A 115343-nucleotide genomic window follows, 5' to 3' on the forward strand; every position below is an offset into this window, starting at 1 on the left:
GTGGTCCCTTCGTCTATCGGTTAGGACGCCAGATTTTCAATCTGGAGAGAGGGGTTCGACTCCCCTAGGGACTGCCACCCGCGAGGTTATATATCGGCTGCTTTCCGCTTCGGCGGTGACGTGGTCCCTTCGTCTATCGGTTAGGACGCCAGATTTTCAATCTGGAGAGAGGGGTTCGACTCCCCTAGGGACTGCCATCTTCGGCTGTATTTCAGAACTGTTACCGGATTGTAGCTGCGACGAAATGTCGCGGTTCGTACTTGCGCGCGGTTTTGACGTGATTTCGTCATTGACGGCTCTCGTCACGCGAGAACACTGTTCTCGTAGTGCTCGCTCCGATGGGCTGATTGGGCGAGCCAGAGGGGTGGGATGTCTGGTTTCGATTTTGAGGACGCTGCGGCGCACGAAGAGTTCGTGCGCATCAGCGGGAGGGTGAAGTGGTTCGACGCCGGCAAGGGCTACGGGTTCATCGTTCCAGATGATCCCGGTCAAACCGGGCTGAAGGACGTACTTCTGCATGTGACGTCGCTGCGTAACTGCGGCCGCGAAACCGCCATGGAGGGGGCGGTGATCGTGTGTGACGTCGTAAAGAGGCCCAAGGGCTGGCAGGTCAGCGAGGTCGTCAATCTCGACGAAACCTCCGCGCCGGCGCCGCTGGAACGCCAAAGACGGACCTTCGCCGACGGCCCGCCACGCCGTGACGGCCTGCGAGAAGGCCACGGGCGCCACGCCCTGGAGCCGGAAGGGCCGGCCGAGCACGCCAAGGTCAAGTGGTTCAACCGCACCAAGGGCTACGGCTTCGTGATCCGCGACGCCGAACCGGGCGACATCTTCGTGCACATCGAGACGCTCCGCCGGGGCGGCCTGGAGGACCTGCAGCCGGGCGACGACGTCCTGGTGCGGTTCGCGCGAGGGCCCAAGGGCCTGGTGGTCGCGGAAATCACCGCCGGCGACGTCTGACTTTCGCCGCCTCGGCCGCAAAGCTAGTCTCGTCAGGGACTGGCTTTCACCGAGGTGTTGCGTGGCGGAACGAATGATCGACAGGCGAGGGCTGCTCGCCGCGCTGGGTCTTGGCCTGGTCGCGGGCGGAGAAGCCTTGGCCGAGCCCAGGCTGGAGACGGTCGAGATCGTCACCGGTCGTGGGCGGGCGCGCTTCCAGGTCGAGATCGCCGCGACGATCGCCGAGCAGAAGCGCGGCCTGATGTTTCGCAAGTCGCTCGCGCCGGACCGGGGCATGCTCTTCACCTACAAGCGGCCGCAGCCGGCGGCCTACTGGATGAAGAACACGCTGATCCCGCTGGATATCATCTACATCCAGCCGGACGGGCGGATCCTGTCGATCGCGCGCAACGCCCGCCCGCACGATGAAACGCCGCTGGCGGCCGGCGGCCTCGTGCTGGGCGTTCTGGAGATCGCGGGCGGCCGCGCGGCCCAGCTCGGCATCCTGCCGGGGGACCGGGTGTTGCATCGAATCTTCCCGAAGGGATGATTGAGGCCTCGGGTCCGTTGATCCGCGCGTCGAACCCCTGTAGAGCAGCCGCCTGCCGATGTTTCGGAGCGTAGCGCAGCCTGGTAGCGCATCTGTTTTGGGAGCAGAGGGTCGCAGGTTCGAATCCTGCCGCTCCGACCATCGGTAAGTACTTTGGGAGAGGTCCATGCTGGCCCGCATCTATCGCCCCGCCAAGAACGCCATGCAGTCCGGCAAGGCCAAGACCAAGGACTGGGTGCTGGAGTTCGAACCGGCCTCGGCCCGCAAGCCCGACCCGCTGATGGGCTGGACCACGTCCAGCGACATGAACGGCCAGATTCGCCTGACCTTCGAGACGCGCGACGAGGCCGTGGCCTATGCCCAGCGCCACGAGATCGCCTTCCAGATCTTCGAGGCCAAGGCGCCCAAGCGCATCATCAAGGCCTACGCCGACAACTTCGCGGCCAACCGCAAGCAGCCCTGGACCCACTAGGCCTGCGAGCGGGGTCGGCATGCGCGCCCTTAGCTCAGCTGGATAGAGCACTCGCCTTCTAAGCGAGCGGTCGCTGGTTCGAATCCAGCAGGGCGCGCCAGAATTCTACGTCGGCTCAGTAGAAGGGGGCGATCTGCGCCTGGCCGGCGGGACCGAACACGGGCGCTTCCGGTTCATGAACGGCGCCTTCGCCCGTGACCGGGAGGCGGGCAGCAAGACGCTCGTGACGGGGCGTATGTCGAGGCGGCGCTGGAGGAAGGGCCCTGGTCGCCACTTGGGGCGTGGAAGCCGAAGTGTCCGGTCAAGCTGACGCCCAAGTCGAGTGGCGGTTCGCCATGGCCTATTCCGACGCTGAAGTGGAAGGCGGAGCCGCCGCGCCCCAGCTGACGGAGCTGCGGCCGGCGCAAACCCCTAAATGGACGCTCGGGGGTCGAGCAAGCTGGCGCTTGCGCCGCCAGGGCGAGGTCTATCTGGCTGTCGAGAACGCCGCCAATGGCAAGCTTGAGGTTGGCAAGACGGCTGACGGTGTCGCCAGTTACTCGGTTCCGCGGACTGTTCGCGTCGGGCTAGCCATTCGACGATAGCAGGCGGAACGCGAACGCCCTGTCAGGTTAAGGCCCGCAGGCCTGTCTCCAGCAAGGCTGGCAAGTTCAACTTAATCTTAAGTTGCGGTGCTGGTGGCGGGGTGTTAGCGGCGAAGGATGGCGTCGAGTACGGCGTCGACAAGTTGCGTGGAGTAGTCGATGCCGAACTTCAAAGGGACCGCCGACGACGACATCTTCACCGGAGGCGGCGACTCCGACCTGTTGCTGGGCAACGGCGGCAATGACGTCCTGGGCGGTGGGGGCGGCAACGACACCCTGGCCGGTGGAAGCGGCGCCGACAAGCTGGACGGCGGAGACGGCGACGATTGGATCTACAGCGGCGACCAGTCGCCCTCGTTCAATCTGCCGTACTACGGTAACCCGTGGACCCCGCCGGTTCTCGACACCGGCAGCGAGCGCGACACGCTGATTGGCGGCGCCGGGGCCGACCGTCTGTTCGCCGGCTATGGCGACGATGTCGACGGTGGTGAGGGCGGCTACACCGGCGACTACCTCTACATCAGCTTCATGGGCGCCAATACGGGCGTCGTGGCCGACTTCCGGCTGGCTTCCCAGACGATCGGCGGCGGCACGATCAAGGGTGTCGAGAACATCAGCTGGGTCCAGGGCAGCGACTACGATGATGACATCAACGTCGGGTCGACCAGCAACGGCTACAGCGACTTCACCGCCGTCTTCGGCATGGGCGGCAACGACAAGCTGACGGCTGGCTACTACACCGGGACCCTGTTCGGCGGCGACGGCAACGACATCGTCGATGGCCGCGGCAGCCAGTACCTGCAGCAGGTCGACGGCGGGGCCGGCGACGACATCCTCTACACGAACAGCAACACCTTCGCGATCGCCACGGGCGGCGACGGCAACGACACGATCTATGCCCACGGCAAGGTGTCCGGCGGCGCGGGCAACGACCTCATCATCATGCAGACCTCCTATTATGGAGGCGTGGTCGACGGTGACGCGGGCGACGACGAAATTCGGGCCGCCTCTGGCGGAAACTCCCTGGCGGGCGGCGATGGCGCAGATACGCTGACCGGCGGCGACGGCGCCGACAGGCTCTATTCGGGCGGGCGCGACACCACCAACGGCGACAACCCGCTCGACGACATGGGCCGCGAGCGCGACAAGCTGTCGGGCGGCGCGGGCAACGACTTCCTGGTCGCCGGCTATGGCGACGACGTCGATGGCGGGGCGGGGACCGACACCCTGCGGCTGTCGCTGGGCGGCGCGTTGAACGGCGTGACCTTCGACACGGCCGGCATCGTGTCGGGCCAGGCCTTCACCTTCGCCGGCGGCGTGATCAGCAATGTCGAGACGCTGGCCTATCTGCGCGGCAGCGAGTTCGCCGACACGCTGAACCTGGCGACCCAGTCGGAACTGCTGATCGTCGACGCCGGTGCGGGCGACGATGTCATCACCTCGAACGGCAGCTCGGTCTCGGTGAATGGCGGGACGGGCAACGACCGTTTCGTCAGCGGCGTGGCGGGTGACATCTTCGACGGCGGGGCCGGCTTCGACACCGTCGACTATTCCAACTACGCCAAGGCGGTGACCGCCGACCTTGCCGGCGTCGGCGCGGGCGGCGACCAGTTCAGCAATGTCGAGGCCCTGATCGGCTCGGGTTACGGCGATACGCTTCGGGGCGATGGAAACGCCAACCGCCTGGATGGCGGCGCGGGTGACGACACCCTGGTCGGCGGTCGCGGTGACGACACCCTGATCGGCGGCTCGGGCGTCGACACGGTCACCTTCGCGGACTCGCAGGGGCCGGTGAAGGTCGACCTGTCGATCACGAGCGCCCAGAACACCGGGGAGGGCTTCGACACCCTGACCGGCATCGAGAACCTGATCGGCTCGGCCTTCGCCGACACGCTGAAGGGCGACGCCGGCGCCAACCGCCTGGACGGCGGCAATGGCGACGACGTGCTGATCGGCGGTGCGGGCGACGACACCCTGATCGGCGGCGCGGGTTTCGACACGGTCTCGTTCGCGACGATGACCTCGGCCGTGACGGTCGACCTGTCGATCACCAGCGCGCAGAGCACGGGAGAGGGCTCCGACACCATCAGTGGCGTCGAGGGCCTGATCGGCACCCAGTACGCCGACGTGCTGAAGGGCGACGCCGGCGACAACCGCCTGGAAGGCGGGCTGGGCGACGACACGCTGATCGGCGGCGCCGGCTCGGACACGGCGGCTTACGGGAACGCCACCGGCGGCGTGACGGTCGACCTGTCGATCACCACGGCCCAGAGCACCGGTCAGGGGCTGGACACCCTGAGCGGCATCGAGAACCTGGCCGGCTCCGCCTTTGCCGACACGCTGAAGGGGGACGCCAGCGCCAACGTCATCGACGGCGGCGCGGGCGCGGACACCATCAGCGGCGGGCTGGGTGACGACACGTTGAGCGGCGGCGCCGGCGTCGACACCGTGTCCTATGCGGCCTCGGCGACGGGCGTCACGGTCGACCTCTGGGGCGGCGCGGCCAGCGGCGAGGGCGCCGACAGGCTCAGCGGCTTCGAGAACGCGATCGGCTCGCGCTTCGCCGACGCGCTGATCGGCGATCCGGGCGACAACCGCCTGGAAGGCGGCGACGGCGACGACACCCTGCACGGCCTGCTGGGCAACGACACCCTCGTCGGCGGCGCGGGCAGCGACCTGGCCTCGTACTCGCTGTCCTCGACGGCGGTGAAGGTCGACCTGTCGATCGTCGGGGCCCAGGACACCGGCCAGGGTTTCGATGTGCTGGAAAGCATCGAGCAACTGATGGGCTCGTCCTACAACGACGTGCTCAAGGGCGATGGCGCGGCCAACAAGCTGTACGGCGTGGATGGCGACGACACCCTCGTGGGCGGCGGCGGCAACGACTATCTGGACGGTGGCGCTGGCGTCGACACCGTGCACTACGACGGTTTCGCGTCCGAGTATCTGGTCGTCAGCAACGGTTCGACCGTCACGGTCACCGACCTGCGGACCGGGTCGCCGAACGGCGTGGACACCCTGTTCAACATCGAGAACATCAACTTCATCCCGACGCCGTCGGCGGCGACGGTGAACCTCGAGATCGCGTCCATCCTGCGCCAGACCACCCAGAGCGGGCCCATGGCGCAACTGGCCCAGACCTTGTTGGCCAGTTGGTCGAGCGGGCAGATGACCTCGGACCAGGTGATCGACACGCTGATCAAGACGGCGGGCGCGACGACTTCGGTGGCGACGCTGGCCTACGAGTTCTTCACCGGCAAGATTCCCAGCTTGAACGGCATCGACTACCTGGTGTCGCCGACGGGGCCGAACGCCAACAACCTCAACAGCGCCTACTACCAGAAGTTCAATCTCGAAAACCGCTACATCAACTTCGCGGTCAATCTCGGCAAGGTGGGCGAGGGGAACGCCAAGTTCACCGCCGAGTACGGGTCGCTGTCGCTGTTCGACGCGACCAAGAAGGCCTATGCGGCGATTTTCGGTGGGACGCCCGCCGACTCCAAGGTGTCGGCCCTGCTGGCCGGTGGTCGCGACGCCTATTTCGCGGCCTACGGCGGCGATGGCGCGAACGGGATCGGGACCAAGGCGGCGATGGTCGGATGGTTGCTGGCCGAGGCGCAAAAAGCCGATCTGGGCGTCATGGTCCGGTCAAACGACGCCTGGCTAACGGACCTGGCCGATGGCTCGGCTCCGTTCGCCATCGACATCCTCGACCCCACCAAGGGCTACTACAAGACCGACTTCATCTTCGGTGGGCAGTAGCTTGGACTGATCGCAAGGTAGGAGAGCGAGGGAAGCGCGCCCTAGAGGCGGTTCTCGCCAAATAGCGGCCTGTCGCCGCGTGTGAGCAAGCTTCCCGTCAGGTGCTGCTTGTACCATTCGAGTAGCTCCATCCCGCCCTCGGCCGAAGCACGGTCGCCGGTGAACAGCATTTCGATCGCGAGGCCGCGCATGGCGGCGCGGTGCAGCCGGACCATGCGCTCGATGGCCTCCTGGTCGCGGACGCCCAGTTCGCGGGCCAGCTCCCAGACGCCTTCACGTTGGCTGGCCTCGAACTCGGCGGCGATGGCGGGGAAGCGCTCGCCCAGAGCCGGGTCGCTGCGCGAGGCGATGATGATCTCGATCAGGGCGATGGCCGGCGGTTCGCGCATGGCCTCCCAGGTCGCCTCGGTGATGGCCAGGTAGCGGTCCATGCCGGCCGGAATGGCGCCCAGGCGACGACGGACATATCGGTTCTGGTCTGCGGCGGCGGACTCGGCCACGGCGATGATCAGATCCACCTTGGTCGGGAAGTGGTGGAGCATGGCGCCCCGGCTGACGCCGGCTTCCTCCATTACCAACTGGGTGGTCGTGGCCGCGTAGCCGACCCGATGCAGGCAGGCGATCGCCGCATCGACCAGCCGCTGGCGCATGGCCGCGCTGCGTTCGGCGTGGGGGCCACGCACCTTGCCGTTCCCGTCCAGGGGGTGTTCCGAGTTTGCCGTCATCTTGAACGGCAAATGAGGTCAATTTGCATTTCCTGTCTAGCCTGACTGGGTAAATCTCGAAATCAGCAGTCACTGTTGACGGCAAACTGTGTTCGTGTTTGTCTGACTCAAACGGTTGTTCGGCTCTTCCTTCAGGAGGCCGTGACACCGGTGTCGCTCCGATCTGGCGGCAAAAACGCCGGCCCAGCGTCCGTTGGGCCTGGCGAAGACGAAATGGGGAAGGCGGGCATGACGATCACGACCAAGATGACGCAGACGCCAGCGATCCTGCTTCTGGCGTCAGCTTCGACTGTATTTGGTCGTTCCGAACCGCTCGTCGCCTCCGTTTCGAATTTCCTCCTCCGACTGAGGACCGGTCGCCTTCCGGCCGGTCCTCGCTCTTTCGGAGGCTTGGCTTTGGCCCTGTGCCTCGGCGCATCGACGGCCTCGGCCCAGGCGGTGACGCCGCCGGCGACGCCGACCGTCGCCAAGGGCAACACGGACGAATCCAAGGTCGGCGCCTATGTCCTGCCCGATCCGCTGAGACTGGAAAGCGGCGCTCCGGTGGGTGACGCGGCCACCTGGACCAGGCAACGGCGCGGCGAGGTGCTTGAGCTGTTCCGCGCCCATCAGTTCGGCCGGACGCCCACGGTTCACATCCCGATGAAGGCGGACGTCTGGGAGAGCGGCGTCGCCAGCTTCGGTGGGCTGGCCAGGCGAACCCAGGTCCGCCTGACCTTCCCCGGTCACGCCGATGGCCCGATCATCCGGGTGGTGCTCTACACCCCAGCGGCCGCCAAGGGACCGGTTCCGGTGCTGCTGCACGTCGGCTTCTCGCCCAACGTCCTGGTGTTCGACGATCCGGGCATCGAGGAGGGCTTCGGCTGGAACGTGCGCGAGAAGAAGCGCGTGCCCGGCCGGCAGGCGACGCTGCTTGGCGGTTTCGATCCCAAACCTCTCTTGGAGAAGGGACTGGCTGTCGCCCACGTCTACTATGGCGACATCGAACCCGACTTCGACGGCGGCGCGGCGTTCGGTGTGCGCGCGCTGTTTGGGCCGCAAGGCAATCCGCGCCAGCCGGACGAATGGGGCGCGATCGGCGCCTGGAGCTGGGGCCTGTCGCGCGTCGTCGACTTCCTGTCGGCCGACACGGCCATCGACGCTCGCAAGATCGCGCTCTCGGGCGCCTCGCGCCTGGGCAAGACCACGTTGTGGGCGGCGGCGCAGGAGCCGCGCATTGCCCTGGTCATGCCGATCATCTCAGGCGAGGGCGGCGCGGCGCTGAGCCGGCGCGACTATGGCGAGACCATCGCCGCCATCACCGATCCGGCCCGCTACCACTACTGGTTCGCGCCACGCTATCGCACCTATGCCGATCGTGTCGGCGACCTGCCGGTCGACAGCCATATGCTGCTGTCGCTGATCGCACCCCGGCCGATGCTGCTGGTGACCGGCGACAGCGACACCTGGTCGGACCCGCACGGCGAGTTCCTGGCCGCCCAGGCCGCGACGCCGGTCTACGCCCTCTTCGGCAAGACTGGCGTCGGCGCGGCCCAGCCGGCGGCCGAGGCGTCGGTCGACAGCGATCTGGCCTTCTATATGCACAGGGGCGGCCACGCTCTGCTGCCCGGCGACCTGAAGGTGATGGCCGACTTCATGGCCCGCCAGTTCGCCGAGACCGCACTGCCCGTCGGCGACCCGATCGCCGCCGCCAACGCCGCGCGCAAGGCCAATCGCAACATGCCGACCGCCTGGTGGGCGGGCGCCAAGGACAAGCCCGACACCTGGTACGGCGGTCCCGAGGCCCGGCGCATGGCCGACAACCTGCTGTCCTGGCAGGACCCGATCAGCGGCGGCTGGCCGCTGATGAACACGGTCGGCGAGCCTAATATCGGCGATCCGGCCGCCGTCGGACCCTGGGGAACGCGCGCGGCCCTGATCAAGAGCACGGTCAATGAGATGCGGTTTCTGGCCCGGATCCAGAAGGTCCGTCCCGAGCCGCGCAATGTCCAGGCCATCGATCGCGGCCTCGGCTTCATTCTGGCGGCGCAGTATCCGACCGGCGGTTGGCCGCACTCGTGGCCGGTGTTCGCCAACGCCTACGACCACCAGGCGACGTTCAACGACGACGAGATGGTCGACCTGATGACCTTGCTGCGCGAGGTCGCGGCGGCGCCGGACTTCCAGGTCCTGGCCCCTGAACGCCGCGCCGCCGCCAGGGCGGCGTTCGATCGGGGCGTCGGCTTCATCCTGAAGAGTCAGATCCGCGCCGGTGGCGTCCTGACCGCCTGGTGCGCCCAGCACGACGAGGTGACCTACAAGCCGCGCCCGGCCCGCAAGTTCGAGCCGGCCTCGATCAGCGGCGGCGAGAGCGCCGGCGTCCTCATGCTGCTGATGAGCATCGACAGGCCCAGCCCCGCCGTGAAGGCGGCGATCCGGGCCGGCGCGGTCTGGTACCGAAGCGTCCAGATCAATGGCGTGCGGATCGAATACGCCAACGGCGACCGTGTCGTGCGCGAGGACCCGACGGCGCCGCCGCTGTGGGCGCGCTTCTACGAGATCGGGACCAACCGGCCGATCTTCGCCGGGCGCGACGGGGTCATTCGCTACCGCCTGGCCGAGATCGAGAAGGAGCGGCGCGGCGGGTACGGCTGGTACGGCGCCTGGGGCGCCGAAGTTCTCGCCCGCTACGCCGCGTGGTCCCGCGCCCACGGCGACTGACCGACATCACCACCAAGACCGAACGACCGGCCCGCTCAAGGACCGGCGAGGAAACGACACACGAAAATAGAGGGAAGGGGAGTTCTATGCTCGACCAACTTATGAACCGCGTTTCGTGCGCGGCCCTGATCGCAGCCGGCGGCCTGGCGGTCGCCACGCCAACCTTGGCCCAGACCGCGCCTGCCACGCCGACGGACGCCCAGACGGTCACCGAGGTCGTGGTCACCGGCTACCGCGCCTCGGTCGCCAGCGCATTGGAAACCAAGCGCCGCGCCAACGACATGCAGGACACCATCAAGGCCGAGGACATCGGCAAGTTCCCGGACGCCAACCTTGCGGAATCCCTGCAGCGCCTGCCCGGCGTCTCGATCGACCGCGACAATGGCGAAGGTCGCCGCATTTCGATCCGGGGTCTGGGGCCGGACTTCTCGCGTGTCCGTCTCAACGGCCTGGAGGCCCTGTCGATCTCGGGCGCAAACGACAGCGGCAGCACGCCGAACCGCTCGCGCGGCTTCGACTTCAACGCCTTCGCCTCGGAGCTGTTCAGCTCGCTGACCGTACGCAAGACCGCCTCGGCCGAGGTCGACGAGGGCTCGCTGGGCGCGACCGTGGACCTGGCCACCGGCCGGCCGCTGGACTTCAAAGGGCGCAAGCTGAGCCTCTCGGTCCAGGACGGCTATTACGAGAACGGCAAGCACCACAATCCACGCCTTGCGGGCCTGTTCGCCAACCAGTGGGACACGGGCGTGGGCCGGATCGGCCTGAGCTTCTCGGGCGCCTACAACAAGGCCAAGCGGTCCAGCGACAGCTACAGCCGCGGCCCGGCCTCATACGATTATGCCTATTCGCGGCCGTTCGCCGTACCGACCCTGACTGCGGCGTCCCCGGCCAGCGGCATTCCCGAGCGCGAGGGCTTCGCGGCGCCGTCAACGGCCGTTTGCAACGGCGGCACCGCGACGGCTCCGATCCTCAATGGGGTCATTCCGGGCGTGAACATCACGCGCCTGGACGCTTGTAACGCCCAGCGGGGTTCGGACCCGACGGCCTACGCACTGATCTATCCGAACGGCGGTGCGATCCGGCAGTTCGTCAACGGGACGACGGTGCAGACCACGGCCGGCTCGACGGTGATCGTCCCGACCCTGCCGACCCTGAACCACCAGGAGATCCAGACCGAGCGTCTGGGCCTGACCGGCGCCTTCCAGTGGCGGCCGAGTTCCCGGACCTTGCTCAGCGTCGACGCGGTCTATTCGCGACTGAAGCAGAAGTCGGACTTCTATCAGATCTCGACGATCGGCCTGAACCGGTTCGGCAACACGGTGACCAACTACAACACCGCTACGGCTGGCTCGGCGGCGCTGTACTCGTCGTGCGCGACGGCGGGCCTGGTGTTCGCGATCGCCTGCGAGGGGACCAACGGCTCGACCGCCGTGCTGCCCGGCTTCGCCAACAGCACCAACCCCTTCAACCTCAACGCCTACGACTACTACAACAACCCGCAATCCAAGGGGTACATCCCGACCGCCAATGGCCTTGCCTTGTTCGACGCGATCATCGGCAAGCCCACGACGCGGATCATGGACGCCCACGTCGACAACTCGAACCCGAAGACCCCCGTCGCCGACTACATGAAGCTCGGCAACATCGACTACCGCTCGGCCGACGACAGCAACGCCTACACGACCACCTTCCAGCAGCTGTCGGCCAGCTTCGACCAGGAGCTGACCGACGACCTGAAGCTGACCGTGGTTGGCGGCTATTCGAAATCGGTCAACGACAGCCTGGGCCTGTTGTCGGACCTGAACCGCCTGGACAGCGGCCAGGGCGTCGCGGGCAACGACTACTTCGTCTATGACGAGCGCGGCGATGGGCCCATGCCGGTCCTGAACTTCGGCTTCGACGCGGCCGACCCCAGCAAATGGGACACGGTGAAGGGCCTGTCGGTCCTGCGCATCCAGGCGCGCCACACCGAGAACACCTTCAAGAACCTGCGCGCCGACTTCAATTGGCGGGCGTTCGGCGACGACCACATCAAGTGGGGTGGCTCGTTCCGCGAGTTCGGCTTCGATACGACCGAGCTACGTCGCGCGTCCAACGAGGCGGTCTCGCCGACCTTGCTGGAAGCTGGCAGCACGGTGGCGGCGACAGGCCAGGTGATCCGCTGGGGGCAGGGGTTGAAGGCCCCGGCCGGCACGACCACCAGCTTCTGGGCGCCGGACAACAAGAAGATGGCGGCGGTGTTCGGCTTCGACTGCGACTGCGTCAACAAGTACGGCGACTTCCGCCTGTCGTACGGCGGCAGCCCGGGCCTCAACTATACGATCACCGAGAAGGACACCGGCGGCTATGTCCAGTACGACTTCAGCCGCTCGCTTCTGGGCATCGACGTGCGCGGCAACGCCGGGGTTCGCTACGCCCATACCGAGGTCCAGGCCAACGGCCTGACGCCGAACCTCTCCAAGATCACCAACACCAACACCTATAACGACTGGCTGCCGTCGCTGAACGCGGTGTTCGAGCTGCGCTCCAACATGCTGCTGCGCTTCGGCGCGGCCAAGGTGATGGCGCGGCCGTCGCTGGCCCAACTGGCGCCGGGCATCACCTCGTTCTCCGTGCCCTCTACGGCCGGCGCCACGACGGGCGGCAGCGTCACCAGCGGCAACACCAAGCTGGCGCCGTTCCGGGCCACCAATCTCGACCTCGGCTTCGAGTGGTACTTCGCCCCGGGCGCCTTGATCAGCGCCGGGGTGTTCAACAAGGACATCAAGTCGTTCCCGCAGCGCGTGCTGGCCGAGGGCAAGCTGAGCGACTTCCTCGACCCGAACGTCGTCTCGCAGCTGCGCGCCAGCATCACCGCCTCGACCGCGGCCGGCGACGCCCAGCGGGCCTATATCGATGGGGACAACACGTTCAACTTCAGCCTGCCGCTGGACGCGCCGGGCGGCTACATCCGCGGCGTCGAGATCACCTACCAGCAGAACTTCACCTTCCTGCCGGGCTTCTGGAAGAACTTCGGCGCGCAGGTGAACTACACCCACATCGACTCCGAGCTGAAATACATCATCGACACCGGCTCGCTGACGCCGCCGGTGCGGCCACAGCTGATCGGCAAGGCCCCGTTCCTGGGCGCCTCGCCGGACTCGGTGAACGCCACGCTGTACTACGAGACCCCGAAGTGGACCGCGCGCGTCTCGACCGCCTATCGCTCGAAGTACTACTCGACCTATCCGCTGCAGACCGGCAGCTGCCAGCCCGGCATGTGCCTGACGCCGCTGATCAACGATTTCGCCGGCAGCCAGTCGACGACCAACGTCGACGGCTCGTTCAGCTATGAACTCTTCAAGGGCGCGTCGCTGGTGGTCGAGGCCTTGAACCTGACCAACCAGACCTCGAACCGCTTCGCCTATGACGGTAATCCGGTGGTGATCCAGTACGCCTCGACCGGGCGGCAGATCAATGTCGGCTTCCGGATGAGCTTCTGAGGGGACTGATTGTGCGCACCATCTTCATCGCCTCGGCCGCCGCCGTCCTGATCGCTTCGCCCTGCATCGCGGCGCCCAAGCTGTTTCCGGCGGCCGGGGCCAGGAACGTCAACCCGGACACGCGTCTGGTGCTGACCTTCGACAGCCCGCCCAAGCTTGGAACAACTGGCAAGATCCAGATCTTCGACGCGGCCGACAACAGCCTGGTCGACACCCTGGACCTGGCCATTCCCGTATCACCGGTTCCGGACGGTCGCCCCAAGGGCGCGAACGGCGAGACCAAGGGGCCGACCCCGCCCAAGCCTGCCGGGCCGGACAATCCGGGCTTCCAGGCCAATCCCGTGGGCGGCGCCTGGTTCCACTACTTTCCGGTCGTGACCAAGGACCGGACGGCGACGGTCGTTCCGCACAACGGGGCCCTGAAATACGGGCGGACCTATGTCGTGAAGCTAGATCCGCAGGTCCTGACCACAGCCGACGGCAAGCCGCTGGAGACCGCCAAGGCCTGGACCTTCACGACCAAGGCCGCGCCGCCGAAGACGGGTGTCGACCGCGTGGTGGTCTCGGCCGACGGCAAGGGCGACTTCAACACGGTCCAAGGCGCGATCGACTTTGCGCCGGCGGCTTCGACCAAGCCCCTGACCGTCTTCATTCGGAACGGCGACTACCAGGAGATCGTCTATCTGAAGGGCAAGTCGAACCTGACCCTGCGCGGCGAAAGCCGCGCGGGCGTGGTCGTGCACTATCCCAACAACAGCGCCTTCAACCGCATCCGGCCGGCCTTCACGGTGACCGAGGCCAACGACGTGCAGCTGTCGACCTTCACCATCAGGAACGACTTCATCGGCCAGGCCGAGGCGCTGCTGCTGCGGGGCGACCGCAACGTCGTTGACCGCATGACCCTGAATGGTTCGGGCGACGCCTTCACGACCTACGGCTCGATCTACATGGTCGACAGCACCCTGACCGGCGACGGCGACACCATCCTGGCCTATGCCGCGCTCTACTGCCTGCGGTGCACGATCAAGTCGGTGGGGCCGTTCACCTGGACCCGCACGCCAAAGGGCCAGCACGGCAACGTCTTCATCGACTCGACCTTCCTCTATGACGACCGGCCGCTGCCGTGGTCGATCACGACCGCCAATCCTGAAGGCCGCAAGACGCCGGGCGTCCTGGCGCGGTTGCCCCGCAACGGCGCCGCGGCGACCGCCTACGCCAACTTCCCCTACGCCGAGATGGTGCTGATCGACTCCAGGACGGACGGCGTGCCGGAGGAGGGATGGGGACCGATCGAGGACCAGCCCTCCCTGGACTGGTCGACGTTGCGGCTGATGGAGTTCGGCACCAAGGACCTGAAGGGCCGGCCCGTCGATCTTGCAAAGCGCCACGCCGCGGTTCGCCGTCTGGACGCGGTCAAGGACGCCGAGTTAATCGGGCAGTATCGGAATCCAGAGTTCGTACTGGGCTGGAAGCCGGTCGTGCGGCCCGCGCCTTGAGCGTCCGGTTTGGCTGTTCCTTCGTCGCGATCGCGCGCGTTGGCCGTCAAGGTCGATGTCCGCCGTCGTGACGAAGCGATGCCGGTCAAGCTTGGGGCGGAGGATGGTGGGGACCGATCGCCTGGCCTCCGAGGTCGAAGCCGGCTTTGAGGAGCTCCCAGGTGGCTTGAACGAACCCGGTTTGAGGGACCTGCTCCTCGGTGCGGTCGCTGACACGGTCCCACGACGCGACCAGGGCTTCAGGCGTCTTTTCGTCGATGGGCACGTGAATCCCCCGCGTCATGGTGATGAAGGCCTGCTCGAAACCGCCCGCTCCGGCGCAGAGGATGGCGCGGGTCGGAGCACCTTCCGCCACCAGCGCCAGGACGCCGGGACTGACCGCACTGGGTGTGAGGGCCGCTAGCGCCGCCTCGGGCATCAGGCCTTCGAGCATGCGCGTGCCGGCCGAGGGCGCGAGGCTGTTGACCCGGATGTCGTACTTCTCGCCCTCGATGGCCAGGGTCTGCATCAGGCCGACCAGCCCAAGCTTGGCCGCGCCGTAGTTCGCGCCAAGCGGGCGGGTTCAGGCTCGGCGGTGGCGACGGGCGGCGTTCTGCCGTTCGCCTTCGAGGCCTCGATGATCCTGGGTCAGGCCACGGCCGCACGCCTGCCGGCGCTTGTCACGGTATGCCTGCAGGCAGCGATCTTCGCGGGGGCCTGCATCGCCACCTTCGTCGTCAGCCGACAGCGCCCCGGCGAGAACCCCGTGAGCTGGCTGGCCGAACATATCGCCGAGGTCTTCGCCGCGCTCGTCAAGGCGCTTCGCCGTCGGCGCATGGCCTAGTTCAGGGGTGTCAGCGTCGGCGAAGGCGATACGCGGCCGAGAGCGCCAGCAGGAAGGGCGCGCCGATCACCAAGGTCAGTCTGAACGGACCCGTGAAGAGGGTCGTGACGAGGATCGCCGCCATCAGGACAGCGCCCAGGAGGCTGGTCCACGGCGCGCCCCACATGCGGAAGGGGCCGTAGGGCGGGCGTTCCTGCCGGCGGAATGCCAGGTGGGTCAGGAAGATCAACAGCCACGTCACCATCGCGCCGCAGGTCGCGATCGAGATCATCACGGTGAAGGCCGTATCGGGGTTCAGCGTGTAGACCAGCGCGGCGATCGCCACGCCCAGCGCGGCGACGCCCAAGGCCTGCACGGGAACGCCTCGGGTGTCCAATCGGCCGAAGCGCGCCGGAGCGAAACCCGCCCGGGCCAGGCCGAACAGCATGCGGGTGGCCGTATAGAGTTGGCTGTTCATCGCCGACAGCGCCGCGACCAGGATCACGAAATTGACGACATGGGCCGCGCCGCCGATGTGGATCGCCTCGATCACGGTGACGAACGGGCTCTTTCCAGCCCCCGCCGCCGTCCAGGGAACGATCGCCAGCATCAGGGCCAGGGTGGCCATGTAGAAGACGACCAGGCGGATCAAGGTGACCTTGAAGGCGCGCACGACGGCCCGCTGCGGATCTTCGGCCTCGGCGGCGGCGACGGCGATCATCTCGATGCTGAAATAGCTGAAGATCGCCACGATCACCGCCACCCAGGTTCCCCAGAGGCCCTTGGGGAAGAAGCCGCCCTGGTCAGTGTAGAGGTGGAAGCCGACACCGGCCTCGCGGGCGGCTGGCGCGCCGAACACCCAGTAGGCGCCCAGGATGATGAAGCCGACGATGGCGGCGATCTTGATCAGCGAGAAGACGTACTCGACCCAGCCGAACAGGCTGACGCTGAAAGCGTTGACCGCGATCAGAGCCGCCGAGAAGCCGACGATCCACACCAGGCCCGGCACGTTCGGCAACCAGACCTTCATGTAGAGCGCCACCGCCGTCACCTCGGTGCCGACGGCCAGGATGATGCCGAAGAGGTAGGCGTAGCGGATCAGGTAGCCGGCGAACGGGCCGAGATAGCGCTCCGCCATGACGCCGAAGGAGCCCGCGCCGGGATGGGCCGCCGTCATCTCGGCGAGGCCGCCCATCAGCAGCAGGGCGATGACCGCGCCGATGGCGTAGCTGATGAGCACGCTGGGGCCGGCTAGGCCAATGGCAAAGCCGCTGCCCAGGAACAGGCCGGTGCCGATGGCGCCGCCGATGGCGATCATCGACAGCTGTCCCGCCGTCAGGCCGCGCTTCAGGCCGCCCTCGCGCGCGGCGAGCGCGTCGATCGATGGTCCGTTGTCGCTCATGTCCGCCCCAATTCGTACTCATGCGCGGCGATGATCTGAGTCATCGACGGCGTCCCCGCGTCAGTGTTTCAGGCGCGATCCAAAGCAACAACCCCGGCGGCTGCCGCGCCGCGCTTGACGAGGTCGAGCGCCACATCGGTGATCATGTCTTCCTGGCCACCGACCATGCGCCGCTGACCCAGCTCGACCAGGATGTCGCGGGTGTCGACGCCGTAGGTGCGGCTGGCCTGTTCGGCGTGGCGCAGGAACGACGAATAGACGCCGGCATAGCCGAGAGCCAGGGTCTCGCGGTCCACGCGGACCGGGCGATCCTGCAGGGGGCGCACCAGATCCTCGGCCGCGTCCATCAGGGCGTAGAGGTCGCAGCCGTGGTTCCAGCCACGCCGGTCGGCGGCGGCCAGGAAGACTTCCAGCGGCGCGTTACCCGCGCCGGCGCCCATGCCCGTCAGGCTGGCGTCGACACGGATCGCGCCCGACTGCACCGCCACCATCGAATTGGCCACGCCCAGCGAGAGATTGTGGTGCGCGTGGATGCCGCGCTGCGTCGTCGGATCGAGCACGCGGTCGTAGGCCGCGAGGCGATCACGCACGCCATCCATGTCCAGGGCGCCGCCGCTGTCGGTGACATAGACGCAGTGGGCGCCGTAGCTCTCCATCAGCTTGGCCTGCTGGGCCAGGGCTTCCGGATCGATCATGTGGCTCATCATCAGGAAGCCGGCGACGTCCATGCCCAGGTCGCGGGCGGCGGCGATGTGCTGGCGGGAGATGTCGGCCTCGGTGCAGTGGGTGGCCACCCGCACCGAGCGGACCCCCAACTTGTAGGCGTGCTTCAGCTCCTCGATCGTGCCGATGCCTGGCAGGAGCAGGGTGGTCAGGACGCTGTGTTCCAGCACCTCGGCCACCGCCTCGATCCACTCCCAGTCGGTGTGGGCGCCGAAGCCGTAGTTGAACGACGAGCCGTTCAGGCCATCGCCGTGGGCGACCTCGATGGCGTCGACCTTGGCGCGATCCAGCGCCTGGGCGATCCGGCGGACATGGTCGATCCCGTACTGGTGGCGGATGGCGTGCATGCCATCGCGCAGGGTGACGTCCTGGATGTAGAGCTTGGTCGTCTGCGGATCGAAGCTCATGGCGCGACCTCCAAAAAGCGGCGGCGGGCGACGATCTTTTCAGCCGTTGCCAGCGCCGCCGAGGTCATGATGTCCAGGTTGCCGGCATAGGCCGGCAGGTAGTGAGCCGCGCCCTCGACCTCGAGGAAGACGCTGGTCTTGGTTCCCGTGAACTGCCCGACGCCGGGAATGGTCACGGGGTTGTTCTGGCCGAAGTGCTCGAACTGCAGGGCCTGCTTCAGGCGGTAGCCCGGCACATAGGCGCGGACCTTCTCGACCATGGCCTCGATGGCTTGGGTGATCTCGTCCTCGGTCGCGCCGGACGACAGGGTGAACACCGTGTCGCGCATGATCATCGGCGGTTCGGCCGGGTTCAGCACGATGATCGCCTTGCCCTTGGCGGCGCCGCCGACCTGTTCGATGCCGCGCGAGGTGGTCTCGGTGAACTCGTCGATATTGGCGCGCGTGCCGGGGCCAGCCGACTTGCTGGCGATGGAGGCGACGATCTCGGCGTAGTGGACCGTGCCGACCGAGGCCACGGCGGCGACGATCGGGATCGTCGCCTGGCCGCCGCAGGTCACCATGTTGACGTTGGCGCTCGTGAGGTGGTCGTCGCCATTGACGACCGGGATCACGTAGGGACCGATGGCCGCCGGCGTGAGGTCGACGATGGTCTTGCCGGCGTCGGTGACGACCTGGCTGTGGCGGGCGTGCGCGCCGGCGCTGGTGGCGTCGAACACCACCTCGATTTCCGGCCAGACGTCCATCTTCACCAGGCCGTCGACCCCTTCGGCCGTCGTCGCCACGCCCATGCGGGCGGCGCGGGCCAAACCGTCGGACTTCGGGTCGACGCCGACCATGGCCGCGACTTCCAGCGTCTTGGAGGTGCGGCCGATCTTGATCATCAGGTCGGCGCCGATATTGCCGGGGCCGATGATGGCGACCTTGGTCTTGCCGCTCATGCGCGGTCCTCCTCGAAGCGGAAGCCGACGCGGCCCAGGCCGCCGATACGGGCTTCGACCCGGTCGCCGGGGTTGATGGCGACCATCGGGCCTAAGGCGCCGGTCAGCAGGATGTCGCCGGCCTTCAGCGGCTCGCCGACACGGGCGAGGGTGCGGGCGAGCCAGGCGGCGGCGTTCAGCGGATGGCCGAGGCAGGCCGCGCCGGCGCCCAACGAGACAAGCTGGTCATTGACCTCCAAAGCCATGCCGCAGGTGTAGAGGTCCAAGCCGTCGAGCGACTTGCGCTCCTGGCCCAGCACGAAGAAGGCCGAGGAGCCGTTGTCGGCCACGGTGTCGGCGAAGGTGATCTTCCAGTCGGCGATGCGGCTGTCGACGATTTCGATGGCGGCGCAGGCGTAGTCGGTGGCGGCGACAATGTCGGCGACTTCGGCGTCGGGGTTGTCGAGGTCGCGGGCCAGGACCAGGGCGACTTCCGCCTCGGCCTTGGGCTGCAACACGCGCGAGGCCAGCAGCGCGCCGCCATCAGCGATGGCCATATCCTCGAAGAGGACGCCGTAGTCAGGCTGGTCGACGCCCAGCTGAACCTGGACCGCCTTGGAGGTCAGGCCGATCTTGCGGCCGACGATGCGCCGGCCCTGGTCGCGCCAGACGCCAGTGTTGATCGCCTGGACGGCATAGGCCTGCTCGAAGTCGTCCGGCGAAAGGCCGTCGCGCAGAGGGGCGACCGCGCCCTGGCGGTAGGCGTCGCGCAGCCGTTTGGCCAGCGCGTCAACGGAGGCGCTCATGACTCGAACAGGCGGTCGGTGGTGGCGAAACCCTTGATCTCGATCGCGTTGCCCGAGGGGTCGCGGAAGAACATCAGGGCCTGCTCGCCGGCCTCGCCGACGAAGCGGCGTTGGGGCGGCAGCTCGAACGCCAAGCCAGAGGCGGTCAGGCGTTCGGCCAGGCTGCTCCATTGGCCCAGGGGCAGCACCGCGCCGAAGTGCGGCATCGGCACGGCCGTGCCGTCGACCTGGCCCAGGGGCTTGGGCTCGACGACGGGGCCCAGGTGCACCGACAGCTGGTGGCCGAAGAAGTCGAAATCGATCCAGGTCGGGGCCGAACGGCCCTCAGGGCAGCCCAGGACGCCGACATAGAACCGGCGCGCGGCCTCGAGGTCGGAGACGGTGATCGACAGGTGGAACGGGGTCGACATGGTTCTTACTCCAGGCCCAGGAAATGCGCGGCGTTCAGGCCCATCAGCTTGGCGCGCAAGGCGGGGGTGATGTCGGGTTGGTCGCGGATCAGCTGGCCCACGACCTGCTCTCCCAGCGGGAAGGGATAGTCCGAGCCTAGCACCACCCGATCCTCGCCCATGACCTTGATCAGCAGGGCCAGGGCGTCGGCGTTGAACACGGCCGAGTCGACATAGAAGCGATCGACATAGGTGGAGGGGAGGTTGGGACAATCTCCCCGGACGATGTCGCGATTGAGCCAGGCGTTGTCGACCCGGCCCAGCAGGAAGGCGAAGCTGCCGCCGCCGTGGGCGAAGCAGATCCGCAGCGACTTGGGCAGCCGCTCGAAAGCGCCCGACAGGATCAGCGACAGGATCGACAGCTGGGTCTCGGCGGGCATGCCGACCAGCCAGGACATCATGTATTTGGGCATCCGCTCGGGGGACATCATGTCCCAGGGGTGCACCAGCACGGCCGCGTTGAGCGAGGCGCAGTGCTGCAGGAAGGTGATCAGGCCTTCGTCGTCGAGATTGCGGTTGCCGACGTGATTGCCGATCTGCACGCCGACGTGGCCGCTGGCCATGGCGTGCTCCAGCTCCCGGCACGCCGCGTCGGTGTTCTGCAGGGGAACCTGGCAGATCGACTTCAGCCGCTTGGGATCGGTGGCGCAGATGTCGCGCGCCGCGTCGTTGAAGATCCGGGCGACTTGGCTGGCGTGCTCGACCGGTCGGCCGTAGGCGAACAGGACCGGCGTGGCGGACATCACCTGGATGTCGATGCCGTGGGCGTCCATCGCCTCCAGGCGCTTTTCGCCGCTCCAGAGGTCGTCCTCCACGGGGCGGAACTCCTTGTTCCCCACCATGATCATGCCGCGGCCGTCGCCATAGTGCTTCAGCCAGGGCCAGTCGGGCGTGCCGAAGCGAGCTTCGAAATCCGGCCACGTCTCGGGCAGGAAATGGCTGTGAATGTCTACTGCCAGCGTCATGTTTTTCTTGGTTTTTCGATGTGTTGGATTTTGCCGGGATGCAGCGCGCCGCATTGCTTGCAGGTGCGAAGCTCGTCGCTTTCGTAGAAGCGGCGGAACAGCGGCGGCAGGTCGTCGACGATGCTGGCCAATTGCACCTCGAACCGGTGCACGACCTCGAAGCACTCGCCGCAGTACCACTGGAAGGCGTCGATCAGGCCTTCGGGGCGCTGGCGCTCGATGACGAGGCCGATGCTGCCGGGGACCGGGCGCTGCGGGGAGTGCGGGACGTTCGGCGGCAACAGGAAGATGTCGCCGGCCTTGATCTCGACGTCCTCGGGACCGTCCTCGCCCCAGATCCGCAGCGTCATGTCGCCTTCCAGCTGGTAGAAGAACTCTTCCAGCGGATCGACATGATAGTCGCTGCGCGCGTTGGGGCCGCCGACCACGGTGACGATGAAGTCGGCGTTGGACCAGATCTGCGCATTGCCGACCGGCGGCTTCAGCAGATGCCGATGCTCCTCGATCCAGGCGGCGAAGTTGAAAGGGCGACCGTAGGTCAGCATGGCTCGTCTCCGTGGCGGATCGGCGCGTAGGCCGTCGCCTTAATCTCTATCAGGAGATGCGGATGAGGCAGCTGGTGGACGGCGACCGTCGTGCGGGCCGGGCCGGTTTCGTCGAAGAACTCGGCATAGGTTTCGTTGTAACCGCGGAAGTCGTTCATGTTGACGAGGAAGGTCGTCACGTCGACCAGGTCGGCTAGGCTGGAGCCGGCGTCGGCCAGGATCTCGCCGATGTTCTCGATCACGGCGCGGGTCTGGGCGCGGATGTCCAGGGTCGTGGCGCCGAAGGCGTCGACCTCGGCGCCGGCGAAGCTGTTGTCCGGCCGGCGCGAGCTGGCGCCCGACACGAAGATGAAGTCGCCGGCTCGCCGCCAGTGTGGGAAGCGGCCTCGGGGAACGGCCCGGCCTGGGATGACGCGCGCCTCGGTCATGCGACGTGAACTCCAACCTGGCCCAGCGGGCCGGCGTCCAGCGTCACGGAGACGCCGGACTTGAGGGCTTCGGCGGGGGTTGCAGCGCCCGCCAGGACGATCCAGCCCGGCTCAAGGGAAAGCCCGGCTTGGCCCGCCAGCCGCGCGGCGGCGCAAAGGGCGTTGAGAGGATCGTCCAGGATGGCGGCGGTCGAGCCCGACTGAACGGCGACGCCGTCGAAGGCCATGGTCATGGCGATGTCCGACAAGTCGGCCAGAGGCTCGCGCCACGCGCCCAGCACGAAGGCCGAGGATGAGCTGTTGTCGGCCACGACGTCGGCCAGGGCGAACTTGAAGTCGGCGTAGCGGCTGTCGATGATCTCCAGCGCCGGCGCGACCGCTTCAACCGCTGCGGCGGCCTCGGCGCGATCCACCGGACCCGACAGGCGACGGCTCAGGCGGAAGGCGACTTCCGGCTCGATGCGCGGGTGGACGAAGCGCGCCAGGTCCAGCTGACCACCCTCCGCTGTTTCCATCTCGTCGGTCAGGCGGCCCCAGATAACGTCATCGACGCCCATCTGCAGCGCCTTGGCGCGGCTGGTGAAACCCATCTTCACGCCAACCAGGCGTTCGCCCCGCGCAATCCGCAGATCGATCAGGCGGCCTTGCGTCGCGTAGGCGTCGGCCAGCGAAAACGCGGGATCGTCGTGGGTGATCTGATGGGTGGCGCGGGTGGTGCGGGCGGCCGTGTCGAGCCGCTCGGCGATCGCGTCGAGGGTCACAACTTCACACATATGTTCACCGGCTCGGAATAGAAATCGAGGGAGTGGGCGCCGCCTTCGCGACCGACGCCTGACAGCTTCACGCCGCCGAACGGGGTGCGCAGGTCGCGCAGGAACCAGTCGTTGACCCAGACCACCCCGACCTCCATGGCCCGCGCGACGCGGTGAGCGCGTTGCAGGTCGGTGGTCCAGATCGCGGCGGCCAGGCCGTAGCGGGTGTCGTTGGCGCGCTCGACGACCTCGCCCTCGCGATCGAACGGCGCGATGTGGCAGACGGGACCGAAGATCTCCTCCTGCACGCAGCGGGCATTATCGGGGAGACCGGTGAGGATTGTCGGCTCGATGAACGAGCCACCGTCGCGCTCGTCGCCGAAGTGGGGCGCGCCGCCGCCGGTGACGACGGTCGCGCCTTCCTCGACGGCCAGGCGGTAGTAGCTGAGCACCTTGTCGCGATGTTGATGCGAGATCAGCGGCCCCATGTCGGCGCCGTCGTGCGGGCGTCCGACCTTCAGGGCCTTGGCCCGCTTGGCCAGCTCGGCGACGAAGCGGTCGAAGATCGGGCGCTCGACATAGACCCGCTCCGAGCACAGGCAGACCTGGCCGCAGTTGGAGAACACCGAGCGCATCGTACCGGCCATGGCCGCCTCGAAGTCGGCGTCGGCGAAGACGATGGCGGCGTTCTTGCCGCCCAGTTCGAACGACAGCGGCTTCACGCCCTCGGACGCCGCCCGCATGATCGCCGAACCCGTCGCGGACTCGCCGGTGAAGGTGATGGCGTCGATGTCGGGATGGGAGACCAGCCACTCGCCGGTCGATCCGCCGCCGAAGCCATGGACTAGGTTGAAGACGCCGGGCGGGATGCCGGCCTCGTGCATGACCTCGGCCAGCAGCGTCGCGGTCGAGGGGGTCTCTTCCGAGGGCTTGGCGACCACGGTGTTGCCGCAGGCCAGGGCCGGGGCCAGCTTCCAGGTCAGCAACAGCAGCGGCAGGTTCCAGGGCGAGACCACGGCCACCACGCCCAGCGGCTTGGCGATGCTGTAGTTCAGCGCGCCCTTGCCGTCCGGGGTGTCGGTCATGAAGCTCGGCATCGACCGGCCTTGGGCCAGGGCCGCGAAAGCCCGGAAGTTGGCCGCGCCGCGCGGAATGTCGATCGTGGTCGCCTGGTGCAGCGACTTGCCGGTGTCGGCGATCTCGGCGGCGACGAAGTCTTCGTAGCGGGCCTCGATGCCATCGGCGACCTTGTTCAGCAGGGCCAGCCGCTGGGCCTGGGGCATGGTTCCCCAAGGGCCTTTCAAGGCTTGCCGAGCGGCCTGGACGGCGGCGTCGACGGCGTCGCGGTCGGCCAGAGCCACCTGGCTCAGGACCTTGCCGTCGACCGGATTGATCACGGGAAAGGACGTCGCCCCGGTCTCGAACCGGCCGCCGATATAGTTCGGCAAAGTGCGCGTCGCGAAGGGATATTGGGAAGTCATCGAGGGGACGTTAGGTCTTGCGGGTATAGCGCGAAAATAATATTTCAAAGCCAGGTTATAACCGTTCGATGATAGAAGGAGCCGCTGGTGGCGCAGTCCCCTCCAAGCCCGCAGGTGGTGGAAAGCCGTCTGCTGGCCCGGCTCAAGCTGCGGCAGCTGAAGCTGCTGATCACGGTCGGCGAGCAGCAGAACATCCTGCGGGCCTCGGCCATGCTGAACATCGCCCAGCCCGCCGCCACCAAGATGATCCGCGACCTGGAAGAGACGCTGGACATCCAGCTTTTCGAGCGCTCGTCGCGGGGCGTGTCCCTGACGCTGGCCGGCGAGATCGTCATCCGCCACGCCAAGCTGATCCTGGCCCAGGTGCGCCACGCCAGCGAGGAGCTGAGTTCGCTGGGGCAGGGGACCACGGGCAAGATCGTGGTCGGCACCCTGCTGGCGGCTTCGCCAACGCTGCTTCCCCGCAGCATCGTCGCCCTGCGGCGTGAGCGGCCCGGGATCAGCGTTTCGGTCGTCGAAGGCACCGACGAGCGCCTGATGCCGATGCTGCGCGTCGGCGATCTCGACATGGTGCTGGGACGGTTGCCGGAGTATCGCGACCGCGAGGGGCTGGAGCAGGAACTGCTCTACAGCGAGCCGGTTTCGATCGTGGCGCGGGCAGGCCACCCCCTGGCGGCGCGCGCCACGGTCAGCCTCAAGGACCTGCAGACCCAGGACTGGATCATGCCGCCGCCGCAGACTTCGCTGCGCCGGCAATTGGAGGATTGCTTCCGCAAGGCGGGCCTGGAACTGCCGGCGCGGACGGTGGAGTCGGTGTCGCTGCTGACCAACTATTCGGTGCTGCAGGCCTCGGACATGGTCGGCGCCGTGCCCTATCAGATCGTGGAGGCCCAGCCGGGTCTGGTGCGCCTGCCGATCGGGTTCGAGGTGGGGCCGAGCGCGGTCGGGGTGACGGTGCGGGTCAGCCCGCAGGTCTCGCCGGCGACGGCCTATTTCCTGAAGATCCTGCGTCAGGTCGCGGCGGACATCGAGGCGGCGCAAAGGGGCGGCTGACGCCGCCCCTTTAGTCTCAGGTCACGGCGTCGACGGCGGCGTAGGCCGGGTCGCGCCAGATCTCCTGCTCGACGATCTGGACCAGGCGGTCGACCGCGTCCCAAACATCGACGAAGCGCAGGTGCAGCGGCGCGAAGCCGAAGCGCATGGTCGACGGCGCCCGGAAGTCGCCGATCATGCCCCGCGCGATCAGGGCTTTCATGATCGGATAGCCCGAGGCGTGGTCGTAGGCGATGTGACCGCCGCGATCCGCAGCGTCGGCCGGGCTGCCCAGCGTAAAGCCGGCACCTGGCAGTCGCGCCGCCATCAGGTCCTGGAACAACTGCCCCAAGGCCCGCGACTTGGCGCGGATGGCGGCCGTGCCGGCGCGCTCGGCCAGGTCGAGACCGGCCTCGACGGCGACCATGCTGAGGATCGGCTGGGTGCCGGTCAGCATGCGGCCGATGCCCTCGGCGGGACGATAGTCGCGGTCGAAGGCGAACGGCGCGCCATGGCCCCACCAGCCGGTCAGGGGCTGGGCCGCCGCGCCCTGATGGCGACCGGCTACGAACAGGAAGGCCGGGCTGCCCGGACCGCCGTTCAGGTATTTGTAAGTGCAGCCGACCGCGAAGTCGGCCTCGCAGCCGTTCAGGTCGACGGGCATGGCGCCGGCGCTATGGCACAGGTCCCAGATGGCCAGGGCGCCGTGGGCATGGGCCTTGGCGGTGATGCCGGCCATATCCAGCACGTGGGCTGATTTGTAGTGGGCGTGGGTCAGGACGACAGCGGCGACATCGTCGTCGATGGCGGCGTTGATGGCGTCCTTCTCGGCGAAGCGGATCTCGTGACCCTTGCCCAGCGAGGCGACCAGGCCTTGGACCATGTAGTTGTTGGTCGGGAAGTTGCTGCCCTCCATGACGATCACCCTGCGGTCCGGGCGCAGGGCCAGGGCCGCGGAGACGACACGGAAGAGGTTCAGGCTGGTTCCGTCAGTGACAACCACTTCGCCGGGCGCGGCGCCGATCAGGTCGGCCAGGCGATCGCCGAGGCGATACGGCAGGGCGAACCAGCCGGCCTTGTTCCAGCTGGTGATCAATCCTTCGGACCACTCTTCCTGGGCCGACTGCGCGACCCGCGTCAGGGCGGCCTTGGGCGCGGGGCCCAGCGAGTTGCCGTTCAGGTAGACGACGCCCTCGGGCAGGGCGAATTCCTCGACGAAGGCGGCCAGCGGATCGGCGGCGTCCATCGCCTGAGCGGCGGCGCGGGAGAGGGTCTCGGACATGGCGTTCGTCATAGGCGCAAAGGCTTGGTCCGTCATGCCGGCGGCTTGCCCTTGTAGGTGTCGGTGCCGGCCCAGCCGCGTTCCGAGACGTCGATCATCACGTTCTCGGGGCCGGTCATCTTGTACTCGGCATTGTCCTTGTGCGGGTTCATGCCCAGGCCTTGGGCGATGTTGACGTCATGGCGCGGCGCGAAGCCCGAGTTCTCGAAGCGATCGACCACTTCGGCGATGTCGTCGCACTGGAAGCCCAGGTGGTGCAGGCCGGCGTAGCCCTCGGGGAACTCCATGCCGGCGGCGGGCCGGTTCTTGAAGTTCAGCAGGGCGATGTTGATGGCGCCGTCGGTGACGTAGTAGCCGCGCGCGTTGCGGCTATCGATCTTGCCGGCGATGGTCCAGCCCAGCACCTCGACGAAGAACTTCGAGGCGTTGTCCGGATCGTTCGAGGCGATGGCGACGTGCTTGAGGGGGACGGTCATGGGCGGTCCTTCTGGGATTAGCTGCCGACGCGCAGGGGCGCGGTCATGCCGCGCAGGGCGGCGATCAGGCTGAGGGCGGTGATCCGCCCGGTGCCGGGGTTCTCGTCGGTGGGAACGTTCTCGATTTCCAGCGCCAGGCGGGCGCTGTCGGCGTCGACCTCGATGCGGTGGCAGTTGCGGGTCTTGGTCGGGTCGGCCCAGATCTCGAGCTCGGTGCGATCGGGCCCGACGCCCGCCAGGCCCAGCGCCGCGGCGACATTGACGTTGGCGGGAAAGGCGCGCGCGCCCTCGCGGGCAGTGCCGGCGAACAGTCGCAGCGGCGCGTCGAGGTTTTCGAGGTCTATGTTGTTCTCGACCACGTACTTGGCGGTCTTCAGCGAGCGTGGCGGCTTGCGGGTGACCATGCGGACGGAGTGGATCTGGCCCTCGGCGGCGGCGCGCACGGCGTCGAAGCCGAGCAGGGCGCCGGTGGCCAGGATGATCCGCCCACCGCCAGCCTTGGCGCGGTCGACGAGGTCCGGGTGATCCAGCAGGGCCGCGCCGCTGACGGTCAGCAGCACGCGGCCGGCGGCCATGGCCGGATCGGCGATGGAGCGGAAGGCGGGCGTCGGCGCGCACTCCACGATCACGTCGCAGAGCTGGGCCAGTTCCTCCGGTGAGACGACCGGCGCCAAGAGGCCGAGACTGGCGAGCCTCTGCTCGGCGACGTCCTTGCGGCCGGCCGACACGGCGGCGAGCTTCATGCCAGGGATGTCGCCGACCAGACGCTGGGCGACGACGCTTCCGATAGTGCCGAATCCGGCAATGCCAATGTTCAGGGTCATGGTCCTTGGCTACCTCGGCTCTCTATGTCGGAAAAATAAGAATGGAACGCATCGCTATCACCGAAACGGAATACCGCCGGCGGTGATTGGTAGATTTCCCCGCCGTGAATTGGCGCTAGCGCGGAGCCAGTTCATTGGAGGGGAAAGCGATGACGATGGATATCTCGGCGATGGTCGCCATGGCGGCGGCGATGATCGCGGCCGGTCTGTTCGGCGGCGTGATCGCCGGCCTGCTCGGTGTTGGCGGCGGCATCGTGCTGGTGCCCGTGCTCGATACGGCCCTAGGCATGGTGGGTGTGGATCCGGGCGTGCGGATGCACTTGGCGGTGGCGACATCGCTGGCGACGATCATCCCCACCTCGCTGTCCTCCTCGCGCAGTCACCGGGCCAAGGGTGCGGTCGATGACGCTCTGATCAAGCGCTGGGGGCTGGCGATATTGATCGGCTCGATCAGCGGCGCTCTGCTGGCCGCGCATGTGAAGGGCGCTGTGCTGTCGGCGGTGTTCGCCACGGTCGCCTTCGTCGTGGCGCTGAAGATGTTGCTGCCGCTGGACGGCTTCACCTTGGCCAAGCGCGAGCCGCAGGGACCGGTCGGCCAGGTCGTACCTCTGGCCGTCGGGGCGACCTCGAGCATGATGGGCATCGGCGGCGGGACGCTCAGCGTGCCGATCCTGACCCTGTGCTCCTGGCCGATCCATAGAGCGGTGGGGACGGCGTCGTTGTTCGGCCTGCTGATCAGTATCCCCGGCACGATCGGCTATGTGATCGGCGGCTGGGGCGATCCGCGCCTGCCGTTCGGCAGCCTGGGCTATGTCAGCCTGGTCGGCTTCGCGCTGATCGCACCCTCGACCTGGATCGCGGCGCCCTGGGGCGCGGCGCTGGCGCACCGCTTGAGCAAGCGGCAGCTGGGCATGGCGTTTGGCGGCTTCCTGATGGTCGTGGCGATGCGCATGGCCTGGCGGGTCTTCATGGCCTGAGGCGTATAGGAAAATACGGAACCGATATTCCGAAACGGTAGATCAAAACCATCTAGCTATACGATTATCGTTCTCCCCAACGGGCGCACCGCCCGAAGGGGAGAATACCGCATGACGGCGCCTTGGTTCGCGATCGCCACCTACGAATCCGGCGAGGGTCCGCGCCCAGCCATTGTCGTCGACAGCGTGATGTTCGACCTGGCCAAGGTCCAGGCCGCCGTGGGGATCGACGCGGGGATCGACACCGTCGACGCGGCTCTGGCGGATTGGGCTAGGACACAGCCGATCCTGGCCCGCATCGCCGCCGGCGTCGCCGCCTCGGGCGTGGAGCCGCTCAGCGCCACGCCGCTGGCTCCGTTCAAGCCGCGCCGTCTGTTCTGCACGGCTTCGAACTTCGTCGACCACGCCAGCGAGATGAAGACCGCGCTGGCCGCCAAGGTCGACAGCGCGCCGTATGTCTTCCTGAAGTCCACGGAGTCGGTCGTCGGCGCCGAGGACGACGTCGTCATCCCCTGCCACGTCACCCAGGCCGACTGGGAAGTCGAATTGGGCGTGGTGATCGGCCGCGAAGGCCATCGGATCTCAGTCGAGAACGCCCGCGACTACATCGCCGGCTATGTCGTGTTCAACGATGTCTCAGCGCGCGACCAGATCGCCCGCACCGACTTTCCGTTCAAGCACGACTGGTTCCGCAGCAAGAGCTACGACACCTTCAGCCCGCTCGGTCCGTGGCTGGTGCCGGACGCCTGCATTCCTGATCCGATGAACCTGGGCCTGCGGCTCAGCGTCAACGACGTCAGCATGCAGGACGGCTCCAGCGCCGAGATGATCTTCAATATCTACGAGCAAATCGCCTATCTCTCGACCTTCGGAAAGCTGCGGCCGGGCGACCTGATCGCCACGGGCACGCCGGCGGGCGTCGGCAAGGGCCGGGGTATTTTCCTGAAGCCGGGCGACCGGATGACCGCCTCGATCGAGCTGATCGGCGCGATTTCCAACCCGCTCGTCGCGGAAGGCGCCTGAGATGGGGCGCTTGGGACTTCTGGCGGCGGTTTGCTGCGCGGCGCTGGCCCTGGCCGGCTGCCACGACAAACCGGCCAAGACGGACGGGACCGCCGTCACCTTCAACATGTCGTGGCTGCCCCAGGGCAGCATGGGCGGGGTGATCGCAGCCATCGACAAGGGCTTCTACGCCGAGCAGGGCCTGACGGTAAATGTCACCCGGGGCTTTGGCGGCGTGCGCACGGTCAATGAGCTGGACCAGGGCATGTTCCAGTTCGGCTATGGCGACCCGGTCTCGGTCATCCTCAACCGCTCGAAGGGCGGCCACGTGAAGATGGTCGGGGCGATCAACACGCGCTGGCCAGCCGCGCTCTGCTACATCGTCGAGCGCCACAAGATCGACAAGCCGCAGGACCTGGTCGGCCTCACGGTCGGCGGCGGGCAAAGCTCGGCCATGCAGGTGGTCGTGCCGGCCTGGCTGAAGCGCAACGGCGTTAACGCCGCCCGCGTGAAGATGATGCAGCTGGACCCGGCGGTGATCGTCACCTCGCTGGTCGAGGGCAAGATCGACGCCGGCGAGTGCTGGCGCGGCAACAGCCTGCCGTTGTTCCGCAAACGCGCCGCCGAGGCCGGCCTGACCCTGGGCGTGCTGCCCTACGACCGCTTCGGCCTGGATATCTACGGCAGCGGCGTGATGGCCAGCGACGCCACCATTGCCAAGGATCCCGAGCTGGTCCGCAAGTTCCTGGCCGCCACCTACAAGGGCTATGCCTGGGCCGGCGACCATCCCGACGAGGCCGTGGCCTTGCTGGTCAAGCGCTACCCTGTCCTCGATCCCAAGGTCACCCGCGAACAGCTGCTGGAAACCCGCGAGCTGATGGCCGCCGGCCGGCGCTTCGACCCCGCCCGGATGGACGGCGCGGTGACCTTCCTGAGCCAGGCCTATGGCCTGCAGAACCCGCCGGCCGCCGCCGACGTCTTCACCAACGATCTGCTGGAGCCGCGCTGATGTATCGCCCCAAGCCCATGAAGCTGGGCCACCTGGTCCTCAAGGTCCGCGACGTCCAGGCCTCGATGGCCTTCTATCGCGACGTGGTCGGGCTGGAGGTCTCGGACTGGATCGACGATCGCATGGTGTTCATGCGGGCCGGCATCGATCACCACGACCTGGCCCTGCTGCAGATGACGCCCGACGAGATCGCCGCGCACGTTCCGGGCAAGTCTATGGTCGAGCACTTCTCCTACCAGATCGCCGACGTCGGCGAGATGTCCGAGATCGCGGCCATGCTGCAGGAACGCGGCGTCGAGATTGATCGCGGCATCGGCAAGCACGGCCCCGGGGCCAACTGCTTCCTCGTGTTCCGTGACCTCGACGGCAACAATGTCGAGTTCTACTGCGACATGATCCAGGTCGGCGAAGGGCATCCGCCACACGAAGCGCGGACCTGGGACGGCAAGGACCTCTTCACGTTCGATCGCTGGTCGCTGGACCGCTTCGTCGTGCCGCCGCCGGCCCGGATCACCAAGCTGCTGGACGGCCCCAAGTGAAGGCGGGCGCTTCCAATCCGCTGGTCACGGTTCTCTTTTTTGTCGCGCTGGCCGCCCTGTGGGAAGGCGCGGTGCGAGGACTGGGGATCAAGACCTACCTGCTGCCGCCGCTCAGCGATGTGGCCACGGCCTTTTGGACGGCGCGCGGGCCGCTGCTGTCCAACGGTCTCGTCACCCTGGGCGAAGTGGTCAGCGGCTTCGCCCTGGCGGCGATCCTGGGCGCGGCGCTGGCTGTGACCGTCCACGTCGCGCCGCTGGCGCGGGCCACGGCCTATCCGCTGCTGGTCGCCTTGCAGAGCGTGCCGAAAATCGGCCTAGCGCCGCTGATGGTCGTCTGGCTGGGCTACGGCTTCAGCGCCAAGATCGCCATGGCCTTCCTGTTCGCCTTCTTCCCGATCCTGATCGGGGTGCTGGGCGGCCTGGCAGGCGTGCCGGCGCATCTGGATGAGCACTTCCGGGCGCTGGGCGCCTCGCGCTGGACCACCCTGCGGCGGCTGCAACTGCCGGCGGCGGCGCCCAACTTTGTCGACGGCTGCAAGGTGGCCATGCCGCTTGCGGTGATCGGCGCGATCGTCGGCGAGTTCGTCGGCTCCAACAACGGACTGGGCAACCTGATCCTGACCGCCACCGGCTCGGCCCAGACGGCCCTGAGCTTCGCGGCGCTGATCGCGGTGACCCTGCTGTCCCTGGCCCTGTTCTACATGGTCGAATTCATCGGAAGGCTGGTTTGGTGGCGCACGATCTGACGGCGGTCCGCATCGCGGGCGTCGCCAAGTACTGGGGCGGGCAGGGGGGAACCCTGGCCCTGGATGAGCTGGACATCGAGGTCCGCGACCAGGAGTTCGTCTCGGTCCTCGGCCCCTCGGGTTGCGGCAAGAGCACTCTGCTGCGGATCCTGGCCGGCCTGACCGGCTATGACAAAGGAACGGCCTCCCTGTTTGGCGAGCCGGTGGGCAAGCCGCGCGACGATGTCGGGGTCGTGTTCCAGACCTCCAACCTGCTGCCGTGGGAAACCGTCGAGGCCAATCTGCGCCTGGCCGTCGAGGTCCGGCGTGGCGCCAAGGCGGCTTCGGCCATCGACATCGCGCCGATGATCAAGACTCTGGGCCTGGAAGGCTTTGAGACGCGCTATCCGCACGAGCTGTCCGGCGGCATGCGCCACCGGGTGGCCATCGGCCAGGCCCTGATGTTGTCGCCGCGCATGCTGCTGATGGACGAGCCGTTCGGAGCGCTGGACGCCCTGACGCGCGATCGGCTGAACATGGAGCTGCTGCGCATCTGGCAGGAGGACCGCAAGACGGTGGTCCTGATCACCCACTCGATCGCCGAGGCCGTGCTGCTGTCGGACCGGGTGCTGGTCGTCAGTCCGCGCCCCGGACGGATCATCGCCGACATCGCCATCGACCTGCCGCGCCCGCGCGATCCGGCCACCACCCGCGCCCTGCCGGCCTTCGCCAGGCACGTCACCGAGCTCAGCGGCCTGATGGGTGTCATCTGATGGGAGTGATCTGATGCCGATCCTGACGATCGACAACGACGAGTTCTACTACGAGGACCACGGCGAAGGCCCCGCCATCGTGCTGGCTCACGGCGTGGGTGGCAATCACGCCAGTTGGTTCCACCAGGTCGAGACGCTGTCGCGCTCGTACCGGGTGATCACCTTCGATCATCGGGGCTTTGGTCGGTCCAGCGACGTGGCTGGCCTGGGCCGGAGCGGCTTCGTTTCGGATTTGGCGGCTTTGCTCGACCATCTGGCGATCGCGCGTGTGGTCCTGGTCGGCCAGTCGATGGGCGGCGGTACCTGCCTGTCCTTCGCGGCCGCCTATCCCGAGCGTTGCGCGGCGCTGGTCATGGCCTCCAGCCTGCACGCCGTGCTGGAAGACGCCGAGGTCGCGCCGATCATGGCGGCCGCGCGCGAGGCGACACGGGACCTGTCGCAGTTGGAGCGTGTGCTGGACGCGGCGTTCCGAGCCGAGCAGCCCACCCAGGCGCGGCTCTACGCAGCCCTGGCCAGCTTCAACCGCACCGACCGTCACGGCCTGACGGGCGAATGGCCGAGCCTGGTCGTGCCCGAGGCCATTGGCGCGGGCAAACGTGTGCTCTTCATGGCTGGGTTGGCCGATCCGATCTTCCCTATCGAGGCCATCCGCGCTGTGCAGGCTCGGACGCCGGATTCCTTCCTGGTCGAGTTCGACGGCGGCCACTCGATCTTCTTCGAACAGCCGGCCGCCTTCAGCGACAGCCTGCTAAGCTTTCTGACCGCTTGCGGCATCCGTGGGATTCGTCGTTCCGCGCATAGCAACGCCCCGGGATATGTAGCGTCATGACCAAGAAACCCGTCCTGCTCTTCGCCTGCGCCGGCATCGACGAGGCTGCGTGGCTGTCGGCCCTGAACGCCGCCTTGCCGGACGTCGAGCTGCGGATCTGGCCCGAGACGGGCGATCCGGCCGAGATCGACTACGCCTTGCTGTGGAAGCGCCCGGCCTCGATCCTGGCCGGGCTGACCAACCTGCGCGTGCTGTTCTCGATGGGGGCAGGGGTCGAGCTGCTGCTGGCCGATCCCGAACTGCCCGCCAACCTGCCCCTGGTGCGAATGGTCGATCCCAGTCTCGGCGAGGGCATGCGCGAATACGTGCTGCACCGGGTCCTGCACTATCACCGGCGCATGCCCGAGCTGGCCGCCGCCCAGCGCGAGCGCGCGTGGAAGCCACTGGTCTGCAAGGCGGCCCGTGATCAGCGGGTGGGGATCCTGGGCCTGGGCGAGTTGGGGCGTTCCTGCGCGGCGGCCCTGGTCGCCCTGGGCTTCGACGTGGCGGGCTGGAGCCGAACGCCCCGCGACTTGCCGGGCGTGACGACCTATTCCGGCGACGAAGGCCTGAAAGCGATGTTGAGCCGCACCGACATTCTGGTCTGCCTGCTGCCGCTGACCCCGGCGACCGAGGGCGTTTTGCGCAACTCGACCTTCGACGCCATGCCGTCTGGCGGCTTCCTGATCAATGTCGCGCGCGGGCGTCACCTGGTGGAGGGTGACCTCTTGACGGCCCTTGATGGGGGGCGGCTGGCTCACGCGACGTTGGACGTTTTCCGCGAGGAGCCACTGCCGCAAAACCATCCGTTCTGGGACCACCCGCGTATCGATGTCACGCCCCACTGCTCGGCCCTGACGAGCCCGGTGACGGCTGCCCGCACTTTGGCCGCGAACATCGCCCGCGACGTCGCCGGCGAGCCTATCGCGGACCTCGTTGATCGAAGCAGAGGTTACTGAAATTATTGACGTTTCAGGCGATTTCGACGCCCGCGCCGCGAGAGTGGCGCGGGCGCTCGCGTTTCCCGTGATCACGTATCGGCGTTATGTCGTTTCGAATATAGTGGAACATGACAATATTATTATTCAGCTATGAGAGCGGTACGTAGCCTCAACCCATCTCCGGAGCATTTCCGGAGGCCGTTCGAGGAAACCGTATGGGCCCAGAGAGGCGCGACGGGAGGCGAACGGCGGCCCGCTTGGGGGGCATGAGGGGATAGAAAATGAAGCTTTCGAAGACTGACCGTCGCCGGATCTTGCTGGTTGCCAGCGCTGTTGCCTTGGCGCTGCCCACGGGGGTGCTGGCCCAGGAGCAGAACGCGGCGAACGAGAACCTCATTCAGGACATCGTCGTCACCGCCCGCAAGCGCGAGGAGCGCCTGCAGAGCACCCCGGTCTCGGTGGCGGCGTTCAGCGCCGAGACACTGACCAAGCAGGGCGTGGACGAGTTCTCGGAGATCGCCGCGCGCGTCCCGGGTTTCACGCTCAATCCCGACAACATTTCCGAGCCGAACGTCTTCCTGCGCGGCATCGGCACCGACATCGAGAGCGCCGCGTCCAACCCGGCCGTCGGCTTCTTCCTGAACGACGTCTACCTGTCCCGCGCCCAGGGCACGGCCATGGAGCTGTTCGACCTCGAGCGGGTCGAAGTGGTGCGCGGCCCGCAGGGCACGCTGTACGGCAAGAACGTGGTCGGCGGGGCGATCAACTTCGTCACCAAGAAGCCGACCCAGGACACGACGACCAGCGTCGAGGGCACGATCGGCAACTACAAGACCGTCGAGCTGAAAGCGTCGATCTCCGGCGGCCTGACCGAGAACCTGTCCGGCAGCCTGTCGGCCTCGGCCCGCTCGCACGGCGGCTACGCCTACAACACCTATACGAAGTCCGACATGGAGGACCTGTCGGCCTTCGGCGTGCTGGCGCAGCTGCGCTACCAGCCGTCGAGCGATCTCGACATCCTGCTGACGGGCGATCTGACCCGTCACAGGGGCGGCGGCCACTGGATCGACATCCAGATCCCGTCGGCCCACAACGTGCCTTTCGTGAACAAGGACCCGCGCCGCGGGCCCAACAATATCGACGGCAAGCAGGACGCCGATCTCGGCGGCGTGCACCTGAGCGTCGATCGCGACCTCGGCAAGGGCCGTCTGTCGTCGATCACCGCCTATCGCGAAGCCACCTTCAAGGCCCACAACAACGACGGCGGCAGCTTCATCGACTTCACAAAGCTGGCCTACACGGCCGATGGCCGCGTGAACTTCTTCGCGATCAACCGCGCCCTGTTCAACGACGACTACTACATCAACGACAAGGACGAGACGGCCAAGACCTTCTCACAGGAGCTTCGCTACGCCTCGCAGCTGGACGGCCCGTTCAACTTCATGGCCGGCCTCTACTACCTGCATGAGGACATCGATCGCACCGAGAACGCCGAATACATCTTCGTCGACTATTTCGCCCAGGGCTCGGACATCGCCCAGACCCGCATGAAGTCGAACACCTATGCCGCCTTCGTCGAAGGCAGCTACGACTTCACCGACACCGCCGGGATCACCGCCGGCGTGCGCTACACCAAGGACAAGAAGAAGTTCTCGGCCTATCGCGAGACCATCGGCGACTTCCTGGGCGCGGACTTCGAGGACGACGCCGGCAAGCCGACGAAGAAGTTCTCGGCCAGCGACAGCGACACCTGGTCGGCCTGGACGCCGAGCGTCAACCTGCACTGGCAGGCGACCCAGGACATCTACACCTACGCCCTGGTTTCGAAGGGCTACAAGAGCGGCGGCTGGAACGGCGAGAACGCCACCAACCCCGGCGAGGCGCGTAACGCCTACAATCCCGAATACGCCTGGAACTACGAGCTGGGCTTCAAGTCCGATTGGCTCAATCACCGTCTGCGGGCCAACGTCACCGGCTTCTTGACCAAGTACACGGATCTGCAGACCCAGCAGTTCGTGATCTTCGATCCCAAGCTCCCGGCCGACAACGTGATCGCCAACGCCGGTACGGCCCGAGTGAAAGGCATCGAGCTGGAGACGATCCTGGCCCCGGTGCGCGGCCTGACCCTCTATGGCAACTACACCTACATGAAGGGTGAGATCACGGGCGACCTGATCTCGACGCAGCTGGCCTACAATCCGGCCTGCTTCTGTAGCGTGCCGATCCCGACCAACCTGAAGGGCAACCCGCTTCGCCGGACCCCGAAGAACAGCTTCAACGTCGGCGGCAATTTCGAGCAGCCGATCGACGACAAGCTGAACCTCTTCGTGCGAGCCAACTACAGCTACACGGGCAGCTTCGAGTTCGACAACGAGACCAACCCGCGCACTCACCAGCCGTCCGTCGGCCTGTTGAACGCCAGCGTCGGCTTCGGCGATCAGGACGGGAACTGGGAGCTGGCCCTGTGGGGCAAGAACCTGGGCGACAAGCTATACGAAACCGGCAAGTCCGACGTCATCGGATCGGTGCTGGTCTCGTACGGCGCGCCGAAGACCTACGGCCTCACCCTGCGCTGGAAGCACTGAGGCCATGACGAGCCCGGCGACGACGATGCGGAGGGATACGGCGAGCGGCGCTCGCATCGGCATCATCGGCGCCGGGTTCGTCGCCGAGCAACTGTTCCGCCATGTCGAGGGCGGGGCAGGGACGTGGCGGGCGGCCTTCGTGCACGCCCGCCGTCCCGAGGCCCTAGGGTTCGTTCCCGAGGCTCAACGGCTGGATGACCTGGCCGACCTGGCGAGGTTCGCGCCGACCCTGGTCGTCGAGGCCGCCCATCCCGACATCACCCGCCGGCACGGAGAGGGGATCCTGGCGGTCGCCGACTACATGCCGCTCTCCGTTACCGCCCTCGCGGATCCCGATCTGCTGGACCGGCTGAAGGCCGCGGCGGCGCGTCACGGTCATCGCCTGCTGATCCCGCACGGGGCGCTGGTCGGGCTGGACAGCCTCGTCGCCTGGCGCGATCGCTGGGCCGAGGTGACGATCACCTTCCGCAAACCGCCTGGCAGTATCGATCTGTCGAACACAGGCCTGAAGGCCTCCGAGATCGCAGGCGAGACCGTTGTCTATGACGGCCCGGTCGGCCCTATGGCCAAGCTCTTCCCGCGCAACGTCAACGCCATGGTCACCTGCGCCTTGGCCACCGTCGGCGTCGACCGTTGCCGAGGCCGGCTGATCGCCGATCCCGACGCGGCCATGCTGTCGCTGGAGATCGAGGCGATCGACACCGATGGCGCGCGGCTCTTCATCCAGCGTCGCCAGCCGGCGGTCGGCGTCTCGGGCAGCGAGATGTTTGCTTCGCTGCTGCGGTCCGTCGAAGCCGCGACCGGTGAGACGGGATCGGTGGCCTTCCTGTGACCCCCGCCATGTTCGGCCTGCTGGCCAAGTACCTTTTCCCGGCCATCGTCTTCACGATCATGTTCGGCATGGGCCTGTCGCTGCGAGGGCGCGACTTCGCGCGGATCGCCGCGGCGCCGCGCGCGGTGGTCGCGGGGCTGACCATCCAACTCCTGCTCGTGCCGCTGGTGGCCGTCGGCCTCGGCCACGTCCTGCCGTTCGGACCCGAGGTCGCCGTGGGCCTGGTGCTGCTGGCCGCCTGTCCGGGCGGCGCCACCTCGAACGCCATCTCGCTGGCGGCCCGCGCGGATGTGGCCCTGGCCGTCGTGCTGACGGCGGCGTCCAGCCTGTTCGTGGCCGTGACCCTGCCGCTGTGGACGGCGTTCGCGACGCAGCACTTCCTGCACGAGGCCAGAAGCGTCCAGGTCCCCGTCGGCGAGACCATGACCCACCTGCTGCTGCTGACCGCCGCGCCGGCCGGTCTGGGCATGGCCGCGCGCCGCCTGGCCCCGAGAGCGGCCGAGGCCGCCTTGCCGACCTTCCGCTGGCTGGCCCTGGTCCTGATCGGCCTGATGTGCCTGCTGACCACCACCTTCAACGCCCGCTATCTCGCCGACCCGAAGGTGCTGGCCGAGAGCGCGATCGCGTGCCTGGCCCTGATCTCGCTGGCCATCGGCGCCGGCGCCCTGGCGGCGCGGCTGGCCCGCCTGGACGCCGCCCAGACCATGACCATCGTTATCGAGGTGGGTGTCCATAACCTGGCCATCGGCCTGATGATCGCCGTCACCGTGATCGGCGACCCCGCAATCACCCGTCTTCCCCTGGTCTATGGGCTTCTGATGCTGGTCATGCCCTGGTTGGCCATCGCCTGGCTGAAGCGGCGCCCGCCGGCCACCACCGTTTTCGAGAGTTCCGAAGTGGAGAAGCGTTATGTCTCGTAAGTCCGCGCTGCGGCTGACCGCCGCCCTGACCCTGGCGATGCTGATGGGCAGCGTCGCCGGCGCGCAGCAGTCCGACAAGCCGACCGATATCCGCGACCCGAAGGTCAAGGCCTGGCACGACCTGACCTACGACCGGCCGCCGCCCAAGCCCAAGCCTGGCGTCGACTACGGCTACGACGAGAAGGCCGGCGTTTTCACCCATCCGCGCGCCACGCCGCTGCTGGAAGGCGAAGGCGTCCACTTCCCCGGCCAGCTGACCTACTGGGAGCAGAAGGCCTACGCCAAGAACATGGAGGTGATCGCGTTCTATCCGGGCGCGACATCGCCGCACCACACCTGGCAGAACATCGTCGACTTCGGCGGCAAGCGGTACCTCTACATCTACGACCGCCGCAACATCAGCATCTACGACGTCACCGATCCGTCGAAGGGCAGGAAGCTGCTGCATCGGGGCGAGATCTGGACGAGCAAGGGCGTCGAGGGCCAGGAGAACCCGCTGCCCGAGCATGAGATCATCGGGGCGGCTTCGATCCAGTGGAACAAGACGCTGGGCAAATACGTGATGATCCAGTCCAACGAGGTGCAGCGCTTCGGCATCTACGAGGACAAGCTGACCGAGCCCGACGGCGTCGCGAAGATGCGCAGCTGGCCCTACAATAAGGGCTTCAAGGTCTATGCGATGAACGGCCCGCTGCCCGACCAGTGGGAGCTGTTGGCCTCGCGCACCACCGACATCAAGCACCCCGACGCGCCGGTCGGCCAGCAGGAGGGCTCCGGCTCGCTGGACGTACCGGCCTGGTTCGGCGGCAAGTACATGTTCCTGTCGGCGGCCGGCAGCGACGACTTCGCCCTGACGGAATATCCGAACTACCTGCACAGCCCCGGCTACCAGAGCTGGGATGTCTCGGATCCCAAGAACCCCAAGCTGGCCCAGCAGTTCTCGGTGCCCGGCCAGGTCATCGGCGGCAAGGCCGACGAGGACGCCTACCTGATGAACCCGCGCGCCGGGAACCGCACCTCGTGGATGGGTTCGCGCATGCCGCTGTTCATCCCCAAGCCGGTGGAGCAGGGCGGCAAGGTCGGCTTCGGCGCCATGGGCGGCCTCGGCCTCTACACCGTCGACATCAGCGACCCAGCGCACATGAAGGTCATCGGCCACCTGGCCCTGCCGCCGAAGTTCGCCGGCACCGAGGCCGACAACATCGACGTCAGCCAGTACGAGCGCACCGGCTACATCTTCATGAACGGCTATCCCATGAACGATGACTGCTACGAGCCGTACAAGGACATCTTCGTCATCGACGCTCACGACCTGGCCAATCCGAAGATCGTCGCCACCTTCCCCCGTCCGACCCCGCCCAAGGACGCGCCGTACACCGACTTCTGCCAGCGTCGCGGCAGCTTCGGACCCAAGCGTCCGGGCTATTTCACCCAGCCGGGCCGGGCGCGCGACGGGATCGTGCCGTACGCCTTCTACAACGCCGGCGTCCAGCTGTTCGACGTCAAGGATCCGACCAACCCGACGATCGCGGCCTACTACGTGCCGCGCTTCCCGACCGACGCCGAGATGCCGGAGTATGTGAAGGGCAATCTCGGCTACGGCATCTATGTCGAGTATGACCGCAACATCATCTGGCTGTTCACCAACCACGGCTTCTACGCCCTGTCGTCGCCGCTGTTGGGCACGCCGATGCTGAGCGCGCCCGCCAAGCCCTGGCCCCCGCGCGACTGACGCCGATGAGCAGGACCCTTGAGGCGGCGATCGACGACCTTTCATTCGGTCGCTTCCATTGGCGCCTTCTGGGCCTGGTCGCGGTCATCATGCTGCTCGACGGCTTCGACCTGCAGGTCTCGGCCTTCGCGGCGCCGGCGATCCTCAAGGCCTGGAGCCTGTCGCCGGCGGCCTTCGCGCCGGTAGCGGCCGCGGCCCTGGTTGGCGTGGCTATCGGGACGGCGGCCGGCGGCGCCCTGGGCGACCGCTTCGGTCGTCGGCCGCTGCTGCTGGCCGGCGTCGCCTGGTTCGGCCTAGGGGCCCTGGTCACCGGTTTCGCGCACGGGATCGTCGACCTGGCGGCGCTGCGGTTCCTGACGGGCCTTGGCCTGGGCGCGGTGATCCCCAATGCGGCGGCTTTGCTCGCCGAGTGTACGCCACGGCGTTACCGCAGCCATGCGGTGATGCTGGTGATCGTCGGCCCGCCGCTGGGCGGCATGGTCGGCGCGGCCCTGGCCGCGTGGATCATCCCCGCGTTCGGCTGGCGCGCCTGCTTCTGGCTCGGGGCGATTCTGCCGCTGCTGCACCTGTTGTTGATGTGTAAGGGGCTGTGGGAGTCTCCCTATCACCTGCAACGGCGCGCGGGTCTTGCGGGTCGCCTGGCCGACTGGATGAAGGCGGCCGGCGGCGCGGCGACGGAATTCGCGTCCGATGCCGGGGTGAGCGCGGCCTCACAGGGCCTGTTCGCGCCCGGCCTGAGGCGATCGACCATCGGTCTCTTCCTGGCGTTTCTCGGTTCGATGCTGGTCCTTTACGGCTACCTCAGCTGGATCCCCGTCACCCTGACTTCGGCTGGCGTGGCGCCCGCGACCGCGATCCGCGCGTCCCTGATCTTCAATCTGTGTGGAGTGGTCGCTTCTGTCCTGGCGGCGCAGGCGATCCGGATGCTCGGGTCATTGCCGGCCCTGTTAGGTCTGGCCGTTGGCGGTCTGGCGGCGACGGGCCTTTGCGCTTGGCTGATCACGGCGCCGAGCCTGGACATCGCCGCGGTCTGGGGCGGTCTGGGCCTGGCGGGTGGAGCCGTGTTCGCCCTGCAGGTCGGTCTCTATGGCCTGGCCACGGAGGTCTATCCCGCCGGTATCCGGGCGACGGGCGTGGGGATGGCCGCGACGATCGGCCGGGTCGGCGCGATCGCCGGTGCGTTCGGCGGCGGTATGCTGATTGCAACGGACCAGCGCCTCTATTTCGCCGCCCTGGCCTGTGGTCTGGGCGCCGCCTTGGCCGGGGTCGGCATCGTGGACAGACACGCGCCGGCCGGCCGTGTCGCCGCCAAGGCCTTCAACGCCTGACGCGAAGACTCATCCCATCCAGCGACTGACGGGGACGGCGGACTCCTCCAGCGGCTGCGAGATCACGTCGATCAGGGTCGGACCGTCATGGGCCACGGCGGCGCGGACGGCGGCTTCCAGGTCGTTGGGGTCAGCCACCGTCCAGGCCTTGAGGCCGAACGCCTCGGCGATGCGGGCGTGGTCGGAGCGGTTGAAGTCGACCGAGAAGTAGCGCTCGCCATAGCCGCTCTTCTGACTGGCCTTGATCCAGCCGTAGGACGAGTTCGAGAAGACGATCAGCGTGACCGGCAACTGCTTGCGGACGATGGTCTCCAACTCTCCGACCGCGAAGCCGAAACTGCCGTCACCCATCACCGCCACCACCTTGGCGTCCGGCGCGCCATAGCTGGCGCCGATCGAGGCGGGCAGCGAGAAGCCCAGGGCGCCGTGCGCGCGGTTGGTGATGAACCGACGGCCGGCGGTGTTGAAGTCGTAATAGCCAGAGAAGTAGGGGCACGGCGTGCCGGGGTCGGCGACGATCACGGCGTCGCGGGGCAGGGCGGCTTGCAGGGCCGCCAGAACGCGTTCGGGCCGGATTGGGCGATCGGTCGAGCCGGCCAGCCGTTCGAAATTGGCGCGCTTGGCCTGGCGCACAGCGACCAGGCGTTCGGCCGCGCCGGTCGAGCGAGGCATGTTCTCCAAGCGGCGAGCGATCTCGGCCAGCAGGGCCGACAGGCAGAGCCTGGCGTCGCCGACCAGGCCGGCCTCGACCTTGTAGTTGGCGCCGATGACCATCGGATCGACGTCGATATGGACGATCGGCACGTCGCGGCCGGGGACCTCGCCATGCTCGGTGGTGGTCGAGCCCGCGCGGCAGCCGACGAAGATCACCGTGTCAGCCGAGGCGACGACCTCGCGTGTCTGGTCGACGCCGCCATTGGCGCCGACGACGCCGACGGCCAGCGGATGGTCGTCCGGGATCACGCCGTGACCGCTGACGGTCGAGGCGACCGGGGTGTCCAGCAACTGGGCCAGGGCGGCGAGTTCGGCGGTGGCCCCCGAGATGATGGCGCCGCCGCCGCAGACGAAGACCGGACGCTTGGCCGCCAGGATCACCTCGGCGGTGGCCGCCACCAGGTCCGGCGACGGGCCGGCGCGATAGGCCGGGAACTGGCCGTGCTCGGCCTGGGCCCAGATGTCGGCGTCGAAGCTCTGCTTCTGCAGGTCATATGGCAGGCCGATGTGGGTCGCGCCCGGACGGCCGGTGGTCGCCGCGCGGAAGGCGGTGCGAAAGACGTGCGGGATCTGGCCGACATGGTCGACGACCGTGTTCCACTTGCTCAGCGGCCGGAACAGCGCCTTCTGATCCAGCTCGGTCAGCGGATAGCGGCCGCGCGCTGTCACCGGCACGTCGGACGTGATCGAGACCATGGCGATCGAGGACTCGTTGGCCTCGATGACGCCGGGCAGGATGTAGGTCGCGCCGCCGCCGCTGGGACCCTCGCAAACGCCGACCCGGCCCGAGAGGCGGGCATAGGCGTCGGCCATGTAGGCGGCGCTGCGCTCGTCGCGGGTCAGGATGTGATCGATGCCGTGATCGAGTCTGGCCAGGGCGTCGTAGAAGGGCAGGCTGGTGTCGCCGCACAGGCCAAAGACGTGCCTGACCCCGTGTTGCTGCAGCATCCGCACAGCGGCTTCGGCGCCGGTCATCATGATCCGAGATCCTCCCGCGGACCTTGGTATCGGCGGGGCCTTGGGCCAGGTCATTCAAGACGTTGGCGGGGCTATTGGAACTGCGATCGATGTTTCCGACCCGATATCTTTCTGGGTCCCGGCGGCGTTAGAAGCGGCTCGGCTTCGCTGGCGATCAGGTCGGCGAGCAGGGAAAAGACATGGCCGACCAGAGGCATCCGTTCGCGTTCCGGGATTTCCGCTTCTTCTGGACCGCGCGGCTGTGTTCGACCCTGGCCCAGAACACGCTGGTGATCGTGGTCGGGTGGCAGGTCTATGACTTGGCCCGCGCCACGATGAACACGCGGGACGCCGCCTTGCAGTTGGGCTTTGTCGGCTTGGCCCAGTTCGCGCCGCTGTTCGTGCTGACCCTGGTCACGGGCTGGGCGGCCGATCGCTTCGACCGGCGGGCGATCGTCTGCCTGACCACGAGCCTGCAGCTGCTCTGCGCCGCTGCCTTGGGGCTGCTGACCTGGACGGGGTCCATGTCATTGCCGGCGCTGATGGGCGTGGCGGTGTTCCTGGGCGTCGCGCGCGCCTTCTCCATGCCGGCCTTGAACGCCCTGGGGCCGAATATCGTGCCGCCCGAGGCGTTGCCGCACGCCATCGCCACCAACGCCATCGCCGGCCGGGTTGGCTCGATCCTGGGGCCGGCGATGGGCGGTTATCTCTACGCCTGGCGCGCGCCGCTGCCGTATGCGGCGAGCGTGGGGCTGTTCGTCCTGTCGTTGACCTGCATGCTGCTGCTCAAGCCCATCTCCCGGGCTCTAGGCGAGCCGCGCAAGCCCTGGCTGCTGATGGTCGAGGGGCTGGTCTATGTGCGTAGCAACACGCTGGTCATGGGCGCGATATCGCTGGACCTGTTCGCCGTGCTGCTGGGCGGCGCGACGGCCATGCTGCCGATCTTCGCGCGAGACATCCTGCACGTCGGTCCGGAGGGGCTGGGCCACTTGCGCGCCGCGCCCGCCGTGGGCGCGATGGCCACGGCGCTGCTGTTCGCCTGGCGGCCGCTGAAGCACAATGTCGGGGTGAAGATGCTGGCCTCGGTCGCCGTATTCGGCCTGACCACGGTGATCTTCGGCCTCTCTCGCTGGATGCCTCTGTCCTTGATCTGCCTGGTGATCCTGGGCGGCGCTGACATGCTCTCGGTCTATGTCCGCCAGTCGCTGATCCAGCTGTCGACGCCAGACGCTATGCGAGGACGGGTAGGGGCGGTCTCGACCCTGTTCATCTCGGCCTCGAACGAATTGGGCGAGGCGGAGTCTGGCTTCCTGGCCGCCGCGATCGGCCCCGTGGCGGCCGTGGTCGCCGGCGGTGTCGGGGCGATCCTGGTCACCGGCCTCTGGGCCTGGTGGTTCCCGGCCCTGCGCCGCGCGCGGACCTTCGCGAGCACGGCGAATGGATCGGACGGCACGTAAATCTGATCGACATGGCCAGACCGCTCTCGGCTTAGCCTAGGACCCATAAAGCCGCGCGGCAGATGCGGCGATGTGAACATCAAGTCCGCCTTGGAGAGGCGGCGCGTATTGGAGGACACCATGGATCGCCGACACTTCCTCGCCGCCCTGCCGGCCGCGTTCCTGGCGGGCGAAGCGATGGCCGCGGCGCCCAAGAAGCCGGCCGCGACGCCCAAGGGCGTGATGCTGATGAACCGTATCGGGCCGTCCTCGTCGGAGCTCTACATCGCCAACGCCGATGGCTCGAACGAACGCAAGCTGCTGTCGAGCTCGGTGTTCGACTACCACGCCAGCTTCAGCGCCGACGGCAAGTCCGTGGTCTTCACCTCCGAGCGCAACGGCGACGGCCAGTCGGATCTCTTCCGCTGCAATGTCGACGGGACGGGCATCCAGCCCCTGATCGTCGGCCCGGCCGTCGAGGACGCTGGTGAGCTGTCGCCGGACGGGACCCGCCTGGCGTTCGTCTCGACCCGCGACGGCTATCGCACCAACATCTGGGTCAAGGACCTGAAGACCGGCCGTCTGACCAACCTGACCGGCGCGCCGGACGTCCAGGGCGACCAGAGCCTGCCCGACGGCTTCTTCCGCCCCGCTTGGTCGCCGGACGGCAAATGGCTGGCCTTCTCATCGGACCGCAACACCGACTGGCGCGGCCACCACGACGGCAAGGGCTGGGAGCATACCCAGGAGCTGTCGATCTATGTGATCGGCGTCGACGGCAAGGGCTTCCGCCGCGTGGCCTCTAAGCCCGGCTATTGCCTGGGCTCGCCCAAGTGGTCGCCGAACGGCAAGCGCGTGGCCTTCTACGAACTGGCCACCGAGGACACCTGGGGCGCGCGCCGTCCCGAGCTGCTGGCCAAGATCGCCTCGCAGATCGTCTCGGTCGACGTGAAGACCGGTGAGCGGATCGAGCACACCTCGGGCCCCGGCCTGAAGATCTTCCCGCAGTTCCTGACCAACGACGTCTTGTCCTATCACCGCAAGGGCGGCGCGGACGAGGGCCTCTACTACACCTCGGGCCAGGCGCCGGTGCAGCGCGTCCTGCGCTCGCCGGTCTGGTCGCCGGACGGCAAGAGCGTGATCTACGAGAAGGTCGGGTTCAAGGCGCGCGGCCAGCTGAAGCCGCTTTACAGCTGGGACCCGAAGTTCGACTACCTGCACACTGACGTCTTCCCGGTGCTGGCCCACGACGGCACGGTGGCGATCACCGAGAAGCAGCAGGGCAATTCCTCGCTGGTGACGATGAACGGCGACGGCACGAACCGTCGAACCATCTTCGACGTCAACGGCAAGGGCCTGGACGCCGACATGGCCAAGAAGGGCTTGGCCGGCGCCTTCCAGCCGACCTGGTCGCCCGACAGCCAGTGGTTGGCCTTCGGCATGGGCGTCTGGTTCCAGGAACGCGCCCACGGCAAGGCCGTGATCATGCGCGTGCGCCGCGACGGCACGGACTTCGAGCCCCTGACCGACGGCTCGGTCCATTCGGGCTTCCCCAGCTATTCCGGCGACGGCAAGGAGATCGTGTTCCGCGTCTTCAGCGAGACCGAGAAGGGCCTGCGGATCATCAACGTCGAGACCCGCCAGACGCGGGTGCTGACCACTGGCTACGACAACCTGCCATTCTACTCGCCGGACGGAAAACTGATCGTCTTCACCCGCAAGGTCGACGCGGTGAACTTCGACGTCTTCACGATCCGGCCGGATGGTTCGGACCTGCAGCGCCTCACCACCAATCGCGGCAACGACGGCCACGCCGTGTGGAGCGCCGATGGGCGGATCCTCTACAGCACCGGCATGTACGGCTTCCGCGAAGAGGCGGCGCTCTACGACAACACCTTCCAGCCCTATGGCCAGATCATGGTCATGAACGCCGACGGCTCCGGCAAGCGCCTGCTGACCGACAGCCTGTGGGAGGACTCCATGCCCTTGTATCTGCCCGCGAAATCGCACGGGGCCGTTCGATAAAGCTATCGGCCGATACGGGTTTTTGATCCCTCCGCCGAGGCCGTCGCCTGTTCTACTTCAGCTTAGGACGAGCACGGCCGGAGAGGTCGCCAACGGAAGTTTCAAGTCGCGGCCGGGTCTGAATCCGATCGCGCCTCGCATCGGCGAGCGATGTCGCGCGCCGGTTCATCAACGAACCCTGCCCAAAGAGGCGGGGGCGAACGACAAGGGAGGAATTCATGAGGGGTCAATCGATGTCGCTCCGCGCCGCGCTGCTGACGGGCGCCTGCGTTCTGGGATGGACGGCCAGCGCCCAGGCTCAGACCGCACCCGCCCAGAGCAACGAGCCGGCCGCGCTGGAAGAGGTGGTCGTTACCGCCCAGAAGCGCAGCGAAAACGTCCAGAACATTCCGGTCGCCGTGACCGCCGTCACCGGCGAGAGCCTGACCAAACAAGGCTCGCCGAACCTGCAGGCTCTGCAGGGGTCCGCTCCGAACGTCGAGATCAATTCCAGCAACGCGGCCACCGGCGTCGCCATCCGCGGCATCTTCTCGACCAATGACGGTCCGCAGGGCGACCCAGCCGTCGCTTATCATATCGACGGCGTCTATCTGGGCCGTCCGCAATCGACCGGCGGCCTGATCTACGACATCCAGCAGGTCGAAGTGCTGCGCGGCCCGCAGGGCACGCTGTACGGCCGTAACGCCACGGCTGGCGCGATCAATGTGATCTCGGCCCGGCCAGTCTTCGACTATGCCGGCGCGGTTGGCGTCGAGTACGGCTCGTACAATCAGTACGGCGTCAACGGCATGGTCAACCTCCCGATCGGCGACAAGGTCGCCGCGCGCCTGGCCATGCGCACGCTCAAGCGTGACGGCTTCGCGACCGACGACAAGACCGAGGACCAGAACTCGCGCGCCTATCGCGGCCAGCTGCTGGTCAAGCCGACGGACGACCTGTCGATCCTGTTCGCCGCCGACTACGACCTGCGCAAGGGCGTCGGCCCGGCCGCCTACAAGCTGAACGTGGCGGGCGTGGATCCGCGCTCGACCAACACGGTCAACGCCGGCGCACATATCCGTAACAAGAACACCGGCTATCACGCTGAACTGAATTGGGATTTCGGCCCGGCGACCCTGACCGTCCTGCCGGCCTATCACGAGATGGTCCTGGACAACCTCTACGCCAGCGACCGTCGCATCCAGCTGAACCAGGAGGCCAAGCAGCACTCGCTGGAAGTCCGCCTGGCCTCGAAGGCCGACCAGGCCGTGACCTGGATCCTCGGCGCCTACTATTGGGATGAGCTGCAGAGCTCGTTCCAGACCCTGCTGGCGCCGCCGACCCAGGTGACCTTCGGCTATCCGATGATCGACGCCTATTCGCGGGCCCTGTTCGGCCAGGCGACCTGGCACGTCACCGACAAGCTGCGCCTGACGGGCGGCCTGCGCTACACGGCCGACCAGAAGAAGCAGAACGGCACGACCGAGGTCCGCAACCCGGCCGGCGTCCTGCTTTCGCGCATCACCAACGCCGCCAACAGCGAGTGGAAGGCCACTAACTGGAAGGCGTCGGCCGAGTATCAACTGGCCGAGCGCTCACTGGTCTACGCAACGGCCTCGACGGGCTACAAGGGGGGCGGCAACTACGACGGCCTAGCGCCGAACTCGTACAAGCCCGAGCACGTGACCTCGTTCGAGGTCGGCTCGAAGAACCGTCTGTTCGACAACGCCCTGCAGCTGAACGTCACGGCCTTCCACTACAAGTACAAGGACTACCAGGCCAGCCAGCTGGGTTGCCTGAACCTGCCGGCGGGCCTGCCGACCTGCACGGCCTCGGGTCGTCTCACCTACAACGCCGACAAGGCCACGGTGTACGGTCTGGAGTTGGAGTCGCAGTGGGCGATCACCTCAAACGACCGCCTGGGCGTCGTGGGGGCGCTGACTCACTCGGAGTTCAACGACTTCACCCTGCCGGTGACGCCGTTCTCGTCGGGCGGCAACTTCTCGGGCAACCCGCTGCCCAAGTCGCCGAAATCGACTCTGACGGTGGACTACTCGCACCGCTTCGACCTGGCCAATGGCGGCACGGTCACGGCGGCGGCCCGCGCCCGCTTCGTGGCCAAGCAGTATCTGCTGTTCGACATTCGCAGCCCGATCATCAAGCAGGACGCCTACAGCACCGGCGACCTGAACCTGACCTACGAAGCGCCGGGCGGCTCCTGGACGGTGACCGGCTACGCCAACAACGTCACCGACGAGCTGGTGAAGTCCTACGCCTTCGCCACGTCGACGGCCGGGGTCTATTTCGGCACCTATCTGCCACCCCGCACCTACGGCATCCGGGTGGGCGCCCGGTTCTAAGCGCCTTGGACCGGAGGCGATCCCCGACGCCTCCGGTTGCTCTTCCCCGTAAGCCTCGAACCCTGGGCGAAGCCTCCGTGCTTCGCCCATCTTTTTGGGTGGAGATCAGGCCAGCACTTCGTCCGGGAGCAGCTCGGTATCGACCTGAGCCTGGGCTTCGGCCGGATAGCGCGGACCGTGGATGGCGTCGCCGGCAAAGAGCGCGTTGACCTGGTCGACGACGTCGGGCGAGAGCATCACGCCGGCCGCACCGACGTTCTCCTCCAGATGGGCCAGGCTGGTGGTGCCGGGGATGGGAACCACATGCTCGGCGCTGGCCAGGGTCCAGGCCAGCGACAGCTGAGCCGAGGCCAGGCCAAGGCTGGCGGCCAGCGCGTCGAAGCGGCGGACGGCGGCCAGGTTATGCGACAGGTTCGGCTCGACGAAGCGCGGCATCCAAGCGCGGATGTCGCCTCGGGCGTAATTCGCGTCGGCGACCGCGCCGGCCAACAGGCCCCGCGTCACCGGCGAGAAGGCCACGAAGCCCGCGCCCAAACGTTCGCAGGCCTCCAGCACCGCGACCTCCGGATTACGGACCATCGGTGAGTACTCAGTCTGCATGGCCGCGATCGGATGCACCGCGTGGGCGCGCTCCAAGGTGGCGGCCGACATCTCCGACAGGCCGATCGCGCCGATCTTGCCGGCCTCGACCGCGCGCGACAGGGCGCCGACCGAGTCCTCGATGGGCACGTTCTTGTCCAGGCGGTGCAGGTAGAAGAGGTCGATGTGCTCGACGCCCAGTCGCTGCAGCGAGCGGTCCAGGCTGGCGGTGATCGCCTCTGGCGAACCGTCCAGCACGCGCTGGCCGTCCTTGATGTCCAGCACGCACTTGCTGGCCAGGACGTACTCGTTCCGGCGATGACCGACCGCGCGGCCGACCAGGCGTTCGTTGGCGCCGCCGCCATAGAGGGCGGCCGTATCCAGGAAGGTGATCCCTAGGTCCAGCGCCCGGTTCAGCAGGCGCTCGCCATCCTCGGCGGGTGGCGGCGGCCCATAGGCGTGGCTGAGGTTCATGCAGCCCAGGCCGATCGACGAAACCTGGAAGGGGCCGATCCGGCGCTGGGGCAAGGTGCTCAAGGTGGGGGCTCTCTAGCTGGCGAGGAAGGCGATGCTGGTCGGCTTGAAGACCGGGACGGATTGGCCCGTGGCGGTCAGCTTGCCGGTGGCTGGATCGCGGGCCAGGACGGTGACCGTGCCCGAAGCCTGGTTAGTCGCCAGCAGCCAGCGACCGCTCGGATCGATCCCGAAGCTCCAGGGCGTCTGGCCGCCGGAGGGGATGCGTTGGATTTCGGTCAGGGCGCCGGTTTCCTGGTCGACCTCATAGGCGACGATCACGTGCTCGACGCGGATCGAGGCGTAGACGAAGCGGCCGTCGCGGCTGACCGCGATCTCGGCGCCGTTGATCGGCGGATCGCCGCCGGCGCGGATGGCGCTGAGTTCCTGCAGGGCGCCCTTGTCGGCGTCCCAACTGAAGGTGCGGATCGCCGGGACCAGCTCGCTGATCAGGAAGACGAAGCGGCCGTTCGGGTGAAAGGCCAGGTGGCGCGGACCCGTTCCGGGCGGGACGCTCGCGGAGGTGGCCGCGGCCGGCGACAGGCGGCGGGCTCGGCGGTCATAGGGATGGACGAAGATCTTGTCCGCGCCCAGATCGGCGACAAGAGCGTACTTGCCGCTCGGATCCAGCACCACGCCGTGGGCGTGAGCGCTCTTCTGGCGGGGCGAAGGGCCCGAACCCTGGTTGGCTTGGACGGAGGCGACCGGTCCGGTTCCGCCGGCCTTGAGGACGGGCAGGGCGGCGACGTGGCCGGAGCCGTAGTGGGCGACCAGCAGGCCGGCGCCTTTCGCATCCAGGGCTAGGTTCGTCGGCCCGCCGCCGCCGGAATCCACGGTCGAGACCAGGGTAAGCGCGCCCGTCTTCGGATCGGCCTTCAGCCCATGGATCTTGCCCTGCGCCTTGCCGTCGTTGCCAGTCTCGCTGACTGCGTAGAGCTTGGGACTGCTGGGATGGGCGACGATCCAGGTGGGGCGCGCCAGTTCCGCGACCACGCCGATGGCGGTCAGCTTGCCGGTATTGGTGTCGAGCCGCGCGGCGAAGACGCCTTGGCCGGCCTCGTTGCCCTGCGTGCCGACATAGACCAGTTGCTCGCCCTTCGGTGCGGCCTGTGCGGTCGGAGTGGCCAGAAGGCCTAGGGCTCCGGCGGTGACCGCGCGACGGGTCGGCGAGTGCAGCTTGGAATCGGTCATCGGCATCTCCCTGGCGCGTGCTTCTCAGGTCTTCGGCGCGCTGTCGAGTTGGGCGCAGGGTAGCCGAGGGGCAACCCTGCGCCGCCAAGTTCGACGGTGGGAGCGATTGGAAACCCGTTAGCCAGCCTTCCGCAGCATGGTCGGCGTCGTGGCGTCGGCCGTGTGGCGGCGCAGGAGATCGATGAACGCCTCGTGCAGCTTGGTCGGCAGCCAGCCCGAGCGCATGGTCACGCCGATGGCGGGCGCCGGGTCGATCGGACCGAAGGGCAGGGAGACCAGCTCGTTCTCGTGCATCAGCTCGTACGAGGTCATCAGGGCCAGGCGGTCGCTGCGCGAGAGCAGGTGACGGACGATCGGCAGGGCGCTGGTGGCGATCGAGGTCTGCGGCGCGACCTTGCCTTCGAACAGGCGCTCGAAACAGGCGCGGCGGCTGGCGCCGGTGGTGCCGACGACCCAGTCGTACTGCATCAGGTCCTCAACCCCGATGCTGCCCTTGCGCGCCAGCGGATGGCCGCGGCGGGCGACGACGGTGTAGGGGGTGCGAGCCAGGGCCTCATTGGTCAGGTCCTCGCCCTTGGTCTCCTGCACCAGGCCGATCACGAAATCGACCTCGCCGTCGCGCAGGCGCTTCAGCATCTCCGAGGCGCTTTCGTTGACGATCTTGACGTCGACCTTGGGATTGGCGCGGACGAACTCGTCCAGCACCGAGGCCAGCAGCACACTGCCGCCGAACGGCATGGCGCCGATGGCGATCTGGCTGGCGGCGCTGCCTTGGGCGGCCTCGATCTCGTGGATGCCCCACTCGATCTCCTGAGTGGCCAGCTTGATGCGACGGCCGAACTCGACGCCGGCCGGGGTGACCATCACGCCGGCGGCGGTGCGGTAGTAGATCGACTTCTTGAGGTTGCCTTCCAGGTCGCGGGCGGCGCGTTGCAGCGAAGCCTGCGACAGGTCCAGGGCCTGGGCGGCCTCGGCGAAGGATCCACTCTCGACGATGGCGATCAGGCTGCGGGCCTGGGAGCGGGAGATGCGCTTGGCGATCACCGGCGCGGCCTCGGGACCACCGGGCACGCCCAGGGCGATCAGGGCCTGCTCGAACTGTTCGAACAGGCGCGTGGTGCGGCGGTGGAAGATCTCGCCCAGCTCGTTGAGATAGCTGCCGCTGGCGCGGCGCTCAAGCAGTATGGCGCCGATCTGCTGTTCCAGCTTGGCCAGCGCCTGGGTCACCGCCGGCTGGGAGAGATTGCACTCTTCCGAAGCCCTGCGAACGCTGTTCAGGCGGCCGACGCTTTCGAACAGCTTCAGCTGCCGGAAGCTCAGCGACGCGGCCCTGCTTTCAGGATCCATGTCGATCATTTTCGTTCCTCCGATCACGCAGCGGTAACAGGAATCAATCGGGGTGCAAGCCGGCGAACTTGGGGCGAGAACGTCGAGATCCGAGATGAAAATGACTGTTGGACGCGGTCAATAGCGCCCCGATCAATGAGCGGAATTTTGAGAAACGGTCGGAAATTCCGTAGCTTTTACCGTATGTTGGTGACGATATTTCGTTTCTCTGGAAACGTGTGCGCTTGCGCCTATCTGGGGCGAGGGGGCGATAAGAAACATGTTCGAATACGCCCCTTCTATTACGCGATGCGACGCAAAACTTATCGCCGGTCGCGGCGAACCTATCGCTCCGACCGCGCCGCGCCGATAGGAAATGGCGCGCGCCCTCAAGGTTTCGCGGCGGGCCGGTTGCGATGAAGCAAGGTCGAACGCCTTTGTCAGGACGAACGGGGGCGCCCGCTGGTCCGATGACCACGGCCAATTCCCCGGATACTGATGAGTCCTGAGGAGAGGAAATTGGCCGGGAAGGTACATCTGAAGATCGCCGTAGCGGAGCACCCGCACACGTCGGCCATCCGCAACGGCTCGATCCCCATCGAGGGCGTCGAGGCCGAGATCATCACCGTCAAGCCGCAGATCGGCGCTTTCCGGCGCATGGTCCGTGATGTCGAGTTCGACGTCTGCGAGCTGGCGCCGACGACCTACATCATCGCCCGGGCCTATGGCGCGCCGTTCGTGGCGCTGCCGATCTTCGTGGTCCGCCGCTTCCACCACTCGGGCATGCTGATCCGTCCGGACGCCGGGATCGTCACGCCCAAGGATCTGGAAGGCAAGAAGGTCGGCGTCCGCGCCTATTCGGTCACGACGGGCGTCTGGCTGCGCCAGGCGCTGATGGATGACTGCGGCCTGGACGCCTCCAAGGTGACTTGGGTCGTCGATGACGAGGAGCACGTCCAACAGCTGGAGCTGCCCGGCAACGTGATCCACGCCACGCGTCCGCTGGCCGACATGATGGCTGACGGCGAGCTTTCGGCCGGCGTCGAGGGCGCGGCGGGAATCGGCCGCACCGGCGCGCCGACGGGCGGCTGGCAGGAGGTCGAGGCCAACTATCCGGACCTGCTGCCCAACGCCGCCGAGCTGGAAGCCGACTACTTCCGCCGCACGGGTGTCTATCCGATGCACGGCACGATCGTGGTCAAGGACTCGGTGCTGGCCGAGCACCCCTGGCTCGCCACCTCGCTTTACAACGCGTTCAAGCAGGCCAAGGACGAGTGGCTGGAGCGCGTGAAGGCCAACGGCCCGCAGGACGCCACCGAGAAGAAGTACGTCAAGCTGATGGACATCGTCGGTCCCGACCCGCTGCCCTATGGCATCGAGGCCAACCGCCCGACCATCGAGGCGCTTGAGCGCACCGCCTTCGCCCAGGGCCTTACCCCCAAGCGCATGAGCATGGACGAGCTGTTCGTCGATCCGGACAAGCTGTGAGCCGAGGAACCAAGACCATGATCATCGACTGCCACGGCCACTTCACCACCGTCCCCAAGTCGTTCCGCGACTTCCGTCAGGCTCAGGTGGACGCCGCCAACGACCCGGTCAACGCGCCACCCAGGTCCGCCGCTCACGTCAGCGACGACGAGATCCGCGAAGGCGTCGGCAATGGCCAGCTGAAGCTGCAGCAGGAGCGGGGCAGCGACCTGACCCTGTTCTCGCCGATCGCCGGCCTGATGAGTCACCACCTGGGCAATGAGCGCACCAGCCTGGAATGGGCCGAGATTTCCAACGACCTGGTCAAGCGGGTGACGGAGATCTATCCGGACAACTTCGTGCCGGTCTGCCAGCTGCCGCAATCGCCGGGCGCGCCGCCCGCCAACTCGATCCCCGAACTGCGTCGCTGCGTCGAGGAACTGGGCTTCGTCGGCGCCAACCTGAACCCGGACCCGACCGGCGGCTACTGGACCGGCAAGCCGCTGACCGATCGCGAGTGGTACCCGCTGTTCGAGGCTCTGTGCGACCTCGACGTGCCGGCCATGGTCCACGTGGCGGCCTCGTGCAATCCGAACTTCCACGGCACCGGCGCGCACTATCTGAACGCCGACACCTCGGTGTTCATGCAGATCCTGCAGAGCGATCTCTTCAAGGATTTCCCGACCCTGCGTCTGGTCATTCCGCATGGCGGCGGCGCGGTGCCCTATCACTGGGGTCGCTATCGCGGCATGTCGCTGGAGATGGCCAACCGGCCGCTGGAAGGCTTGCTGGACAACATCTTCTTCGACAGCTGCGTCTATCACCACCCGGGCGTGGATCTGCTGACCAAGGTGATCCCGTCCAAGAACGTGCTGTTCGGCTCGGAGATGATCGGCGCCGTGCGCGGCAAGGATCCCGACACCGGCTACTACTTCGATGACACCAAGCGCTATGTCGACGCATGCGTCAGCCTGACCGACGAGGACCGCTACAACATCTATGAAGGCAACGCCCGCCGGGTCTATCCGCGCCTCGATGCGCACCTGAAGGCGCGCGGCAAATAGGTTAGACGTTTCAAGTGATTGCGAAGGCGCGATGCGGGAAATCCGTATCGCGCCTTTCGCGTTTTCGGGCGGCCCTAAACTTATATCTCGCCGCATAGCTTCGACTGCTCCCGAGCGGCGATCTCAAGGACGATGGCTTCGAACAAACGACGGCGACGAGCCCGTCGGAAGCCACGCTAGGGAGCGCCTATGTCCTCGGTCATCGACATCCATCCGCACGTGATCTCGGATGACGAGGGCCGCTATCCGCCGGCGCCCTTGTTCGGCAGGCGCTCGGACTGGTCCCAGGAGCGGCCTTGCGTGGTCGAGACCCTGATCGCGGCCATGGACGAGGCGGGCGTCGACAAGGCGGCCGTGGTCCATTCGTCGACCACCTACGGCTTCGACAACAGCTATGTCGTGGACGCGTGCAACGCTCACGCCGACCGCCTGATCGCCGTCGGCTCGGTCGATGTGCGGGCGCCCGACGCGGTCGAGACGATCAAGGCCTGGACCGACAAGGGCCTGGCCGGCCTGCGCATCTTCACCGGCGGCAGCACCAAGGACTTCGACCCCACCGAGCTGGAGGACGAGAGCGCCTATCCGGCCTGGGAGTTGCTCGGCGAGCTGGGCCTGACCATGTGCATTCAGACCGGCCCCGTCGGCCTGCCGCAGGTGCGGGCCCTGGCCGTGCGCTTCCCGAACGTGCCGATCATCCTCGACCACCTGGGTCGCCCCGAGGTCGCCGACGGCCCTCCCTATGCCGACGCCCAGAGCCTGTTCGACCTTGCCGACCTGCCGTCGATCTACATGAAGCTGACGCCCCGGATCATGGGTGACAGCACCAAGGGCAAGGCGACGCCGGAGACCTGGTTCCCGAAGCTGGTCGAGGTGTTCGGCGCCAAGCGCCTGGCCTGGGGCTCGAACTTCCCGACCTCGCCGGGCACGCTGGCCGAGATCCTGGCGACTGCCCAGGAACGTCTCTCGACGCTGTCGGCCGAGGACCAGGAATGGGTGTTCGGCAAGACGGCCCTGTCGCTCTATCCCAAGCTCGGCGCATAAGTAGGGCAGGGGAGAAAAGATAATGGCCAGCGTCAGTAAGCCTACGGTCGACAACGTTGCGACCGCCGAAACCACCAGCCCGCCCGCCTGGAAGCGGTGGTCGATCCTGGCTCTGCTGGCCGTAGGGGCGTTGATCGCGTTCGTCGACCGCACCAGCATCTCGTCGGCCTTGGCGGTGCCGTCGTTCAAGGAGCATTTCCACCTGTCCAACCTCGACCGAGGCTGGATCAACTCGGCGTTCTTCTGGTCGTACGCTGCGCTGCAAATCCCGATGGGCTGGGTGGTCGACCGCTATGGCGTGAAGGTCCCCTATACGATCTGCTTCGTCCTCTGGTGCGTCGCCTCGGCGGCGACGGGGCTGACGACGACCCTGGCCGCCCTGATCGTCATGCGCCTGATCGTCGGCGCGGCCGAGGCTGTGGTGGTGCCGGCCAGCTATCGCTGGATCCGCAACAACTTCCATGAGGGGCAGAGCGGCACGGCCGTCGGCCTCTACATGCTGGGCAACAAGTTCGGCCCGGCCATCGGCGCGCCGGTCGCGGCCTGGCTGATCATCGCCCACGACTGGCGGGCCATGTTCATCATCACCGGCGCCGTCGGCTTGGTCTGGCTGCTGCCATGGCTGTTCATGGTCAAGAACGACCTGCCCCAGAAGAGCGACATGGTCGCCGTGCGCGCCAAGGCCTCGGCGTTGCCGATCAAGAACATCCTGGCCAGCCCGCTGGTCTGGGGCACCTTGGTGGTCAACTTCTGCTACAACTACTTCACCTTCTACTGCATGACCTGGATGCCGGCCTATCTGGTCGAGCATCGCGGCCTGACGCTGGAGAAGATGGGCCTCTATTCCTTCTTCAGTTTCGCCGGCATCGCCATCGTGGCGCTGGTCGCGGGCTGGACGGCTGACAAGTTGATCGCCCGGGGCGGCGACGCGGTGGTGGTGCGCAAGAGCTTCGTGGTCGCCGGCTTCCTGGTCGCCTCGACGGTGATCCTGGGCGCCAAGACCGACAACACGGCCGTGGCGCTGTTCTGGAACGTGTTCTCGCTGTCGGGCCTGGGCCTGGCGACTGCCAACAACCTGGCCCTCTGCCGCCTGACCCTGATCCCCAAGCCCGCCGTCGGCGTGGTCACGGGCATCCAGCAGGTCGCCGTCAGCCTGGCCGGCATGGTCGCGCCGATCCTGTCGGGTTGGCTGCTGGACGTCAGCGGCGGCTACACGGTCCCGATGTACGTGATCTTCGCCTTCCTGCTGCTGGGCGCCCTGACGACCCTGTTCGTCCTGCGTCGCGACTGGGCCCCGAAGGTGCCCGAAGGCGTGGTGGTCTGAACAAGCCGGCGGGTGTGAAGCGATCACGCCCGCCCTGAAACGAATTGGCGCGCCCTGGGGCCGAGCCCCTAGGTCATGCCAACCGAGGAGACGCGTAGATGGCCAAGATCGTGTTTGGCATGGCCGTGCCGCACAGCGGCATGCTGGGGCAGGCCCCCGAGGACTGGCTGAAGAACGGCGAGCGGGATCGCAAGAACCCCGAGCTGTGGTTCCAGAACCGCACCTGGACCTATCCGGAGCTGGAAGCCCATCGCGGCGCGGCCTTCGAGCCGTTCCTGACGATCGAGGAGCGCACCGAGCGCGCCGGTCGCTGCCGCGCCGCGCTGGACAGGATGGCCGAGGCCTATGCCCGGGCGAACGTCGATGTCGCCATCGTGCTGGGCAAGGACCAAAAGGAGATCTGGCCCGACCAGTCGCCCTCGATCACCATCTATACCGGTGAGGACATCCACAACGGTCCGCCCCAGCGCAGCGTCTACGCGCCCGACCACCACGTGGTGCACAAGGCCTATCCGGAGCTGGCGACCTATCTGATCAAGACCTTCCAGAAGGAAGGTTTCGACCTCAACGACCTGCAGGCCTGGCCCGAGAACGTCTGGATGGAGCAGCGCCAGGGCATGCGCCCGGACTATCCGGTCGTCCCGCACGCCTACAGCTTCGTCTACCATCAGATCATGGGCGACCAGCCGCCGCCGCACGTGCCGGTGCTGTTCAACCTGTTCTATCCGCCGACCCAGCCGTCGATGGACCGCTGCATCCAGTTCGGCCGCGTGCTGCGCGACGCGATCGAGGCCTGGCCCGACGACGTTCGCGTCGCTGTGATCGCCTCGGGCGGCCTGTCGCACTTCGTCAATGACGAGGAATTCGACCGCGACGTGATGGGGAAGCTGGCGGCCTACGACTACGACGGCCTCGCCGCGATCCCCGACGGCTACTACCAGTCGGGCACTTCCGAGGTGAAGATCTACAGCATCGTCATGATGGCTCTCCAGCACACCGGCGCCCAGATGAAGCTGGTCGACTACGTGCCGTGCTGGCGCACCCCCGCCGGGACCGGCGAGGGCATGGGCTTCATGTACTGGAACCCCGAAGAGACCGCCTAAGCGGCCCGACGAGAAAGAACGATACCCGCATGAGCGACACGCGCCTGAACGGCATCATCCGCGCCTGGGAGGCCGGTAAGCCGGCCTTCACCTGCTTCGCCAAGGCCGACAAGCAGTCCGCCATCGACCTCTCGGACTCGCCGTACGACGGCCTGGTGTTCGAGATGGAGCACAATCCCTGGGACATGGCCGCCCTGGGCGATGCCCTGCAGTACCTGCTGAACCGCAAGCAGATCCACTCGGCCGCCAGCCTGGCGCCGCAGGTCACCCCGATCGTTCGTGTCCCGGCCAATGGCGTCGAGATGAACCAGGCCTACGCCAAGCAGGCGCTGGACCGGGGCGTCTACGGCGTGATCTGGCCGCACATCAACGACGTGGCCCAGGCCTACAACGCCGTCGCCTCGTGCCGCTATGGCCGTCCGAAGAACGCGCCGCTGTACGAACCGCGCGGCGTGCGCGGCGATGGTCCCGCGACCGCCGCCCGCTACTGGGGCCTGTCCCAGGCCGAATACTACGCCAAGGCCGACGTCTGGCCGCTGGCCCCCCAGGGCGAGCTGCTGGTCGGCCTGATGATCGAGAGCGTCAAGGGTGTCGAGAACCTGGACGAGATCCTGAAAGAGGTGCCCGGCATCGGCTTCGTGCTGATCGGGGAGGGCGACCTGTCCCAAGAGATGGGCTTCCCGCGCCAGTACGACCATCCGGACGTCCGCGACGCCATGAAGAAGGTCGCCGAGACCTGCGTGCGCCACGGCGTGCCGGTCGGCAATCCGCACACCAACGCCGGCAATATCGATCGCCTGCTGGCCGAGGGCTACCGCTTCCTGATGGCCGCTCCGCAGCGCTCGTACGGCGTGGTCGGCAAGGGCAAGGAACTGGCCGGTTACTGAGGGTCCGAAAGCCTCGCCCTTCGACAAGCTCAGGGTGAGGTTTTCTACTGCCGCAAAGTCGTCCTCACCCTGAGCCTGTCGAAGGGCCAGGACGGTGCGCTGTGTGTTGAAACAGTCGGCGAAGGGCCGGAAATCTATCGCTTTCCGGCCCGTTTGGATTGGGCCGCCGCGCCCTGGAAATGATCTCTCTTCCTCCTGAGACGGACGCGCCGCGAAGCGCTCCCGACGATGTGGAGGAGTTGAGATGAACGGCGCCGAAAGCCTTGTGAACACGCTGGCCGACCAGGGCGTCGAGGTCTGCTTCGCCAATCCCGGCACGTCGGAAATGCATTTCCTGGCGGCGCTGGAAAATCCCCGGATGAAGAGCGTGTTGTGCCTGTTCGAGGGCGTGGCGACCGGGGCGGCCGATGGTTGGTATCGCATGCGCGACAAGCCGGCCTCGACCCTGCTCCACCTGGGCCCGGGCCTGGCCAACGGCCTGGCCAACATCCACAACGCCAAGCGCGCCAGCTCCGGGATGGTCAACATCATCGGCGAGCACGCTACCGCGCACCTGAAGTACGACGCGCCGCTGACCTCGGACATCGAGGGCCTGGCCCGTCCGCTCAGCCACTGGATCCGCCGCGCCGACAGCTCGTCCTCGATCGCGCTGGACACCGCCTCGGCGGTCGCCAAGGCCGGCGAGCATCCGGGCCAGATCGCCACCCTGATCCTGCCGGGCGACACCTCGTGGGGCGACGCCGGCGAGCCGCCGAAGACCACGCGCGCGACGGTCCAGCGCAAGGCGCCTGACCAGGCCCGCGTCGACCACGTCGCCAAGGTCTTGAAGGCCGACGAGACGACCCTGATCATCCTCGGCAACAAGGCCATGCGCGGCAAGGCGCTGGAGCTGGCCGGACAGGTGGCCGCCAAGACCGGCGCGCGCCTGGCTACCCAGTTCTTCAGCACCCGCATCGAGCGCGGGGCGGGGCGGGTGCCGCTAGAGCGCATCCCCTACGCGGTGCCGCAGGCCGTGGCCTTCCTGAAGGGCTTCAAGAACATCGTCACGGTCGAGACCGGCGAGCCGATCGCGTTCTTCAGCTATCCCGACAAGCCGAGCCTGCTGAAGTCGCCCGAAGCCTCGGTGCACAGCCTAGTGACCGCGGGCGAGGACAGCGTCCTGGGCCTGGAGATGCTCCTGGACGCCCTGGGCGGTCCCAAGGTCGCACCACGACTGCAGGAGCGCGTCGACAACGGCGTCCCGACCGGCAAGCTGGAGCCGATCAGCATCGCGCACGCCCTGGCCAGCGCCATGCCCGAGCACTGCATCCTGGTCGACGAGTCCCTGACCACGGGGCGGGAGTCGATGGGGCTGACCGCCGGCGCGCGGCCGCACGACACCATCCAGAACATGGGCGGCTCGATCGGCTACGGCACGCCCGTGGCCACCGGCGCGGCCCTGGCCTGCCCGGACCGCCGGGTCTTCTGCATGGTGGGCGATGGCAGCGCCATGTACACGATCCAGTCGCTGTGGACCCAGGCGCGCGAAGGCCTGAACGTCACGACGATCATCTTCGCCAACCACAGCTACCAGATCCTCAAGACCGAATTCGCCAACATGGGTTTCGGCGCGCCGGGCCCGCAGGCCCTGGCGATGATCGACATCGACAAGCCGCGCATCGACTGGGTGGCGATGGGAACCAGCATGGGGGTCCCCTCGCACCGCGTCACCACGGCCGAGGACTTCCACAAGAGCATGGTCAACTCGGTCCGCGAGGCGGGGCCGGTGCTGATCGAGGTCGCTCTCTAGAGCGCCAGAACCCGAAAAAGGGGGATAGACATGACCGACACCACGACCAACGTCCTGACGCTGAAGACCAACTTGGCCGACTATCCGGTCACCAAGGCCATGAAGGATGGCCGGGTGACCTCGGACATCGTCAAGCTGGACTACTGCGGCCCGGAGCAGGCCCACAACGGCTTCAAGGACATGGTCCGCCGCAACCAGTACGACGCCGGCGAGCTGGCGATCGTCACCTACCTGCAGGCCAAGTGCTACGGGAAGCCGTACGTGATGTTGCCGGCCCCGATCTCGGGCCGCTTCCAGCACCACTGCGCCGGATTCAACAAGGAACTGGGCCACCTCGATCCCAAGGACATCGAGGGCAAGCAGGTCGGCGTTCGCACCTACGCCCAGACGACGGGCTTGTGGATCCGCGGCGTGCTGCGCCACGAGTACGGCGTCGATCTCGACAAGGTCACCTGGATGACCACGGGCGACGGCCACCTGGAGGAATACTCCGACCCGGCCAACTGCGTGCGCCTGCCCAAGGGCTCCGACATTGGCCAGATGATGCTGGACGGCGAACTGGCCGCGACCCTGCAAGGCGTCGACCTGCCCAAGGATCCGCGCGTCCAGTACCTGGTCCCGGACCCGTTCAACGCCGCGAAAGAATGGTTCGCGCGCGAGGACGTGGTGCCGATCAACCACGTCTTCGTCGTCAACGAGGACATTTCGAAGAAGCGTCCCGACGTGGTGCGCGAGATCTACCGGATGATCGTCGAGAGCCGCGCTCAGACCGAGGGCGGCGCGCCGGCCGTCTATCCGCCGTTCGGTGTCGAGGCGAACCGCAAGGGGCTGCAGCTGGCCATCGACTGGTCGTTCGACCAGAAGATCATCCCGCGCAAGCTGTCGGTCGACGAGCTATTTGACGAAGCCACGGGCGCGCTGGGCTGAACCGATGCGTGCGGGCGCGCGATCGTTCGGAAAATGAATGGTCGCGCCCCCGAAACCAATAAGCCGAATGTCGAAGAGGCGACGCATCCTCAAATCGCGGCATGGATAAAAGCCGCTCCATAAGAAAAAACAGTCGAGGTCGGACGCGTGAACGACTGCGTCATCTCTCGACGGTAAGGGAGGGATAGATGAGGAAGCTCACCACGAGCGCTGCTTTTCTTGCAGGCGTCAGCGCCGCCGCGTTGGCCACGGCTGCATTTGCTCAAACGGCGACCGACAAGGGCGCCGACACCACTCAGGTCGACGAGATCCTGGTCACCGGGTCGCGGGTCATCAAGAACGGTGACGCCAGCCCGTCGCCGGTGACGGTGGTGGCGGCCGAGGACCTGACCAAGGCCAATCCCGGCTCGACGCTCGCCGATGCGCTGAACACACTGCCGACCTTCGCCGGGTCGCGTGGCGCGACCAGCAACCCCACGACGACCGGCACGGCCGCCGGCGGCAACGGGGCGGCCAACCAGCTCAATCTCCGCAACCTCGACGCCGTGCGCACCCTGATCCTGATGGACGGCAAGCGCGTGCCGCCGACCCTGTTCAACGGCGTGGTCGATGTCGACATCGTCCCGCAGATGCTGGTCGAGCGCGTCGACGTGGTCACCGGCGGCGTGTCGGCGGTCTATGGCTCGGACGCCGTCGCGGGCGTGGTGAACTATGTCATCAACAAGAAGTTCAACGGCGTGCGGGCCGAGACCAGCCTTGGTCTGTCCGAGAAGAGTGACGGCGCGAAGTTCGACGCGGCCTTTGCCGTCGGCAAGGCGCTGTCTGACCGACTTCACGTCGAGGGCAGCTACGAGTTCCGGAAGGAAGACGGCATCGATCGCCGCTCGGACCGCGATTGGCTGAACCAGTGGGGCGTCACCGGCCTCGGCACCACGGCCAATCCGTACGTGCTGCAAGGCAATCTGCGCCAGAGCGCGTTCCCGTTCGGCGGCTTGATCACGACGGGCGCGCTGGCCAATCAGGTCTTCAAGACCGACGGCGTGCTCAGCGCCTTCCAGAACGGTACGGCGACCGGCACCACGGGCGTCCAGGTTGGCGGCGACGGCGGCTACTGGGACTCGGGCCTCGTGGCGCGGCTCAAGGGCCACCAGGTCTTCGGGCGGCTGGATTATGACGTCTCCGACGACATCCAGTTCTACGCGCAGGTCTCGGGCAATCTGAAGAAGAACACCAACTTCGCAGAGACCAACCAGCTCAACGCCATCACCCTGAGCCGGACCAACGCCTTCCTTCCGGCGCAGTACCGGGCCCTGATCCCGACGACCGAGACGACCTTCCGGTTCAGCAAGCTGATGGCTGGCGCGCCGCGCGTCTCGGCCGACGCCGACAGCAAGCAGTGGGTCTTCAACACCGGCCTTTCTGGCGAAACCAACGGCTTCGCCTGGGCCGTCGACTACGTCCATGGCGACACCAAGCTGACCACGGCGCTGAAGAACACGATCAACCGCCAGAAGCTGGGCGCGGCGCTCGACGCCGTCACCGACGCCTCGGGCAAGATCGTCTGCAACATCACCCTGACCAACCCGGGTCTGGCTGACAGCTGCGTGCCGATCAACGTCTTCGGGCCGACGGCCTCGTCCGATGCGGCGCTGAACTACGCCACCGAGACGATCCACTACGACGCCGTGACCAAGATGGACGACTTCTCGGGCCAGGTTTCACACAGCCTGTTCGACCTGGGCGCGGGTCCGATCAACGCCGCCCTGTCTGGCGAGTGGCGCAAGGTCTCCTTCAAGTCCGCCAGCGACTCCACGCCAGCTGATCTGGTGAACTGCACCGGCATCCGCTTCAACTGCACCGTCGGCGCGACGCGCAACGAGTTCGTCTTCGGTCAGACCCCGAACGGCGTCAGCCAGACGGTGTGGGAAGTGGCCGGCGAACTGGATGTCCCGCTGCTGCGTGACAAGGCGTTCGCCAAGAACCTGAACGTCAACGGCGCGGCGCGTTACACCAAGTACAACACCAGCGGCCAATACTGGACCTGGAAGGTCGGCGCGGCTTGGGAGATCGCCGATCCCCTGCGCGTGCGCCTGACCCGCTCGCGCGACATCCGGGCGCCCACCCTGTTCGACCTTTTCTCGCCGATCACCTCGGTCACGGTCCGCCCGACCGACTTCCTGACCGGCCAGGCCCCGACCGTCCCGTCGATCGACCAGGGCAACCCGAGCCTGAAGGCCGAGATCGCCGACACACTGACGGGCGGCCTGGTGTGGAAGCCGCTGCCGGGCCTGAGCTTTGCGATCGACGCCTACAAGATCACGATCAACGATGCGATCACCCAGATCCAGGGCCAGACCCAGGCGATCCAGCAAGCCTGCTATGACAGCAAGGGGACCTCTCCGTACTGCCAGCTGCAGGTCCGGCCGCTCGGCTACACCGACAAGTCGGCCGCCAACGCCGTCACGGCGTGGCTGACCCAGCGGATCAACCTGTCGCAGATCAAGACCAAGGGCGTCGACTTCGAGGCGAACTATTCGGGCACGCTGTTCGACCGCCCGATGACCGTTCGCCTGCTGACGGCCTATCAACCGGAGCTGCTCTACATCCAGCCGAACGTGCCGGATCTCGATCAGGGCGGCGTCGGCTTTGGTCCGGGCGGCCTGGGCGCCACGCCGTCGGTGCGCGTGACCGCCTTCCTGCGCTTCAAGCCGCTGGAACGCGTGACGGTGGACATCACCGAGCGCTGGCGCAACGCCATGAAGCTCGGCGGCGATCCCACCCAGGTCTGGGTCGAAAACCGCGTCAGCGCGTTCGGCACGACCAGCCTGAACGTGTCCTGGGAGCCTGACGTCAGCTTCGGCAACCTGCAGGTCTACGCCAACGTCCAGAACCTGTTCGACAAGGCTCCGCCTCCTGGCGCCTATTCGGGCAACGGCACGCGCGCCGGCCTGCGGGACGGCTTCGCGATCGGCGACGATCCGCGCGGACGCTTCTACACCGCCGGCATGCGCATGAAGTTCTGATGCGCGCCTAGGCGAAACGGAACGGGCGGCTTCGGGAGGAATCCTGGGGCCGCCTGTTGTTTTTTGGCTCCCGAAAATGACCCACCTGGCTTTCAGAACGACGAGGATCTCAATGAGCGGCCGAACCCTTCGCAAGACGGCCTGGCTGGCGATGGCCGGGGTTCTGGCTCTGGCGGGCGCCGCCTCGGCCCAGCCCGGCGCGTCGTGCCCGATCCTCTTGGTGGTCGAGAAGGGCGACAGTGCGGTCGCCGCGATCGACGTGGCCAGTGGCAAGGCCCTGTGGCGGGCGCCGGCCGGCATCGATCCTCACGAGATCGCGGTCGCGGGCGACGGCTCGCGGGCTTTCGTCAGCAACTATGGCGGGCCGAGCGGCGAACTGCATGGCTTGTCGGTGATCGCGCTGGCCAAGGGCGAAGCCTTGGCGGCGGTCGATCTTTGGCCCCTGCGCAGCGCCCATGGCCTAGCCGCGCGCGGCGACGCGCTCTGGTTCACCGCGGAGTCGAGCAAGGCCATCGGCCGCTATGATCTCGCGACAGGCCGCATCGGGTGGTCTCTCGGCCTGGGCCAGGACCGCACGCACATGCTTGTGCTCGGCCGGGGCGCAACGATCGCCACGGCCAACGCCAATTCGGGCACGGTCAGTATTGTCGAGCCGGTCGAAGTGACGTTCGCGGGCGCGCCGCGCCAGGACTGGAAGGTCACCCATGTTCCGGTCGGGGAGGGCGCGCAGGGAATCGACATCTCGCCCGACGGCCAGACGATCTGGGCGATGGCCGCCAAGCGTGGCGTGGTGTCGGTGATTGACGTCGCGACCAAGGCGGTTGTCAGTCAGATCGAGCTGCCCTGGAAATCCGGCAACCGGCTGAAACTGACGCCGGACGGTTCCTTGGCCCTGGTGGCCAGCGAGCAACTGGCGGCGATCGACACGGAGACCCGGACGGTGCGGACCCTGGCGCTGGGCGCGACCCGGCCCGAGGGGATCACGATCGCGCCCGACGGCCGACGCGCCTTCGTCGCCTTGCCGGCCGAGAACCGGGTGGCTGTCGTCGGACTGCCGGAACTGCGGGTCGAGGCGTACATCGCCACCGGCAAGTCTCCCGACGGCCTGGCCTGCGCGCCGAAGCGCTGAACCTAGCGGTGAGCGTTTTCGCGCTAGGCGACACGCCGAGCGCCGACGCCCTCGGCGGCGGAAACCATCAGATGGGCGCGGAGCAACTCGACGAGCTCCTCGTGCAGGTGCGAACGCGGGCGGTCTGCGCGATGCACGACATCGATGCCCAAGCCCGCTTCGATCGGGGCAAACGGTAACTTGGCCAGCGCCAGGCCGCCACAGCGGCTCTCGTGTTCGGTCATCAAGGCGAGCCTGTCGCTGCCCGCAACGAAGTGACCGACGATGGCCCCCTCGGACGCGGCGAAGGCGACGGGAGGAGGATCCATGCCGTCGAACAGCATCTCGCGCGAGGCTTCTCGCGCCGAGCCTGGCGTGCCCCCGACCCAGTCGTAGGCGATCAATTCGTCGAGCGTGGCCGGTTCCGGTCGGCTCAGGGGATGCCCTGGCCGTCCGAAGATGAAATAGGGCGTTCGAACCAGCCGTTCCTTGATGAGGTCGTGACCGGTTTCCTCGATGTCGCCGACCACCAGGTCGACCTCGCCCACGCGCAGGCGCTCCACCAATTCGGCGGGGCCTTCGCGCAGCACGGTGATCCGTGCGCCCGGGTGGCGCATCGCAAGGTCGGCCAGGACGCGGGCCAGGAACCGGTTGCCGAACGCCTGCGCCGCGCCGACGACCACGGCCTTCTCGGCGTTGGCCTGCTGGGCGTGCATTTCGCGCACCCCGAGCGCCACTTCATCCCGCAAGGCGCGGATGCGCCGGGCGAAACGCTCGGCGTCGGGGGTCAGGCGTGTGCCATCCGGCGAGCGCGTCAGGAGCGGCCCGGTCGCCTTCTCCAGGACGCTGGCCGACCGACGAAGACCTTCGCGCGTCAGGCCCGTCGCGCGCGCCGCCAACTCGAGCGAGCCGGCTTCGAGGACGCAGGACAGTGTCCGTGTCTGGGCCGGGGTCAGGCAATGCACCACGGCCTCGCGATCGACCGGACCCAAGTCTGAAATCGTCGCGTCCAACTCAGCGCAGATGCGCTCGACACGCGCATGGAACGTCCTGCCAAGCGGCGTCAGCGTCAGGCCGCCGCTCCCTCGCTCCAGCAAGGCCACGGCGATCTTGTCTTGGAGCAGCGAGAGCGCTTGGGTCGCGGCGGGTTGCGACATGCCGCACGCGCGGGCCGCGCGCTGTACGCCGCCGTGATGATCCACGGCCGCGAACAGCTTCAGCTGCCTAAAGCTGATCGAGGCGCATCGGTCGTGCACTTCCCGCGTCTGCATCGTCCGTCATCGGTCCAACGGTCGCCCGTGTCTGGGGCCGAGATTGGCGCTGAGAATACCATTGAGGCGCATACGCCAGCAAGTCGAGCCCGCCTGATCCGGCCCGGATTGCGGGACGCGGTGAGACGCTTCGAGCGGAGCGAAGCGCTACAGCAGAATGTGCGCGAAAGTTATATAGTGACGATAAAAACAAATATGACTCCCCGAGAGTCGCCGCGGAAGAGTGCACGCAACGAACAAGCAAAAACGGGGAGTAAACGTGCCTAAGAGCTATCCGCTTTCGAGGGGCCTTCTGCTGGGCGCCAGTGCTTTCGCCCTGGCGACGCCTGTGCTCGCTCAGGAGACACCGACTACGGGCGATACCGTGGCCGAGGTGATCGTCACCGGGTCACGCATTCCGACAAACGGCAACAACAGCCCCACGCCCTTGACCGTGATGAGCACCGAGCAACTGCTGGCGTCGGCGCCGACCTCGGTCGCGGCGGCCCTGCAACAGCTGCCCGTGTTCCAGAACTCCATGGGGCAGAACAGCGGCACGGGCGGTGGCAACGGCGGACCCAACGGCGCGGCCAATGCTCCCAATATCCGGAGCCTGGGTCTCTATCGCACGCTGACCCTCTTCGACGGCAAGCGGCTCCAGCCGAGCACCGACACAGGCCTGGTGACGATCGACATGTTCCCGCAGATGCTGCTACAGCGGGTCGATGTCGCGACGGGCGGGGTTTCTGCCGTCTATGGCTCGGACGCCATCTCGGGCGTCGTCAATTTCGTCACCGACTCCAAGTTCAACGGCGTGTCGATCAAGGCCCAACAGGGCGTTTCGGATCGCGGTGACGATCGGACGACCGATCTGGGCATAGCGGCCGGGACGGAGCTGTTCGGCGGTCGCGGCCATGTCGAGGCGAGCTTCGAATACAACAACGACCCCGGCATCCTCGACATGTTCAGCCGGGATTTGGGTCAGCTCTGGCAGATCGAGGGCAGCGTCGCCGGGTCCACCGCGGCGCCCGGTTCGGCGGCCAATCCGTTCAAGCTGTACTCCAACGTCCGCAACGCCTCATTGACCCGAGGCGGGCTGATCCGATCGGGTCCTCTGGCCGGGCAGACCTTCGCGGCCGACGGCGTCCTGTCCGCCTTCCAGGCCGGGGCTGCCACGGGCACGTCAGGATTCCAGGTTGGCGGCGATGGCGCCTACAACAACGACAGCTCGCTGAAGGGCGCTTTGCGTGCGCGGCGCGCCTTCGCCCGGTTCGACTTCGACCTGACCGAAGATGTCCATTTCTATCTGGAAGGGTTCGGCGCGAAGAACCGCAACGCGTACAACGACACCACGCTGAGCATGAACAATGTCGTTCTGCGCGCGCAGAACCCGTTCCTGCCTGCCGCCAATCGGTACGGGACGGATACGACGACCTTCACGCTCAGCAAGCAGTTGGGACCCCAGCTGGGGCCGCACACGAAGATCTTCGACCTGGGCAGCTACTATGTGAACGGTGGTCTCCAGGGCAAGGCGGGCGATTTCATCTGGGAGCTGGGCGGCGCGCATGGCGTATCGACCCAGAAGTGGACCACGGTCCGGAACATCAACCTGCAGCATCTGGCCGCCGCGCTCGACGCGGTGTCGGTCGGCGGGAACATTGTCTGCCGGATCAATGCCGACACGATCACCACCAATGACGACGCGGCTTGCGCGCCGTTCAACCCGTTCGGGCCGACCGCGGCCTCGGCGCAGTCGATCTCCTACCTGACCGACACCACGGTCGGCAGGGCCAAGGGCAGCATCGCCGATCTCGCCGGGTCGATCACCGGACCGCTGTTCGATACCTGGGCGGGGCCGGTCAACGTCGCGCTATCGGGCGAATGGCGGCGCGTGGGCCTGTCGGCGACCAGCGAAATCCCGCCAGAGGACAAGGCCAACTGTTCAGGCATCCTCTACAACTGCACGCAGGGCACGACCAATCTTCACCAGGTCACCTTCGGCGTCACGCCGCTGGTGCACCAGACGGTCAAGGAGGCGGCGCTCGAGGTCGAGGTGCCGCTGCTCAAGGACGCGGCGCTGGCGCGGGATCTCAGCGTGAACCTCGCGGGCCGTTACGCCGACTATGACTCCTTCGGCGGGGCGTGGACGTGGAAGGTCGGCGGGACGTGGAAGATCAATGACCAGCTGACCGTGCGCGCCACCCGCTCGCGCGACTTCAGGGCCCCCAATCTCAACAACCTCTATGGCCCTGGCACCGTCAGCCGCACCACGGTGATCGACCAATTGACGGGCGCGACACTGGTCAATGCGCCTAACCAGGGCGGGGGCAATCCCGATCTCAAGCCGGAGATCGGCAACACGATCACAGCGGGAGTCGTTTACCGGCCGGAATGGCTCACCGGCGCCAGCCTGTCCATCGACCTCTACGCCATCAAGATCAAGGACGCGATCACCGCGCTCAACGGCGCGAATGTCACCGTGCAGAAGTTGTGTATCGCCAGCGCCGGGACGTCTTCGCTCTGCGACCTGATCGTTCGACCGAACGGCTATAGCGATACCAGCACGGCGAACAACGCGACCTACTTCTACAGCCGCTCGGTCAACGCCGCCGAGATCTATACCAAGGGCGTGGATGTCGAGGCGGGCTACGGGACCCAACTGTTCGACCGGCCGCTGTCGCTGCGTGTCCTGACGACCTATCAGCCCGTCCTGCGCCAGGACACGCCGAGCATCGGCGTCGTCGATGTGGCCGGCTATGCCTATGCGCCGGCGGGCGGCCTGGGATCGACCCCGAAGTGGCGCGTGACCAGCTTCGCGAGCTATGCGCTGAGCGACCAGTTCAAGGTCGCCGCCTCGGCGCGGTGGCGTAGCGCGATGCGTTGGAGCACCGACACGACGCTGGTCTATGCCGAGCCGAAGATTGCGTCCTTCTGGACGGCCAATCTGAATTTCAGCTACGCGCCGAAGCTCGAGAGCATTCGACCGGAGATCTTCCTCAACATCCAGAACGTCTTCGACAAGAAGCCGCCGATCGCGATCAACTCCTCGGCTGATGCCGGGCGGTTCGGCGCCTATCTTCAGTCTGACGATCTTGTCGGCCGATACTATACGGCCGGCGTTCGTCTCAAGTTCTGATCATCACGATGGAAATTAAAGTCTTGGAGAGTTCGGGACTATGAATCGCAAAATCCTAAGATTGGCATTGTTGTCGACGGTCCTGCTCGCGCCGCTTGCCGTCGCGGCGGCCGTCATGGCGCCGGCCATCGCTCCGGCGCAGTCGGCGCCGGCTCCCGTCCCGGCCGCCGAAGGGCTCATGGCCGGCGCGGCGCGCATCGACATCACCCCCGCTGTTGAAGACCTGCCCAAGCCGTTCGAATCCATAGAAAGCCGGCTCTACGTCAGGACGGTGGTGTTGGACTCCGGCGGCAAGCGCGCCGTTCTGGTCGTCGCCGACCTCCCGATGTTCGCGCCAGATATCTTCGACGACACGATGGCGCGCATCGGCAAGGCGGCCGGCACGTCGCCGGAGAACATCATGCTGGCCGTGACCCATACGCACGACACGGTGCGGATGGACAACAACCCGGTCGGCATCATCCTGCCGGGGTCGGAGAAGATCACCCGCATCACCACGGCCGCCATCGTCGACTCGGTGAAGCAGGCGATCGCCAACCGCCAACCGGCCAAGGCCGGCTACGCCAACGGCGCCTTCAAGCTGGCCGGCCGCAGCAATGACGACGGCGCCGGCGCGGAAGGGGCGTCGATCAGCGGCCGGGCCCAGACCTCGGACGCCTCGATCGGCGTGTTCAAGGTCGAGACCCTGAGGGGCGAGCCCATCGCCCTGATGGTCAGCAACGGCCCCGGGCCTGGCGTGCCGGGTCTCGGCGGCGGCGGGAAGCGGTCGAAGGTCAGCGCCGACATGGTCGGCATGGTCGAACGCTACGTCGAGCAGCGCTATGGCGACAAGGTCGTGGCGATGTACACGGTCGGCGCGCCGATGGGGATCGCGATGAACCCGGGGCGCAAGGGACCAGGCATCGTTCCGCCCGAGCCAAACACGGTCAAGGGCGCGGTGGCGACCGTCCTGGGCGAGGAGGTCATCGCGACCGCGCTGAGGATCAAGACCACCGATCAGCTGGCGATCTCGGGCGCGCTCCAGGTCCTGGAATGTCCCGGCAAGTCCACCTTCCCGCTGAACAATCCCGGTTCGTGCTCGGACGCCCCGGACTCGAAGCTGCCCCGGTGCGTGTTCACCGACACCGACATCGCGCCCGTTCCGTTGCGGTTCGGCACGATCCAGCTCAACGACTTCGCGATCGTCCACAGCGACGCGAACGTCATGCCCTCGCTCTGGACGAAGGTTAAGCAGGGCGCTCCCAAGCCGGCGAGCACCATGCTGGTGTCGCTGGGATACGGGCCCGTCCACTACGTCGTTCCCGACGAGGACTACCCGTCCAACAGCTATCCGGTGACCGCCAGCATGGTGAAGCGCGGGTGCGCGGCGAGCGGCTTCGTCAACGGCGCTCTGAAGATGGTCAACGCCTCCGCCGCGCCCAAGGCGGCTGGCGAGTAACCGCCCATCTCCGGGCGCAATCCACAGGAATCGAATTCACCATGGCAGATGTCCAACCGGGCAAGTTCCATCCACAAGCCGCGTTGAAGGGGTATGCGCTGAACCGCATGTGCTTCACGCTCAACAAGGCGGAGAACCGCGCCGCCTTTGTCGCCGATCCGGACGGCTATTGCGCGCGGTTCGGCCTCAACGAAGAGGAGCTGGCGGCGGTCCGGTCGCGCAACAAGAAGCTGTTGTTCGCGGCCGGCGGAAATATGTACTTCATGGCCAAGCTCGATCGGGTCCCCAAGCCCGAAGGAGTTGCGTGATGGCGGCTGTCGTTGGGGGATTGGGCACGAGCCACGTGCCGATGATCGGTCGCGCGATCGCGGCCAACAAGCAGGCCGAAGTCCCGTTCGCGCCCTTCTTCGCCAGCTTCGACAAGGTCCATGACTGGCTGGACGAGGTGAAGCCCGACGTCGTGATCGTCTTCTACAACGATCATGGCCTCAACTTCTTCCTCGACAATATGCCAACCTTCGCGATCGGGGTGGCGCACGACTATCGCAACGCCGACGAGGGCTGGGGGCCGCCCGAGCCCAGGACGTTCCGCGGCGACGCCGAGCTGGCCTGGCATATCGTCCAGTCGCTCGTCGCCGACGAGTTCGATGTCTCCACCTGCCAGGAGATGATCTTCGATCATGCTGGGATCACCGCCTTGGACCTGCTGTTTCCGGCCGATGGGGCAGGGCACGGCGAGATCCCGGTCGCGACGATCCCGATCATGCTCAATGGCGTCCTGCCGCCCCTGCCGACGCCGGCGCGCTGCTACAAGCTGGGGCAGGCGATCGGCCGCGCCATCCGCTCCTTCCCGGGGGATCGCAAGGTGCTCCTGGTCGGCAGCGGCGGGCTGAGCCACGAGCTCGGGATCAGCGGCAAGATCAACCAGGATTTCGACCAGTTCACCCTCCTGAAGATCGAGTACGAGCCCGAGGCGCTGACACGCTTCACCAACGACGAGATCGTCGACCTCGCCGGGGCTCAGGGTCTCGAGCTGATGACTTGGCTCGCCATGCGCGGTGCGGCCGCGGGCGGGGAAGTCGTGACCAGCATCTACCATGCGCCGATCTCGCACACCGGCGGGGCGATGATGCTGATCGATACGCGCGAGGAGCAACGCTCATGAGCGACGTGCTCCCGTTGAAAGCCGCCCACGACAAAGCCGCGGCGGGCTCTGCGCCCTGGGGCATCATGCTGCTGCTCTCTGTCGGCGTGCTCATCGCCTACGCCGACCGGTCCAGCATTTCCGCCGCCCTCGCCAACAAGGCGTTCGTCCAGCACTTCGGGATGACGTCTGTCGCCCGGGGCTGGGTCGGCGCGGCGTTCTTCTGGTCCTATGCGCTAGCCCAATTACCACTGGGCTGGGTCGTCGACCGCTACGGCGCGAAGGTTCCCTATGCCATCTGCCTTGCCCTGTGGTGCGTCGCCACGGCGGCGACCGGCGCGATGTCGGCCCTGGCCGGTATCGTCATCATGCGGGCTCTCGTCGGCGCGGCCGAGGGGATCGTGATGCCGGCGAGCTATCGCTGGATCCGTCACAACATGCCCGAGCGCCATACCGGTGCGGCGCTAGGCGTCTTCTCGTTCGGCAACAAGGTGGGCACGGCCATCGGCGCGCCCCTGGGAGCGTGGCTGATCACCGCTTCTGACTGGCGGCTGATGTTCGTGATCACCGGCGCGTGCGGCCTGCTGTGGCTCATTCCCTGGCTGACACGCGTCCAGAACGACTTCCCGCGCAAGGAGCAGCGCGCGGAGGCTGGGCGACGGGCCCAATCCGTCCCCTTTCGGCGCATCATCACCTCGCCGGTGGTCTGGGGCGCCATCATCGTCAACTTCTGCTACAGCTACTTCGTCTTCTTCTGCATGACGTGGATGCCGTCCTACCTGGTCGAGCAGCGTGGCCTGTCGCTGACCAATTCGGGGCTCTACACCTTCTTCAGCTTCGCGGGCATCGCGATCGTCGCCGTCGTCGCGGGTTGGGCGGCCGACCGTCTGATCGAGCGGGGCGGGGATCCGGTGGTGACGCGCAAGGTGTTCATCGTCGCGGGCTTCATCGGCGCCACCACGGTGCTCTTCGGCGCCTATGCCCATGGCCTTGGCGCGGCCCTGTTCTGGAACATCTTCTCGCTGTCGTGCCTGGGCCTGGCCAGCGCCAACAACCTCGCGCTGACCAAGGTCACGCTCATCCCGCGGCCGGCGATCGGAATGATCGTCGGCGTCCAGCACGTGGCGGCGGGGCTGTCCGGCGGCGCGGCGGCGAGCATCTCCGGCTGGCTGCTCCACACGAGCGGCGGCTATCAGCTGCCGATGCTGGTGATCGTGGTGTTCCTGGTGCTGGGGGCGACGTCCTCGGTCGTCCTGCTTCGCCCGAAATGGTCGCCCAAGGTCTCGGGCGACGAGGACTGATCGACGCCTTGGGCTTTTCGTGCGGCGGTCACTCAGCTGGCCGCCGCACGATAATCGGCTCGGACGCTACCAGGGTGTGTTGGTGGCGAAGAAGCGGGTCCAGAACGCATATTTCGCGCCGCTGGCGATGGGCGTGGGGCCGAACTGGTCGCCCAGGGCCATGACGCTCGGTGACTTGGCGTCGAAACGCGGCCAGGTCGGCAGGCCGGGACCGTTCGGGGCGCCGGTCTTGGCGTAGTTGGCCCAGTAGGATGACATCCTGTCGGCGATCCGCCGATCCTCGTCGGTCCACGGCAGATCGACGTTCTTCAGGCTGTTGAAGACGTAGAAGATCTCCGAGCCATGATAGGCGCCCCGGGTGTCGTGGTCAGGGCCCGGTGTCGCGTGAGCCCACCAGTAGGTGTAGACCGGCTTGCCCGTATCCCGGCTCCACTGGCGCGCCCAGAGATAGGTCGAGATCTGGCTGTTGTCGTGGATGGCCTCGTTGTTCTGGCGCGCGGCCTCGTCGTCGTCGCGGGCCGGATAGAGCTTCAGGAACTCCTCGGCCATCGGCCCGAACTTGCGATGGGCCGCCGCCTGGTAGTCGGCCAGGGTGGCGATCTGGCGCGGCGAGCCGCGCGTGATCTCGGGCTTGGGCGCGCCGGGCGCACGCAGCCTGGGCCAGACGCCCTCGGGCGCCGCGCCGCCTTCGTCGCGATTGTTGCCGGCGACATAGACGACCGGGTTCTGGGCCTTGCGGGCGAAGGCCTGGCTGAAGGTGTAAGGCAGGACGTGGCCGTCGATCACGGGACGGAAGAAGGGCGGCCGTCCCGTACCGCCGGTATAGACTTCGTCCTCGGTGCTGGGCGTGGCTTTGACCAGCGCTTGCCAGGGCAGGGCGCGCAGTTCGGTCAGCGACTTTGCGCCGAGCGTTTCGACATAGGTCGCGCCGTCCTTCTCGGCCTTGGCCTTTTCGCGCCAGGACGAGGACAGGTAGCGAAGCTCCAGGTCGCTGGGCCAGCGCACCTGGCTCTCGGCCAGGGCTTGGCTGTACAGGCCCTTGGCCATCGGCGAGATCGACAGGAAGTTCACCGTGCCGCCGCCGGCCGAGTGTCCGAAGAGGGTGACCTTGTCGGGATCGCCGCCAAACGCGGCGATGTTGCGCTTCACCCACTGCAGCAGGGCGATGTCGTCCATCAGCCCATAATTGCCCGAGGCGTCGTGACCGGACTCCTTGTTGAGCTCGGGTGTCGCCAGGAAGCCCAGCGCGCCCAGGCGATAGTTGAAGGTGACCAGGACCACGCCTTTGCGGGCCAGTTCCTCGCCGTCCAGCTTGGGTTGGGAACCGGACTCCGCGCCGAAGCCGCCGCCGTGCACCCAGACCAAGACCGGGCGGCGCTCGCTGGCGCTGCTCGCGCCGGTCCAGATGTTGGCGACGAGGCAGTCCTCGGACATCGGCTCGGCGCCGGGATTGGATTGGGGGCAGATGTCGCCGAAGCGATCGGCCTTGCGTACGCCTGTCCAAGGCTGAGGACGGGCCGGCGGCCGCCAGCGTCGGTCGCCGATCGGCGGGGCCGCATAGGGCACGCCCTTGAAGGCGGTGATCGTCGGGTCGCGGCCGGGGGCACCCTGGAGGAGGCCGGACTCGATCTTGACCGGGCCGTTGATCGCCGCGTCGGTGGAGGCGGCGGCAAGCGCCAGGGTCGTCGCCAGGCCGGCGGCGAGGGTGGTGCGAAGAGAGGGGGGCATGGAGCGATCGTCGGGTTGGAGCGGAAACAGGTGGGCCCGGAGCGGGAAGGCGCTCCGGGCCCGTGACCGTCAGAGCTTCATGCGGAAGCCGACGGTGATGTACCGGCCGATCGGATCGTCGCTGATCGCGAAGCCGGCGAAACCGCCCGGGGCGGTCGAACTGCCCGTCGCATTGGCCGCGGGCGGCTCGGCGTCGAACAGGTTTTGGACGTTGAGGAACAACTCGCCCGAACCCAGGGACTCGCCGGGCAGACGGTAGGCGATGTTCAGCGAGGTCTGGCCGAACGCCTTGATGGTGTCCTGGCCGGGCGCGAAGGTGACGGTTGGATCGCCCGACACCTTCAGTTCGTTGCGCCAGCGCTGCATCAGGTCGATGCGCAGGGCGTCGGTGACCGCGTAGCTGACCATGCCCGTGAGGCGCCAGGATGGCGCGGCGGTGATGCCGGTCGAGCCGAAGGCGACACCGCCCTGGTCGATGGTCGGCACGGCCGGCTGCTGGTAGCGGATGTGCGGCTGGTACGCGGCCAGGCCCCGCAGGGTCAGGCGATGGCCTAACAGCGAACCGCTGTAGTTGGCCTCGACGTCGACGCCGCTGGAGTCGACCACGGCCAGGTTGATCGGCTTGACCAGCCAGTCGGTGACCACGCCGGCCGCGTCCCGCTTGATCAGGTCGCAATAGGTGGCCACGCCGGTGAGGTTGCAGCCGTTCTGGATGGCGGGCTGGAAGCCCTGGACCGTCGTGATCGCGTCCTGGATCTCGATCTTGTAGTAGTCGATCGCGAGGCTGAGGCCCGGTGCGAAAGCGGGCTTGTAGACGAGCCCGACCGTCTGGGTCTTGCCGATCTCCGCCGTCAGGTTCGGGTTGGCCAGGTTGACCGAGGGCAGGGGGTTGCTGGCGCCGGTCTTCAGGTCGGCGTTGGTGACGATCACGACCGATGTCGGCGCGAAGAGGTCGTTGAGCGTCGGCGCACGGATGTCGCGCGAGAGCGTGCCACGGATGCGCAACTGGTCATTGACGTGCCAGTCGCCGCCCAGCTTCCAGGTCCAGTAGCTGCCGACGGTGTTGTACTTGGTGTAGCGCGCGGCGGCGTTGACCTCGAAGGCCTGGATCAGCGGGACGTCCTTCACCAGCGGCACGTTGGTTTCCGCTGCCACTTCCCAGACGTTCTGATCGACGCTGGGGCTGGCCGGGAAGGTGTTGCGATAGAGGAAGGTGCGCGCGCCCGTCGCCACGCAGTTGTAGCGGAGGTTCGTGCAGTCGGCGAATTGGTCGGGACGCGCGGCGCTGGTCGACTTGAAGGTCTGGCGACGCCACTCGCCCGACAGCGCAACCTTGACCGGACCCGCCCAGGTGTCGAACGGCGAGCCGGAGATGTCGGCGGTCAGGTCGTCCTGGTTCGTGTGGCCGACATAGAGGGTGTCGTCGAGGATGTAGTCGATCGCCGCGGCGCTGGCCGAGGTCGGGCCGAACAGGTTCAGTGGCGCGCAGTTCGCATACGCGGTGGCGGTGCTGGCCTGGGTCGCCGCGTAGCAGATCGGCGCGCCGTTGGCGCCGGCCACAACGTCCAGCGCGGCCGAGAGCTTCTGGTTGTTGACGTTGTTGAGCAGCAGCGTCGACAGCCTTGTCTGGCCGCGCGTGTAGGCGATGTTCCAGTCGTAGCCGCCCAGCTTGCCGTTGAGGCCCGAGGCGAAGATGAACTGGCGCGTCTCGGGGATCGCGCCGAACCGTTCCGGCTGGTTGAAGATCTTGCTGAGCGTGAAGGTCGCGTTCGGGATCTGGGCGGCGTAGGCGGCCGACAGGAACGGGTTGGTCTTGCTCAGGACGATGTTCGAGAGATTGACGTCGTCGCCGTAGAACTTGTTGCGCTTGAAGGTCGCGCCGAGGCTGGCGAAGAAGTGGGTGTTGTCGCTGACGTCGTAATCGAAGCGGCCGTACAGCTGGTGCATCCGCTGGGACGCCTTCAGCGAGTGGTCGAAATAGCCGCCGGCCCCGCCGCTCTGGGTGGTCGTGCCGGCATAGGTCGTGCCGTTGACGAAGGGGCTGAGCACGCCGTCGGCGGCGAAGTACTGGCCGTTGATAGCGCAGGTTCCGGTGCAGGTGATCCGGCCGCCGAACGGCTGGGCCGACAGAGTCGCGTTCTCGATCAGCTGGTAGGGGATGGTCGTGCCGTTGCCGACGATGACGGGGCGGGCGAAGTACGAACGATCCGATCGGCGCGAGATGCCTTCGTCGCCGCGATACTCGTAGCTGGCCTCGAAGTGTCCGCGACCTTCGAGAAGGCTCTTGCCGACCGCGAAGCCGACTTCCTTCTGCAGGCCGTCGTCATGCCCGGAAATGCCGATCTGACCCTGGGCCTTGAAGCCTTCGAACTTGGTGTCGGTGATGAAGTTGATGACGCCGGTGACGGCGTCGGAGCCATAGACCGCCGAGACGCCGCCGGTGACGACGTCGACGCGCTGGACCAGCAGCTGCGGAATGACGTCGGCGTCGACGATGTTGCTGATCGAGGTCGGCGGCACGCGGCGGCCGTCCATTAGCACCAGGTTGCGGGTGGCGCCGATGTTGCGCAGGTTCAACTGCGCGGCGACGCCGTTGCCGCCGCCGACGCCGCCGGTCGCCGAGGCGTTGCTGACCTGGCTGCGCGAGCCGGAGAAGACCGGCATCACCTGCACCGACTCGGTCAGGCTGGTGGGGCGCAGGGTGGTCAGGGCCTCGGTCGTGACGGCGGTCACGGGCGTGGGACTGTTGTTGCCGTTGCTGACGCGTGAGCCGGTCACGACGACGGCGTCGACGACCTGCGAAGCGTCCGCCTGGGCGGGCGCGGCTTGATTGGACGCGGTCTGGGCGAAGGCCGATTGACTCAGCACCAGGAGGCTCACGCCCCCGAGCAGAGCCGGAACGGAGTTCTGGCGTTTCATGGATTCCTCCCCGGTGCGGCCTCAATGTCGCGTCTGTGGACGCCACCCGCGGATGAAGTGTTCGGCGCTTGTGCGCTCTGGTCCCGCCGCGCGATCGCGACTTGGAGATTGTCGGGAAGGCTAGGGCCGGGGCGTCGTCCAGCGGCATCAAATCCTTGAAGCCGGAGATAGGTTCTGTCCGCGGAGTGTCGCGGTCGACCAAGCGGCCGCGCGATAGAATATGCGCCCGCCGTGCTTGGTTTCGCCCGCCGCGCATTGACCGTTGCACTTCCGGTCGCGCTCCTTCGCAAGGACACAAGTCACGGCGAGGCGATAACCTCGACCACGGGGAGAACATAGATGGCGCCGACCCTCGAGCGAGCGGATGCGACCTCAGCCGGCACGCCGGCGGCCTGGAAGCGCTGGTCGGTGCTGTTGCTGCTGGCCTTGGGCGTGCTGATCGCCTTCGTCGACCGGACCAGCATCTCCTCCGCCATGGCCGAGAAGAGTTTCGTCAAGCACTTCCAGATGTCCCACGTCGATCGGGGCTTGATCAATTCGGCGTTCTTCTGGTCGTACGGCCTGATCCAGATCCCGATGGGCTGGCTGGTCGATCGCTATGGCGTCAAGACGCCCTACACGATCTGCTTCGTGCTGTGGTGCCTGGCGACGGCGCTGACGGGCCTGACCAGCACCCTGATGGCGCTGCTGCTCATGCGCTTCATCGTCGGCGCGGCCGAGGCGGTGGTGATGCCGGCCAGCTATCGCTGGATCCGCAACAACTTCAAGGAAGGCCAGAGCGGCACGGCCGTGGGTGTCTTCGCCATGGGCAACAAGTTCGGCCCGGCCCTGGGCGCGCCGCTCGCCGCGTGGCTGATCGTCAACTACGACTGGCGGATGATGTTCATCGTCACCGGCGCCGTAGGCCTGGTGTGGCTGATACCGTGGATGCTGGCGGTCAAGAACGACCGCCCCAGCGGCGACCAGGCTCGCGTCCAGAAGGCCAAGGCCGCGTCGGTCTCGTTCGCCTCGATCATCAGCAGCCCGCTGGTCTGGGGCGCCATGATCGTGAACTTCTGCTACGGCTACTTCACCTTCTACTGCATGACCTGGATGCCGGCCTATCTGGTCGAGGAGCGCGGCCTGTCGCTCAAGCAGTCGGGTCTCTACACCTTCTTCAGCTTCGCCGGCATCGCCATCGTGGCGCTGATCGCCGGCTGGGTCGCCGACAAGATCATCGCGCGCGGCGGCGACGCCGTGATCGTGCGCAAGAGCTTCGTGATCGCCGGCTTCATCGGCGCCTGCACCGTCCTGCTGGGCGTGACGGCCAAGTCGCTGGACATGGCGCTGTTCTGGAACGTGTTCTCGCTGTCGTGCCTGGGTCTGGCCACCGCCAACAACCTGGCCCTGTGCCGCCTGACGCTGATCCCGGCGCCGGCCGTCGGCCTGGTGACCGGCGTGCAGCAGGTCGCCACCAGCCTGGCCGGCGGCGTCGCCGCCAGCCTCTCGGGCTGGCTGCTGCAGGTGAGCGGCAGCTACGATCTGCCGATGTTCGTGATCTTCGTGTTCCTGATCGTCGGGGCGTTGGCGACCTGGATTCTGCTCCGCGCCAAGTGGGCGCCGAAGGTGGCCGACGTCACGCCGGCGACGACCTAAGGCGGGGGAGGGCGTCATGTCGGAAGCTGTCGCTGCAGAGCGTTACACCCGGACCGCCGTGCTGCTGCACTGGCTGATCGCCATTCTGATCCTGAGCAACCTGGCGCTCGCGGTGGTCTCGGCCAACTCGCAAGGGCCGCTGCACAGGACGGTGCTGGACCTGCACAAGTCGATCGGGTTCGGCGTTCTGCTGCTCAGCCTGCTCCGGCTAGCCTGGAGGCTGTTCCAGTCGCCCCCGCCGATGCGCGAGGGCAAGTCCTGGGAGCGCACGGCGGCCTCGATCGTCCACGCCGCCTTCTACTTCCTGATGATCCTGATCCCCTTCCTGGGATGGTGGGTCAGCTCGGCGGCGCCCAAGCACCACACGATCAATGTGCTAGGTTTCGCCGCGCCATTCCTGCCGGTGTTGCAGAGCAAGGAGTACGCCGGCTCGGTCATGGTCTTCCACCGGACCCTGGGTTTCCTGATGGCCGGTCTGCTGGTGCTGCACATCGGCGCGGCGCTGAAGCACCGGTTCGTCGATCGCGACGGGGTGCTGGGCCGCATGTCCCTTTGGCGCGGTAAGCCGAGCGGCGTCGTCTCCGAGGACGCCTAGCGACGGGCGCCGCTCAGTTCGGCGCCCGCATCGGGCTCGAAGCGACGGTTCCAGATCGTCGCCGAGGCCGAGATCGCCGTCACCACCAGGAACGCCACGGTGAAATCCGACAGGCGCGGGGTCGCACGGTCGCCTAGCACCATGCCGACGTGCAGTGCTCCAGCTCCAACGCAGACGCCCATCGACAGCATCAGCTGCTGGAAGGTCGCATAGAAGCTGGTCGCCGCGCTCATCCGCTCGGGCGGGATCTCGTCATAGGCGATGGTGTTGTAGGCGGTGAACTGGAACGACATGCAGAAGCCGCTGGCCATCAAGGTCGCGAAGATCAGTGGCGTCGGCCAGCTGGGTCGGAAGAGGCCGCAGAGGGCGTAGCCGGCGCTGGCGGCCAGACCGGCCACGACCATGCTATCGCGGAAGCCGAAGCGCCTCAGGATGCGCGGCGCCAGCCCCTTCATGGTCAGCGACCCCATGGCCCCGGCGATGGTGATCGTACCGCTGACCGCCGCGCTCATCCCGAAGCCTAGCTGCAGCATCAGCGGCAGCAGGAACGGCTGTGCGCCCTGGGTGATGCGGGTCAGCGAGCCGCCAATCACCGACAGCCGGAACGAAGGGACCGTCATCAGCGAAAGGTCCAGGATCGGGGCCACGCGACGTCGCGCATGGCGGATATAGGCCGCGCCCGCCGCGAAGCCGACGGCGATCAGCCCGAGGGCCTGCTGCAGCTCGCCGCTGCGGCTGGTCATCTCGAAGCCGAACAGCAGACAGCCCAGGGAAACCCCAGACAGCAGGAAGCCCAGCCAGTCCGCGCCGGCTGGTTTCTCGCCGCGCACCTCGTCGATGAACAGGCTGACCAGAACCACGCCCAGGAGGCCGATCGGGATGTTCAGGTAGAAGATCCAGCGCCAGTCGAGATAGGTGACGATGAAGCCGCCGATCGGTGGGCCGAGGATTGGTCCGATCAGCGCGGGCATGATCAGCCAGGACGTGGCCGAGACCATGTCCTGCTTGGCCACCGATCTCAGCAGCACCAGCCGCCCGATGGGGATCATCATCGCCCCGCCCATGCCTTGCAGGAAGCGGGCGAGGATCAGGAATGGCAGGTTGTGGGCCTGGCCGCACATCAGCGAGCCGCCCATGAAGATCAGGATGGCCAAGCGAAAGATCGTCTTGGAGCCGAAGCGGTCGGCTAGTCGCCCGCTGGCCGGGATGAAGATCGCCAGGGCCAGCAGATAGGCCGTCAGGGCCGAGCTGAGATTGGTGGCCGGCACGCCGAAGTCACGCGCCATGGTGGGCAGGGCGGTCGCCAGCACGGTGGCGTCCATCTGCTCCATAAAGAGCGCGCAGGCGATGATCAGGGCCACGACGCGGTAGGAACGCGCCTTGCGTGGATGATCCTCTCCGGGGAGCGCGGGAGCGACCGTGACGCCGTCGGCGGCCGGGACGATGCCGTCACGGATCTCGGAATTGATCGACGCCAGGCCGCGCCGGCGCAGCCTCACCATGGGCGGGATCCGAGGGAGCGCGACGAGAAGAGAAGGCTGAAAGGCAAGGCACGCACACGAACTGAAGGCGGCCGCATCCTGGCGCACCCGGGACGCGGCGGATGTTCACGCACTATCCGATAAGGCGGCGAGCGGAAACCCGACGCGGTGGTCGACGGGCGTCGTCCCACCAGACAATGAATGGCGCGCCTCACGGTTTGAATGTCCGCGCGCGCGGTGTGTCCGGTCATCATGCCAAGCATGATCGGGGGACTCGCGCTACCAGCCGGGCCACCCTTGCCGAGGAGGAAAGCGTCCGTGCAGCGGCCCGCGTCGCAACAGACGTCCGAGACCAGCGCCTTTTTCGACCCCGAACGGGCGATCTGGCTCTCGCGCCATATTCTGCCGCACGAACCGGCACTCCGGCACTGGCTGCTCAAGCGTCGCCAGCTGCCCGCCGACGTTGATGACCTGATCCAGGAAAGCTACGCCAGGATCTCGGCCCTCAAGTCGGTGGGCCATATCGACCAGCCCAAGGCCTATTTCTTCCAGACCGCCCAGTCGCTGATCCTCCAGCAGGCCCGGCGCGCCAAGGTGGTCTCGATCGCCACGGTCGAGAACCTGGAGGTCTTCGGTCTGGCCGACGAGCTGTCGCCCGAGCGCGAGGTGGCGGGACGCCAGGAGCTGCGTCTGCTGAACCAGGCCCTGGCGGCGTTCCCGAGCAAGCGCCGGGAAGCCTTTCGGATGCGCAAGATCGAGGGCCTCTCCCAGAAGGAGATCGCCGCGCGATTGGGAATGACCGAGAAGGCCGTCGAGAAGCAGATCGCGAAAGCGGTGAGCCTGCTGATAAATTTCTACGGCCGTGGCGGGAAACCCGGATCTGGCGCATCTATGATCGAGACCCTTCGATCCCGGTTCGCGCGTGACCAGACGAGAGACTAGCAAGGATATCGATCGGACGGCCGCCGGCTGGGTGGCGCGGCTTGATCGTGGTCCCCTGACCGACGCCGAGCGCTCGGACCTCGAGGCATGGCTCGAGGGCGACGTTCGCCGGCGCGGCGCCTTCGCGCGCGCCCATGCGGTGATGGCCCGCGCGGATCAGGCTCATCATTCGACGCTCGACGCGGCCTATGCCTTGCGTCGGGCCGCCCTGCCGCGTCGGCAATTGCTGGCGGGCGGGCTGGCTGCGGCATTCGGCGGCGTGGTGATCTGGGGCGCGCGTTCTTGGAGCGCGCCGCTGGTGCTGCGCTCCGCCAAGGGCGAGGTCCGGCGCGTACCGCTGCCCGACGGTTCTAGCGTCACCCTGAACACCGACTCCCTCGTCAAGGTCCGGTTCTCGCCGAGAGCTCGCGACGCGGTTCTGATGTCGGGCGAAGCGCTGTTCAACATCGCAACGGACCAGGAGCGTCCGTTCACGGTGCGCGCCGGCGACGTGAAGCTGACCGGCGGCGGGACGAGCTTTGTGGTTCGCCATGACAAGCAGGGACCGGTCCAGGTGCTCGTCCAGGCCGGGCGGGTTGAGATGAGGTGCGATGGCGCGCCCGCGCCCGTGCTCGTCGCGGCGAATACGACGGCGGTCGCGCCGTCCGAGGATGCTCGGATAACTGCCGTGGCGTCGCCCGTCGCGCTGGACGCCGACGAGGTCACTCGTCGCCTCAGCTGGCAGGATGGCATGCTGGCCTTCAATGGCGAGACCCTGGAACAGGCGGCGGCGGAGTTCGCGCGCTATTCGTCGACCCGCATCGTCGTCGACGATCCTGGCTTGGCCGCCGCGCCGCTTTCGGGCCTCTACGCTTCGAGCGATCCGACGGGTTTCGCGCAAGCCGTAGCGCTGTCGCTGGGTGGGCGGGCCTTCACCGCCGACGGCGCGGTCCATATCACCCGCTAGACGTGATTGAATTCGCAGATTTCAAATTTTTTCCGATCCCCAGGGGGGAAGGCCGCTCACGGCGCATCTTTTCTCACAACAAGCGGGCGATAGCCCTAAGAGGGGGAAACGATGACCACCTATTCACGCATGCTCTGCGGCGCCTCGCTCGCCGTGCTTCTGTCGGCCACCAGCGTGGCGGCCCAGGAGCGGACGTTCGACATTCCCAGCGGCCCGGCCGCCAGCGCCATCCCGATGTTCGCGCGCCAGGCCGGCATCCAGATCGTCGCGCCCGCCGCCCGCCTGAAGGGCGTGACCACGCCGACGCTCAAGGGGCACCATGACGCCCGCGCGGCGCTGAAGACCTTCCTGGCCGCCACCAACCTGGAGATCGCCGCCGACAACGGCTCGGTGATCATCCTGCGCGAAGCCGGGAGCGCGCCGCGCCCCCAGTCCGAACCGACGTCGGCCGCCGCCGGAGCGTCGGTCCAGAGCGATGAAGGCGCGGCCGCGGTCGCCGAGGTCGTGGTCACGGGCTCGCGGGTCATCCGCAACGGCAACAACAGCCCCACCCCGATCACCGTGGTGCCGGTCGACGACATCCAGCGCGTCCAGCCCACCACCATCGCCGACGGCCTGAACCAGCTGCCGGTCTTCTCCAGCCCGCGCAACCAGTACGGCAACCCGAACGCCGGCGTCGGCGGCGGGGCGGGCGGCAACGCCGCGGCCAACCAGTTGAACCTGCGCAATCTGGGCTCGGTGCGGAACCTGATCCTGCTGGACGGCCACCGCGTGCCGCCGACCTCGGTCAATGGCATCGTCGATGTCGACATGGTGCCGCAGATGCTGCTGCAGCGGGTCGACACCGTGACCGGCGGCGTCTCGGCGGTCTACGGTTCGGATGCGGTGACGGGCGTCGTCAACTTCATCACCGACACCAAGTTCACGGGCATCAAGCTCAGCGCCCAGGCCGGGATCTCCAAGTACAGCGACGCCCAGCAGCAGAGCGCCGGCATCGCCTACGGCACGCGCTTCGCCGACGATCGGGGCCACTTCGAGATCAGCTACGAGTACCGCAACGACGAGGGCGTGGCTCGCCGGTCGGACCGGCCGTGGTTCCGCCAGCAAAGCATCAGCGGCGCCGGCACGACCGCCGCGCCCTACCAGCTCTACAGCGATGTCCGCCTGCTGAACTTCCCGTTCGGCGGCAAGATCACCAACGGCGCCCTGGCCAACCAATACTTCGCCGCCAACGGCGTGCTGAGCCCGTTCGTCGCCGGCACGGCGATCAACGGCTCGACCTGCTGCCAGGTGGGCGGGGCAGGCGGCTACTACGACTCCTCGCTGAAGGCGCCGCTGCGTAGCCACCAGGTCTACAGCCGCGTCGACTACGACGTGACCGACAGCGTCCACGGCTATGTCGCGGCCAGCTTCAACGACAAGCGCAATTCGCAGTTCCTGACGCCGCCGCTGATCAGCAACGTCACGATGAACAGCGCCAACGCCTTCTTGGCCTCGGCCTACCAGACCCAGCTGGCCTCGGCGGGTCAGGCGACCTTCGCCTTCAGCAAGATGTTCGACCAGGCGCCGCGCCTGAACCCGGTCGCCGAGGAGCGCCAGTACACGATCAACGCCGGCCTGGACGGCAAGCTGGGCGACTACAGCTGGGGCGTCAACTACACCCACGGCTCGGCCCGCCTGGCGACGACGCTGAACGCCAATCCGAACAACCAGCGCCTGGCCGCCGCCCTCGACGCGGTGATCAATCCGGCGACGGGGCAGGCGGTCTGCTACGCGGCGCTCACCAACAGCGCCTACGCCAACTGCGTTCCGCTCAATGTGTTCGGCCCGACCTCGGCCAGCCAGACCTCGATCGACTACATCATGGGCAGCACGCACATGGTGGCCAATACCGGCCTGGACGCCCTGACGGCGGAGATCGGCGGCTCGCCGTTCTCGACCTGGGCCGGCCCGGTCAATGTCGCCCTGTCGGGCGAATACCGGAAGCTGAAGTACCACTCGACCAGCGACGCCTTGCCGACGGATCGCGCCAACTGCGCGGGCCTCCGCTACAACTGCACGACCGCGACGCCGCTCTACCAGAACACCTTCGCCGCCCGCACGCCGGTCAGCGACACGGTCAAGGAAGTCGCCGCCGAAATCGACCTGCCGCTGCTGGCCGACGTCACCCTGGCCAAGTCGCTGAACGTCAACGGCGCGGCCCGCTACACCAGCTATGAGACCAGCGGCAAGTACTGGACCTGGAAGCTGGGCGCCGACTGGCACCTGACCGACGACCTGCGCGTTCGCGGCACCCGGTCGCGAGATATCCGCGCGCCGACCCTGGACGACCTCTACGCGCCGGCCTCGTCCAACACCCTGACCAACAAGGACGAACTGACGGGTCTGACGCCGGGCCTGACGGCGGGTACGTCGCCCGTGCCGGGCCTGTCGGCGGGCAACGCCGGCCTGCGCGCCGAGATCGGCCACACCAGCACCGTAGGCGTGGTCTGGCAGGCGCTGCCGCGCCTTAGCTTCGCCCTCGACGCCTACTGGATCCGGATCACCGACGCGATCTCGAACATCCAGGGCTTCAACCCGACGATCCAGAAGGCCTGCTACGACAGCGGCGGCTCCTCGCCGTACTGCGCGCTGCAGACCCGTCCGCTGGGCTTCACCAACACCTCGGCGGCCAACCTGGTCACCAGCTGGACCTCGACCGTCATCAACATCTCGGAGATCGAGAGCAACGGCGTCGATTTCGAGGCCAACTATTCGGGCGAGCTGTTCGGTCGGGCGCTGTCGCTGCGCGGCCTCGCCAGCTACCAGCCGCACATCTACTACCGCACGCCGGCCCTGGTCACGATCGACGCCGCCGGCAGCGCGTTCGGCACCAACGGCCTGCAAGCCAGCCCGAAATGGCGCCTGACCGGCTTCTTCCGCTACGCCGTCACCGACACCGTGTCGATCGACGTCATGGAACGCTGGAGAAGCGCGCTGAAGCACAGCGCCGATCCGACTCAGGTGTGGACCAACAACCACCTCGGGACGTTCGCGACGACCAACCTGAACGTCAGCTTCAAGCCCAAGGATGCGTTCGGCAACGCCGAGTACTTCCTGAACGTCCAAAACCTCTTCAACGCCACGCCACCGGCGACCGCCTTCTTCGGGGCGGCCACCATTCCGGGGCAGTTCGGCGGCTTCGCGATCGGCGACGATCCGACCGGTCGCTACGTCACCGTCGGCGCGCGGATGAAGTTCTGAGCCTCCCCCCGGGCGTCCTCACGCCCGGGGCCCTGCGGCCGAGACGACGGACAAGGCGGCTTCCTGCAAACGCTGTCGTCTCGGCTCTTTTTCCGCCGCCTCTCCTGAGGGGCTCCGGACGGTTTTGAAGCGCTCCGCCCGGCGTGATCGGGCGTCCGCCCGCGTAAGGACGATGTCATGTTCGGATTTCGCTCGAGTGTAGCGGTCGCGGCGCTCCTGGCGCTGACGCCGGTCGCGGGTCAGGCCCAGACCCCGCCGCTGATCGGGCACGCGCCGACCTTGCTGACAGCCGCCGCGCCGGCGCGCGGCGGCGCGGTCCTGGCCGTCACCAGCCCAGCCTTTCGCGACGGCGCGGACATCCCGATCGACAACACCCAGTACGGCGCCAACCGCTTTCCAGGCCTGTCCTGGGCGAAAGGACCGGCCGGCACGAAGTCCTATGTGGTGGTGATGCAGGGCGTGTCCGGCAAGTCGGGCGCCGGCGTCTCGATCCACCTGACGCTGTTCAACATCCCCGCCGGCGTCGTGAGCTTGCCGAGCGGGCTGACGACGCCGCCGGCCGGCGCGGTCTATGGCGTGAACGTCCACGGGCCCAACCAGCCCTATGCCGGTCCCCATACGCATGGGCCGGAGAAGGTCGGTTATCACCTCCAGGTTCTCGCGCTCGATACGGTGCTGCCGGCGGATTCGAACCTGTCGTTCGAGGCCCTGACCAAGGCGGTCCAAGGCCACGTCCTGGCCAGCGGCGAGACGACCGGTTTCTCGGCCAAGCCCGCCTCGGCTCCGGTCGGCGACATCGTCCGCGCGCCGGTCAAGATCGACACTGGCCAGCTGGCGGGCGTGGCCGGGCGAGACGCCTCGATCACGGTCTACAAGGGCGTTCCCTACGCCGCCGCGCCCGTCGGTCCGCTGCGGTTCCGTCCGCCCGCGCCTGTCGCCCCCTGGGAAGGCGTCCGCAAGGCCGCGAGCTTTGGCGCGCTCTGTCCCCAGCCGCAGGGCGGCGGTCCCGCGCCGAGCGGGGCGATGGACGAAGACTGCCTGACCCTCAATGTCTGGACGGGCGCCAGCGCGCCCTCGGAGAAGCGCCCGGTCCTGGTCTGGATCTACGGCGGCGGCTTCCTGAACGGCACGGGCGCCAACCCGGAGTTCGACGGCGAGGGGTTGGCCCGCAAGGGCGTGGTGGTCGTCACGTTCAACTACCGTCTCGGCGTCCTGGGCTTTCTCTCCACGCCGGGGCTCAGCAAGGAGGCCGATGCGGGCGTGTCGGGCAACTACGGCCTGCTCGACGACATCGCTGTGCTGAAGTGGGTCCAACGCAACATCGCAGCATTCGGCGGCGACCCGTCGCGCGTGACCATCGCTGGCCAGTCGGCGGGCGCGGGCTCGGTTGGCTTCATGACCATGTCGCCGCTGGCCAAGGGCCTCTTCCATCGCGCCATCGCCCAGAGCCATTCCCGCTATCCCCGTGATCCGGATCTGCGCTTCCTGTCGGTGTCCTATCGCACCCGGACCTCGGCCGAGACGGCGGGCGCGGCCTATGCCGCCGTGCGTGGCGCGCAAACCCCCGAAGCGCTGCGGGCCTTGCCCTGGCGGACGCTGGTCGAGGGCAGCGACGCCGTCGATGCGGCGGTGGAAACGGGCACGCCCGCCAAGCCGCCGCTGTTTCGTCCCGTGCTGGACGGCTGGGTGATCCCCAGCACCTATGACGCGGCTCTGGCCAATAAGGCGTTCAATGACGTCACCGTGGTGACCGGCAATAACCGCGACGAAACCGGCGCCGTGCCGGCGACGGCGTTCCCGACCTTGCGCGCGCGGACAGGACCGTCCCGGGCCGGCGCCCCGCAGGTCAGCGTCACGCTGGCGGACTACGTTCAGGCCGCGAAGATCAAATACGGCGCCCTGGCCGCGGAGTTCCTGCGGCTCTACCCCGCGACCAGCGACGACGAAGCGGCCCTGGCCAGCAACGCGGCGGCTTACGACAACAACCGCGTCTCGACCTACCTCTGGGCTGTCGAGCGCGCCAAGGGAACGAGCAAGCCGATCTTCACCTATTGGTGGACCCACGCGCCGCCGGGGCCCGGTCACGACGTCCGGGGCGCCTATCACGGCTCGGAGATCAACTACGCGTTCGGGAACCTCTACGCGACCGATCGGCCGTGGACGGATGAAGATCGCGCCATCGCCGATCGGATGTCGTCCTACTGGGCCAATATCATCAAGCGCGGCGATCCGAACGGAGAGGGCCTTCCGGCCTGGGAGCCGTTCGATCCTGCCGCGCATAGCGTGATGATGCTGGGCGACCAGTGGGGACCGACCGCCGTGGCCGGCAACGCGGAAAAGCTCGCCTTCTGGCGCGCCTTCTACGCCACCCAGGACGCCTGGTGATGCGACGGTCTTCGGTCCTGGGCGCGGCGGTTGTCGCCCTGGCTCTTGCGGCCGGCGGCGCGCCGGCGGTGGCTCGCCAAGCAACGCCCGGGGTCCGGCTCGGCCCGGTGCGGAGCGAAGGCTTCACCACTCAGTATGTGCGTTTGGCCTCGCAGGACGCCGAAGGCCTGCTTTACGCGCCGACCGGTTCGCAGGCGAACGGGATCGTCCTGGTCTACGCGCACCCCAACGCCAACACCTTCAACGAACCGCTGGGCCGGGAGATGGCGGCGCGGGGCTATCGGGTGCTGATGGTCAACCACCGGGGCGACACCGCGCCCGAGGCCTATCTGCCATCGATCTCGAAGGGCGTGGCGTTCGCGCGCGGCCTGCCGGGCGTGACGCGCGTGATCCTGGTCGGCCACAGCGGTGGCGGCCATCTCGTCACTCTGTACCAGAACGTCGCCGAACACGGCCCCGCCGCGTGCAGCGGGCCCGAGAAGATCTATCCCTGCAAGACCGAAGGCCTCACGGACCTGGCCAGGCCAGACGGCCTTGTCCTGGTGGATCCGACGCTCGGCGCCTTCCACCAGATGAGCGCCGTCGATCCGGCCGGAGAGGGGGCCGAGCGCCCGGTCGCCCTGGACATGTTCGCGCGCGAGAACGGCTACGATCCCGAGCAGAAGCGCGCCCGCTACAGCGTGGACTTCGCCCAGCGGTTCTATCGCGGGCAGTCCGATCGCAACGCCCGCATCGTCGCCGACGCTCAGCAGCGACTGAAGCTGATCTTGGCGGGGCAGGGCCGTTTCACCGACGACGAGCCTTTCGTCGTGCCGGGCCTGGGCCAGCAGGCCGCCGGCGCGCGGCTCTACCAGCCTGACACCAGCTTCGCGGCCCATACCCGCAAGTCCCATCTCCTATTGCGCGCCGACGGGCAGACGCTGACGGAGGTCATCACCTCAGTGCGGCCGCCCAGCGGACAACAGGCGGCGGCCGCCCTCGGCTCCCTGGGCCTGATGACTCAGAACACGACCGTGCGCCGCTTCCTGGCGGCTTCGGCCATCCGAACCCGCACTGACTACGCCATCACCGCCGACGACATCGTCGGGGTCGACTGGTCCTCAGCCATGACCGCAACGCCGGCCAACGCCGAGGGCGTCAGCGTTCCGGCCTTGGTGCTGACCATGAGCTGCCACTATCTGATCGTGCCCGACGAGATCATCTTCGACCACCTCGGCTCCAAGGATAAGACCTTCGCCGCCGTCGAGGGCGCGACCCACCTCTTCAACGCTTGCCGACCGGAGTATGGCGACACGGTCAAGCGGACGTTCGACTTTGTCGACGGCTGGCTCAAGCAGGCGGGGCGTTTCCGATGAGGCGCCGAATCCTGGGGCTAGCCGCCGTCGTCGCCCTGCTAGGGGCGAGCGCCGCCCGCGCCGCTGACACCATTCCCTATGTCGATGCTCACTCACATCTGCTGTCCGTGATCTCGCCGGACGAGGAGATCGCGCTGTTTCGCGCCGCGGGCCTGGCCGGGGTGGTCATCATGTATCCCGACATGGAGGCGTTGAGCGCGGTGGCGCGGCGCAACCCGGGTTACGTCATCCCATCGGCCAGCGTGGCTCGGACGCGCGAGGCCAAGGGGCTGCGCCTTGGCCCCGATACCGCGCGAACCTTCGCCGCGCTGCTGGAGCAGGGCCGGATCTGCGGCTTCGGCGAGCTGCCGACCCGCTACGATCCCAATCCCTATCCCAGCGACGCGGCTTCGTTCACGACGCCCGATCGGCAGGCGATCTACGCCCTGGCCAATGCCCGGAAGGTTCCCGTCTCGACCCACGTCAGCCTGGAGAGCCCCGAGGTGATCGCCGCCGTGGAGTCGGTGGCGGCGACCTATCCGGCGATGCCGCTGATCCTGGCGCATGCGGGTTGGGGCGCTGACGCCGAGACGATCGGACGCCTGATGGCGGCGCATCCCAACATCCATGCCGACCTCTCGATACGGCTGGATCCCGCGCGGCCGGACAATCCAAACCTGAAGCTGTCGATCCTGACCGCCGACGGCGCTCTGACGCCGGCATGGCGGGCGCTGATCGAGCGGTTCCCGGGCCGCTTCCTGTTCGCCATGGACATTACCGAGACCAACCGTCACGGCCGCATTCCCGAACTGCTCGCCACGGCCCGAGGTGCGTTCTCGCCCTTGCCGCGCGCCGTCGAGGCGGCGGTCGCGCACGGCAACATCCAGCGCCTGACCCGCAGTTGTCGGGCGGCGAGATCCTAGCAGAACCGATAGAGCCTGGCGGCCGGGGACATCGCCAGCGCCTTCAGCCTGATCCCCGAGGGTACGACGCATGTTGAAGTCGCTGCTGCTGGCGAGCGCTCTGATCGCCGCGCCGATAGCCGTCCATGCCCAGGCGGTCGAGCATCCCGTCGGCCATGCCGGCGCGCTGGTGGGCTACACCGACAACGACATAACCGTGCGCGAGAAGGACGACAGGATCTTCGTCGTGGCGATGTCCAAGGGGTGGACCGTCGTGACCGCCCGGCCGCTCGCGCTTGACGCCATCAAGCCCGGCGACTTCGTGGCCACGATCAACGCCAATGTCGACGTCGATACCGGCCGGGCCAACGAGCTGCGGCTGTTCGAGCCGGGCTATCGCCCCGAGGTCGGCACCCACGGCATGCCCCAGCCCGACACCTCGATCACCCACGGGACCGTCGCGGCGGCGCGGTCGACGCCGACCGGACTGGAGCTGGACGTGACCTATCCCGACGGGCATCGCCGAATCCTGGTTCCCGCCGACATCAAACCAATCGCCTACGACGTCCATCCGCGCGGCTTCGCCAAGCCCGGCGTGACAGTCTCGGCGGTGACGCGGCGCGACGCCGACGGCGTCTGGCGGGCCGGCCGGATCATGGTCCAGCCCTAGGCGCGACGACGAAGACCTCTGGAGGACACAGGAAATGCTCAAACGCATCGCGCTCACCGCTGGCGTCCTGCTGGCGCTGTCGGCCGGAACGGCCCTGGCGCTGGACGGCAAGGCGGTCATCGACGCCCGACAGACCTATTTCAAGGCCGTGGGCAAGGAGATGAAGGCGCTCAACGAGGGCGCCAAGTCCGGCAGTCCCGATATCGAGGCGATGAAGCGCAGCGCCGCGATCATCAAGGCCGCCGCGCCCAAGCTGATGGCGCAATTCCCGCGCGGCTCGGGCCCCGAAGCGGGCGTGAAGACCGGCGCCAAGCCCGAGATCTGGACCAAGGCCGGCGAGTTCAAGGTCGACGCCGACGCGTTCGCGCGGGCCGTCGATAAGCTGGACGCCGCCAGCCGCACCGGCCAGATCGCGGCGATCAAACCCGCCGTCGCAGACCTCGGCGCGACCTGCAAGGCCTGTCACGAAGCCTTCCGCAACAAGGACAACTAGGCATGACCGGAGCCGACGGCGATCGCGTCGCGGTCTGGGACCTGCCGACTCGGATCTTCCACTGGGCGCTGCTGGCGCTCGTGGTCCTGGCTTGGTGGTCCCAGGAGTCCGACGACCTGGATCTGCACCGGATCGCGGGTTCCGCCGTGGCGGGACTGCTGGTGTTCCGCATCTGGTGGGGCGTGGCCGGCGCCTCGACCGCGCGCTTTTCGAAGTTCGTGAAGGGACCCGGCGCCGCGCTGGCCTATGCGCGCGGCCTGTTCTCCAGAGATCAGAAGCCTTCGACGCCGGGTCACAACCCGTTGGGCGGTTGGAGCGTGGTGGCCCTGATCGGGTGCCTCGTGACGATGGTCGTCTGCGGTTGCTTCGCGGTCGATGTCGACGGCCTGGAGTCCGGCCCGCTGTCGTCGCTTGTCTCGTTCGAGACGGGCCGATTGGCCTCGAAGATCCACGGCCTGGCGTTCAAGGGGCTGGAGATCCTGGTGGTGATCCACCTGTTGGCGATCATCTTCTATGCGACTTTCAAGCGCCAGAACCTGACTGGGGCCATGGTGACCGGACGGGCGCGCGGCCTGGACGCTGACGGCGCCATGCGGCGAGGCTCGCCTCTGGCCCTGGTCGTCGGCGTCGCTCTGGGCATGGCCACGACCGTAGCCCTGTTGCGCCTGGCGGGGGTGTTCTGATGCCGACGCGACGGACGACCCTCGGACTGATGGCCGCCATGGCGGGCGTTGGCCTGGCCGGGCGCGCGGCGGCCCAGGCCCGGAACGCGACCGCGATCACCGAGGTGTTCGGCGATGGCCAGAAGCTCACCGCCGTCTCCCTCGACTACGGCGAGCCGATCGACGGTGCGCGGCTGTCGCCTTCGACCTTCGCGGTTGAGGGGCGGACGGTGACGCGGGTGCGCGCCGCTGGGAACGAAGTCGTCGTCGACCTGTCGCTGACCGATCCCGGTGCGGCCCTGGTCGTGCAGGCTGGACGCAGCCTGACGCGGAAGGTGGCGGCCGCGCGGGTCAGCCAGGCAGGTCTGGTCACGGCGGTGTCGGGGCGGGTCTTTCCCGCAGCTCCAGAGCCTATCAAGACGTCGGCGGTCCGGAACCTGATCGTCGACGACTTCAAGGCCGCGAAATTTGTCGATCCCGTCACCGGCGAGGCGCTGCCTTACAACCTCTTTACGCCGAAGACCTACGATCCGAGCAGGCGCTATCCGCTGGTGCTGTTCATGCACGACATGGGCGTGACCGGACCGGCGGTGGACACCACCCTGGTCCAGGGGCTGGGCGCGGTCGTCTGGGCCGGCGCCGCCGAGCAGGCCAGGCACGAGGCCTTCGTCCTGGCGCCGCAGTATCCCGCCCAGGTGGTCAACGACGCGTCAGAGGCGACGGGCCTGCTCGACACGACGGTGCGTCTGGTCGAGCAGCTGGCCGGCCGTTTCAGTATCGACCCCGACCGGATCTACGCCACGGGCCAGTCCATGGGCGCGATGATGTCGATCGCGCTGAACATCAAGTATCCCGACCTGTTCGCCGCTTCGTTGATCGTGGCCGGCCAGTGGGATCCGGCGCTGACGGCGCCGCTGGCGAAGGACAGGCTGTTCATCATCGTGTCCGAGGGCGACCTCAAGGCCTATCCGGGCCAGAACGCGATCACCGCCGTGCTTGAGCGGGCCGGGGCCAAGGTGGCGCGAGCGGTCTGGGACGGCGATGCGTCGCCCCAGCAGATGAGCAAGGACGTCGCGGCCCTCGCGGCCAAGGGCGCCAGCGTCAACTACGTCGCCCTGCGCAAGGGCACCGTCGTGCCGCCGGGGCAGCCCGACAACGGCGGCAGCAATCACGTGAACACCTGGCGTATCGCCTACGCGATCGAGGGCGTCCGTGACTGGCTGTTCGCGCAGCGCCGTGACGCGCGATGAGGGGGCTTCTGTTGACCCACTTCCGCGCCGTGCTGCTGGGCGGCCTTGTCGCCGGCGTCGTCGCCCTGGCCGGCCCGGTCGCCGCCGCTCCCCTGCGAGCCGGGGCGGCCAAGATCGACATCACGCCCACGGATCTGCGAGGGCTCAACCCGATGGGCGGCGGCGACTTCGCGCGGGTCCACGATCCGATCTTCGCGCGGGTCCTCTATATCGAGAGTGGCGCGAGCCGGGCGGCCATCGTCTCCGCCGACCTGATCGAAGTCGGCGACATGACGCCCTTGCGCGAGCGGATCGCCCGCGAGGTCGGCGTGCCCTTCGCTGGGGTGCTGATCACCGCAACCCACGACCACAGCGCCCCCCGCATCGGCGAGGTGTCGCCGGGGGCCTTGGCGCATCCGGGCGGCGCGGAGTCACGGGTCTATACGGCGCTGGTCTATGACCGGATCGTCGCGGCCCTGAAGCAAGCCAAGGCCGAGGCCCGCCCGGCTCGCTACGGCCTGGCGCGGGGGCGCGTCGATGTCAGCGTCAACCGAGACGTCTACTCGGCCAAGGGCTGGTCGATGGGCTTCAATCCGGATGGCCCGTCCGACAAGACCCTGTGGGTCATGCGGTTCGAGGATCTGTCTGGCAAGCCGATCGCGGTGCTGTTCAACTACGCCGTCCACAATGTCGTGACCATTGGCGCCAACGAGCTCACGGGCGACCTGTCGGGCGTCGCCCAGAAGTATGTCGAGGACGAACTGGGCGACGGCGCGGTGGCGCTGTGGACCATGGGCCCGGCCGGCGACCAGGATCCGCGCGTCTTTCCGCGCATCGGGACCGGCGGCGAGGCGGCCAAGGTCAGGGCCTATCGCGCCGCCGAGGCGCAGGGCGTGATGGTCGGGGCCGAGGTGCTGCGGATCGCGCGCGGCGTCGAGACGCTCTCGCCCACGGCGCGGCTGGCGGTCGACGCTCGCGAGGTGTCATGCCCGACCAAGCAGGGCGTCAATCAACTGGCGGACATGACGGCCGTCAACGTGCCCGAGGTGAAGTTGCGGCTGGGCCTGATCCTGCTGGACGACATCGCCCTGACCAGCGTCTCGGGCGAGGTGGTGACCAACATCTACGACCACCTGCGTCGCGTCTCGCCGGTGAGCAACACCGTCCTTGTCACCCTGGCCAATGACCGCGTCGGCTACATCGCCGACGACGCGGCCTATGATCGGCCGATCTTCGAGGTGAACGGCAGCCCCATGGCCCGAGGCTGCGCCGAGAACGCCATCGTCGGCGGCCTGGTCGAGATGATCAGCAAGAACCTGCGCTAACCGAGGGCTTCGTCATCTCCATGAACCTCATGATGCGTCTGCTCGCCGGGGCGACCCTTGCGGCCCTTGTCGCCCTGCCGGCCGCCGCCGAACTGCGCGCTGGAGCAGGGCGCGCCGACGTGGTCCTGCCAGCCGATCTGCTGCCGATCCAGGGTTTCGGGCAGGCGCATGACGCGTTGCAGACGCGCGTGCTGTTGCTGGACGAGGATGGCCGCAAGGTCGCGCTGGTCGTGGTCGACCTGACCTCGATCTCGGTCGAGACGGTCGAGGCGATGAAGGCGATCGTGGCCCAGGCCACCGGCGCGCGGCCCGAAGACGTATTGGTCAGCGCCAGCCACACCTTCTCGGCCCCGCACATCATGCCGGTCGGGCGACCGTTTCCCGGCCTGGACTCGCCGGACGAGCAGGCCAGGAACCTTCGCTTCAAGGCGGCGGTCGAGACGGCCCTGAAGACGGCGGCGGAGAGGGCGTCGGCCACGGCGCGGCCCGCGCGCGCCGGCTTCGGGCGCGGCGCCACCGACATCAACATCAACCGCGACCAGCACACGCCGGAAGGCTTCTGGCTGGGCGTCGACAGCCTGGGCCCTTCGGACAAGGATCTGGGCGTGGTGCGGATCGAGGACCGAGAAGGGCGACCGCTGGCGCTGCTGGCGAACTACGCCGTCCAGCCGTCGGTGATGGACCAGGCCGTGGTCGAGAACGGGACCAAGGCGATCACCGGCGATCTGGCCGGCGTGGCCATGCGACGGGTCGAGAGCCTCTATGGCGGCGATCTGGTCTCGCTGTTCCTGATCGGCGCCGCTGGAGATCAGGCGCCGCTGTTCAAGGCCAGGCGCGCGGTGGCCGACAAGGACGGCCGCCAGACAACGGTCGACATCGGCGCGAGCGGCTATCTGCTCTCCGATCTGCTGGGTGAGCGGCTGGCTCAGGACATCGTGCGCACCAGCGAACACATCCGGGCCAGCGAGACGGCCGTTAACCTCGGCGTTACGCGCGGCGCGGTGACCCTGCCGGCGCAGGCGCGGCCGGCGTCCCTCCAGGCGCTGAAACCCTCCAGAACCTACGCCTTCCAGCCGGCGGGGGAGGCGGTCGCACCGTTCGCCATCCTGCGGATCGGCGACATCGCCATCGTCGGCGTCCAGGTCGAGCTGTCCAGTCGGACGGGGCAAGAGATCAAGAGGCGCTCGCCCATCGCCAACACCCTGGTGGCGACCATGGTGGACGGCGCGGCCAAGTACATGCCGGACGCCGCCGCCTACGGGAAGATCACCTATGAGGCGATGAACTCGTCCTACGCGGCGGGCGCGGCCGAGGCGTTCGCGGACGTCATCCTGGAGGCGCTTGGAGCGTCGACCCCGTAGCGAGGGTCCAATCGTCGCGCTTGGAATTGATATGGCTCTAAGGCTGGCGTTCTGCGTCGGCGCGCGCTAGCAGACCGCCCCATGATCCGCCTCGACAACATCTCCAAGCAGAACGGCCACCAGCTTCTGTTCATCGAAGCCTCGATGGGCATCCAGAAGGGCGAGAAGGCCGGACTGGTCGGCCCGAATGGCGCCGGCAAGACGACGCTGTTCCGCATGATCACCGGCCAGGAGCAGCCCGACGACGGGCTGGTCGTGACCGATCCAGGCATCAAGATCGGCTATTTCAGCCAGGATGTCGGCGAGATGTCGGGCCAGAGCGCGGTCGCCGCGGTGATGGACGGCGTCGGCCCCGTCAGCGCGCTGGCCGCCGAGATGGCCACGCTGGAAGCGGCCATGGTCGATCCGGACCAGGCCGACCAACTGGACGCCGTCATGGAGCGCTATGGCGAGGTGCTGGAGCGCTTCCAGGAGCTGGACGGCTATGCGCTGGAAGCGCGGGCGCGCGAGGTTCTGGCCGGCCTGAGCTTCAGCCAGGAGCGCATGGACGGCGATGTCGGCCAACTGTCCGGCGGCTGGAAGATGCGCGTGGCGCTGGCCCGTATCCTGCTGATGCGGCCCGACGGCATGCTGCTGGACGAACCGTCCAACCACTTGGATCTCGAAAGCCTGATCTGGCTTGAGGCGTTCCTCAAGAACTACGACGGCGCCCTGTTGATGACGTCGCACGACCGCGCCTTCATGAACCGCATCATCGGCAAGGTGATCGAGATCGATGGCGGCCAGCTGATCACCTATTCGGGCGATCTGGACTTCTACGACCAGCAGCGCGCGCTGGGCGAGGCGCAGCGCCAGGCGCAGTACGAGCGCCAGCAGGCCATGCTGGCCAAGGAAATCAAGTTCATCGAGAAGTTCAAGGCGCGCGCCTCGCACGCCGCCCAGGTGCAGAGCCGGGTCAAGAAGCTTGACAAGATCGAACGCGTCGAGGCCCCGCGCCGCCGCCAGACGGTGCAGTTCGAGTTTCAGAGCCCGCCGCGCTCGGGCGAGGACGTGATCAACCTGCGCAACGTCCACAAGGGCTATGGCGACAAGCCGATCTATGAGGCGCTGGATTTCCTGGTGCGCCGCAAGGAACGCTGGTGCGTCCTGGGCGCCAACGGGGCCGGCAAGTCGACGCTGCTGAAGCTGGTGGCCGGCGACACCAAGCCCGACCAGGGCCTGGTCAGCATCGGCGCCAGCGTCAAGATGGGCTACTTCGCCCAGCACTCGATGGACCTGCTGGACGGCGAAGAGACGATCTTCGAGTCCCTGGAGCGCTCGTTCCCGCAGGCCGGCCAAGGTGCGCTGCGCACCCTGGCGGGGTGCTTCGGCTTCTCGGGCGACGATGTCGAAAAGCCGTGCCGAGTTCTATCCGGCGGCGAGAAGGCGCGTCTGGTCATGGCCAAGATGCTGTTCGATCCGCCGAACCTGCTAGTGCTGGACGAACCGACCAACCACTTGGACATGGCGACCAAGGAGATGCTGGTGGCGGCCCTGGCGGACTTCGAGGGCACCATGCTCTTCGTCTCGCACGACCGCCACTTCCTGGGCGCCCTGAGCAACCGCGTGCTGGAACTGACCCCCGAGGGCGTTCATCAGTACGGCGGCGGCTACACCGAGTATGTCGCCCGCACGGGTCAGGAAGCGCCGGGGCTGCACCCGGGCGGGTAGCGGCGGCGGCCCTCCCGCCGCGCCCTAGTCGCGAACGGGAAGCCGCACCGTGAAGGTGCTGCCCTGGCCCTCGCCACCGCTTTCCACCCCGATGACCCCGTCGTGTAGTGCGACGAGCTGCCGGACGAGCGCCAGCCCGATCCCGAGCCCGCCCTGCGCCTTGCCCAGGTGATCCTCGACCTGAGCGAAGATCTCGAAGATCTTGGCCTGCATCTCCTTGGGGATGCCCACGCCCGTGTCGGAGACGGCGATCTCGATCTGGCGGCCGCGAACGCTCGCGCTCAGGGACACCGTGCCGCCCGTCGGCGTGTACTTGGCGGCGTTGTTGAGCAGGTTGGAGACGATCTGCGCCAGGCGGGTATGGTCGGCGTCCAGCCAGATCGCCTTGCTTGGAAGGTCGGTGACGAACTGGTGGCCGCCTGCCTCGATGTTGTGCTGGCTGGCTTCGATCGCCGAGCGCAGGACCTCTCCCAGTTCGACGCGCTCCTTCTTCAGGACGATCTTGCCCTGGCTGACACGGGAGACGTCCAGTAGATCGTCGACCAGGTGCGTCAGATGGTCGAGCATCCGATCCATGCGCGAGCGGATGTCCTTGGCGCGTTCGGGCGGGATGTCCTTGTTCAGGAGGTGCAGGCCGCCGCTCAACGCCGCCACGGGATTGCGCAACTCGTGAGCCAGCACCGCCAGGAAGCTGTCCTTGTGGCGATCGGCGCGGCGCAGGGCCTGGGTCGCGGCCTCCAGCTCATCGCGCTGGGCTTCGATCTGCCGCCGCTGCTGGTGCAGGTCGAAGAAGACATTGGCCTTGCTGCGCAGGACGCCGGTCTCGATCGGCTTCTGGATGAAGTCGACGGCGCCGGCCTCGTAGCCTCGGAAGCGCCGCTGGCTGTCGGCGACGCCGGCGGTCAGGAAGATGATCGGGATGTGGCGAGCGCGTTCGCTGCCGCGCATGAACTCGGCCAGCTCGAAGCCGTCCATGCCCGGCATCTGTACGTCCAGTAGCGCCAAGGCGACCTCGTGGACCAGCAGGAGTTCCAGCGCCTCTTCGCCGGAGCGCGCCTTGAGGCATCGCAGCCCGTCCCGCTGCAGCAGGGCCTCCAGCGCCAGGAGGTTCTCTACGAGGTCATCGACCAGGAGGAAGTTGATCGGCTTGTCCGCGATGCTCATGCGGCCCCCAAACTCGACAGGTAGGATGCGATTGCATCGAGGGTCATGGTGGAAGCCGAAGGACAGGCTTCCAGGGCGGCGTCGGGCATGGCCGTGGCGTAGGCCTCGCCGCGATTCTGGACGATCGCCACACCGCCGGCGTCCATGACGGACTTGAGCCCCGCGGCGCCGTCGTGGTTGGCCCCTGTCAGGATCACGCCCGCCAATCCCGAACCGTAGGCGTCCGCCGCGGTCTCGAACAGCACGTCGATCGACGGACGGGAGTAGTTCACCACCTCGTCGCTCGAAAGGGCCAGGGTTCCATCGGTCTCGACCAGCAGGTGGTAGCCCGAGGGCGCGAAATAGATGACGCCGCCGGCGACCGGTTCCTTGTCCTCGGCTTCCTTGACGACGATGCGGCATTTGGTCTGCAGCAGCGACACCAAGGCGTTGTCCCGGCCTGGCGGCACGTGGACGACGACCAGCACGGGGAGCGCAAAACTGGCGGGCAGGGCCGGCAGCAAGGCCAGCAGCGCCTGCACCGCGCCAGCCGAGGCGCCGATCGCGATCGCCGTGATAGGGCTGGCGGTCATGGCTCGCGCCTCTGGTAAATCTTCTCGCCCGCGTCGAACTCGGAGAAGGCGCTGGCGTGGGAGGAGAAGCGCAGGCTCTCCTTCGAACCCAGGCCCAGGAAGCCCCGGCGCGCCAGGGAATCGCGGAAAAGGCCAATGGCGCGGTCCTGCAGCGGGCGATCGAAATAGATCATCACGTTGCGGCACGAGATCAGGTGCATCTCGGCGAAGACGGCGTCGGTGACCAGGCTGTGGTCGGAGAACACCACGCGGCTGCGCAGGCTCTTGTCGAACGCCGCGCGTCCGTACGCCGCCGTGTAGTAGTCGGACAGCGAGGACTTCCCGCCGGACTTCTGGTGGTTCTCGGTGAACTTTCGGATCCGGTCCAGGGCGTAGACGCCGGCTTCCGCGGCGGCCAGGGCCTCGGGGTTGATGTCCGTCGCGTAGAAGATCGTCCGGTCGTAGAGGCCTTCCTCCCGGAACAGGATCGCCAGCGAATAGACTTCCTCGCCCGTGCTGGATCCGGCGATCCAGACCTTCAACGAGGGGTAGGTGCCCAGGTGCGGCAGGACCTTTTCCCGCAGAGCCCGGAAATAGGACGGGTCGCGGAACATCTCGCTGACCTGGACGGTCAGGTAGTCGAGCAGGCGGGGCAGCATCGCCGGATCGTGCAGGACGCGATCCTGCATCGCGGAGATGGTCGGAAATCCCAGCTGGCTGCGCGCCTGGGTCAGGCGACGCTTGATCGACGCCCGCGCATAGTGGCGGAAGTCGTAGTGGTAGCGCTGGAAGAGCGCTTCCAGCAGCAACTGGACTTCGAGGTCTTCGATCGCTCCGGTCACGCCTACCTCGGCATCCAGACCCGGACCAGCGACAGCAGCTTGTCCACGTCGATGGGCTTGGCCATGTAGTCGCTGGCGCCGGCTTCCAGGCAGCGCGCCTGGTCGTCCGGCATGGCCTTGGCGGTCAGCATCAGGATCGGCAGCTTCGACCAGCGCGCGTCGTCGCGGATTTGCCGCGCGGCCGTAAGGCCGTCCATGACAGGCATCATCACGTCCATCAGGACCAGGTCGACAGCCTGGGTGGGATCCTGGGCCGAACGGTCGAGAGCCTCGATCGCCTCCTGGCCGTTGCGGGCGATCTCGATGACGGCGCCGCGCGGCTCCAGCACGCTCGTCAGCGAGTAGATGTTGCGGATGTCGTCTTCGACGATCAGGACGCGACGGCCCTCGAGCACTGCGTCCCGGTGGCGCGCCTTCTGGATCATCTTCTGTTGCTCGGGCGGCAGCTCCGAGACCACCTGGTGCAGGAACAGCGAGACCTCGTCGAGCAGCCGCTCGGGCGATTTGGCGCCCTTGATGATGATCGAGCTGGAGTAGCGACGCAGACGCTGCTCGTCGTCGGGCGACAGGTCGTGACCGGTGTAGACGATCACCGGCGGGAAGGCGTGATCGCCGTTCTGGCTGAGCGTTTCCAGCAGCGAATAGCCGGACGCGTCGGGTAGCGACAGGTCCAGCACCATGCAGTCGAAGGTCTGCTCGCGCAGCTTCTCCAGGCATTCGGCCGCGGTGCCCACGCCGACGGTCTCGACGTCGCGCGACGCCAGCAGCTTGCCGACCGCGTCGCGTTGGACGGGGTCGTCCTCGACAATGAGGACGCGGCGCACGGAGTTGGTCAGCTTGGCTTCCAGGGTCTTCAGCACGTCGGCCAATTCGTCCCGCTTGACCGGCTTGACGAGATAACCGACCGCGCCGAGCGAAAGTGCGGTCTGGCTGTGATCGGAGGCGGAGACGACGTGGATCGGGATGTGCCGGGTGGCGTCGTCGCGCTTCAGGCGATCCAGAACCATCAGGCCGGACTCGTCGGGCAGGCCGACGTCCAGGACGACGGCGCTGGGCCTGAATTGTCGCGCGAGCCTGAGCGCTTCCTCGGCCGTGCCAGCGACGAGCGCCTGGAAGCCCATCTCGCGAGACAGGTCCCGGACGATGCCGGCGAACTTGTCGTCGTCCTCGATCACCAGCAGCACGCGGCGGGACCCGGCCAGGCTGTCGCGGTCGTCGTCGACCGTCCTGGGCGCCGCCGTCGATCGCGACGCACGCGGCTGGCTGGCCGGAAGCGCGGCTGGCGCTTCGGCGCGGACCGGCTGATCGCGGGGCGCGACCCGCGCGGGATCGTAGGCGAGGGGGATCGTGATGGTGAAGGTGCTGCCCTCTTCGGGCTGGCTTCGCAGGGCGATCGCGCCGCCAAGCAGTCGCGCGAGCTCTCGCGAAATCGACAGGCCAAGGCCCGTACCGCCGTACTTCCGGCTGATCGTGCCGTCGGCCTGGCGGAACGCCTCGAAGATGGTCTCCTGCTTGTCGCGCGGGATGCCGATGCCCGTGTCGGTGACCGCGAAGGCGATGTCGTTCCCGCTCGACGTGATGTCCAGGCGCACGCCGCCCCGTTCGGTGAATTTGAAGGCGTTGGACAACAGGTTCTTGAGAACCTGCTCCAGGCGCAGGCGGTCGGTTTCAATGATGTTCGGGCATCCGTCGGCGACCTGGATGGCAAAATCCAGTTTCCGCTCGTTGGCGACCGGTTGGAAAAGCTCGCGCAGATCGTTGGCCAGGCGCTGAACGGGAAGCGGTTCGGGGCGCACCTCGATGTGTCCTGCCTCGATCTTCGACAGGTCCAGGATGTCGTTGATCAGGGTGAGGAGATCGTTGCCCGAGGACTCGATGGTCTGGGCGAACCGCACCTGTTCCGAAGACAGGTTTCCATCGGGGTTGTCGCCGAGAAGCTTCGACAGGATCAGCAGCGAGTTCAGCGGCGTCCGCAGCTCGTGGGACATGTTGGCCAGGAAGTCGGACTTGTACTGGCTGGCCTGTTCCAGTTCTCGCGCCTTCAAGGTCACGGCGGCGCCGGTGCGCTCCAGCTCGTCGCGCTGGGTCTCCAGCGTCGAGGCTTGCTCCTCCAACTGGCTGTTGGTCTGCTCCAGTTCGACCTGCTGCTGCTCCAGGCGCGCCTGGGATTCCTTCAGCGCCCGGCCTTGCTCTTCGAGCTCCTCGTTCGAGACGCGCAGCTCTTCACTCTGGACCTGCAACTCCTCGGCCTGCCGCTGTGTCTCCTCCAAGGTATCTTGCAGCTCGGAGCGATAGCGGGCCGACCGCAGGGCCATGCCGATGGAGGGCGCGGCCTGTTTCAGCAGGTCCAGAGCACGGTCGTCGACGGGATGCAGGAAGCCCAGCTCGATGACGCCGTTGACCAGGTCGTCGGCATGTGTCGGCACGATCACAAGGTGCCTGGGCTTGTCCTGGCCGAGGGCCGAGCCGATCGTCATGTACCCGTCGGGGACCTCGTGGATCACCGTCGGCCGACCTTCGGCCGCAACCTTGCCCAGCAGGCCTTCCTTGAGGTTAAAGCGCATCGGCGTGTCGGCGTCGGCGGCGATGCCGAGCGCCGCGGCGCGATAGAACAGGCCGCCATCGCCCTTGAACAGCGCGCCAGCCTGGAAGCCCAGATATCGGGCGAGGAAGGCAAGAATGCTGTCGGCGAGGGTCTCGATGGACTGGTCGCCGGTCATGGCGTCCGACAGGCCCACTTGGCCCGACTGCAGCCATTCACCGCGCTCGTGAGCGCGGGCCGCGCGGCGGATCAGGTAGAACACCGCGACCGTCAACACCGCGCCGAGCAGGCCGGTGAGCACGCCGCTGATCAGGGCCGCTCTGTACGCGGTGTCCATTTCGGCGAGACGGATATCGCGAAGGCGGTTCTCCTCCTGGCGCATCAACTCGATTTGCTTGCGGATCGCGTCCATTTCGGACTTGCCGCGATCGGTGTTCACCAGGACGAACGCCGCCTGGGTTCCGTTTGCACGACGAAGCTTGATCGTCTCGTCGAGCTCCGAGAGCTTGGCCTTGAGATGTCCTCGCAGCACCACAAGGTTGGCCTGCTGTGTCGGGTTGTCCCGCGTCAGCGTCCCGACGGCGTCCGCGCGCGAGGCGGCGTCGGCGACGGCGGTCTGGTAGGGCTCGAGATATCGATCGTTGCCGGTCAGCAGATAGCCGCGCTGGCCTGTCTCGGCGTCCTGCGTCGTCGACAACACCTCGCCCAGAGCCATCAGCACGTCGTGCGTGTGCCAGATCCTCTGACTGTTTCCGCGGAGGTTCTCGACGTTGCGATAGGCGACCGTGCCGCTGGCCAAGAAGAAGGCGAGCACCAGTGCGAGCCCGAGCGCCGTCCAGAGTTCGACTCTCGACCAGGTGGAAAGCGATCGGCCGGGTTTGGAAAACAGCATGTCAGGCTCGAAGCGAAGGCGCGCGAAGGCGTTGTCGGGAAAGGCCGGTGACGTTCGAGCCCAGTTGGGGTTCGCCCCGACGGGGGACCGATGAGGAGGCTGGGAGGCCGATGGCAATGGCGCGCCCATCGCCCACTTCGCATGGCGCGGCGCAACGACGACTAAGACTGAAAGACAAACCAACGCCCCCGTTCGCGTCCACGACGCGTGGGGGCATTAATGCGAAAGTGCGGTGAAGGTTCCCAATGTGAAGGACTCTTTAGCATCGGCCGTCAGGGCGGCGTTTTTTGCTTGAGGACATTTCCGAGAGGCGCGTCGTAAGAAAAAGGATCGTCTTCCAGGACGGCCCGCACAGCGGCCAGAGAGTCGCGAAGGGGAGGTTGTATGTATCGGCGCGTCGTCCGCGCTCGTCGCTTTGTCGGAGCTCTCTTGAGCTTCGTCCTCATGACGCCCGCGACGGCGATGGCTGGTAGCGCTACCTCAGGCTTCAACCAGGATGCTTCGAGCCTAAGTCTGGCCCTGCAGCGCCTGGGTCAGGCGACGGGCGCGCAATTGCTCTATGCGCCCGAGCTGACCGCCGACCGGCGAGCGCCGGCGTTGCGTGGACGGATGACGACCGAGCAGGCCCTGGATCTCCTGCTGGCGCGCACGGACCTTGCCTTCCGCCGAACCGCGTCCGGCGTCATCGTCATCTATCGCATCAAGGCGGTGGCGCGCCCGGAGCGCCAGGCTCCGGCCGTCTTCCATCAGGCTCAGGAGGTCGAGCCGGTCGTCGGCCTGGAGGCCGTGATCGTCACATCCGGCAAGCGCGTGGAGACACTGGGGCTCTCCGACGCTTCCGTGCAGGCGCTGTCCAGCCAGATGATGGACCGCGCGGGCGTGCGTGACTTCGACGACCTGACGCGCTTGGCGCCGACCCTGACCATCTCGAAGACCACCCAGCCTGGCAACAACAGCATCAATGTCCGTGGCGTGGGCACCTATTCGTATTCGATCGGGACCGAGCCGAGCGTGGTGGTCGTGGTCGACGATGTGCCGCAGGCCTTTCAGGCCATGGCGTTCACGGCCCTGGCCGACGTGCGACAGGTCGAGATCCTGCGCGGGCCGCAGAGCACGCTGTTCGGCAAGTCGGCCTCGGCAGGCGTCATCTACATCACCACGAAGCCGGCCAGGGATGTCTTCACCGCCGAGGCCGAGACGATGTTGACCGACGACCACGAGCAGCGGCTGCAGGCCAGCCTTACCGGGCCGATCTCCGAGGACCTGAAGTTCCGCATGTCGGCCGCATACAGCCACTATCGCGGCAACATCTTCAATCTCGCGACGCGTCAGTGGCTGAACGGCCAGGCGGACTTCAACCTGCGGGGCAAGTTGGTCTGGACGCCGGGAGACAACTGGACGGTCGCCTTGACGCCGTACTTCACCCGCTCGCTGTCGTCGTGCTGTGTCGGCGCCGACACCTATGTCTCGCCGCGAGCCACTCTGGGAAAGGCCGAGCTGTCGCGCGAGGCGGTGCTCCGCGAGATCGTTCCCAATCCCGACAACCACCGGGCCAGGTACGACGTCAACGCCCGAGGCAACGCCATGGACAAAGGCGTCAACCTGCGCGTGGCCGGTGCGGTCGGCTCCTGGCGGCTGACCTCGATCTCAGCGCTCGATCGCTACTACCTCTATGACCGTCAGGACACCGACGCCACGGACCTGGATTACAGTCTGCAGGTCCCGCAGGCGCCGCGCGGCGGCTCAGGCAATGGCGGCTATTTCCGTATCCGCACGGAGAGCCAGGAACTACGCCTCAACAGCCCCACGGGCGGGCGTTGGGACTATGTTGCGGGTTTCTATGTCGGGCATACGCGTTCGGAGCGCTACTTCGTGCGGGGGTCCAACAGCCTCGGCGACTACAACGGGCTCTCGTCGTTGCCGACCACCAACAGCACGGCCTATTCGCGCTATATCGCGCGGACGTTCAGCCGGACGATGGCGGTGTTTGGGCAGGGCGCTTTCGCGATCGACGACCGGCTCTCGATCCTGTCGGGGCTGCGCCTGAGCCACGAGAAGATCGGCTATCGGTTCGATGACCTGGGCAATGGGGTTACCTACGGCGCGCCGGCCTGCTCGCGGTCCAGCCCGAGCCTGCCGATCGAGACCTGCCACAGCGACACCGCGCTGAGCGGGCGGATAGGTCTGCAGGGCAAGGTCACGCCGGGCGTCACGGCCTATGCGACCTACTCTACCGGCTACAAGGGGCGGGCCTACGACCTGACCAGCAGTCTCACCACGCGCACGCGCTTGACCACGGGACCCTACGCCGGCCGACCCGTGGCCGACGCCATAGCGTCCCAGCAGCCCGTGGCTTCGGAGACCGTCGGCAGCTACGAACTCGGGCTGCGGGCGCTCTCGCCGGAGCGGAACTTCAGCCTGAACGTGACCGCCTACCAGGAACGGTTCTCCGGCTTCCAGGCCCAGAGTCGCGACGACGCGACGGGCCTCAACGTGCTGAACAGCATCGGCAGCATGCGCGCCGAGGGTATCGAGAGCGAGTTCAGCGCTCGCCTGAGCCCGCGCCTGACCCTGGGCGGCGCGGCCGCCTACAGCCGCGCGGTCATGACCGATTTCGACAGCGCCGCCTGCTATTTCGGCCAGACCGTGGCCCAGGGCTGCGTCGGAGGTCGTCAGGATCTCAGCGGCAAGACCCTGTTCAACGCCCCGCGCTGGTCGCTGACCCTCAACACGCTCTATCGCAAGCCGCTGGCCGACGGCCGGCTGCTGGAGCTGAACGCCGGCTATCGTTGGCGCTCGAGCGTCGTCTACAGCCTGCTGCAGGATCCGGCCTCGGGCGAACCGGCCTATGGCGTGCTGGACGTCTCGGCCGGGCTGAACGGGGAGGGCTGGCGGCTGACCGGCTTTGTCGACAATCTGCTCGACGAACGCTTCGCCGTGACGCGAGGCCGGGACGTGCAGTGGAACCTGCTCGGCGCCGATGGCCAGCCGGCCAAGGCCACCCATTGGAAGCCGGCGCGCGACAGTGGACGGCATCTGGGCCTGCGCCTGGCTGTCGAATACTGAAAATGGGCGCGGTCGCTTTGAGGAACCACGAGGCTAGCGCGTCGAAACCCCATGAGCGCGGCGTAGATCCGCGCCCCAGGGAGGATTTGTCTTAGGTATGGCCGCGCAGCCCAAACTCGATCCGCGCGAACAGGCCTTCCTCCAGCGCCTGTCGGAGGCCTATCGCGGGCCGCTGACAGCCTATTTCGAGCGCCGGGTGCGGTCGCGCGACGAGGCCGAGGATATGGTGCAGGAGGTGTTCCTGCGCCTGGTGCGGCGTCCTGACGGCGCGGATATCGACAATCCGGAGGCGTTCGTCTTCCGCACGGCGGTCAATCTGCTGCGCGACCGATCGAGGCGGCAGAAGACGTTCCGCAGCCACCTCGACGAGACCGCGCTTCGCCAGGACCGTTTTGAGGGTATTTCACCCGAGCGCGTCTTAGGAGACAGGCAGGCCCTGCAGGCGGCGATGCGGCGATTGTCCGAGCTGGACGAGCGCACGCGGGACGCCTTCATCCTGCATCGACTGGAAGGATGGAAACATGCCGAGATCGCCAAGGCGTTCGGCGTTTCCGTCAGTTCGGTCGAGAAATACATCATCAAGGCGCTGGCGCATCTGATGCGCGGCGTCGATCCGTTCCAGAGCTGAGACCCGTGTCGAACCCGTTGCAACAGACCCTGATCGACGAGACCGCTGCGGGCTGGGCCATGCGCCGGCAGGGCGGTGGCGCGTCAGACGAGGCCGGCTTCGCGCGTTGGCTGGAGGAAGATCCGGCTCATGAGGAAGCCTATGCCCGGGCCGAGGCGGTCTGGCGGCTGATGGGCGAGGGCGCGGGGACCGACGGTCTGTTGGCCCTTCGCCGCGAAGCCTTGCAGCGCGCTCGCACTAGGCGTTCCGGCTGGGATCGCCGGGCGGTCGCCGCCGGCATTGTCGCCGCCGTCGCCGCGCCGGCCGGCGGCCTGTGGTGGCTACGCCATCGCGCCCAGCAGGGAGCCTTGTTCCAGACGGCGCTGGGCGAGCAAAGGACCGTGACCCTGTCCGATGGCAGCCGGGTGACCATGGACGCCTTGACGGTCATGCGGGTCCGTTACAGCGCCTCGGTGCGGTCGATCGATCTCGCCCAGGGGCGCGCCTATTTCGAGGTGGCCCACGACTCCAGCCGGCCGCTGCGGGTTCATGCCGGCCCGCGCACCGTGACGGCCGTCGGCACCGCCTTCTCCGTCCATCGCGAGCCGCGCGAGACCACAGTCGTTCTCGCCGAGGGCAAGGTCGCCGTCAGCGATCACGAAAGCCCGACGCCGCTGGCCATGATGCGGCCTGGTCAGTCGATGCTGCTGGTCGACGGCGTCCGCGCCGGCGGACCCCAGGAGGTCGACCTCGATCGCGCCTTGGCCTGGCGCAAGGGGCAGGTGGTGTTCGACAATGTCGCCTTGGCCGACGCTGCGGCTGAAATGAACCGCTACTCGACCCTGCAGGTGGTGGTCGCCGATCCCAGCCTACGCAAGCTGCGGATCAGCGGCACGTTCAACGCTGGCCAGAGCCGGGCGTTTGTCGAGGCGATCCAGTCCTACTTCCCCGTGCGGGCCCAAAGCACCGCCACGACGGTCGAATTGCGCGCGGCTCCGTAAAAAACTTTCGGAAACGATTGAGGACGTTGCCGGTGGGCGCGTCGGAACGGTCAAGAGCAGGTCGAAAACGGCCACTCGGGGAGGACCGTCGACTTGTACTTGACACCGGTTACCAGCGTCGCGCGCAGCGTTTCGATCGCGACCTTGATCCTGCTGGGCGCGGGGTCCGCCACGTACGCGGCCGAGGCTCCCGCCGCCATTCCGGCCTACGACGCCACGGTCCGCGAGCGCATTCAGCCCCAGACCGAACAGTTGCTGATCAAGCTGGTCAAGGACGGCCGCAAGCTGGAGCTGGACGGCACGCCGGTCTTCAACGGCAGCGACAAGTTCCTGCCCGGCAAGATCGCCCTGGGCCTGGTCGACTTCCTGGTCACCCTGCCGGACAACGATCCGCGCCTGCCGACCTACCTGGCCGACTTCCGCAAGATCGCCAAGCTCACGGCCGACGACGCCAACGACACCTGGGGCGCCTACTACTACCTCTCGGCGCTGAACAAGCTGCGCGAGGCCGGCCGCCTGAAGGACGCGGTCGATCCGCTGACCCTGGCCAAGCTGCGCGTGCGCCTGGACTGGCGGATGTTCGTCGATGTCGACACCTACGCGCTTATCGACCATCCCAATAACTACTACTGCGTCGCCTTCGCCATCGCCCGCCTGCGCACCCGCATGGGCTGGGAGGACGGTGCGCCGGCCGAGAAGCTCTACGCCAAGATCGCCGAGCACTATCAGCTCTACTCGGGCCAGTACGGCTTCGCCGACGAGACCGACGGGGAAGGGCGGTTCGACCGCTACAGCGTGCTGCTGTCCGGCGAGATCGCCCAGCGCTTCATCGAGACCGGAGGCAAGCCGCCGCAGGAAGTGCTGACCTGGCTGCGCAAGTCGGCCGACGTCATGCTGATGCGCCTGGACGCCGAGGGGCAAGGCTTCGAATACGGGCGCAGCATTGGCCCGTACGGCGAAACGGCGATCATCGAGGTGCTCACCGCCGCGGCGGTGCTGGATCTGCTGATCCCGCAGGAAAAGGAGCTGGCCTACGCCTATTCCGCCCGTGCGGCCCAGCGCTACGCCGCGTTCTGGCAGGATCCCAAGACCGGTTCGGTGAACCTCTGGGACGGCGGTCGTCGCACCGACGACTATCGCGGCAAGTTCCGGATCCTCGGCGAAAACCTCTCGCTGGCCCACCAATACGCCTACACCAGCGCCCACTGGGCGCGCATGGGCTACAGCGGCAAGGCGCCCGCCGACGACTGGGCCAAGGGTCTTTCGACCCTGCCGCGCCGACAGGTGACCTGGTTCCAGCGCGGTGAATACGACCGCCTGCTGATCTCGGTGCGGGATGGCGCGCGGCTGATCAGCCTGCCTGTGATCAACGGTGGCGAAAGCCAGCATATGCACAACCCGTATTTCCCGATCCCGTTCTCGCCGGGAATGCTGGCGGCTTCGCCCGATGGCGTCGCGCCGTTCCTGATCCCCCGCCTGACCCTGGAAGACGGCTCGGCCCTGATGCCGCTGGCCTATTTCAAGGACGCCAAGGTCGAGGCCAAGGGCGCCAAGGCCACGGTCTCCTGGCGCCAGGACGAGCTGGACAGGATGGGCGAGCGCGCCCCGGTCGCCGACAAGCGCGTCACGGTCGCGACGACCTATGTGCTGGAGCCCGGCCGCATCACTCGCACGGACGTCTTCACCCCGGCCAAGGGCGTGAAGGTCAAGGACATCGAGCTGCAGCTCGGCGCGTTCTCGGGCGGCGCCAAGCAGGCCGGAGCGACCACCACCTTCGCGGACGGCGCTGTGCGCCGCTTCGCCGTCGAAGGCCTAAAATCCTGTCAGTCCGGACCTGCGGGTGAGGACAAGGAATACCGATCCGCGACGGGCGCCATGACGACCAAGGTCGTCTGTCATGGCGCGCCGACGGACCCAGCGACGCCTTTCAAGATCACCTGGCGTCTCGACTACCGCTGAGGCGGAGGACCTCGGCGCAACAACCAAAAAAGAGAAGGGGAGAGACCATGAAGTTCACATCATCGACCAAGCGCTCGGCATTCTATCGGAGCCTGCTGCTGACGGCGGCCATCGTGCTGCCAGCCCAGGCCCTGGCGCAGACCGCGCCGACGCCCGCGTCCGAGGATCCTTCGACGCTCGACGCGATCGTGGTGACCTCGGCGCGCGCCACTCAGCGCAACTCGATCGAGACCAAGCGCACCGCCAGCGTCATCGTCGACGGCATCGTCAATGACGAGATCGGCGCCCTGCCGGACAATTCGGTGGGCGACACGCTGGAGCGTATCACCGGCGTCACCGCCGACCGCTTCAAGGGCAACGCCAACGAGCTCAGCGTTCGGGGCCTGGGTCCCGCGCTCAGCTTCTCGACCTTCAACGGTCGCGAGGTCTCGACGGCCGGTCCCGACCGCTCGGTGGCCTTCCAGCAGTTCCCGTCGGAGCTGGTCAACGGCGTCTTGGTCTACAAGAGCCAGCAGGCCGACTTCCTGGACGGCGGCATCGCCGGCGTCATCGAGCTGAAGTCGATCCGCCCTGTCGACTACGGCAAGCGCCGCATCCAGATGGAAGTGCGCGGCGCCTACCTGCCCAAGGACGACGACATCCGTGGCCGTAACGGCCTGGGCTATCGCGGCAACGCCTCCTTCACCGACAGCTTCGACACGCGGTTCGGCGAAATGGGCGTGAGCCTTGGGTATCAGCGCCTGGATCAGGCCACGCCCGAGGACTACTACATCACCAACTCGGCCTTCGTGCCGTGCACGACCTACGCGACGGCGCCGGCGACCTCGTCGACCAACTGCTCGAACGCCACGACCGCGCCCACGGGCGCCACGCTGGGGCCGCGCTACTTCGCCACCAGCTCGCGCACGTTCCAGGCCAAGATCACCGACGAGAAGCGCGAGGCGCTCATCGGCGCCTTCCAGTGGAAGCCGAGCGACAGCCTCGACATCAGCCTGGACGGCCAATACTCGACCCGCAAGAGCCGGGAGTACCGCAACCAACTGGCCATCACCCAAGGTCTGGCAGGCATCCAGCCCCTGATCGTCGGTGGCGTGTCCAACGACGCCAGCGACGGCGTCCTGCTGAAATACAACGGCAGCTCGACCCTGGAAGTGCAGCTGGAGAACCGCCAGCGCAACGAGAAGTACATCGGCGGCGGCGGCGCGATCAGCTGGACCCCCACCGATCGCCTGACGGTCAGCGGCGACCTGTCTTACTCGCAGTCGCACCGCACCGAACTGCAGAAGGCCACCAACATGCGCTCCAAGGCGCGCGTGGCCTATACGCTGGACGCCACGACCGACGAGGTTCCCTCGGTCACCTTCACGAACTTCGACGTCAACGATCCGACCAACTTCCTGCTGGCCACCCCGGTCGCCAACAGCAACTACGCGCGCTATCGCCTGGTCACCGACCGCTTCGACAAGATCGGCGCGGTGCGGGCCGACGTCACCTATGAGCTGGAGGGGAAGTTCTTCCAGAACATCAAGGTCGGCGGCCGCCTGTCGGATCACCGTCGGACGCAGGACGCCAACAACAACAACGACGTCACCATCCCGACGCCGTACGACGGTCGCTCGGCCGCTCAACTGGTCGCCGACGCGAACGCCAACTGCCGCTTGCCGTTCTCGACGTCCAACTACATGGACGGCAAGAGCAACGTGAAGTCCTGGGCGCTGTTCGACAACGACTGCCTGTTCCGCACCTACACCGGCCGCGACAGCAACCCGCTGCCGGAAAACGCGCCCGACCCGACGGACTCCAACATCCGTGAGCGGATCAGCACCGCCTATGTGATGACGAACTTCCGCACCGAGGTGGGCGACACGCCGGTCTCGGGCAACGCCGGCGTGCGCTATGTCC

The 115343-nt window shown here is 67.2% G+C and carries 88 protein-coding genes, 4 tRNA genes and 1 pseudogene (1 of these 93 only partly in view); 65 read left to right on the plus strand and 28 right to left on the minus strand.

Features of this window, described 5'->3' with window-relative positions; translation table 11 throughout:
• Positions 1-2 precede the first annotated feature (2 nt).
• From AC07NN_RS06835 to AC07NN_RS06875, 9 genes are all read left to right on the plus strand, one after another.
• Positions 3-77 (plus strand) — tRNA-Glu (locus AC07NN_RS06835).
• Positions 78-122: 45 nt separating this feature from the next.
• A tRNA-Glu gene (locus tag AC07NN_RS06840) sits at positions 123-197 on the plus strand.
• Positions 198-369: 172 nt separating this feature from the next.
• The gene (cspD, locus tag AC07NN_RS06845) at positions 370-960 is read left to right on the plus strand and encodes a stationary phase survival cold shock domain protein CspD (RefSeq protein WP_494638849.1); all 591 of its coding nucleotides are present in this window, start codon (positions 370-372) and stop codon (positions 958-960) included.
• 73 nt (positions 961-1033) lie between these two features.
• Positions 1034-1489 (plus strand): DUF192 domain-containing protein, encoded by a 456-nt coding sequence (locus tag AC07NN_RS06850; RefSeq protein WP_494638851.1) that lies wholly within the window; start codon positions 1034-1036, stop codon positions 1487-1489.
• A 64-nt stretch (positions 1490-1553) separates the two neighbouring features.
• A tRNA-Pro gene (locus tag AC07NN_RS06855) sits at positions 1554-1630 on the plus strand.
• A 25-nt stretch (positions 1631-1655) separates the two neighbouring features.
• Positions 1656-1961: an ETC complex I subunit gene (locus AC07NN_RS06860; RefSeq protein ID WP_494638853.1), complete on the plus strand. Its 306-nt coding sequence runs from the start codon at positions 1656-1658 to the stop codon at positions 1959-1961.
• A 23-nt stretch (positions 1962-1984) separates the two neighbouring features.
• Positions 1985-2061, plus strand: a tRNA-Arg gene (locus tag AC07NN_RS06865).
• Positions 2062-2296: 235 nt separating this feature from the next.
• Positions 2297-2545 carry a hypothetical protein gene (locus AC07NN_RS06870; protein ID WP_494638856.1) on the plus strand — a complete coding sequence of 83 codons (249 nt, stop codon included), beginning with the start codon at positions 2297-2299 and terminating at the stop codon, positions 2543-2545.
• A gap of 159 nt (positions 2546-2704) precedes the next feature.
• Positions 2705-6307, plus strand: a complete 3603-nt coding sequence (locus AC07NN_RS06875; protein WP_494638858.1) for a hypothetical protein — start codon at positions 2705-2707, stop codon at positions 6305-6307.
• Positions 6308-6348: 41 nt separating this feature from the next.
• Here AC07NN_RS06875 and AC07NN_RS06880 read toward each other — a convergent pair whose 3' ends face one another.
• Positions 6349-6990: a TetR/AcrR family transcriptional regulator gene (locus AC07NN_RS06880; protein ID WP_494638860.1), complete on the minus strand. Its 642-nt coding sequence runs from the start codon at positions 6988-6990 to the stop codon at positions 6349-6351.
• Positions 6991-7422: 432 nt separating this feature from the next.
• Between AC07NN_RS06880 and pelA the strand changes: the two genes are divergently transcribed.
• The 3 genes from pelA (at position 7423) to AC07NN_RS06895 (ending at position 14710) form a co-directional block, all read left to right on the plus strand.
• Positions 7423-9732 carry a pectate lyase gene (gene pelA / locus AC07NN_RS06885; RefSeq protein WP_494638862.1) on the plus strand — a complete coding sequence of 770 codons (2310 nt, stop codon included), beginning with the start codon at positions 7423-7425 and terminating at the stop codon, positions 9730-9732.
• 86 nt (positions 9733-9818) lie between these two features.
• Positions 9819-13214 (plus strand): TonB-dependent receptor, encoded by a 3396-nt coding sequence (locus AC07NN_RS06890; protein WP_494638864.1) that lies wholly within the window; start codon positions 9819-9821, stop codon positions 13212-13214.
• 11 nt (positions 13215-13225) lie between these two features.
• Positions 13226-14710: a pectinesterase family protein gene (locus AC07NN_RS06895; protein WP_494638866.1), complete on the plus strand. Its 1485-nt coding sequence runs from the start codon at positions 13226-13228 to the stop codon at positions 14708-14710.
• Between the two features lie 85 nt (positions 14711-14795).
• Here AC07NN_RS06895 and AC07NN_RS06900 read toward each other — a convergent pair whose 3' ends face one another.
• Positions 14796-15218 carry a hypothetical protein gene (locus tag AC07NN_RS06900; protein ID WP_494638868.1) on the minus strand — a complete coding sequence of 141 codons (423 nt, stop codon included), beginning with the start codon at positions 15216-15218 and terminating at the stop codon, positions 14796-14798.
• A gap of 108 nt (positions 15219-15326) precedes the next feature.
• On the opposite strand from AC07NN_RS06900, the gene AC07NN_RS06905 reads away from it, so the two are divergent.
• Positions 15327-15533, plus strand: a complete 207-nt coding sequence (locus AC07NN_RS06905; RefSeq protein WP_494638871.1) for a hypothetical protein — start codon at positions 15327-15329, stop codon at positions 15531-15533.
• Positions 15534-15543: 10 nt separating this feature from the next.
• Here the strand turns inward: AC07NN_RS06905 and AC07NN_RS06910 are convergent, their stop codons facing one another.
• The 10 genes from AC07NN_RS06910 to AC07NN_RS06955 form a co-directional block, all read right to left on the minus strand.
• Positions 15544-16914 (minus strand): amino acid permease, encoded by a 1371-nt coding sequence (locus AC07NN_RS06910; protein WP_494638873.1) that lies wholly within the window; start codon positions 16912-16914, stop codon positions 15544-15546.
• Between the two features lie 68 nt (positions 16915-16982).
• Positions 16983-18044, minus strand: a complete 1062-nt coding sequence (gene dmpG / locus AC07NN_RS06915; protein ID WP_494638875.1) for a 4-hydroxy-2-oxovalerate aldolase — start codon at positions 18042-18044, stop codon at positions 16983-16985.
• Positions 18041-18985 carry an acetaldehyde dehydrogenase (acetylating) gene (locus tag AC07NN_RS06920; protein ID WP_494638877.1) on the minus strand — a complete coding sequence of 315 codons (945 nt, stop codon included), beginning with the start codon at positions 18983-18985 and terminating at the stop codon, positions 18041-18043. The genes dmpG and AC07NN_RS06920 overlap by 4 nt, the downstream gene beginning before the upstream one ends.
• Positions 18982-19770 (minus strand): 2-keto-4-pentenoate hydratase, encoded by a 789-nt coding sequence (locus tag AC07NN_RS06925; RefSeq protein WP_494638879.1) that lies wholly within the window; start codon positions 19768-19770, stop codon positions 18982-18984. The genes AC07NN_RS06920 and AC07NN_RS06925 overlap by 4 nt, the downstream gene beginning before the upstream one ends.
• The gene (locus AC07NN_RS06930; RefSeq protein WP_494638881.1) at positions 19767-20180 is read right to left on the minus strand and encodes a VOC family protein; all 414 of its coding nucleotides are present in this window, start codon (positions 20178-20180) and stop codon (positions 19767-19769) included. Before AC07NN_RS06930 ends, AC07NN_RS06925 begins: the two co-directional genes overlap by 4 nt.
• A gap of 5 nt (positions 20181-20185) precedes the next feature.
• Positions 20186-21184, minus strand: a complete 999-nt coding sequence (locus tag AC07NN_RS06935) for an amidohydrolase family protein (RefSeq protein ID WP_494638884.1) — start codon at positions 21182-21184, stop codon at positions 20186-20188.
• Entirely contained in the window at positions 21181-21729 is a 549-nt protein-coding gene (locus AC07NN_RS06940; protein WP_494638886.1) for a 3-hydroxyanthranilate 3,4-dioxygenase, read from the minus strand. The genes AC07NN_RS06935 and AC07NN_RS06940 overlap by 4 nt, the downstream gene beginning before the upstream one ends.
• Entirely contained in the window at positions 21723-22157 is a 435-nt protein-coding gene (locus AC07NN_RS06945; protein ID WP_494638888.1) for a RidA family protein, read from the minus strand. Before AC07NN_RS06945 ends, AC07NN_RS06940 begins: the two co-directional genes overlap by 7 nt.
• A complete protein-coding gene (locus AC07NN_RS06950) occupies positions 22154-22918 on the minus strand; it encodes a 2-keto-4-pentenoate hydratase (RefSeq protein ID WP_494638890.1) in 765 nt (254 codons plus the stop codon). The genes AC07NN_RS06945 and AC07NN_RS06950 overlap by 4 nt, the downstream gene beginning before the upstream one ends.
• On the minus strand, positions 22915-24390 hold the full coding sequence (locus AC07NN_RS06955) for a 2-hydroxymuconic semialdehyde dehydrogenase (RefSeq protein WP_494638891.1): 1476 nt from the start codon (positions 24388-24390) through the stop codon (positions 22915-22917). Before AC07NN_RS06955 ends, AC07NN_RS06950 begins: the two co-directional genes overlap by 4 nt.
• Positions 24391-24477: 87 nt before the next feature.
• On the opposite strand from AC07NN_RS06955, the gene AC07NN_RS06960 reads away from it, so the two are divergent.
• Positions 24478-25443 carry a LysR substrate-binding domain-containing protein gene (locus tag AC07NN_RS06960; RefSeq protein WP_494638893.1) on the plus strand — a complete coding sequence of 322 codons (966 nt, stop codon included), beginning with the start codon at positions 24478-24480 and terminating at the stop codon, positions 25441-25443.
• 16 nt (positions 25444-25459) lie between these two features.
• Here AC07NN_RS06960 and kynU read toward each other — a convergent pair whose 3' ends face one another.
• Genes kynU through AC07NN_RS06975 form a run of 3 tightly spaced genes read right to left on the minus strand, consistent with a single transcriptional unit; the run spans position 25460 to position 28004 of the window.
• Positions 25460-26704, minus strand: a complete 1245-nt coding sequence (gene kynU, locus AC07NN_RS06965; RefSeq protein ID WP_494638895.1) for a kynureninase — start codon at positions 26702-26704, stop codon at positions 25460-25462.
• A 32-nt stretch (positions 26705-26736) separates the two neighbouring features.
• The gene (locus AC07NN_RS06970) at positions 26737-27180 is read right to left on the minus strand and encodes a VOC family protein (RefSeq protein WP_494638897.1); all 444 of its coding nucleotides are present in this window, start codon (positions 27178-27180) and stop codon (positions 26737-26739) included.
• Positions 27181-27197: 17 nt separating this feature from the next.
• The gene (locus AC07NN_RS06975; RefSeq protein WP_494638899.1) at positions 27198-28004 is read right to left on the minus strand and encodes an aspartate dehydrogenase; all 807 of its coding nucleotides are present in this window, start codon (positions 28002-28004) and stop codon (positions 27198-27200) included.
• 149 nt (positions 28005-28153) lie between these two features.
• Between AC07NN_RS06975 and AC07NN_RS06980 the strand changes: the two genes are divergently transcribed.
• The 13 genes from AC07NN_RS06980 to AC07NN_RS07040 all read left to right on the plus strand — a co-directional run bounded on the left by AC07NN_RS06980 (position 28154) and on the right by AC07NN_RS07040 (position 42175).
• Entirely contained in the window at positions 28154-28981 is an 828-nt protein-coding gene (locus tag AC07NN_RS06980; RefSeq protein ID WP_494638901.1) for a sulfite exporter TauE/SafE family protein, read from the plus strand.
• A 111-nt stretch (positions 28982-29092) separates the two neighbouring features.
• On the plus strand, positions 29093-30004 hold the full coding sequence (locus AC07NN_RS06985; protein ID WP_494638903.1) for a fumarylacetoacetate hydrolase family protein: 912 nt from the start codon (positions 29093-29095) through the stop codon (positions 30002-30004).
• 1 nt (position 30005) lies between these two features.
• Positions 30006-30992: an ABC transporter substrate-binding protein gene (locus tag AC07NN_RS06990; RefSeq protein ID WP_494638905.1), complete on the plus strand. Its 987-nt coding sequence runs from the start codon at positions 30006-30008 to the stop codon at positions 30990-30992.
• Complete coding sequence (locus AC07NN_RS06995; protein ID WP_494638907.1) at positions 30992-31531, plus strand: VOC family protein; 540 nt, start codon at positions 30992-30994, stop codon at positions 31529-31531. The genes AC07NN_RS06990 and AC07NN_RS06995 overlap by 1 nt, the downstream gene beginning before the upstream one ends.
• Positions 31528-32277, plus strand: a complete 750-nt coding sequence (locus tag AC07NN_RS07000; protein WP_494638909.1) for an ABC transporter permease — start codon at positions 31528-31530, stop codon at positions 32275-32277. The genes AC07NN_RS06995 and AC07NN_RS07000 overlap by 4 nt, the downstream gene beginning before the upstream one ends.
• The gene (locus AC07NN_RS07005) at positions 32262-33029 is read left to right on the plus strand and encodes an ABC transporter ATP-binding protein (protein ID WP_494638911.1); all 768 of its coding nucleotides are present in this window, start codon (positions 32262-32264) and stop codon (positions 33027-33029) included. Before AC07NN_RS07000 ends, AC07NN_RS07005 begins: the two co-directional genes overlap by 16 nt.
• A gap of 13 nt (positions 33030-33042) precedes the next feature.
• The gene (locus AC07NN_RS07010; RefSeq protein ID WP_494638913.1) at positions 33043-33858 is read left to right on the plus strand and encodes an alpha/beta fold hydrolase; all 816 of its coding nucleotides are present in this window, start codon (positions 33043-33045) and stop codon (positions 33856-33858) included.
• Complete coding sequence (locus AC07NN_RS07015; RefSeq protein WP_494638915.1) at positions 33855-34796, plus strand: 2-hydroxyacid dehydrogenase; 942 nt, start codon at positions 33855-33857, stop codon at positions 34794-34796. Before AC07NN_RS07010 ends, AC07NN_RS07015 begins: the two co-directional genes overlap by 4 nt.
• A 263-nt stretch (positions 34797-35059) precedes the next feature.
• Positions 35060-37363: a TonB-dependent receptor gene (locus AC07NN_RS07020; RefSeq protein ID WP_494638917.1), complete on the plus strand. Its 2304-nt coding sequence runs from the start codon at positions 35060-35062 to the stop codon at positions 37361-37363.
• A gap of 4 nt (positions 37364-37367) precedes the next feature.
• A complete protein-coding gene (locus AC07NN_RS07025; protein ID WP_494638919.1) occupies positions 37368-38195 on the plus strand; it encodes an aspartate dehydrogenase domain-containing protein in 828 nt (275 codons plus the stop codon).
• Positions 38192-39115, plus strand: coding sequence for a bile acid:sodium symporter family protein (locus AC07NN_RS07030; protein WP_494638921.1), 924 nt, complete (start codon positions 38192-38194; stop codon positions 39113-39115). Before AC07NN_RS07025 ends, AC07NN_RS07030 begins: the two co-directional genes overlap by 4 nt.
• Positions 39105-40847 (plus strand): LVIVD repeat-containing protein, encoded by a 1743-nt coding sequence (locus tag AC07NN_RS07035; RefSeq protein WP_494638923.1) that lies wholly within the window; start codon positions 39105-39107, stop codon positions 40845-40847. The genes AC07NN_RS07030 and AC07NN_RS07035 overlap by 11 nt, the downstream gene beginning before the upstream one ends.
• A gap of 5 nt (positions 40848-40852) precedes the next feature.
• Positions 40853-42175 carry an MFS transporter gene (locus AC07NN_RS07040; protein WP_494638925.1) on the plus strand — a complete coding sequence of 441 codons (1323 nt, stop codon included), beginning with the start codon at positions 40853-40855 and terminating at the stop codon, positions 42173-42175.
• A gap of 9 nt (positions 42176-42184) precedes the next feature.
• On the opposite strand, the gene AC07NN_RS07045 is transcribed toward AC07NN_RS07040, so the two are convergent.
• The gene (locus AC07NN_RS07045; RefSeq protein WP_494638927.1) at positions 42185-43867 is read right to left on the minus strand and encodes a thiamine pyrophosphate-binding protein; all 1683 of its coding nucleotides are present in this window, start codon (positions 43865-43867) and stop codon (positions 42185-42187) included.
• A gap of 179 nt (positions 43868-44046) precedes the next feature.
• Between AC07NN_RS07045 and AC07NN_RS07050 the strand changes: the two genes are divergently transcribed.
• From AC07NN_RS07050 to AC07NN_RS07060, 3 genes are all read left to right on the plus strand, one after another.
• Positions 44047-45303, plus strand: a complete 1257-nt coding sequence (locus AC07NN_RS07050; RefSeq protein ID WP_494638929.1) for an MFS transporter — start codon at positions 44047-44049, stop codon at positions 45301-45303.
• A gap of 120 nt (positions 45304-45423) precedes the next feature.
• Positions 45424-47307: a hypothetical protein gene (locus AC07NN_RS07055; protein ID WP_494638931.1), complete on the plus strand. Its 1884-nt coding sequence runs from the start codon at positions 45424-45426 to the stop codon at positions 47305-47307.
• Between the two features lie 233 nt (positions 47308-47540).
• On the plus strand, positions 47541-49646 hold the full coding sequence (locus AC07NN_RS07060) for a TonB-dependent receptor (RefSeq protein ID WP_494638933.1): 2106 nt from the start codon (positions 47541-47543) through the stop codon (positions 49644-49646).
• Positions 49647-49751: 105 nt separating this feature from the next.
• Here the strand turns inward: AC07NN_RS07060 and AC07NN_RS07065 are convergent, their stop codons facing one another.
• From AC07NN_RS07065 to AC07NN_RS07075, 3 genes are all read right to left on the minus strand, one after another.
• On the minus strand, positions 49752-50762 hold the full coding sequence (locus AC07NN_RS07065; RefSeq protein ID WP_494638935.1) for an aldo/keto reductase: 1011 nt from the start codon (positions 50760-50762) through the stop codon (positions 49752-49754).
• A 12-nt stretch (positions 50763-50774) separates the two neighbouring features.
• The gene (locus tag AC07NN_RS07070) at positions 50775-51929 is read right to left on the minus strand and encodes a lactonase family protein (RefSeq protein ID WP_494638937.1); all 1155 of its coding nucleotides are present in this window, start codon (positions 51927-51929) and stop codon (positions 50775-50777) included.
• 117 nt (positions 51930-52046) lie between these two features.
• On the minus strand, positions 52047-53285 hold the full coding sequence (locus tag AC07NN_RS07075; protein ID WP_494638939.1) for a LysR family transcriptional regulator: 1239 nt from the start codon (positions 53283-53285) through the stop codon (positions 52047-52049).
• Positions 53286-53774: 489 nt separating this feature from the next.
• Here AC07NN_RS07075 and AC07NN_RS07080 point away from each other — a divergent pair, with 489 nt between their 5' ends.
• The 6 genes from AC07NN_RS07080 to AC07NN_RS07105 all read left to right on the plus strand — a co-directional run bounded on the left by AC07NN_RS07080 (position 53775) and on the right by AC07NN_RS07105 (position 60141).
• Complete coding sequence (locus AC07NN_RS07080; RefSeq protein ID WP_494638941.1) at positions 53775-54743, plus strand: ABC transporter substrate-binding protein; 969 nt, start codon at positions 53775-53777, stop codon at positions 54741-54743.
• 17 nt (positions 54744-54760) lie between these two features.
• Positions 54761-55786, plus strand: coding sequence for an amidohydrolase family protein (locus tag AC07NN_RS07085; protein WP_494638943.1), 1026 nt, complete (start codon positions 54761-54763; stop codon positions 55784-55786).
• Between the two features lie 189 nt (positions 55787-55975).
• Positions 55976-56827 carry an amidohydrolase family protein gene (locus tag AC07NN_RS07090; protein ID WP_494638945.1) on the plus strand — a complete coding sequence of 284 codons (852 nt, stop codon included), beginning with the start codon at positions 55976-55978 and terminating at the stop codon, positions 56825-56827.
• 22 nt (positions 56828-56849) lie between these two features.
• Positions 56850-58151 (plus strand): MFS transporter, encoded by a 1302-nt coding sequence (locus tag AC07NN_RS07095; RefSeq protein ID WP_494638947.1) that lies wholly within the window; start codon positions 56850-56852, stop codon positions 58149-58151.
• 98 nt (positions 58152-58249) lie between these two features.
• Positions 58250-59254 (plus strand): DODA-type extradiol aromatic ring-opening family dioxygenase, encoded by a 1005-nt coding sequence (locus tag AC07NN_RS07100; protein ID WP_494638949.1) that lies wholly within the window; start codon positions 58250-58252, stop codon positions 59252-59254.
• Positions 59255-59283: 29 nt separating this feature from the next.
• Positions 59284-60141, plus strand: coding sequence for an HpcH/HpaI aldolase family protein (locus AC07NN_RS07105; RefSeq protein WP_494638951.1), 858 nt, complete (start codon positions 59284-59286; stop codon positions 60139-60141).
• A gap of 7 nt (positions 60142-60148) precedes the next feature.
• Here the strand turns inward: AC07NN_RS07105 and AC07NN_RS07110 are convergent.
• Positions 60149-60279, minus strand: a pseudogene (locus tag AC07NN_RS07110) (hypothetical protein); the annotation flags it as partial.
• Positions 60280-60385: 106 nt separating this feature from the next.
• Between AC07NN_RS07110 and AC07NN_RS07115 the strand changes: the two are divergent.
• The 4 genes from AC07NN_RS07115 (at position 60386) to AC07NN_RS07130 (ending at position 67009) form a co-directional block, all read left to right on the plus strand.
• Positions 60386-61930 (plus strand): acetolactate synthase large subunit, encoded by a 1545-nt coding sequence (locus tag AC07NN_RS07115; protein ID WP_494638953.1) that lies wholly within the window; start codon positions 60386-60388, stop codon positions 61928-61930.
• 30 nt (positions 61931-61960) lie between these two features.
• The gene (locus AC07NN_RS07120) at positions 61961-62857 is read left to right on the plus strand and encodes a substrate-binding domain-containing protein (protein WP_494638955.1); all 897 of its coding nucleotides are present in this window, start codon (positions 61961-61963) and stop codon (positions 62855-62857) included.
• Between the two features lie 188 nt (positions 62858-63045).
• Positions 63046-65880 (plus strand): TonB-dependent receptor domain-containing protein, encoded by a 2835-nt coding sequence (locus AC07NN_RS07125; protein ID WP_494638957.1) that lies wholly within the window; start codon positions 63046-63048, stop codon positions 65878-65880.
• A 112-nt stretch (positions 65881-65992) separates the two neighbouring features.
• Positions 65993-67009 carry a beta-propeller fold lactonase family protein gene (locus tag AC07NN_RS07130; protein WP_494638959.1) on the plus strand — a complete coding sequence of 339 codons (1017 nt, stop codon included), beginning with the start codon at positions 65993-65995 and terminating at the stop codon, positions 67007-67009.
• Between the two features lie 23 nt (positions 67010-67032).
• Here the strand turns inward: AC07NN_RS07130 and AC07NN_RS07135 are convergent, their stop codons facing one another.
• Positions 67033-68259, minus strand: a complete 1227-nt coding sequence (locus tag AC07NN_RS07135; RefSeq protein ID WP_494638961.1) for a LysR family transcriptional regulator — start codon at positions 68257-68259, stop codon at positions 67033-67035.
• 259 nt (positions 68260-68518) lie between these two features.
• Between AC07NN_RS07135 and AC07NN_RS07140 the strand changes: the two genes are divergently transcribed.
• The 5 genes from AC07NN_RS07140 to AC07NN_RS07160 all read left to right on the plus strand — a co-directional run bounded on the left by AC07NN_RS07140 (position 68519) and on the right by AC07NN_RS07160 (position 75257).
• Entirely contained in the window at positions 68519-71374 is a 2856-nt protein-coding gene (locus AC07NN_RS07140; protein WP_494638963.1) for a TonB-dependent receptor domain-containing protein, read from the plus strand.
• A gap of 70 nt (positions 71375-71444) precedes the next feature.
• Entirely contained in the window at positions 71445-72812 is a 1368-nt protein-coding gene (locus AC07NN_RS07145; RefSeq protein WP_494638965.1) for a hypothetical protein, read from the plus strand.
• Between the two features lie 41 nt (positions 72813-72853).
• Positions 72854-73120, plus strand: coding sequence for a hypothetical protein (locus AC07NN_RS07150; protein ID WP_494638967.1), 267 nt, complete (start codon positions 72854-72856; stop codon positions 73118-73120).
• Complete coding sequence (locus AC07NN_RS07155) at positions 73120-73977, plus strand: class III extradiol dioxygenase family protein (RefSeq protein WP_494638969.1); 858 nt, start codon at positions 73120-73122, stop codon at positions 73975-73977. The genes AC07NN_RS07150 and AC07NN_RS07155 overlap by 1 nt, the downstream gene beginning before the upstream one ends.
• The gene (locus AC07NN_RS07160) at positions 73974-75257 is read left to right on the plus strand and encodes an MFS transporter (protein WP_494638971.1); all 1284 of its coding nucleotides are present in this window, start codon (positions 73974-73976) and stop codon (positions 75255-75257) included. The genes AC07NN_RS07155 and AC07NN_RS07160 overlap by 4 nt, the downstream gene beginning before the upstream one ends.
• A 66-nt stretch (positions 75258-75323) precedes the next feature.
• Here the strand turns inward: AC07NN_RS07160 and AC07NN_RS07165 are convergent, their stop codons facing one another.
• A complete protein-coding gene (locus tag AC07NN_RS07165) occupies positions 75324-76985 on the minus strand; it encodes a carboxylesterase/lipase family protein (RefSeq protein WP_494638973.1) in 1662 nt (553 codons plus the stop codon).
• Between the two features lie 69 nt (positions 76986-77054).
• Positions 77055-79904, minus strand: a complete 2850-nt coding sequence (locus AC07NN_RS07170) for a TonB-dependent receptor domain-containing protein (protein WP_494638975.1) — start codon at positions 79902-79904, stop codon at positions 77055-77057.
• 339 nt (positions 79905-80243) lie between these two features.
• On the opposite strand from AC07NN_RS07170, the gene AC07NN_RS07175 reads away from it, so the two are divergent.
• A complete protein-coding gene (locus AC07NN_RS07175; RefSeq protein WP_494638977.1) occupies positions 80244-81539 on the plus strand; it encodes an MFS transporter in 1296 nt (431 codons plus the stop codon).
• 16 nt (positions 81540-81555) lie between these two features.
• A complete protein-coding gene (locus AC07NN_RS07180; protein ID WP_494638979.1) occupies positions 81556-82134 on the plus strand; it encodes a cytochrome b in 579 nt (192 codons plus the stop codon).
• Here the strand turns inward: AC07NN_RS07180 and AC07NN_RS07185 are convergent.
• Positions 82131-83636, minus strand: coding sequence for an MFS transporter (locus tag AC07NN_RS07185; RefSeq protein WP_494638981.1), 1506 nt, complete (start codon positions 83634-83636; stop codon positions 82131-82133). The genes AC07NN_RS07180 and AC07NN_RS07185 overlap by 4 nt on opposite strands.
• Positions 83637-83933: 297 nt before the next feature.
• On the opposite strand from AC07NN_RS07185, the gene AC07NN_RS07190 reads away from it, so the two are divergent.
• From AC07NN_RS07190 to AC07NN_RS07250, 13 genes are all read left to right on the plus strand, one after another.
• Positions 83934-84557, plus strand: a complete 624-nt coding sequence (locus AC07NN_RS07190; protein ID WP_494638983.1) for an RNA polymerase sigma factor — start codon at positions 83934-83936, stop codon at positions 84555-84557.
• On the plus strand, positions 84538-85503 hold the full coding sequence (locus AC07NN_RS07195) for a FecR family protein (protein WP_494638985.1): 966 nt from the start codon (positions 84538-84540) through the stop codon (positions 85501-85503). Before AC07NN_RS07190 ends, AC07NN_RS07195 begins: the two co-directional genes overlap by 20 nt.
• Positions 85504-85614: 111 nt before the next feature.
• On the plus strand, positions 85615-88746 hold the full coding sequence (locus AC07NN_RS07200; RefSeq protein WP_494638987.1) for a TonB-dependent receptor domain-containing protein: 3132 nt from the start codon (positions 85615-85617) through the stop codon (positions 88744-88746).
• Positions 88747-88923: 177 nt separating this feature from the next.
• Positions 88924-91131, plus strand: a complete 2208-nt coding sequence (locus AC07NN_RS07205; RefSeq protein WP_494638989.1) for a carboxylesterase family protein — start codon at positions 88924-88926, stop codon at positions 91129-91131.
• Positions 91131-92486, plus strand: coding sequence for an alpha/beta hydrolase (locus tag AC07NN_RS07210; RefSeq protein ID WP_494638991.1), 1356 nt, complete (start codon positions 91131-91133; stop codon positions 92484-92486). The genes AC07NN_RS07205 and AC07NN_RS07210 overlap by 1 nt, the downstream gene beginning before the upstream one ends.
• The gene (locus tag AC07NN_RS07215) at positions 92483-93388 is read left to right on the plus strand and encodes an amidohydrolase family protein (protein ID WP_494638993.1); all 906 of its coding nucleotides are present in this window, start codon (positions 92483-92485) and stop codon (positions 93386-93388) included. Before AC07NN_RS07210 ends, AC07NN_RS07215 begins: the two co-directional genes overlap by 4 nt.
• Positions 93389-93458: 70 nt before the next feature.
• Entirely contained in the window at positions 93459-94037 is a 579-nt protein-coding gene (locus AC07NN_RS07220) for a hypothetical protein (RefSeq protein ID WP_494638995.1), read from the plus strand.
• A 34-nt stretch (positions 94038-94071) separates the two neighbouring features.
• On the plus strand, positions 94072-94530 hold the full coding sequence (locus AC07NN_RS07225; protein ID WP_494638997.1) for a c-type cytochrome: 459 nt from the start codon (positions 94072-94074) through the stop codon (positions 94528-94530).
• Between the two features lie 2 nt (positions 94531-94532).
• Positions 94533-95213 (plus strand): cytochrome b/b6 domain-containing protein, encoded by a 681-nt coding sequence (locus AC07NN_RS07230; protein ID WP_494638999.1) that lies wholly within the window; start codon positions 94533-94535, stop codon positions 95211-95213.
• On the plus strand, positions 95213-96442 hold the full coding sequence (locus AC07NN_RS07235; RefSeq protein ID WP_494639001.1) for an alpha/beta hydrolase-fold protein: 1230 nt from the start codon (positions 95213-95215) through the stop codon (positions 96440-96442). The genes AC07NN_RS07230 and AC07NN_RS07235 overlap by 1 nt, the downstream gene beginning before the upstream one ends.
• Positions 96443-96453: 11 nt before the next feature.
• The gene (locus AC07NN_RS07240; protein WP_494639003.1) at positions 96454-97746 is read left to right on the plus strand and encodes a neutral/alkaline non-lysosomal ceramidase N-terminal domain-containing protein; all 1293 of its coding nucleotides are present in this window, start codon (positions 96454-96456) and stop codon (positions 97744-97746) included.
• Positions 97747-97775: 29 nt separating this feature from the next.
• Positions 97776-99107, plus strand: coding sequence for a hypothetical protein (locus AC07NN_RS07245; protein WP_494639005.1), 1332 nt, complete (start codon positions 97776-97778; stop codon positions 99105-99107).
• An 81-nt stretch (positions 99108-99188) separates the two neighbouring features.
• Positions 99189-100817, plus strand: coding sequence for an ABC-F family ATP-binding cassette domain-containing protein (locus tag AC07NN_RS07250; RefSeq protein WP_494639007.1), 1629 nt, complete (start codon positions 99189-99191; stop codon positions 100815-100817).
• 24 nt (positions 100818-100841) lie between these two features.
• Here the strand turns inward: AC07NN_RS07250 and AC07NN_RS07255 are convergent, their stop codons facing one another.
• Genes AC07NN_RS07255 through AC07NN_RS07270 form a run of 4 tightly spaced genes read right to left on the minus strand, consistent with a single transcriptional unit; the run spans position 100842 to position 106808 of the window.
• Positions 100842-101981 (minus strand): hybrid sensor histidine kinase/response regulator, encoded by a 1140-nt coding sequence (locus AC07NN_RS07255; protein ID WP_494639009.1) that lies wholly within the window; start codon positions 101979-101981, stop codon positions 100842-100844.
• Entirely contained in the window at positions 101978-102553 is a 576-nt protein-coding gene (locus tag AC07NN_RS07260) for a chemotaxis protein CheB (protein ID WP_494639011.1), read from the minus strand. Before AC07NN_RS07260 ends, AC07NN_RS07255 begins: the two co-directional genes overlap by 4 nt.
• Positions 102550-103374 (minus strand): CheR family methyltransferase, encoded by an 825-nt coding sequence (locus AC07NN_RS07265; protein WP_494639013.1) that lies wholly within the window; start codon positions 103372-103374, stop codon positions 102550-102552. Before AC07NN_RS07265 ends, AC07NN_RS07260 begins: the two co-directional genes overlap by 4 nt.
• 2 nt (positions 103375-103376) lie before the next feature.
• On the minus strand, positions 103377-106808 hold the full coding sequence (locus AC07NN_RS07270; protein WP_494639015.1) for a response regulator: 3432 nt from the start codon (positions 106806-106808) through the stop codon (positions 103377-103379).
• Positions 106809-107237: 429 nt separating this feature from the next.
• Between AC07NN_RS07270 and AC07NN_RS07275 the strand changes: the two genes are divergently transcribed.
• The 5 genes from AC07NN_RS07275 to AC07NN_RS07295 form a co-directional block, all read left to right on the plus strand.
• On the plus strand, positions 107238-109874 hold the full coding sequence (locus AC07NN_RS07275; RefSeq protein WP_494639017.1) for a TonB-dependent receptor: 2637 nt from the start codon (positions 107238-107240) through the stop codon (positions 109872-109874).
• 97 nt (positions 109875-109971) lie between these two features.
• On the plus strand, positions 109972-110502 hold the full coding sequence (locus AC07NN_RS07280) for an RNA polymerase sigma factor (protein ID WP_494639019.1): 531 nt from the start codon (positions 109972-109974) through the stop codon (positions 110500-110502).
• A 5-nt stretch (positions 110503-110507) separates the two neighbouring features.
• Entirely contained in the window at positions 110508-111482 is a 975-nt protein-coding gene (locus tag AC07NN_RS07285; protein WP_494639021.1) for a FecR family protein, read from the plus strand.
• A gap of 93 nt (positions 111483-111575) precedes the next feature.
• The gene (locus tag AC07NN_RS07290) at positions 111576-113441 is read left to right on the plus strand and encodes a hypothetical protein (RefSeq protein WP_494639023.1); all 1866 of its coding nucleotides are present in this window, start codon (positions 111576-111578) and stop codon (positions 113439-113441) included.
• A 47-nt stretch (positions 113442-113488) separates the two neighbouring features.
• A protein-coding gene (locus tag AC07NN_RS07295) for a TonB-dependent receptor (RefSeq protein WP_494639025.1) crosses the window boundary here: on the plus strand, positions 113489-115343 show its 5' portion. It continues 989 nt past the right edge of the window; 1855 of the gene's 2844 nt are visible here — the first part of the coding sequence; the start codon lies at positions 113489-113491; the stop codon falls past the right edge of the window.

The organism is Caulobacter sp. GW821-FHT09H08 (assembly GCF_059415885.1).

Bases quoted from the DNA above. Each gene is read 5' to 3' on its own strand.
- AC07NN_RS07060 (WP_494638933.1), top strand. From the start codon at position 47,541: ATGTCGCTCCGCGCCGCGCTGCTGACGGGCGCCTGCGTTCTGGGATGG.
- AC07NN_RS07085 (WP_494638943.1), top strand. From the start codon at position 54,761: ATGATCATCGACTGCCACGGCCACTTCACCACCGTCCCCAAGTCGTTC.
- AC07NN_RS07130 (WP_494638959.1), top strand. From the start codon at position 65,993: ATGAGCGGCCGAACCCTTCGCAAGACGGCCTGGCTGGCGATGGCCGGG.
- AC07NN_RS07010 (WP_494638913.1), top strand. From the start codon at position 33,043: ATGCCGATCCTGACGATCGACAACGACGAGTTCTACTACGAGGACCAC.
- AC07NN_RS07230 (WP_494638999.1), top strand. From the start codon at position 94,533: ATGACCGGAGCCGACGGCGATCGCGTCGCGGTCTGGGACCTGCCGACT.
- AC07NN_RS07075 (WP_494638939.1), bottom strand. From the start codon at position 53,285: ATGATCGACATGGATCCTGAAAGCAGGGCCGCGTCGCTGAGCTTCCGG.
- AC07NN_RS06940 (WP_494638886.1), bottom strand. From the start codon at position 21,729: ATGCTGACCTACGGTCGCCCTTTCAACTTCGCCGCCTGGATCGAGGAG.
- AC07NN_RS06920 (WP_494638877.1), bottom strand. From the start codon at position 18,985: ATGAGCGGCAAGACCAAGGTCGCCATCATCGGCCCCGGCAATATCGGC.
- AC07NN_RS06980 (WP_494638901.1), top strand. From the start codon at position 28,154: ATGACGATGGATATCTCGGCGATGGTCGCCATGGCGGCGGCGATGATC.
- cspD (WP_494638849.1), top strand. From the start codon at position 370: ATGTCTGGTTTCGATTTTGAGGACGCTGCGGCGCACGAAGAGTTCGTG.
- AC07NN_RS07200 (WP_494638987.1), top strand. From the start codon at position 85,615: ATGACCACCTATTCACGCATGCTCTGCGGCGCCTCGCTCGCCGTGCTT.
- AC07NN_RS07045 (WP_494638927.1), bottom strand. From the start codon at position 43,867: ATGATGACCGGCGCCGAAGCCGCTGTGCGGATGCTGCAGCAACACGGG.
- AC07NN_RS06955 (WP_494638891.1), bottom strand. From the start codon at position 24,390: ATGACTTCCCAATATCCCTTCGCGACGCGCACTTTGCCGAACTATATC.
- AC07NN_RS06985 (WP_494638903.1), top strand. From the start codon at position 29,093: ATGACGGCGCCTTGGTTCGCGATCGCCACCTACGAATCCGGCGAGGGT.
- AC07NN_RS07255 (WP_494639009.1), bottom strand. From the start codon at position 101,981: ATGAGCATCGCGGACAAGCCGATCAACTTCCTCCTGGTCGATGACCTC.
- AC07NN_RS07090 (WP_494638945.1), top strand. From the start codon at position 55,976: ATGTCCTCGGTCATCGACATCCATCCGCACGTGATCTCGGATGACGAG.
- AC07NN_RS06850 (WP_494638851.1), top strand. From the start codon at position 1,034: ATGATCGACAGGCGAGGGCTGCTCGCCGCGCTGGGTCTTGGCCTGGTC.
- AC07NN_RS06995 (WP_494638907.1), top strand. From the start codon at position 30,992: ATGTATCGCCCCAAGCCCATGAAGCTGGGCCACCTGGTCCTCAAGGTC.
- AC07NN_RS07170 (WP_494638975.1), bottom strand. From the start codon at position 79,904: ATGAAACGCCAGAACTCCGTTCCGGCTCTGCTCGGGGGCGTGAGCCTC.
- AC07NN_RS07050 (WP_494638929.1), top strand. From the start codon at position 44,047: ATGGCCGACCAGAGGCATCCGTTCGCGTTCCGGGATTTCCGCTTCTTC.
- AC07NN_RS06910 (WP_494638873.1), bottom strand. From the start codon at position 16,914: ATGAGCGACAACGGACCATCGATCGACGCGCTCGCCGCGCGCGAGGGC.
- AC07NN_RS06970 (WP_494638897.1), bottom strand. From the start codon at position 27,180: ATGACCGTCCCCCTCAAGCACGTCGCCATCGCCTCGAACGATCCGGAC.
- AC07NN_RS07210 (WP_494638991.1), top strand. From the start codon at position 91,131: ATGCGACGGTCTTCGGTCCTGGGCGCGGCGGTTGTCGCCCTGGCTCTT.
- AC07NN_RS07180 (WP_494638979.1), top strand. From the start codon at position 81,556: ATGTCGGAAGCTGTCGCTGCAGAGCGTTACACCCGGACCGCCGTGCTG.
- AC07NN_RS06935 (WP_494638884.1), bottom strand. From the start codon at position 21,184: ATGACGCTGGCAGTAGACATTCACAGCCATTTCCTGCCCGAGACGTGG.
- AC07NN_RS07280 (WP_494639019.1), top strand. From the start codon at position 109,972: ATGGCCGCGCAGCCCAAACTCGATCCGCGCGAACAGGCCTTCCTCCAG.
- AC07NN_RS07095 (WP_494638947.1), top strand. From the start codon at position 56,850: ATGGCCAGCGTCAGTAAGCCTACGGTCGACAACGTTGCGACCGCCGAA.
- AC07NN_RS07245 (WP_494639005.1), top strand. From the start codon at position 97,776: ATGATGCGTCTGCTCGCCGGGGCGACCCTTGCGGCCCTTGTCGCCCTG.
- AC07NN_RS07185 (WP_494638981.1), bottom strand. From the start codon at position 83,636: ATGGTGAGGCTGCGCCGGCGCGGCCTGGCGTCGATCAATTCCGAGATC.
- AC07NN_RS07040 (WP_494638925.1), top strand. From the start codon at position 40,853: ATGAGCAGGACCCTTGAGGCGGCGATCGACGACCTTTCATTCGGTCGC.
- AC07NN_RS07035 (WP_494638923.1), top strand. From the start codon at position 39,105: ATGTCTCGTAAGTCCGCGCTGCGGCTGACCGCCGCCCTGACCCTGGCG.
- AC07NN_RS07260 (WP_494639011.1), bottom strand. From the start codon at position 102,553: ATGACCGCCAGCCCTATCACGGCGATCGCGATCGGCGCCTCGGCTGGC.
- AC07NN_RS07270 (WP_494639015.1), bottom strand. From the start codon at position 106,808: ATGCTGTTTTCCAAACCCGGCCGATCGCTTTCCACCTGGTCGAGAGTC.
- AC07NN_RS07020 (WP_494638917.1), top strand. From the start codon at position 35,060: ATGAAGCTTTCGAAGACTGACCGTCGCCGGATCTTGCTGGTTGCCAGC.
- AC07NN_RS07250 (WP_494639007.1), top strand. From the start codon at position 99,189: ATGATCCGCCTCGACAACATCTCCAAGCAGAACGGCCACCAGCTTCTG.
- AC07NN_RS07225 (WP_494638997.1), top strand. From the start codon at position 94,072: ATGCTCAAACGCATCGCGCTCACCGCTGGCGTCCTGCTGGCGCTGTCG.
- AC07NN_RS07235 (WP_494639001.1), top strand. From the start codon at position 95,213: ATGCCGACGCGACGGACGACCCTCGGACTGATGGCCGCCATGGCGGGC.
- AC07NN_RS07015 (WP_494638915.1), top strand. From the start codon at position 33,855: ATGACCAAGAAACCCGTCCTGCTCTTCGCCTGCGCCGGCATCGACGAG.
- AC07NN_RS06975 (WP_494638899.1), bottom strand. From the start codon at position 28,004: ATGACCCTGAACATTGGCATTGCCGGATTCGGCACTATCGGAAGCGTC.
- AC07NN_RS07135 (WP_494638961.1), bottom strand. From the start codon at position 68,259: ATGCAGACGCGGGAAGTGCACGACCGATGCGCCTCGATCAGCTTTAGG.
- AC07NN_RS07100 (WP_494638949.1), top strand. From the start codon at position 58,250: ATGGCCAAGATCGTGTTTGGCATGGCCGTGCCGCACAGCGGCATGCTG.
- AC07NN_RS07165 (WP_494638973.1), bottom strand. From the start codon at position 76,985: ATGCCCCCCTCTCTTCGCACCACCCTCGCCGCCGGCCTGGCGACGACC.
- AC07NN_RS06990 (WP_494638905.1), top strand. From the start codon at position 30,006: ATGGGGCGCTTGGGACTTCTGGCGGCGGTTTGCTGCGCGGCGCTGGCC.
- AC07NN_RS07155 (WP_494638969.1), top strand. From the start codon at position 73,120: ATGGCGGCTGTCGTTGGGGGATTGGGCACGAGCCACGTGCCGATGATC.
- AC07NN_RS07205 (WP_494638989.1), top strand. From the start codon at position 88,924: ATGTTCGGATTTCGCTCGAGTGTAGCGGTCGCGGCGCTCCTGGCGCTG.
- AC07NN_RS06905 (WP_494638871.1), top strand. From the start codon at position 15,327: ATGATCCTGGGTCAGGCCACGGCCGCACGCCTGCCGGCGCTTGTCACG.
- AC07NN_RS07070 (WP_494638937.1), bottom strand. From the start codon at position 51,929: ATGACCGATTCCAAGCTGCACTCGCCGACCCGTCGCGCGGTCACCGCC.
- AC07NN_RS06860 (WP_494638853.1), top strand. From the start codon at position 1,656: ATGCTGGCCCGCATCTATCGCCCCGCCAAGAACGCCATGCAGTCCGGC.
- AC07NN_RS06890 (WP_494638864.1), top strand. From the start codon at position 9,819: ATGCTCGACCAACTTATGAACCGCGTTTCGTGCGCGGCCCTGATCGCA.
- AC07NN_RS07025 (WP_494638919.1), top strand. From the start codon at position 37,368: ATGACGAGCCCGGCGACGACGATGCGGAGGGATACGGCGAGCGGCGCT.
- AC07NN_RS06930 (WP_494638881.1), bottom strand. From the start codon at position 20,180: ATGTCGACCCCGTTCCACCTGTCGATCACCGTCTCCGACCTCGAGGCC.
- kynU (WP_494638895.1), bottom strand. From the start codon at position 26,704: ATGTCCGAGACCCTCTCCCGCGCCGCCGCTCAGGCGATGGACGCCGCC.
- AC07NN_RS07105 (WP_494638951.1), top strand. From the start codon at position 59,284: ATGAGCGACACGCGCCTGAACGGCATCATCCGCGCCTGGGAGGCCGGT.
- AC07NN_RS06875 (WP_494638858.1), top strand. From the start codon at position 2,705: ATGCCGAACTTCAAAGGGACCGCCGACGACGACATCTTCACCGGAGGC.
- AC07NN_RS06925 (WP_494638879.1), bottom strand. From the start codon at position 19,770: ATGAGCGCCTCCGTTGACGCGCTGGCCAAACGGCTGCGCGACGCCTAC.
- AC07NN_RS07055 (WP_494638931.1), top strand. From the start codon at position 45,424: ATGGATCGCCGACACTTCCTCGCCGCCCTGCCGGCCGCGTTCCTGGCG.
- dmpG (WP_494638875.1), bottom strand. From the start codon at position 18,044: ATGAGCTTCGATCCGCAGACGACCAAGCTCTACATCCAGGACGTCACC.
- AC07NN_RS07160 (WP_494638971.1), top strand. From the start codon at position 73,974: ATGAGCGACGTGCTCCCGTTGAAAGCCGCCCACGACAAAGCCGCGGCG.
- AC07NN_RS07175 (WP_494638977.1), top strand. From the start codon at position 80,244: ATGGCGCCGACCCTCGAGCGAGCGGATGCGACCTCAGCCGGCACGCCG.
- AC07NN_RS07125 (WP_494638957.1), top strand. From the start codon at position 63,046: ATGAGGAAGCTCACCACGAGCGCTGCTTTTCTTGCAGGCGTCAGCGCC.
- AC07NN_RS07120 (WP_494638955.1), top strand. From the start codon at position 61,961: ATGACCGACACCACGACCAACGTCCTGACGCTGAAGACCAACTTGGCC.
- AC07NN_RS06945 (WP_494638888.1), bottom strand. From the start codon at position 22,157: ATGACCGAGGCGCGCGTCATCCCAGGCCGGGCCGTTCCCCGAGGCCGC.
- AC07NN_RS07215 (WP_494638993.1), top strand. From the start codon at position 92,483: ATGAGGCGCCGAATCCTGGGGCTAGCCGCCGTCGTCGCCCTGCTAGGG.
- AC07NN_RS06870 (WP_494638856.1), top strand. From the start codon at position 2,297: ATGGCCTATTCCGACGCTGAAGTGGAAGGCGGAGCCGCCGCGCCCCAG.
- AC07NN_RS07150 (WP_494638967.1), top strand. From the start codon at position 72,854: ATGGCAGATGTCCAACCGGGCAAGTTCCATCCACAAGCCGCGTTGAAG.
- AC07NN_RS07220 (WP_494638995.1), top strand. From the start codon at position 93,459: ATGTTGAAGTCGCTGCTGCTGGCGAGCGCTCTGATCGCCGCGCCGATA.
- AC07NN_RS07115 (WP_494638953.1), top strand. From the start codon at position 60,386: ATGAACGGCGCCGAAAGCCTTGTGAACACGCTGGCCGACCAGGGCGTC.
- AC07NN_RS06900 (WP_494638868.1), bottom strand. From the start codon at position 15,218: ATGCAGACCCTGGCCATCGAGGGCGAGAAGTACGACATCCGGGTCAAC.